The 97859-nt window shown below is 42.2% G+C and carries 87 protein-coding genes, 5 tRNA genes, 2 rRNA genes, 2 pseudogenes and 1 riboswitch; of the genes and pseudogenes, 58 read left to right on the top strand and 38 right to left on the bottom strand.

The genetic code is table 11. From position 1 onward, the window contains the following. The 6 genes from FTT76_RS13965 to FTT76_RS13940 all read left to right on the top strand — a co-directional run. A 23S ribosomal RNA gene (locus FTT76_RS13965) occupies positions 1-116 on the top strand; the annotation flags it as partial. Between the two features lie 174 nt (positions 117-290). After that, a 5S ribosomal RNA gene (gene rrf / locus FTT76_RS13960) occupies positions 291-405 on the top strand. 162 nt (positions 406-567) lie between these two features. Further along, positions 568-1767: an MFS transporter gene (locus tag FTT76_RS13955; RefSeq protein WP_180008103.1), complete on the top strand. Its 1200-nt coding sequence runs from the start codon at positions 568-570 to the stop codon at positions 1765-1767. Positions 1768-2081: 314 nt separating this feature from the next. Beyond that, positions 2082-2912 (top strand): M48 family metallopeptidase, encoded by an 831-nt coding sequence (locus FTT76_RS13950; protein ID WP_180008102.1) that lies wholly within the window; start codon positions 2082-2084, stop codon positions 2910-2912. Positions 2913-3141: 229 nt separating this feature from the next. Further along, on the top strand, positions 3142-5553 hold the full coding sequence (locus FTT76_RS13945; RefSeq protein WP_078189552.1) for a YgiQ family radical SAM protein: 2412 nt from the start codon (positions 3142-3144) through the stop codon (positions 5551-5553). 434 nt (positions 5554-5987) lie between these two features. Then, positions 5988-6530: a DUF2726 domain-containing protein gene (locus FTT76_RS13940; RefSeq protein ID WP_078189487.1), complete on the top strand. Its 543-nt coding sequence runs from the start codon at positions 5988-5990 to the stop codon at positions 6528-6530. Between the two features lie 81 nt (positions 6531-6611). Here the strand turns inward: FTT76_RS13940 and FTT76_RS13935 are convergent, their stop codons facing one another. The 6 genes and pseudogenes from FTT76_RS13935 to mdtD form a co-directional block, all read right to left on the bottom strand. Then, entirely contained in the window at positions 6612-6968 is a 357-nt protein-coding gene (locus FTT76_RS13935; protein WP_180005213.1) for a RidA family protein, read from the bottom strand. Positions 6969-6997: 29 nt separating this feature from the next. Further along, positions 6998-8314: pseudogene (gene shiA, locus FTT76_RS13930) on the bottom strand (shikimate transporter). Positions 8315-8549: 235 nt separating this feature from the next. Then, positions 8550-9605: a DNA polymerase IV gene (gene dinB, locus FTT76_RS13925; protein ID WP_180008100.1), complete on the bottom strand. Its 1056-nt coding sequence runs from the start codon at positions 9603-9605 to the stop codon at positions 8550-8552. 63 nt (positions 9606-9668) lie between these two features. Then, positions 9669-10682, bottom strand: a complete 1014-nt coding sequence (locus FTT76_RS13920; RefSeq protein ID WP_180008099.1) for an MBL fold metallo-hydrolase — start codon at positions 10680-10682, stop codon at positions 9669-9671. Between the two features lie 59 nt (positions 10683-10741). Next, the gene (locus FTT76_RS13915) at positions 10742-11527 is read right to left on the bottom strand and encodes a GH25 family lysozyme (protein WP_180008098.1); all 786 of its coding nucleotides are present in this window, start codon (positions 11525-11527) and stop codon (positions 10742-10744) included. Between the two features lie 77 nt (positions 11528-11604). After that, the gene (mdtD, locus tag FTT76_RS13910; protein ID WP_180008097.1) at positions 11605-12996 is read right to left on the bottom strand and encodes a multidrug transporter subunit MdtD; all 1392 of its coding nucleotides are present in this window, start codon (positions 12994-12996) and stop codon (positions 11605-11607) included. A 200-nt stretch (positions 12997-13196) separates the two neighbouring features. Between mdtD and FTT76_RS13905 the strand changes: the two genes are divergently transcribed. Both FTT76_RS13905 and FTT76_RS13900 read left to right on the top strand, forming a co-directional pair. Beyond that, positions 13197-13334: a hypothetical protein gene (locus FTT76_RS13905; RefSeq protein ID WP_180008096.1), complete on the top strand. Its 138-nt coding sequence runs from the start codon at positions 13197-13199 to the stop codon at positions 13332-13334. Positions 13335-13489: 155 nt separating this feature from the next. After that, complete coding sequence (locus tag FTT76_RS13900) at positions 13490-14455, top strand: hypothetical protein (protein WP_078189479.1); 966 nt, start codon at positions 13490-13492, stop codon at positions 14453-14455. Positions 14456-14539: 84 nt separating this feature from the next. On the opposite strand, the gene FTT76_RS13895 is transcribed toward FTT76_RS13900, so the two are convergent. Then, the gene (locus tag FTT76_RS13895; protein ID WP_078192607.1) at positions 14540-15160 is read right to left on the bottom strand and encodes a TIGR00730 family Rossman fold protein; all 621 of its coding nucleotides are present in this window, start codon (positions 15158-15160) and stop codon (positions 14540-14542) included. Between the two features lie 320 nt (positions 15161-15480). Here FTT76_RS13895 and FTT76_RS13890 point away from each other — a divergent pair, with 320 nt between their 5' ends. From FTT76_RS13890 to FTT76_RS13865, 6 genes are all read left to right on the top strand, one after another. After that, positions 15481-17052, top strand: a complete 1572-nt coding sequence (locus tag FTT76_RS13890; protein WP_180008095.1) for a TerC family protein — start codon at positions 15481-15483, stop codon at positions 17050-17052. Positions 17053-17441: 389 nt separating this feature from the next. Beyond that, the gene (locus FTT76_RS13885; RefSeq protein WP_180010708.1) at positions 17442-17909 is read left to right on the top strand and encodes a YchJ family protein; all 468 of its coding nucleotides are present in this window, start codon (positions 17442-17444) and stop codon (positions 17907-17909) included. A 59-nt stretch (positions 17910-17968) separates the two neighbouring features. Continuing rightward, positions 17969-18613: a trimeric intracellular cation channel family protein gene (locus tag FTT76_RS13880; protein WP_078189475.1), complete on the top strand. Its 645-nt coding sequence runs from the start codon at positions 17969-17971 to the stop codon at positions 18611-18613. A 144-nt stretch (positions 18614-18757) separates the two neighbouring features. Then, positions 18758-20077 (top strand): MFS transporter, encoded by a 1320-nt coding sequence (locus tag FTT76_RS13875; protein ID WP_180190578.1) that lies wholly within the window; start codon positions 18758-18760, stop codon positions 20075-20077. A 163-nt stretch (positions 20078-20240) separates the two neighbouring features. Continuing rightward, a complete protein-coding gene (gene parC / locus FTT76_RS13870) occupies positions 20241-22460 on the top strand; it encodes a DNA topoisomerase IV subunit A (RefSeq protein ID WP_180005204.1) in 2220 nt (739 codons plus the stop codon). Between the two features lie 149 nt (positions 22461-22609). Next, the gene (locus tag FTT76_RS13865; RefSeq protein WP_180024224.1) at positions 22610-24289 is read left to right on the top strand and encodes a long-chain-fatty-acid--CoA ligase; all 1680 of its coding nucleotides are present in this window, start codon (positions 22610-22612) and stop codon (positions 24287-24289) included. A 58-nt stretch (positions 24290-24347) separates the two neighbouring features. Here the strand turns inward: FTT76_RS13865 and FTT76_RS13860 are convergent, their stop codons facing one another. Further along, a complete protein-coding gene (locus tag FTT76_RS13860; RefSeq protein ID WP_078189471.1) occupies positions 24348-24737 on the bottom strand; it encodes a hypothetical protein in 390 nt (129 codons plus the stop codon). Between the two features lie 108 nt (positions 24738-24845). Between FTT76_RS13860 and FTT76_RS13855 the strand changes: the two genes are divergently transcribed. Then, on the top strand, positions 24846-25244 hold the full coding sequence (locus FTT76_RS13855; protein WP_078189470.1) for an MAPEG family protein: 399 nt from the start codon (positions 24846-24848) through the stop codon (positions 25242-25244). A gap of 114 nt (positions 25245-25358) precedes the next feature. Beyond that, complete coding sequence (gene ppa / locus FTT76_RS13850; RefSeq protein WP_078189469.1) at positions 25359-25895, top strand: inorganic diphosphatase; 537 nt, start codon at positions 25359-25361, stop codon at positions 25893-25895. A gap of 107 nt (positions 25896-26002) precedes the next feature. Here ppa and FTT76_RS13845 read toward each other — a convergent pair whose 3' ends face one another. Further along, complete coding sequence (locus FTT76_RS13845) at positions 26003-27337, bottom strand: OprD family outer membrane porin (RefSeq protein ID WP_180109417.1); 1335 nt, start codon at positions 27335-27337, stop codon at positions 26003-26005. Positions 27338-28053: 716 nt separating this feature from the next. Here FTT76_RS13845 and FTT76_RS13840 point away from each other — a divergent pair. Next, a complete protein-coding gene (locus FTT76_RS13840) occupies positions 28054-28830 on the top strand; it encodes a TorF family putative porin (RefSeq protein WP_180109418.1) in 777 nt (258 codons plus the stop codon). Between the two features lie 396 nt (positions 28831-29226). Further along, the gene (locus tag FTT76_RS13835) at positions 29227-29964 is read left to right on the top strand and encodes a TorF family putative porin (protein ID WP_180008086.1); all 738 of its coding nucleotides are present in this window, start codon (positions 29227-29229) and stop codon (positions 29962-29964) included. Positions 29965-30007: 43 nt separating this feature from the next. Here the strand turns inward: FTT76_RS13835 and FTT76_RS13830 are convergent, their stop codons facing one another. Both FTT76_RS13830 and FTT76_RS13825 read right to left on the bottom strand, forming a co-directional pair. After that, the gene (locus FTT76_RS13830) at positions 30008-31498 is read right to left on the bottom strand and encodes a YifB family Mg chelatase-like AAA ATPase (RefSeq protein WP_180039915.1); all 1491 of its coding nucleotides are present in this window, start codon (positions 31496-31498) and stop codon (positions 30008-30010) included. 66 nt (positions 31499-31564) lie between these two features. Beyond that, positions 31565-31792: an accessory factor UbiK family protein gene (locus FTT76_RS13825; RefSeq protein WP_078189551.1), complete on the bottom strand. Its 228-nt coding sequence runs from the start codon at positions 31790-31792 to the stop codon at positions 31565-31567. Between the two features lie 278 nt (positions 31793-32070). Between FTT76_RS13825 and glnK the strand changes: the two genes are divergently transcribed. From glnK to FTT76_RS13790, 7 genes are all read left to right on the top strand, one after another. Beyond that, the gene (glnK, locus tag FTT76_RS13820) at positions 32071-32409 is read left to right on the top strand and encodes a P-II family nitrogen regulator (RefSeq protein WP_067763174.1); all 339 of its coding nucleotides are present in this window, start codon (positions 32071-32073) and stop codon (positions 32407-32409) included. A 61-nt stretch (positions 32410-32470) separates the two neighbouring features. Further along, positions 32471-33877 carry an ammonium transporter gene (locus tag FTT76_RS13815; RefSeq protein WP_180008071.1) on the top strand — a complete coding sequence of 469 codons (1407 nt, stop codon included), beginning with the start codon at positions 32471-32473 and terminating at the stop codon, positions 33875-33877. A 138-nt stretch (positions 33878-34015) separates the two neighbouring features. Next, positions 34016-34474: a transcriptional regulator NrdR gene (gene nrdR / locus FTT76_RS13810; protein ID WP_067763170.1), complete on the top strand. Its 459-nt coding sequence runs from the start codon at positions 34016-34018 to the stop codon at positions 34472-34474. A 36-nt stretch (positions 34475-34510) separates the two neighbouring features. Further along, entirely contained in the window at positions 34511-35614 is a 1104-nt protein-coding gene (ribD, locus tag FTT76_RS13805) for a bifunctional diaminohydroxyphosphoribosylaminopyrimidine deaminase/5-amino-6-(5-phosphoribosylamino)uracil reductase RibD (RefSeq protein WP_180008070.1), read from the top strand. Further along, on the top strand, positions 35611-36903 hold the full coding sequence (locus FTT76_RS13800) for a DNA adenine methylase (protein ID WP_078189462.1): 1293 nt from the start codon (positions 35611-35613) through the stop codon (positions 36901-36903). The genes ribD and FTT76_RS13800 overlap by 4 nt, the downstream gene beginning before the upstream one ends. 33 nt (positions 36904-36936) lie before the next feature. Beyond that, positions 36937-37596: a riboflavin synthase gene (locus FTT76_RS13795; protein ID WP_180008069.1), complete on the top strand. Its 660-nt coding sequence runs from the start codon at positions 36937-36939 to the stop codon at positions 37594-37596. 112 nt (positions 37597-37708) lie between these two features. Beyond that, a complete protein-coding gene (locus FTT76_RS13790) occupies positions 37709-38254 on the top strand; it encodes a VTT domain-containing protein (RefSeq protein ID WP_111884846.1) in 546 nt (181 codons plus the stop codon). 62 nt (positions 38255-38316) lie between these two features. On the opposite strand, the gene FTT76_RS13785 is transcribed toward FTT76_RS13790, so the two are convergent. The 4 genes from FTT76_RS13785 to FTT76_RS13770 form a co-directional block, all read right to left on the bottom strand. Then, a complete protein-coding gene (locus tag FTT76_RS13785; protein ID WP_078192596.1) occupies positions 38317-38535 on the bottom strand; it encodes a hypothetical protein in 219 nt (72 codons plus the stop codon). Between the two features lie 142 nt (positions 38536-38677). Continuing rightward, positions 38678-39316: a hypothetical protein gene (locus FTT76_RS13780; protein ID WP_180008068.1), complete on the bottom strand. Its 639-nt coding sequence runs from the start codon at positions 39314-39316 to the stop codon at positions 38678-38680. Between the two features lie 39 nt (positions 39317-39355). After that, positions 39356-39763, bottom strand: coding sequence for a DNA polymerase III subunit chi (locus tag FTT76_RS13775; protein WP_078189457.1), 408 nt, complete (start codon positions 39761-39763; stop codon positions 39356-39358). Next, positions 39756-41204 (bottom strand): leucyl aminopeptidase, encoded by a 1449-nt coding sequence (locus FTT76_RS13770; RefSeq protein ID WP_111884849.1) that lies wholly within the window; start codon positions 41202-41204, stop codon positions 39756-39758. The genes FTT76_RS13775 and FTT76_RS13770 overlap by 8 nt, the downstream gene beginning before the upstream one ends. 159 nt (positions 41205-41363) lie before the next feature. On the opposite strand from FTT76_RS13770, the gene lptF reads away from it, so the two are divergent. The 4 genes from lptF to FTT76_RS13750 all read left to right on the top strand — a co-directional run bounded on the left by lptF (position 41364) and on the right by FTT76_RS13750 (position 46399). After that, complete coding sequence (lptF, locus tag FTT76_RS13765) at positions 41364-42464, top strand: LPS export ABC transporter permease LptF (RefSeq protein ID WP_180008067.1); 1101 nt, start codon at positions 41364-41366, stop codon at positions 42462-42464. 1 nt (position 42465) lies between these two features. After that, positions 42466-43536 carry an LPS export ABC transporter permease LptG gene (gene lptG / locus FTT76_RS13760; protein ID WP_180008066.1) on the top strand — a complete coding sequence of 357 codons (1071 nt, stop codon included), beginning with the start codon at positions 42466-42468 and terminating at the stop codon, positions 43534-43536. A gap of 122 nt (positions 43537-43658) precedes the next feature. Then, positions 43659-45206: a 2,3-bisphosphoglycerate-independent phosphoglycerate mutase gene (gpmI, locus tag FTT76_RS13755; protein WP_180008065.1), complete on the top strand. Its 1548-nt coding sequence runs from the start codon at positions 43659-43661 to the stop codon at positions 45204-45206. A 17-nt stretch (positions 45207-45223) separates the two neighbouring features. Continuing rightward, positions 45224-46399, top strand: coding sequence for a S41 family peptidase (locus tag FTT76_RS13750; protein ID WP_180008064.1), 1176 nt, complete (start codon positions 45224-45226; stop codon positions 46397-46399). Between the two features lie 22 nt (positions 46400-46421). On the opposite strand, the gene FTT76_RS13745 is transcribed toward FTT76_RS13750, so the two are convergent. The 3 genes from FTT76_RS13745 to FTT76_RS13735 are packed head-to-tail and all read right to left on the bottom strand — an operon-like array spanning position 46422 to position 50092. Next, entirely contained in the window at positions 46422-47849 is a 1428-nt protein-coding gene (locus FTT76_RS13745) for a sigma-54 dependent transcriptional regulator (protein WP_180008063.1), read from the bottom strand. A gap of 19 nt (positions 47850-47868) precedes the next feature. Further along, positions 47869-49434, bottom strand: a complete 1566-nt coding sequence (locus FTT76_RS13740; protein ID WP_180008062.1) for a PAS domain-containing sensor histidine kinase — start codon at positions 49432-49434, stop codon at positions 47869-47871. Between the two features lie 22 nt (positions 49435-49456). Next, the gene (locus FTT76_RS13735) at positions 49457-50092 is read right to left on the bottom strand and encodes a response regulator (RefSeq protein ID WP_078189449.1); all 636 of its coding nucleotides are present in this window, start codon (positions 50090-50092) and stop codon (positions 49457-49459) included. Positions 50093-50304: 212 nt separating this feature from the next. Here FTT76_RS13735 and FTT76_RS13730 point away from each other — a divergent pair, with 212 nt between their 5' ends. Continuing rightward, positions 50305-51354 carry a serine hydrolase gene (locus FTT76_RS13730; protein ID WP_180004717.1) on the top strand — a complete coding sequence of 350 codons (1050 nt, stop codon included), beginning with the start codon at positions 50305-50307 and terminating at the stop codon, positions 51352-51354. Between the two features lie 123 nt (positions 51355-51477). Here the strand turns inward: FTT76_RS13730 and thrC are convergent, their stop codons facing one another. From thrC to xerD, 4 genes are all read right to left on the bottom strand, one after another. Beyond that, the gene (gene thrC, locus FTT76_RS13725) at positions 51478-52617 is read right to left on the bottom strand and encodes a threonine synthase (RefSeq protein ID WP_078189447.1); all 1140 of its coding nucleotides are present in this window, start codon (positions 52615-52617) and stop codon (positions 51478-51480) included. A gap of 62 nt (positions 52618-52679) precedes the next feature. Next, positions 52680-53984, bottom strand: a complete 1305-nt coding sequence (locus tag FTT76_RS13720) for a homoserine dehydrogenase (protein WP_180008061.1) — start codon at positions 53982-53984, stop codon at positions 52680-52682. 130 nt (positions 53985-54114) lie between these two features. Continuing rightward, positions 54115-54927, bottom strand: coding sequence for a DsbC family protein (locus tag FTT76_RS13715; protein ID WP_180008060.1), 813 nt, complete (start codon positions 54925-54927; stop codon positions 54115-54117). A gap of 96 nt (positions 54928-55023) precedes the next feature. Then, complete coding sequence (xerD, locus tag FTT76_RS13710) at positions 55024-55941, bottom strand: site-specific tyrosine recombinase XerD (RefSeq protein WP_180008059.1); 918 nt, start codon at positions 55939-55941, stop codon at positions 55024-55026. A gap of 172 nt (positions 55942-56113) precedes the next feature. Here xerD and FTT76_RS13705 point away from each other — a divergent pair, with 172 nt between their 5' ends. The 5 genes from FTT76_RS13705 (at position 56114) to ftsW (ending at position 61250) form a co-directional block, all read left to right on the top strand. Next, complete coding sequence (locus tag FTT76_RS13705) at positions 56114-56377, top strand: FeoA family protein (protein ID WP_078189444.1); 264 nt, start codon at positions 56114-56116, stop codon at positions 56375-56377. Continuing rightward, positions 56374-58239 (top strand): ferrous iron transport protein B, encoded by a 1866-nt coding sequence (gene feoB, locus FTT76_RS13700; RefSeq protein ID WP_180008058.1) that lies wholly within the window; start codon positions 56374-56376, stop codon positions 58237-58239. The genes FTT76_RS13705 and feoB overlap by 4 nt, the downstream gene beginning before the upstream one ends. Positions 58240-58275: 36 nt before the next feature. Next, positions 58276-58527 (top strand): DUF6587 family protein, encoded by a 252-nt coding sequence (locus FTT76_RS13695; RefSeq protein WP_180008057.1) that lies wholly within the window; start codon positions 58276-58278, stop codon positions 58525-58527. 158 nt (positions 58528-58685) lie between these two features. Continuing rightward, a complete protein-coding gene (gene murD, locus FTT76_RS13690; protein ID WP_180190577.1) occupies positions 58686-60032 on the top strand; it encodes a UDP-N-acetylmuramoyl-L-alanine--D-glutamate ligase in 1347 nt (448 codons plus the stop codon). A 21-nt stretch (positions 60033-60053) separates the two neighbouring features. Next, entirely contained in the window at positions 60054-61250 is a 1197-nt protein-coding gene (ftsW, locus tag FTT76_RS13685; protein ID WP_111884862.1) for a putative lipid II flippase FtsW, read from the top strand. Here ftsW and FTT76_RS13680 read toward each other — a convergent pair. The 7 genes from FTT76_RS13680 to FTT76_RS13650 all read right to left on the bottom strand — a co-directional run bounded on the left by FTT76_RS13680 (position 61239) and on the right by FTT76_RS13650 (position 67964). Next, the gene (locus FTT76_RS13680) at positions 61239-61499 is read right to left on the bottom strand and encodes a zinc ribbon domain-containing protein (protein WP_180008055.1); all 261 of its coding nucleotides are present in this window, start codon (positions 61497-61499) and stop codon (positions 61239-61241) included. The genes ftsW and FTT76_RS13680 overlap by 12 nt on opposite strands. 85 nt (positions 61500-61584) lie before the next feature. Continuing rightward, on the bottom strand, positions 61585-62502 hold the full coding sequence (gluQRS, locus tag FTT76_RS13675; RefSeq protein WP_373686557.1) for a tRNA glutamyl-Q(34) synthetase GluQRS: 918 nt from the start codon (positions 62500-62502) through the stop codon (positions 61585-61587). Between the two features lie 4 nt (positions 62503-62506). Then, the gene (dksA, locus tag FTT76_RS13670) at positions 62507-63034 is read right to left on the bottom strand and encodes an RNA polymerase-binding protein DksA (RefSeq protein ID WP_180008053.1); all 528 of its coding nucleotides are present in this window, start codon (positions 63032-63034) and stop codon (positions 62507-62509) included. A gap of 209 nt (positions 63035-63243) precedes the next feature. After that, positions 63244-64047: a 3',5'-cyclic-AMP phosphodiesterase gene (cpdA, locus tag FTT76_RS13665; RefSeq protein WP_180008052.1), complete on the bottom strand. Its 804-nt coding sequence runs from the start codon at positions 64045-64047 to the stop codon at positions 63244-63246. A gap of 10 nt (positions 64048-64057) precedes the next feature. Further along, positions 64058-64678 carry an NUDIX domain-containing protein gene (locus FTT76_RS13660; protein WP_111884865.1) on the bottom strand — a complete coding sequence of 207 codons (621 nt, stop codon included), beginning with the start codon at positions 64676-64678 and terminating at the stop codon, positions 64058-64060. Positions 64679-64754: 76 nt separating this feature from the next. Further along, positions 64755-66650, bottom strand: a complete 1896-nt coding sequence (gene thiC / locus FTT76_RS13655; protein ID WP_078189435.1) for a phosphomethylpyrimidine synthase ThiC — start codon at positions 66648-66650, stop codon at positions 64755-64757. Positions 66651-66766: 116 nt separating this feature from the next. Then, a riboswitch (TPP riboswitch) is annotated at positions 66767-66893 on the bottom strand. A 102-nt stretch (positions 66894-66995) separates the two neighbouring features. Beyond that, positions 66996-67964: a hypothetical protein gene (locus FTT76_RS13650; protein WP_180008051.1), complete on the bottom strand. Its 969-nt coding sequence runs from the start codon at positions 67962-67964 to the stop codon at positions 66996-66998. Positions 67965-68296: 332 nt separating this feature from the next. Here FTT76_RS13650 and FTT76_RS13645 point away from each other — a divergent pair, with 332 nt between their 5' ends. Both FTT76_RS13645 and phoU read left to right on the top strand, forming a co-directional pair. Beyond that, positions 68297-69652 carry a TolC family outer membrane protein gene (locus tag FTT76_RS13645; RefSeq protein ID WP_078192574.1) on the top strand — a complete coding sequence of 452 codons (1356 nt, stop codon included), beginning with the start codon at positions 68297-68299 and terminating at the stop codon, positions 69650-69652. Positions 69653-69735: 83 nt separating this feature from the next. Beyond that, positions 69736-70452, top strand: a complete 717-nt coding sequence (gene phoU / locus FTT76_RS13640; RefSeq protein WP_078189433.1) for a phosphate signaling complex protein PhoU — start codon at positions 69736-69738, stop codon at positions 70450-70452. Between the two features lie 59 nt (positions 70453-70511). On the opposite strand, the gene FTT76_RS13635 is transcribed toward phoU, so the two are convergent. Continuing rightward, a complete protein-coding gene (locus FTT76_RS13635; protein WP_180008050.1) occupies positions 70512-72308 on the bottom strand; it encodes an ABC transporter ATP-binding protein in 1797 nt (598 codons plus the stop codon). Positions 72309-72480: 172 nt separating this feature from the next. Between FTT76_RS13635 and FTT76_RS13630 the strand changes: the two genes are divergently transcribed. Next, the gene (locus tag FTT76_RS13630; RefSeq protein ID WP_180008049.1) at positions 72481-73107 is read left to right on the top strand and encodes an alpha-ketoglutarate-dependent dioxygenase AlkB; all 627 of its coding nucleotides are present in this window, start codon (positions 72481-72483) and stop codon (positions 73105-73107) included. A gap of 230 nt (positions 73108-73337) precedes the next feature. Here the strand turns inward: FTT76_RS13630 and FTT76_RS13625 are convergent, their stop codons facing one another. Further along, positions 73338-74114 (bottom strand): IclR family transcriptional regulator, encoded by a 777-nt coding sequence (locus tag FTT76_RS13625; protein ID WP_078189430.1) that lies wholly within the window; start codon positions 74112-74114, stop codon positions 73338-73340. 464 nt (positions 74115-74578) lie between these two features. Between FTT76_RS13625 and FTT76_RS13620 the strand changes: the two genes are divergently transcribed. Genes FTT76_RS13620 through FTT76_RS13610 form a run of 3 tightly spaced genes read left to right on the top strand, consistent with a single transcriptional unit; the run spans position 74579 to position 77916 of the window. Further along, entirely contained in the window at positions 74579-76678 is a 2100-nt protein-coding gene (locus FTT76_RS13620) for an FUSC family protein (protein ID WP_180008048.1), read from the top strand. Then, a complete protein-coding gene (locus FTT76_RS13615; protein WP_168378210.1) occupies positions 76671-76877 on the top strand; it encodes a DUF1656 domain-containing protein in 207 nt (68 codons plus the stop codon). Before FTT76_RS13620 ends, FTT76_RS13615 begins: the two co-directional genes overlap by 8 nt. A gap of 34 nt (positions 76878-76911) precedes the next feature. Next, positions 76912-77916, top strand: a complete 1005-nt coding sequence (locus tag FTT76_RS13610; RefSeq protein ID WP_180008047.1) for an HlyD family secretion protein — start codon at positions 76912-76914, stop codon at positions 77914-77916. A 105-nt stretch (positions 77917-78021) separates the two neighbouring features. On the opposite strand, the gene ruvX is transcribed toward FTT76_RS13610, so the two are convergent. Further along, positions 78022-78465, bottom strand: a complete 444-nt coding sequence (ruvX, locus tag FTT76_RS13605; protein ID WP_078192570.1) for a Holliday junction resolvase RuvX — start codon at positions 78463-78465, stop codon at positions 78022-78024. Further along, complete coding sequence (locus tag FTT76_RS13600; RefSeq protein WP_078189425.1) at positions 78458-79012, bottom strand: YqgE/AlgH family protein; 555 nt, start codon at positions 79010-79012, stop codon at positions 78458-78460. Before FTT76_RS13600 ends, ruvX begins: the two co-directional genes overlap by 8 nt. 315 nt (positions 79013-79327) lie before the next feature. On the opposite strand from FTT76_RS13600, the gene FTT76_RS13595 reads away from it, so the two are divergent. Then, positions 79328-80053, top strand: a complete 726-nt coding sequence (locus FTT76_RS13595; protein ID WP_180008046.1) for a hypothetical protein — start codon at positions 79328-79330, stop codon at positions 80051-80053. Positions 80054-80114: 61 nt separating this feature from the next. Here FTT76_RS13595 and recN read toward each other — a convergent pair whose 3' ends face one another. Next, on the bottom strand, positions 80115-81776 hold the full coding sequence (gene recN, locus FTT76_RS13590) for a DNA repair protein RecN (protein ID WP_180008045.1): 1662 nt from the start codon (positions 81774-81776) through the stop codon (positions 80115-80117). A 598-nt stretch (positions 81777-82374) separates the two neighbouring features. Here recN and FTT76_RS13585 point away from each other — a divergent pair. From FTT76_RS13585 to FTT76_RS13575, 3 genes are all read left to right on the top strand, one after another. Continuing rightward, positions 82375-82698 (top strand): pyrimidine/purine nucleoside phosphorylase, encoded by a 324-nt coding sequence (locus FTT76_RS13585; protein WP_067763086.1) that lies wholly within the window; start codon positions 82375-82377, stop codon positions 82696-82698. Between the two features lie 177 nt (positions 82699-82875). Then, on the top strand, positions 82876-83634 hold the full coding sequence (gene rlmB / locus FTT76_RS13580) for a 23S rRNA (guanosine(2251)-2'-O)-methyltransferase RlmB (RefSeq protein WP_168378207.1): 759 nt from the start codon (positions 82876-82878) through the stop codon (positions 83632-83634). Between the two features lie 8 nt (positions 83635-83642). Further along, positions 83643-84563 (top strand): DMT family transporter, encoded by a 921-nt coding sequence (locus FTT76_RS13575; RefSeq protein WP_373686559.1) that lies wholly within the window; start codon positions 83643-83645, stop codon positions 84561-84563. 14 nt (positions 84564-84577) lie between these two features. Here the strand turns inward: FTT76_RS13575 and coaE are convergent, their stop codons facing one another. From coaE to pilB, 4 genes are read right to left on the bottom strand one after another with little or no spacing between them, the layout of a single operon-like run. Further along, positions 84578-85180: a dephospho-CoA kinase gene (gene coaE / locus FTT76_RS13570; protein WP_180008043.1), complete on the bottom strand. Its 603-nt coding sequence runs from the start codon at positions 85178-85180 to the stop codon at positions 84578-84580. Positions 85181-85189: 9 nt separating this feature from the next. Next, entirely contained in the window at positions 85190-86050 is an 861-nt protein-coding gene (locus FTT76_RS13565; protein WP_180004675.1) for an A24 family peptidase, read from the bottom strand. Beyond that, positions 86050-87276, bottom strand: coding sequence for a type II secretion system F family protein (locus FTT76_RS13560; RefSeq protein WP_168378204.1), 1227 nt, complete (start codon positions 87274-87276; stop codon positions 86050-86052). The genes FTT76_RS13565 and FTT76_RS13560 overlap by 1 nt, the downstream gene beginning before the upstream one ends. Positions 87277-87308: 32 nt before the next feature. Further along, the gene (gene pilB, locus FTT76_RS13555) at positions 87309-89018 is read right to left on the bottom strand and encodes a type IV-A pilus assembly ATPase PilB (RefSeq protein ID WP_180008042.1); all 1710 of its coding nucleotides are present in this window, start codon (positions 89016-89018) and stop codon (positions 87309-87311) included. A 275-nt stretch (positions 89019-89293) separates the two neighbouring features. On the opposite strand from pilB, the gene tpiA reads away from it, so the two are divergent. The 13 genes and pseudogenes from tpiA to FTT76_RS13490 all read left to right on the top strand — a co-directional run. Beyond that, positions 89294-90085: a triose-phosphate isomerase gene (gene tpiA / locus FTT76_RS13550; RefSeq protein ID WP_180008041.1), complete on the top strand. Its 792-nt coding sequence runs from the start codon at positions 89294-89296 to the stop codon at positions 90083-90085. A 13-nt stretch (positions 90086-90098) separates the two neighbouring features. Further along, entirely contained in the window at positions 90099-90428 is a 330-nt protein-coding gene (secG, locus tag FTT76_RS13545) for a preprotein translocase subunit SecG (RefSeq protein ID WP_078189417.1), read from the top strand. A gap of 52 nt (positions 90429-90480) precedes the next feature. Further along, positions 90481-90565, top strand: a tRNA-Leu gene (locus FTT76_RS13540). Positions 90566-90613: 48 nt separating this feature from the next. Continuing rightward, positions 90614-90690, top strand: a tRNA-Met gene (locus tag FTT76_RS13535). 73 nt (positions 90691-90763) lie between these two features. Then, positions 90764-90840: transfer RNA gene (locus tag FTT76_RS13530), tRNA-Met, on the top strand. Between the two features lie 58 nt (positions 90841-90898). Continuing rightward, positions 90899-90975: transfer RNA gene (locus FTT76_RS13525), tRNA-Met, on the top strand. 90 nt (positions 90976-91065) lie between these two features. After that, positions 91066-91142, top strand: a tRNA-Met gene (locus FTT76_RS13520). 216 nt (positions 91143-91358) lie between these two features. Then, a complete protein-coding gene (gene rimP / locus FTT76_RS13515) occupies positions 91359-91883 on the top strand; it encodes a ribosome maturation factor RimP (protein ID WP_078189416.1) in 525 nt (174 codons plus the stop codon). A gap of 35 nt (positions 91884-91918) precedes the next feature. Further along, positions 91919-93403, top strand: a complete 1485-nt coding sequence (nusA, locus tag FTT76_RS13510; protein WP_078192558.1) for a transcription termination factor NusA — start codon at positions 91919-91921, stop codon at positions 93401-93403. A gap of 10 nt (positions 93404-93413) precedes the next feature. Continuing rightward, entirely contained in the window at positions 93414-96107 is a 2694-nt protein-coding gene (gene infB / locus FTT76_RS13505; RefSeq protein ID WP_180008040.1) for a translation initiation factor IF-2, read from the top strand. Next, entirely contained in the window at positions 96107-96514 is a 408-nt protein-coding gene (locus tag FTT76_RS13500; RefSeq protein ID WP_078189413.1) for a ribosome-binding factor A, read from the top strand. The genes infB and FTT76_RS13500 overlap by 1 nt, the downstream gene beginning before the upstream one ends. 168 nt (positions 96515-96682) lie before the next feature. Then, positions 96683-97348 carry a M48 family metallopeptidase gene (locus tag FTT76_RS13495; protein WP_180008039.1) on the top strand — a complete coding sequence of 222 codons (666 nt, stop codon included), beginning with the start codon at positions 96683-96685 and terminating at the stop codon, positions 97346-97348. Positions 97349-97422: 74 nt separating this feature from the next. Beyond that, a pseudogene (locus FTT76_RS13490) lies at positions 97423-97859 on the top strand (RNA-guided endonuclease TnpB family protein); the annotation flags it as partial.

The raw sequence follows: 97859 nt of genomic DNA, 5'->3' as shown, positions 1-97859 counted from the left end.
CTTGGACTTTATGTCCTCTAAAGAGCCGTTGAAGACTACGACGTTGATAGGTTGGATGTGGAAGTGCGGTGACGCATGAAGCTGACCAATACTAATTGCTCGTGAGGCTTGACTATACAACACCCAAACAGTTGTATGTAAAGCATCAATTGATTCGATATTAAGCAAAATAACTTGATTTAGTTAACGCTTAAGAACAAAATATGCAACTTAGATATGATCTGTTAATAACTCATTTGGTAGAAAACCTTAGCAATATGTAAGACTAAGCGAGTATCCATAACAGTTGTGCTGGCGACAATAGCAAGAGTGAACCACCTGATCCCTTCCCGAACTCAGAAGTGAAACCTCTTAGCGCTGATGGTAGTGTGGGGTTACCCATGTGAGAGTAAGTCATCGCCAGCTCTTTATTCGAAACACCCCCTGATACGTCAGGGGGTGTTTTTTTATGTGTGGAAAAGAAAAAGAAGTAGTGAGAAAAAAAGAAAGAATTCATCATTCATTTCATGTGATTTATAAATTAAAGACTGAAAGGCGTATACTATCCGTGTCATTGTTGGAAAGCTCATGTCTGATTTAGCCTCAAATTCTCCTTATATTGAATATGGCACACGGCCATTTCTTGCCATTTTATTTTCTTTATTTTTAGCAGGCTTCGCAATTTTTTCATCGTTGTATTGTGTACAACCGATGATGCCCATCTTTGCGAATTTCTTTCATGTCAGTCCGACACATAGCAGCTTTCCTTTATCTTTTTCTACCATTGCCTTAGCGATTGGGCTGCTATTCACTGGTTTGATTTCAGATCGATTCGGTCGTAAGCCTGTGATGGTCACCGCTTTATTTTTGGCAGCGTCACTTTCAATCATTAGTTCTATATTTCCACTTTGGGAAATATTTTTATTGAATCGCGTGCTGATCGGATTAAGTGTTAGCGGTGTTGCTGCAGTTGCAATGACTTATATAGGTGAAGAAATTGAGCAAAAAGATATAGGCTTTGCAATGGGCCTGTATATATCGGGTACTGCGATTGGAGGAATGGGTGGTCGTCTCATTGCCGGGGTATTGATTGATTATATTAGTTGGCAAAATGCCATGATGATTATTGGAATCATTAACCTATGTATAGCCACAGCATTCTTTTTATTACTTCCGGCATCTCAACATTTTCAAGCTTACCCCATTCGTTTCAACCGATTTTATGAATCTTTCGTTAAAAATTTAGCAGATCCAAAGCTGAGAATTTTATTCCTTCAAGGCTTTATCCTCATGGGATGTTTTGTCTCTATATTTAACTATATGAGCTACCACCTATTAGAAGAACCTTATCAACTTTCTCAAACTTGGATTGGGCTAATTTCCATAGCTTATTTGGCAGGAATATATAGTTCACCTCGGGCTGCAAGTTGGGGGAAACGCTTTGGGCGTGAAAAAGTTTTACCTGCAATGCTGATCATGATGTTGTTGGGGCTGTTGATTATGCTCATTCCGGCATTTTGGTCAGTCATTGTGGGGCTGATTGTATTCACCTTTGCTTTTTTTGCAGCGCATTCCACGGCAAGTAGTTGGGTATCAGTTCAATCCCTGCAATACCGTGCCGTAGGTTCATCTCTATATTTATTTTGCTACTACTTAGGTTCCAGTATTTTGGGTAGCAGTAGTGGTTTGGTTTGGGAGATGTCTGGTTGGATGGGGTTGACGAGCTTTATTGCTGTTATCTTGATGATCGGTTTATTTTTAGCAATACAATTGAATAAATTAAAATAGAAATATGTGAATAAGCTATTATTTAATATTCGTTTTACATCTATTTTTTAATATAAATAACACTATAAAAATGGCGGAATTTACTATTTTTATGATTATACAACTTTGGTCTAATATGCCTTTTAAAAGGTGCCTCATAATAATGAAACGCATCACAATATAATAAATAAAATATTTTTGGTTATCATTTTTAAAATTTATTATATTTTTAAGTCATTGATATTTAATGTTTATGTGTATTTTATGAATGTTTTTGCATTTATTTTAGTTGGAATTATAAATAGATCATCATTAGTTTTAAACTGAAGGTGATTATGAAAAATATAACTATTTTAATGATGGCTTTGGTTTTTATCTTAATTTCAGCTTGTGCAAATACCACGAATTTAGGGACAGCAGGCGCAGAACGTAAACAGTTTTTTATCGTTCCTCAAAAATTATTAACTAAACAGGCAGATAGAACCTATCAACAATTTATTCATCAGGCGAAAGACAAGAAACTTTTGATCATCGATCCGAAATTGGATCAAGTTTTAAATAAACTCAAGCAAAATGCGGAGTTTTACCGCCATGGTTCGAGTCAATGGGATTGGCAAGTCAGTGGGAATCTCAATAAAGATTTAAATGCACATGGTTTTCCAAGTGGGAAAATTGTCATTAATACGGGTTTGTACTGGAGTTTAAAGCTGACTGAAGATGAATTGGCATTTGTGATGGCGCATGAAATGGCACATGCATTGCGTGATCATCATCGTGAGAAGATTTCCTTGCTGTTTGCTAGTCAGGTGGCGATGATTTCTTCAACTGCGGGTATCGGCGCGCTTGCTACTGCGGCCAGTAGTGTGACTGGGCAAGCTGTTTTTTTGCCTAAAGTTTCAAAATTTGAACTGGAAGCAGATGTCCTTGCACTTGATCTGATGTCGAAAGCAGGTTTTGATCCAAATGCAGCATTGAGTTTTTGGCAAAAATATCAGCAGGAAACGACACGCCGTCAATTGCTTGATGTAAAACCATTGATGACTCAAGACAGTATGGATAAGCGTAAGATTTATATTGAAAAATATTTACCTGAAATGCACATTCAATTTCAACAGGCGCAGGCATTAATATTGAATAAAAATGCGATAACTCATGACACATTCTAGGTTGATTTAAACTAAAGCAAAGTTACAAATGATTTATTTAAATCTTGTTTTATAGTTGTGCTACAGCACTATTACATCTGAAGTCTATATAAAACAATTCAATGATTCTGTAGCTGTTGTATAAATTATAATCAAGCATGATGAATGGAATTCATGGTAAAATGATCGGCTTTCATCTTCTTTGATCTTTTTTCAGATCATTCCATCTGCCAGCCGAGAATTGCTAGCCATGTCTACTGCTTATACTATGCAGACTGCGCCAAAAGCGTTGTTTGATTACGACAAATATTGGGCGTCTTGTTTTGACCCTGCGCCATTTTTGCCGATGTCACGCGAAGAAATGGATCAACTCGGTTGGGATAGCTGCGACTTTATTTTGGTTTGCGGTGATGCGTATATCGATCATCCGTCATTCTGTTCAGGCATCATCGGTCGAACCCTTGAAGCGCAGGGTTTCCGTGTCGGGATTATTGCTCAGCCAGACTGGACCAATGTAGAAGCGTTCCGTGTATTGGGTAAACCGAATATTGCTTGGGGCGTAACAGCCGGCAATATGGATTCGATGATCAACCGCTATACGGCAGACCGTAAAATCCGTTCGGATGATGCGTATTCTCCAGATAATCAACCGAATAAACGTCCAGACCGTGCAGCAACGGTATATTGCCAGCGTGTGCGTGAAGCATATCCAGATGTGCCTGTATTATTGGGCGGTATTGAAGCCTCGCTGCGCCGTATTGCGCATTATGATTATTGGTCAGATAAAGTCCGCCGTTCAGTATTGATGGACTCGAAAGCCGACCTATTGATGTATGGTAATGGTGAACGTTCAATCACGGAAATCATGCATCGTTTGGCCCGCGGTGAAAAAATCCAAGAGATTACGGATGTCCGCGGTACCGCATTTATTGTGAATAAAAATAACCGGGCTTCAAAAGCGAAGTTTGTTGAAATCGCATCGAATGATGTTGATGCAATTGGCCGTGTCGATCCGATCATTAACCCTTATGTGATGACCGAAGACCTTGAAGGCTGTGAAATCGAAAAAGGCAAAGACAGCGTTACGCAATATCAAGGCTTCCAAAAAGAAGCGGTAGCAAATCCGATTGTTCGTGAAGGTGATAACTTAGACGCCGACACACAAATCGTGCAGCTGCAGCCTGCATCAAAAGCCATTAAGCATAAATTGCCGCCGCGTGAATTGGCGGTGATTCGTTTACCTGCCTATGAAGATGTGGCGAATGATCCTGTACTGTATGCACATGCCAACCGTATTTTGCATTTGGAAACCAATCCGGGCAATGCGCGCGCGATGGTGCAAAAGCATGGTGAGCGTGATGTTTGGCTGAATGCGCCGCCGATTCCATTGACAACAGAAGAAATGGATTATGTGTTTGACTTGCCGTATGCGCGTCTGCCGCATCCAGCTTATGGTGAAGCGCGTTTTCCTGCCTTTGACATGATTAAGTTCTCTGTGAACATTATGCGTGGCTGTTTTGGCGGCTGTACCTTCTGCTCAATTACAGAGCATGAAGGGCGTATCATCCAAAACCGTTCTGAAGAATCGATTTTGCGTGAAGTTGAAAAAATTCGTGATACCGCACCGGGATTTACTGGGATCATTTCTGACTTAGGCGGCCCAACGGCCAATATGTACCGTTTGGCATGTAAAGATCCTGAGATTGAAAAGAACTGCCGTAAGCCGTCGTGTGTATTCCCGGGTGTATGTCAAAACTTACATACCGATCATGCACCTTTAACGCAGTTATACCGTAAAGCACGTTCATTGCCGGGGATTAAAAAGATTCTGATCGGTTCTGGTTTACGCTATGACCTTGCGGTGTTAAACCCAGAATATGTCAAAGAATTGGTGACACATCACGTCGGCGGTTACCTGAAGATTGCGCCTGAACATACCGAAAAAGGTCCATTATCGAAGATGATGAAACCGGGGATCGGGACCTATGACCGTTTCAAACAAATGTTTGATCGTTTCAGTAAGGAAGCAGGGAAAGAGCAGTATCTCATTCCTTACTTTATTGCAGCGCATCCGGGTACGACGGACTATGACATGATGAACTTAGCGATTTGGCTGAAGAAGAATGGTTTCCGTGCCGATCAGGTGCAAACCTTCTATCCATCACCAATGGCGACTGCAACGACCATGTATTACACCGGTAAAAACCCGCTGGCTAAAGTGGCGCGTTATACCGAAAATGTCGATATCGTGAAAGGTGAAAAACGCCGCCGTTTGCATAAAGCCTTCTTGCGTTATCATGATCCAAACAACTGGCCATTGCTACGTGAAGCGCTCAAAGAAATGGGGCGTCAGGATCTGATCGGGAACTCAAAACAGCATTTGATTCCGACGTATCAGCCTGCGGGTAGTGCTGAGGGCCAATACCAATCTGCACGTAAAAAGAACTCAAGCATTGCGGGTGATTCACAAAAACGTACAGGCGAACAAGGTAATCGGACGAAGGCTGCTCAATCGCGTCCTTCAAATACCAAGAAGCGTCCTGAGCGCGGTCAAATCTTGACGCAGCATACTGGTCTGCCGCCGCGTGAAACGGGTGATGCGAAAAAACCTTTTGGCGGTCCGAAACCCAAAGGAAAATCGAAGCCTAAATCACGCGCTTAAAATGATTAATTAAAAAAAGACACTTCGGTGTCTTTTTTTATGGCTGATATGCTCTGCAGCATCAGACAGTTTGCATTTTTATATGTTGTTACAAGCTCAATGCTGTCTGTGCGTTGGTTATCTTAATGAAATACGAGCAAAAATTGACAGCTTATCGGAATTGTCAGACAGTGAGAGGAAATGCACTTGCTGTCGTTTTAGCGAATGATCTAAAGTATCTGTATATAGCAATGGATGCTATTACTCTGAACGAAGTGGCATGTGATGTTTGACGCTTTAAGTTTGCAACTTTTTGTCAGTTTAAATACGTATTGTGTGAAAGTTAGAGTTATTTTTTTTAATAGGACATTAAAAAAATAATACTGGTTGTATACTTCGTATTCATAAGAAGTATGTCAAAAACCAAAAATATAAGAAATATAAAGGATTATGAGATGACTATATACATAGTAATAGGGAGTATTTTACTCTTCTGTGTGCTCATAATGGCTTGGAAAAGTTTAGAAGGTGATTCTAAGCAACAAGATAGCGCATTGAAACAACGTGCTATTTTCAACATTAATGAGCAATTAACCTACACGCGTTTAAAAGAAATTTTGCCTAAGCATACAATCCTTGCGCATGTGTCTTTTGATGCACTGTTGACCACGAAATATTATCGGACGCGGAACAAGTATCGAAATATGGTGGCGGACTTTGTCGTCCTCGATGAACAGCACCAAATCTTAGCGATCGTCGCTTTAGATGATCCAATGGTACTCAAACGGATGCAGCAGTCGCAATATCAAGATGCTTTGCTCGCTTTGGCAGGCTATCGTGTCATTCGTTATGATGATGTGCCTGAGTACGTTCAATTACGCGAAGATTTCTTAAATGAGCAGCGTGTACAAGCGCCATTTGTACCGGTTAATGATTTGAAAAAATATCATTTATATTCAGATTTGGAACGTAAAAAGATCAAAATTATTGGATCTTAGGGATTCAAAGAGCAAAGCCTTTTGCAAAAAAAAGCGTGTCTTTAGACATGCTTTTTTTTAATGGTTATTTAGGCTTAATGATTATTCAGGCTTAACGGCTACGACGGTTAATTCTACCAGTACACGCGGGTCGTATAATTTGGCTTCAACACAAGTTCTGGGTAATGCTTCAATGTCTGACACCCACGCATCCCATACCTCATTGAATGCGGCATAATCCTGTTCAATATCTTTCAGATAAATGGTCACTGACATAATCTGGCTTTTATCTGTGCCGGCATCTGCAAGAAATTGATCAATGATCTCAAATGTTTGCTGTGTTTGTCCTTTGATGTCTAAATCAAGGTCTGTTGCCAATTGACCTGCCAAATGGATCAATTGACCGGAAATAGCGATTTCGGAGAAGCGTTTTGAAACATGCAGGCGTTGGATGGTCATGCGGAATATCCTGAAAGCAAAAAGGTCACTTAATCTTGAGTTTTAGGCATTGTAGCTGCAACTAAGGCCGTCAATAAACAGCCGACAGCAAGGTAAATTGCCACATAATGCCATGAACCATCACCCCAAATCACCAAAGCTGCTGCAATCATTGGGGTAAAGCCACCACCGATAATACTGGCCACTTGATAGCCGACACCTGCGCCACTGTAGCGATAGGCGGTACCAAACAAGGAGGTAAAAATCGGCTGGTGTACACTCACCACCATATCATGGGCAATATTGGCAAGGAAAATTGCACCGACAATAATCAGCCAAGTATTTTGAGCATCAAGGGCCATGAAGAATGGAAAGGCAGAAAGCGCACCAATTAAGCCACCCAGCACACACATCTTACGATGATCAAATCGATCTGCTAGCCACGCAAAGAGGGGAATGCTGAAGCAGCTAATTGCACCAACCATTAAGGTGATATTCAGGAAGAACTGCTTGTCCATACCCAATTGAGCGGTGGAATAATTCAGTGCAAAGTTCGTCACCAAATACATGGTGAGTAACTCGGTCAGGCGCAGCGCAATAATGTAAAAAAAGGCTTTTGGGTGTTGGCTAATCGCTTGCAGAATCGGTAATTTTTGTGGCGTTTGTTGAGCTTTGACCACATGGTTGACAAATTCTTGAGATTCGTCTTGATCACGTCGAATCCACATCGCGATAGCCAGCAAGATAATACTGGCAATAAAGGGAATTCGCCATGCCTAATCAGCAAAAGCATCTTCACCCAAAGTGGCAATAATTAACGACACAGCGCCTGTTGCCAGAACGAGTCCGACGCCATAGCCAATTTGTACACCACTACTGTAAAAGGCTTTTTTGCCTTTCGGGGCATTTTCTACAGCCATCAGGGCAGCGCCGCCCCATTCACCACCGACAGCAAAACCCTGTATTGCCCGAAGTGTTACGAGTAGGATCGGGGCCCACCAACCGATGGCCGCAAAATTGGGCAGTAAACCAATGCCGACCGTCGAAATGCCCATCAGGATGACGGTGAGCACCAACATTTTTTTCCGACCCAGTTTGTCACCAAAGTGTCCAAATACAATGCCGCCTAAGGGGCGGAACAGGAAGCCGACGCCAAAGGTCGCCAAGGCTGCCAAGGTTCCCATATTGTTGCCAATACTGGGGAAAAACTGATCTTTGAAAATGAGTGCGGCAACAATGCCATAAAGTAAAAAATCGTACCAATCGACTACGGCACCAATGAAGCTACTTAATGCGGCTTTACGCGCACGTTGTTCTTGATTTTGTGAAATATTTTCAGGATTTGGAGCAGATTTTGCAGAAGGCATACAGCGGGGTATTCCATGATTGACAACAGAGTTGCCCTGTAATATTCGGATTTGATCGTCACGCCAATCACAGGACAGCATGCTGAAAGTAAAGGTGATTTTCAGCATCTCAGCGCATACACGGATAATGTAGTGCGCTGATAGAGTACTCTAATTTTAGGCTTTGTGAATAGCAAATTGCTTTAATTTTGTTCTTCTGCCTAAATCTTAAGCAAATACGATCTTCTTGAAGTTTTTAGAGCAGCGAAAGTTGTGTTTCTTGGTTTTGCGCACTTAATTGATAGACCCCTACGCCAATCAGACGAAATCGATCGTCCTCAGAAATATGCATTTCATGCAGTAATTGCTGCAATACCTGCGCAAGGTCTTCACGATGATTCAGTGACGTTTTAAAACTTTTACTGTGCTGTAGCACTTGGAAATTCTTCAGTTTTAATTTGGCCGATACACCACGTGCGCTTAACTGCTTTTTTTCTAAACTAGACCAAACTTGGTCAATCAATTTGGGCCAATAGGGCTGACATTGGCTCAGGGTGAGATCATCATCAAAAGTGGTTTCTTTGGAGATCTGTTGACGTTCACGTCTAGATTGGACAGGTCGCTCATCAATCCCTTGTGCATACAGATAGAGTTGTCGGCCATATTTACCGAAATGATGAATCAGAACGGCTTCTTCAATTTGTTGTAAATCACCCAATGTATTGAGTTGCATGGCTTTTAATTTTTCTTGAGTCACTTTTCCCACACCGGGAATTTTTTTCAGTGCCAAGTCATGGATGAAATGCAAAACTTGAGACGGTTTGATAATACAAATGCCATTGGGTTTGTTCCAATCAGAAGCAACTTTAGCCAAAAATTTATTGGGCGCGACACCTGCGGAGGCAGTTAAACCAGTGCTTTGTAAAATCTCTGCCTGAATTCGCATAGCGACTTCAGTGGCACTCGGAATATGTTGTAAATTTTCTGTGACGTCCAAATAAGCTTCGTCTAAAGATAGAGGTTCAATCAGCGACGTATAGCGTTGAAAAATGGCATGAATTTGCGCCGAAACAGCACGATATTTTTCAAAATTCGGTTCGATCACTACGACTTGTGGACAGAGTTTACGGGCCTGTGCCATCGACATTGCAGAACGTAAACCAAATTCACGTGCAGGATAGGACGCAGCGCAGATGACTGCACGAGGGTGATGTGAAGACACAACAACAGGAAGCTGCTTGAGTTCTGGACGTTCCCGCAGCTCTACTGATGCAAAGAATGCATCCATGTCGATATGTATGATTTTCCTCATGCCTGGTTAGATCAGTGCCTGAAAATTGAATGTCAGTATCGCACAGTCAATCTAGCGCTTTCCTCAATTTTTTAACTCAAACGACACAGGTTGACTGAGTAAAACCACCTTGGTGTTTTGAGCTGCTGCTGACTGTATCAATAGATTTAGGCTTTGAGGGGTGTCATCGGCAAAACGGGGTAAAAATTCGAGCTCTGGATTCAGTGGTTTGAAAAAATTATCCCAATGAATTGGAATCACGGTGCTGGGTTGAAGAGTCGCTAAGGTTTCTTTGAAATATTGCTGTTGAAACGCTGCCGTTTGCTTGGAAAGTTGGGCGATGCCTAAAAATAAGGTATCGACTTTTAGTTTTTGCAACTGTTTGGGCACAGCACCTGTACTGGCTTTGACTAAACTGTAATGCGGCCCATGTTGGATGAGATAATCATATGATCCACCTTCTTTAAACTGATTAAAATGTGCAGGGAGTTGCAATGGCTGCGAAATTTCTTCCCCCAAATCATCATTAACGGCCGTTGGCGGAGTATGTTGCGAGGGGATCGCAGTAATGGTGAATTTACCGATTTGCATCGGTTGCCAAGCTTGAACTTCGTGCAATTGTGATTCAGCGATTGGCATCGCCCGTGCAATATTTAAGGTGCTTTTAGAGCCGACAATCATGGCCTTGGGGAGCTGGTGGGCCAACATTGGAATATCAAGCGCATGATCATAATGTGAATGAGTTACGAAAATAGCACGTGTGCGTTTTAAGTCGTATTGGTCGATATAGCTGTGTAATAAAGGTCGATCACTTTGAATCTGAGTGAATATGGTCCGACTGAGCGATGGACGAGTAAAGAAGCCATCGATGAGGATTTGCTCTTGGCCATCGTCAAACAGTAAAGTCGAAACGCCAAAGAATTTGACGTGATAGGGCGCCGCTGAGTGAGTATCTGCAGTGCTTTGTGCGGGAAGTTGATAATGCCATGTTTTAAACGCTGCCAAGGTCCCTGAAGGTTGGATCAAATATGCCAATATCCCGATGGCGAGGATCATAAAGACTGAAAATATAATAAGAAAAGTTTTTAAAATACGCATCCTGCGACTCAGTTTTCATGGATTATTTGCTTCGATGTTGTCCTGAGTCGGTGAATAAATCAACGGGGTTTGATCGGGGAAACGCCATTTTTGTCTAAAAAATCAGTCCATGCCTTGGCATCACCTGAAAATACATTTAAATCGACGGTGGTCGAGATGCCTTGAATTTGTCCTTGATTGGTATGTTGCCAAATCAGCCATTTCGGATTGTTTTTTAGATCGGGTAGGCCTTTATATTCGCGGACCCACAGCGGCGTCTGTTTAAACTCGCCAGCTAAGACAATATTATAAAAAGACTTCGAAGTATAAAAAATCGGTTGTTTGCCATAATGGCGGTGTAAGCGATCATGCATATAAGTGATTTCTTTGAGTAACTGCTCTTTGCTATAGGTGTTAATGCAGTTGGTGTCATATTCCAAATCAATCACGGGAGGAAGGGCATCGGCTTTTTTCGGCACGGAAGCAATAAAATTTTCCGCCTGAATCTTGCCATCACGGCACAGACGGTAAAAATGATAGGCCCCAACTAAAAAGCCGTTTTCCCGTGCTTGTAACCAGTTATCTTGAAATTTTCGATCTTTAAAATCACCACCCTCTGTGGCTTTAAGATAAACAAATTGGTATTTTTTAGGTGAAATTTTTGACCATTGAATATCTTTTTGATGATGAGAAACATCAAAGCCTTTGACGGGATATTCTTCTGCAGATGCAGGGCGATGTGGCATCACAGCTAAATAACCCAATCCAGCCACCACCATGACGCCGCTGATAGCGCTGAGTGCAATAATCGGGCTGTATTTTTTGAGTGAACTTTTTGTGGTACGTGATTTGGCTTTTTTAGGCATGAAAATGTATCCAAGTGTCCTTTTTATCATAACCCTTTAGGGGCTGAACTGTCATAGATTTGCCCGATGACACAGGTTTAGACATCCACATGTTTAGGAATTTGCCAAAAAATCGCTGCGGTAATCAGGTTAATGCAGCCGAGTAAAATCAAGGTGCTATGGAATGCCGTTTCGATTTGTGCAGGACCATAATAGGCCGTAAACACGTTGACTAAAGTCCCTGCCAAAGCCACACCGATACTCATCGACACCATCATAATCATCGACAAGAAACTGTTGCCACTGCTGGCATCTTGTTGGGGTAAATCTTTGAGGGTTAAGGTATTCATCGAAACGAATTGCAGCGAGTTTAAAATACCAAAAATAAAAAAGTGTAAGGCACGTAACCATGTGGGGGTTTCAGCCGTAGAGAGCGCAAAACTGCAAATACAAGCGCCGACCAAGCAGGTATTTACCAATAACACTTTACGATAGCCAAAGCGTTGAATAATTTGACGAATAATCGGTTTGGATGCCAATGAACCGAGTACCGTCGGTATCATCAATAAACCTGTGATAAATGGCTCAAAGCCAAAAGCCACTTGTAGCATTAAGGGAATCAAAAATGGCATGGCATTGCCGCCAAGGCGGGCAAAGAAGTTGCCGATAATACCGATGGCATAGATCCGATTTTGAAATAATTTACTGCGAAACAGCGCATTGGCGTGGGTATGTGCATGAAAGGCATAGATCAAACTGGCGATGATGCCTGCTGCGACTAAAAGCAGGCTCCACCATAGCGGCAGATGCGGGCTGGCAAAGTTTTCAATGCCTAACGATAACCCCACCATGGCGACGACCAATAAGACAAAACCCATAAAGTCGAAGCGTTGTACGCTCGGTTCGGTCACATTGGGCATGGCTTTAAAGGTAATGAGTACCCCTAGCAGTCCCATTGGAATGTTAATTAAAAAGATCCAATGCCATGTTGCGACTTCCACCATCCAACCGCCAAGGGTAGGGCCAATTAAGGGGCCCATTAAACCAGCAAGGCTCATCAGACTCATAGCCGATAAAAACTGTGTCCGAGGAATCACTTTGAGCATCGCCAAACGCCCAACAGGCAGCAGTAATGCGCCACCTATACCTTGAATTACCCGATAAACCAGCAGCTCATTCAGGCTATTGGCCATGCCGCAGCCTAGCGATGCTAACGTAAAAATAATAATGGCTGTGAAATACGTATTTCGTACACCAAAACGATCGGCCAACCAACCACTTAAAGGAATACACGCCGCAACGGACAAGACATAGGCCACGACCACACTATGCATTTGTAGCGGGTCTTCGCCCAAACTTCTTGCCATCGCTGGGATTGCTGTATTGACTATGGTCGTATCCAGCCCTTGCATAAAAAAGCCAATAGAGACCAATAGCACAAGAAGTCTAAATTCGGGTTGTAAAGCCTGATGCGTTGGCGTGCTATTCATAAGTCAATAAAGCTGAGATTTTTAAACAGTTTAAATGAATATTGCCATTCGGATGTAGTAAAAGCTTTGCATAATTGAGCCAAAAAATTGCAAGAAAAATGCAATGAAAGTTTCATCTCTATGCAACCTAATGTTTATAACTTGGTCATATTTTAATAAAAGACGAATGAAAACATGAAACTACAAATTTCGGCACTGATGTGGTTAAACAAGGCGATGTGGGACCTGAAGGTCTGATTTTTATTGCCGCCAAAGATTCGCCCAATGCTCAACCTTTGTTGGTGGTTGGAAATGAAGTGAACGGTAGCACTGCGGTTTATCAGATTAAATTGAAATAATTAAATTTTAAATTGTTGTTTTATCTAAATTTTTATTTTAATGTCGAGAAAAGCACGGCACAAAATTGTATGAACGCCAGATAAACTGTCATAATGCGCTCAAGTCCTTCATTTATTGGAGGGCTTTTTCTTTATGGCAAAGGTGTTTTGTTTTCATGACAATCGAAATTCTGATGGTCATAGGCTTCTGTCTCGCGGCCTATTCTATTGTCGGTAATGATGTGCCACAGACATTGGGAACCTTTATTTCATCCAATGCGCATCGCCCTTGGTGGCTGTTGTGGATCTATGTCAGCAGTATTTTAGCCATTGTATTGGTTTATGGTTGGTACAGTTCTGGTGTGGGGGATGCATCTTATGGTCGTTTAGAAACGATTCCATTTCCCGCAGAAGGGGTCACGTGGCTCTATATTGTGCCACCGATCTTACTGATCATTTTGACTCGCTACGGAATTCCGGTCAGCACCACATTCTTAGTGTTAACGATTTTCTCTCCGAGTAGTCTTGGGTCGATGTTAACTAAGTCGATGATGGGTTATGCGGTAGCTTTTGTTGTCGCGATTATTGTTTATCGTTTTGTGATTAAAGGCATCTCGGTTTATTTCAGTAAAACACGTGATGAAACCCCCTCGAATATTTGGGTGGGACTACAGTGGGTTTCGACGGCATTTTTATGGAGTCAGTGGCTGATTCAGGATTTGGCCAATATTTTTGTCTACGTCCCTCGTCAGGTGCCGCTGGAGTTCCTGATTTTTGCAATTGTGGTGTTTATCGTACTGCTTGGGATCATTTTGTACCAACGTGGTGGGGCGATTCAGGGCATTATCGACACCAAAACAGGTGTGGCTGATATCCGCTCGGCAACCATTATCGACTTTATGTATGCCTTGATTTTATTGGTGTTCAAAGAGTGGAGTAATATTCCAATGAGTACCACTTGGGTGTTCTTGGGCTTACTCGCAGGACGTGAATTTGCCATGTCCATGCATTTACATGAAGTGAATAAATATCGAACTTCACGAAATGTCAGCAAAGATGCGATGAAATTGATGCTTGGTTTGTTGATGAGTATTTTCTTAGCGACAACCTTGCCATGGTTCTATCGTGTGGTGTCAGGTTAAGTCGACACGATCTTGATTTGAAGTAACATCGAGCAATAAAAAAAGGGGAATACTTTATTCCCCTTTTTGACATCTAAAATACAGTTAGACCACGAAATTTTTCGGGCAATCTAAATTTTTCAGTGCGCTAAAGATCTGCTTCGAAGAATTACATACGATCAGTTTGGCACGATGCTGCGGCGGCAAGAAACCTTCAGCGACCGCATGGTCTAATTGTGCAATTAGTGCATCATAGAAGCCATTGACGTTATAAAGCATCATCGGTTTTTGGTGTTGATTCAACTGTCCCCAAGTGGCGATTTCTAAAATTTCTTCGAATGTACCGAGACCACCGGGCAGAGCAACAAAGGCACTTGCACGTTCTGCCATCATGGCTTTACGCTCATGCATACTGCGTACGACGTGTAATTCAGTCAAATGATTATGTGCAATTTCATAATCCAACATAAACTCAGGAATCACACCCACAGCTTCGCCGCCATGATCGACCACAGCGTCAGCAACTTGACCCATCAGGCCAATACTGGCGCCACCATAGACCAGACCAAAACCATGTTCAGCCAAGCCTTGCGCTAATGCGATGGCTTTTTCTTGATAAATTGGATTGTTACCAGAGCGGGAGCCGCAATACAGTGCGATTAAAGGTTGTGTTGTAGCAGGAGAAGGATTACCACGTTTTTCTGTCATTTTTAATCCGCTATTCATTACGTTTTAATTTTACCTTAGCATGTTATTTTTTATGACACTACATTGGCAGCTAAATATGACAATTTAATGTCATCATTGGGTTTAAATTCTTCCATACAGAGATTGTACTTTGGTAAAAAAGGGTGAATTTTTACCTTAACTTGCTATACTTAAAACTTCATTTTAAGCTAAAGAACCGTCATGGGTAGTGGTTGTTGTCACTCAGCACACATCAAAATATTAGAAAGAACGCCATTAAAAGCGTTTGCGCATGTCCAATGCATTTCATCTTCAAATCAGCATGATCCACGTGTGAATAACATTCAGGAGATACAATTATGATCTTTGAATGGATGTCCGACCCATCTGCATGGGTGGGTTTATTGACACTGGTGGTGCTTGAGATTGTTTTAGGTATCGATAACCTGGTTTTTATTGCGATTCTTGCGGAAAAATTACCGCCAGAACAGCGTAATACCGCACGGATTGTCGGCTTATTGCTTGCACTGTGTATGCGATTGGTCTTACTGGCCTCGATTGCATGGGTGGTGACTCTAACCAACCCACTGTTCCATATTTTCGACCATCCATTTTCCGGTCGAGATCTAATTTTACTGTTTGGTGGGGTGTTCTTACTGTTTAAAGGCACCATGGAACTGCGTGAACGTCTTGAAAACAAGCCCATGCTAAAGGAAGAAAATCCTGTGCATGCGACGTTTTGGATGGTGATTGTGCAGATTGTGGTGCTTGATGCCGTGTTCTCGCTCGACAGCGTGATTACCGCTGTCGGGATAGTGAAACACCTTTCTGTCATGATGATTGCGGTCATTATTGCTGTCGGCATTATGCTGTGGGCATCTAAGCCGCTGATGAACTTCGTGAACCGTCACCCAACGGTGGTGATTCTGTGTCTGTGTTTCTTGATGATGATCGGTTTCTCGCTCTTAGTCGAAGGCTTTGGTTTCCATATTCCAAAAGGTTACTTATACGCGGCCATTGGTTTCTCTGTCATGATTGAGTTCTTGAACCAAACCATGCGTCATAATCAAGAAAAAATGGTGACAACCACAGACTTACGTTATCGCACAGCCTCAGCTGTGATGCGTATGCTCGGTGGGAAAAATGTTGCAGACAATCAAAATGAAAATGAAGATGTGCTTGCAACACGTGCCTTTGCCGATGAAGTCTTTGATGAAGACAACGGGGTTTACCACAGTGTCATGGTACAAGGGGTACTGGGTTTATCTGAACGTCCAGTGAAGTCAGTGATGACACCTCGTCCTGAACTAGAATGGATTGACTTGGATGAAGCGCCTGAGGCGATTCGTGCTCAATTACTCAGTACCACGCATTCACGTTTGATTGTGGCACACGGCGAGTTAGACAATATCGCGGGTGCGGTACTGACTCATAAAGTCATGAATGACTATATTGAAACAGGCGTACTTGATTTTGAAAAGCATCTCCGTGAGCCTGTAGTGGTGCATGAAAATGCACAAGTCTTGATGGTGATGGAACAACTGCGTCAAGCGCCGTTGCAAATGGCCTTGGTGTTGAACGAATACGGTTCAATTGAAGGGATTGCAACACCAATTGATGTCTTAGAAGCGATTGCTGGTGAGTTTCCCGATGAAGATGAACCAGAGACAGCAGCAGAAAGTCTCGATGATGGTTCATTGTTACTCGATGGCTCAACCGACATTCGTCATGTGTCTTTATTGCTGGGTCGTGACTTGGTGGATGATGCTGAACAGTATTCGACATTGTCCGGATATATCTTATTTCATTTGGGCCGTTTACCAGCCAATGGTGAAAAATTCAAAGCGGATGAACACATTTTTGAAGTGGTTACGATGGATGGTCATAAGATTGAAAAAGTGCATGTCATTCCCATGCCAACTGAAGATTAAGTTGCGTATCGGGGGGTAATCTATATAGATCACTGATGTTACGCACGTAAAAGTAATTACGCATTTTTAAAATGATTTTTAAGTCTATTCGACGGAGTCTTACATCTAGGGTTTAAATAAAGGGATTAGCCTTCGGCTGGAGGTACTTTTGTTTCGGCAAAAGTACCCAAAACCATTGTCATCCGCAAAACTCGTTCACTACCGTCAAATTATTCAAAGCATTGCAAAAACATTTTTGATTAGAAGTAGTCCTGTCTCAAACACTTGCGGATGACCTTACCGTGTATCATTCTTTTATTTGAATCGATACGGATCTACTGATGAAAATTGTGTGGAAAGATCCGTTAAAATAGCCTGCATTGTCAGGCTATTTTTTTATGGAAACAAACATGTCACAAGTCCAATGTCCATGTGGCAAAGGTGAGTATGCCAACTGTTGTCAGCCCTTACATGCGGGGCGTGAAAATGCACAGAGCGCAGAGCAGTTGATGCGTTCACGTTATAGTGCTTTTGCACAGCATGAGATTGATTATATTGTACAAACAACTGCGCTTGGACAGCAGCAAGCCTTAGATGTCAGTGCCATTGCAGCGTGGAGTCAGGTCAATCAATGGTTAAAGCTTGAGGTTGTCCAAGCCCAAGAAAAACTCGATAAAAACCATGCTCAAGTTGAATTTAAAGCCCATTATCACGATGGGCAGCAAGCGCAGGTACATCATGAAATTTCACACTTTGTGAAGTTCGAGCAGCGCTGGTATTTCCTTGATCCGACCACAGAGATGAAAATCACCATGAAGCAACCCTGTATTTGTGGTTCTGGACGAAAATTTAAACAATGTTGTGCGCAATTTTTATAACATTTGAGCAGATTTAGCTTAGAATAGCGCGCATCTCAACCCTCAGTGGAAGAAGGGCGATGTTACTTACCGTTATTTATATTATCGCAATCACGGCAGAAGCAATGACAGGTGCATTGTCTGCGGGTCGGCGGAGTATGGACTGGTTTGGGGTAACATTGATTGCCTGTGTCACGGCACTGGGGGGCGGTTCGGTTCGTGATGTGCTACTTGGGCACTATCCACTGACGTGGGTTAAGCATCCTGAATATCTCATGCTGACCTGCTTTGCTGCATTTGTCACCATCCTGATTGCAAAGTGGATGCGTCATCTGCGTAATATCTTCTTGGTTCTCGATGCCTTGGGTCTCATTGGTTTTACCATTATTGGCTGTCAAATCGCTTTAGAAATGGGACATGGTTTTGTGGTTTCTGCGGTAGCAGGGGTACTAACTGGTGTCTCTGGCGGTATTTTACGAGACATTCTATGTAACGATGTCCCGCTGGTGTTCCGTCGTGAACTTTATGCCAGTATTTCTTTTGTGTCCGTGATTTGTTATTGGCTCTGCATTGAGATTGGCTTATCGCTAGAATTGACCGTCATTGCGACGCTCATTTTCGGTTTCACCTTACGTCTGATCGCCATTTACTTTGGCTTAGAAATGCCTAAATTTATTTATAAAGATGATGATGATCAGTCAGTATCTTCAAAAGATTTGTCGTAGCCGCGTTGCTATAACATCACATTAAAATGCTAAAAAGACGGATCAATGGTCGGTCTTTTGCATGGATCTATACTAAAAAACGCAAAATCATACATCCTGTTGGGAAAGCAGTGTTCATCCTTCCACCAGTTCAGAGATCTTGTTATGGACTTAGTCTCACGTATACAACGCTTACCCATCGGTAAGTTTCACTACACTTTACTTTGGGTTATTGGCCTTGGCTGGATGTTTGATGCCATGGATACGGGACTCATTTCCTTTATCTTAGCGAAAATGGCTGAAGATTGGGCCATGACGCCAAATGATAAAAGTTGGGTGGTCTCGATTGGTTTTGTTGGGATGGCGATCGGCGCAGTGTTTTCTGGTGGACTGGCAGATCGCTTCGGCAGAAAAACAGTCTTTGCATGGACATTGGTGATTTATAGCTTAGCTACTGCTGCATGTGCGTTTGCACCTAATCTAACTTGGTTGTTGGTATTTCGTTTTATTGTCGGCTTAGGTTTAGGGGGGCAACTCCCAGTCGCGGTGACTTTGGTCAGTGAATATATTCCGGCGCAAGTGCGTGGTCGTTTTATTGTCTTACTAGAAAGTTTTTGGGGACTGGGCTGGTTGGTTGCAGCGCTGGTCTCACGCTTTATTATTCCGGATTTTGGTTGGCATGCAGCGTTCCTGATTGGCGGTATTCCTGCGTTATATGCAATCGTGATTTGGAAAATGGTGCCCGAATCGGTGCCTTATTTAATCAACCGTGGACGTTTTGATGAAGCGCATGCATTGGTGAAAAAGATTGAAGCCAAATGTGGTGTAGAAGTTGTTGAAATTTTTGAGGTCAAACCGGTTGCAGAAAAACATGACATCAGTTTTTCACAGTTGTGGTCAGGCATTTTTGCACGTCGTACTTTAATGCTGTGGCTCATTTGGTTCGGTATCGTCTTTTCTTACTATGGCATTTTTACGTGGTTACCAAGTTTATTGGTCAAAGAAGGCTACACCATTGTTCAATCCTTTGAATATGTCTTGGTCATGATTTTGGCACAATTGCCAGGTTATATTGCAGCGGCATGGTTGGTCGAAAAATTGGGTCGTAAAGCTACTTTGGCGGGCTTCATTGGGATGTGTGCCATTTCGGCATATTTCTTCGGACAGTCTGGCAGTGTGACAGAGATCGTGATCTGGGGCTGTTTAATGTCCTTCTTTAATCTCGGTGCATGGGGCGTACTTTATACCTATACACCAGAACAATATCCGGCCAATATTCGTGCCTTTGGTTCGGGCTGGGCGGGTGCCATTGGTCGGATCGGGGGCATTGCCGCGCCTTTTGCTGTGACACATATGATGGATATGGATCATGGTTTTAGCTATGTCTTTATGATGTTTACTGCAGTCTTAATTGCCGTTGCCGTGGTGATTCTGGTTTTAGGTGAAGAAACCAAGGGCAAAACTTTAGAATCCATCGGTCTATAAAGACTGTTGAATTTTTAGTTGATCATGGTGAATAAAATGGATATTTTTACGCCATAAGACACAATTTGTCGCAGAGTGTTAGATCATCCCCTTGTATAGGGGACACCTGCGACATAGCATAAGAACCCAATAAAGAACGAACAATTTAGGATTACAGGTTGTTATGACAAGCCTTGCGCATCATGCGACAGAAAACCGTTCCGTAGCAGAATTTACCGAACAAGCATATCTCAACTACGCCATGTACGTGATTATGGATCGTGCATTGCCACATATCAGTGATGGTCTAAAACCCGTTCAGCGTCGTATCGTCTATGCGATGAGTGAACTCGGGTTAAAGCCAACGGGTAAGCCAAAAAAATCTGCACGTACGGTTGGTGATGTACTGGGTAAATACCATCCTCACGGTGACTTAGCTTGTTATGAAGCTATGGTACTCATGGCGCAGCCGTTTAGTTATCGCTATCCATTTATTGAAGGTCAGGGAAACTGGGGTTCACCAGATGATCCGAAATCCTTCGCAGCGATGCGTTATACCGAAGCAAAACTGTCTGCTTATAGTGATTTATTATTGTCTGAGTTAGGACAAGGAACCTGTGATTGGCAGGATAACTTTGATGGTTCGATGAAAGAGCCAGTGAATTTACCGGCACGTGTTCCAAATATTTTACTCAACGGCACAACGGGTATTGCAGTGGGTATGGCAACGGATATTCCACCGCATAACTTACGTGAAGTGGTGAAGGGCACCATCGCCTTAATTCGCAATCCAAACTTAACTGATGAGAAAGTCGCAGAATATATTCCTGCACCTGATTTGCCTACACGTGCGGAAATTATTACCTCTCCAGAAGAATTACTCAAAATACAAACCACGGGTCGCGGTAGTTATCGAACTCGTGCGGTGTACAGCATTGAGAAAAATGAAATCGTGATTACGGAGCTGCCGTATCAGGTTTCAGGCTCAAAAGTGATCACGCAGATTGCAGATCAAATGCAGGCGAAGAAGTTGCCATTGGTCACGGACTTACGTGATGAGTCAGATCATAAAAACCCAACACGTTTAGTGATTGTCCTGCGCTCGAATCGTATTGATGCTGAATCGGTGATGAGTCATTTATTTGCAACCACTGACTTAGAGTCGAGCTATCGTGTCAATATGAACATGATTGGCGCTGACGGTCGTCCGCAAGTGAAATCGATCCGCCGTATTTTGTTGGAATGGATCGAAATCCGTAAAAATACCGTGACACGTCGTTTGACTTATCATCTGAATAAAATTGAAAAACGGTTACATATACTTGCAGGCTTGATCATTGCCTATCTGAATATTGATGAAGTGATTCGTATTATTCGCGAAGAAGATCAGCCTAAACCGGTGTTAATGACGCATTTTAATATCGATGAAATTCAAGCCGAAGCCATTTTAGAACTCAAGTTACGTCATTTGGCAAAACTTGAAGAAATGGAAATGCGCCGTGAACAAGAAGAACTGGAAGCCAAAGCTGCCATTATTCGTGAACAATTGGCGAATCCTGAATCATTAAAAGCCTTGATCATTAATGAACTGAAAGAAGATGCGAAGAAATTTGGTGATGACCGCCGTTCTCCAATTGTGAAACGTGCAGAAGCCCATGCGATTAATGAACAAGATATGCTTCCTGCAGATCCTGTGACTGTGGTGTTGTCTGAAGCGGGTTGGATTCGCTCGGCGAAAGGTCATGAAGTCGATGCTGAGAACTTAAATTTCCGTGCAGGTGACCAATATCTCAGCCATGCGCAAGGTAAATCGAATCAACGTGTGTATGTATTAGATGATGCCGGTCGAAGCTATGCTTTGGGCATCAATACCTTGCCATCTGCGCGTGGTTTAGGTGAGCCTCTGAGTTCTAAACTTGCACCTGCAAGTGGGGTCGGCTTTAAACAAGTGTTTATTGCTGAAGATGAAACAGAAGTCTTGGCGATGAGTAGTAAAGGCTATGGCTTTAAAACCCAAGCCAAAAACCTCGATACCAATGCAAAAGCAGGTAAAGCCTTCCTTAGCTTGTCCGAAGGGGCGGCAGTTATGAATTTAACGGCGATTGAGAATGCAACACATCTTGCACTCCTCAGTTCTGCGGGGCGTTTGCTGTTGGTTGAACTTGATGAATTACCAGTATTGAATAAGGGTAAAGGTAATAAATTGATACAACTTGAGGCAAAAGATCAAATTGTATCCATGACAACTTTGAATTTAGATGAAATAATTCAAGTGCTTGCAGGAAATCAACAATTAAAGCTTAAAGGCGACGATCTGCAAAAATATGTGGGTAAACGTGCATCGAAAGGCGTGTTGTTACCACGTGGATATCAAAAAGCAAATAAACTGTTCATTCAAAGATAATACTAGCATCCATGGAACGAAATACGTTATATATGCTGTTATTCGTGAAATGGATGCAATATTAAGCACAAACAAGTTAAATAATGACCGCTTAATATTGAAAAAAAACAGTTGGATTATTAAGGATTACGACAGGAGAATTGGGCGTTATGGAAAAGATTTGGTTCGCTGAATACCAAAAGACAGGGATTCCAGAAACTGTAGAATTACCCGCAGAAAATACCTCATTGGTCGATATTTTTGAGCGTAATTTTCAGAAGTTTGGCTCAAGAGATGCCTTTATCTTCATGGATAAAGTCTTAACTTTTAAAGAACTTGATGAAGCAAGCCGTAAATTTGCAACCTATTTGCAAAGCTTAGGTTTGGCTAAAGGTTCACGCGTTGCAGTTATGATGCCTAACGTTCTTCAATATCCTGTTGTTGCATTAGGTGTATTCCGTGCTGGACTGGTATTGGTCAACGTGAATCCATTGTATACCTCTCGTGAGCTTGAACATCAATTAAATGACTCTGGTTCAGAGGCATTGGTTATCATTGAAAACTTTGCATCTGTTTACCAAGCGATTATTGGTAAAACCCCAGTAAAACATGTGATCGTGGCATCTGTGGGTGACATGCTCGGTACACTGAAAGGTACATTGGTTAACTTTGTATTACGTTCAGTACGTAAACAAATTCCAGCTTGGAACATTCCAGGTCATATTCGCTTTAATGCAGCAATGTCTAAAGTGAGTGCAAACAATTACAAACGTCCAAACTTAACTTTAAGTGATACTGCGGTACTTCAGTATACCGGTGGTACAACTGGCGTATCTAAGGGCGCAGAATTGACACATCGTAACCTTGTGTCAAACATGTTGCAGTGTGATGGTATTTTCCAAAGTAAATTTGGTCAGCAAGATGGTCAGCCAGATGATCGTATCTTCTGTGCATTACCGCTGTATCACATCTTTGCATTTATGGTGTGTGCACTTTACGGTATGTACAAAGGTCAGGCGAACGTATTGATTCCTAACCCGCGTGATCTACCTGCGGTAATGAAAGAATTACGTAAATACCAACCTTCATTCTTCCCAGCAGTGAACACATTGTTCAATGCTTTGGTGAACAATGAAGAGTTCAAGCAACTTGACCACAGCAAGCTAAAAATGGCGATGGGTGGTGGTATGGCAGTGCTTCCTTCGACTGCAGAAGCGTGGAAGAAAGTTACCGGTACCAATATCATCGAAGGTTATGGTTTATCAGAAACTTCACCTGTTGCAACCGCAAACCCTCCAGCATCAATGGAATTCAGCGGTACGATTGGTATTCCATTGCCACTGACAGAAGTTGCTATTTTAGATGATGATGGCAATGAAGTTGCTCAAGGTGAGCAAGGTGAAATTTCGATTCGTGGTCCTCAAGTCATGAAAGGCTATTGGAACCGTCCAGATGAAACTGCCAAAGTAATGACGGCGGACGGTTTCTTCCGTACAGGTGACATTGGTGTCATGGATCCACGCGGTTATGTGAAGATTGTAGACCGTAAAAAAGACATGATTTTGGTGTCTGGCTTCAACGTTTATCCTTCTGAAATTGAAGAAGTTGTTGCAAAACATCCAAAAGTGCTAGAAGTTGCTGCGATTGGTGTTCCTGATGAAAAATCAGGTGAAGTACCTAAATTATTCGTTGTGAAAAAAGATCCATCTTTAACGACTGAAGAAGTTTTGGCATTCGCAAAAGAAAACTTAACTGGCTATAAACGCCCACGTTATGTTGAATTTATGGATGAATTGCCAAAATCGAACGTCGGTAAAATTCTACGTAAAGATTTGCGTAAAACAGCATAATACGATGCATAAAAAAAGCGCCTTCGGGCGCTTTTTTTATCGCTTTAAATTTAGCTCATTAAAGCTTACCTTTATTCATCGACCAGCGATCAAAGTAGCGACGTCCTACACCAAAAACACCTAAGAAAATAAACATCGCGCCGAACTGACGACTAAAGCCAGATTGGTTATAGCTGCCATAGGTCAGGATATTGTCGACTAAACAATATAGGGCAATGACAATGACCCAATGCCAAAGGGGAAGTTGCTTGATGGAAACTGCATAGAATGCAATCCACATGATGACAAAGCTGAAAACAGTCGACCAGACATTTAAGTTGGCGCAAATCACAGCAAGTAAAAATGCAGTCACTGGAATGACAATTTTTAAGACACGATCGACGCGAAGCTGATGGCGTTTTTGCTCTTCAAGAACTTCAAATAATTGATCTTGATCAGAAGTGCTCATAGAGGATCCTTTCATCTGCCGATTATAAAAACACTATATTTAACAAAAATTATTCACGAAATGCCATGGTATTATAGCAGCCATAAAAATCTTCCTGAGAAAAAACACATGCACAGCATCAGTGGGATCATCTATCTCATTTTGGCCGCTTGTTTATTGCCATATGTATTTACATTTATTGCGAAGCGAGCTGCAGGTTTTAAGTCGAGTGATAATCAAAATCCACGTGAAGTTTTAGCGCGCTCTACAGGATTGGCGAGCCGCGCACATGCAGTGCAGCAAAATAGTTTTGAAAGTTTACCTTTATTTATTGCGGCTATTCTAATGGCCGAATACATGGTGATTCATCAACAATACATCATGACCTTTGGGATTGCCTATCTCGTTTTACGCGTCATTTATGGGCTATGTTATTTAGCGAATTGGGCAACTTTACGTTCAATCATTTGGACCTTGTCGATGTTATGCCCAATTTGCCTGATGTTATTGGTCATTAAATTAAGCTAAATGTTCAGCTTGATGATTAAATTATCAGCATGATCGCTAAAATCACAAAAAAAGCGATAAAACCGTTATAATTGTGCCGGATTAAAAGATTTAACTTGTTTAAAGAGTGATGCTATGAGCTACAGCAATATCCCAGCGGGTAAAGATGCACCAAACGACATCTATGTCATTATTGAAATTCCTGCAAATGCAGCACCAATCAAATACGAAATCGATAAAGATTCTGATGCGTTATTTGTAGACCGTTTCATGGGTACTGCAATGTTCTACCCAGCAAACTATGGTTATGTTCCAAATACATTATCTTTGGATGGTGACCCACTAGACGTACTTGTGGTAACTCCACATCCAGTAGAGCCAGGTTCTGTAATTCGTTGCCGTCCTGTTGGTAAATTGAACATGGAAGATGACGGTGGTGTTGACGCAAAACTCGTTGCGGTTCCACACGACAAATTGACTCCGCTTTATAAAGATGTTCAAGAATATACAGATCTTCCTGCATTATTGATCAATCAAATTGAACATTTCTTCCAACACTACAAAGACTTAGAACCTGGTAAATGGGTTAAGTTAAGTGGTTGGGAAGGTGCTGATGTTGCGAAACAAGAAGTACTTAGCTCAATTGAAGCTTACAAAGCTGCGAACAAATAATATTTATTGTTTTAAGCTGAGCATCGTTTTTATATGAAATCGATGCTCATAAAAAAAACCTGCACAGTGTGCAGGTTTTTTTTCGCTATCTTAGAGTAGCTGCGAAATTAAAATAATTTCACAGGGATGTCTAAGAATAAACGCCATTCGTTTGTATCACCGATATAGTTACCAGCTTGGTAGTTATCACTTGCGCGGTAGTAAGAATGACGTACACGTAAGCTTGCTTCCTTAGCAAAACCAGATTGAACAGTATATTTCACTTGGTTAAAGAATTCGCGCTCTTGACCTTCTTTTGCTGAATTGTTGACTTTAATATCCCAGCCATAAACGAATGCAGAAGTCCAGTTCAAGCCTGGCACACCATAATCAGTAAAGTTTAAGTTATATTGAACTTGTGCCGATTTTTCATGGTTCCCCACAAAGTCAGATAAGTATGAGTTAGCTACATAGATTGACTGTGCGCCATCAGCATTTTCGCCATAGTCATAACCAGTGTTGCCTGTATTTTGTTGGTAAGCCAGCATGACTGAGTGAGCGCCTTGGTTTAATGTACCTGCAAGAGACCAGATGCTATTGCTGCGGCCGTCAACATTTTTATTACCAATTGTTGAAGAATAAGTTCCAGCTTGCTCGTCCCATTCAGTATGGTAGCCATTGAAGTCTACATTTAAAGAGCGTTTTTCAGCTAAAGGCAATGTGTAGTTTGCATTGATGTAGTGACGTTCAAGCGCATCTTCACTGTCTAAGCCATAGTAAGATGCATTAAGCTGATCGTTAAATTTGTACTTTGCACCCCAAACGATTGCATTATCTAGATGACGGCCATCAGTATTGATTTGATCTGAATATTGATTCTCTGTGAATTTACCAGCAACCAATTCTAGATTTTCAATTTCACGGCTTTTCGCAAGAACACCAGTGAAATATTCTGGAACCATACGTGCTGTATTAGACGCAAGTACAGGAAGATCTAGAACTTGGGTACCGTATTCAACAGTTGTATTTGATACTCGTGCTTTAACGCTAGCTCCGCCACGCGCCCAATGGTTATAGGCGTCTACATCACCATTTGCATCTTTAGCTCCGCCGTTATGAAGCGGAATCATGCCATTGCCAGCATTATCATTGCTGCCTAATTTGAATGAAGCATCGCCAGTAACATTGGCACCAAAACCGATAATACCTTTTGTAAAACCAGATTCAAGTTTTACAATCGCAGACTGAGCAGCTGAGCTGGTATCTGTTACTCGTTTTACTGCACCAGTATCATTGTCAATGTAATTGGTTTTGTCACGGTTGATGTAACCTGTACGGAACAATACAGAGCCTTCGGCATCTTCCACAAAGCCTTTAGATTCGCTTTGTTCGCTAGCAAAAACAGTAGAAATAAGAGCAGCGTTTACTAATACTGCAAGTGTTAGTTGTTGAGCTTTAAGCATTGGGAGAGAGCCTCATGCAAATTTGGTTAATATGTAGTGCGATTGTATATTTTTTCTTAAAAAAATCACTATTTTTAATGCGCTTATTACACTAAAGTTAGAAAACATTCAGATCATCGGTCAATCTGTAACAAGCAAATGTTTCGTATGTTATTGTTGTTTAACAAATAGTTTATTTAAATTGAATATATATTAAGCTAAAGAGAAGTTTCTTCATTGCTTATCATAAAAAAATATAAAAAACGGTAAAAACTTTCATTTAACTTGCTGATTTATCATTACTCTTCGCGACAATTTGTGCTGAATTTAAATTGGTATTTTGATCAAAAAGTATAAAAACTGCTGAGGTGCATGGCATCAATGTTCAGGCTAAGTAAGCACTGTTGGCGTGTTTTTTTGTAAATAGAGAATGACTTTTAGCGAAGTCGTCAGAAATGTTTTCCTTAAAATCTAGCTCAATAAAAGATGATAATAATCGTGATAAATACATATAAATTAAAACATTAAATCATTGTTAAAGACTGGAACACGATAAAAGATATTTTATGAATCAAAAGCTTATTTTTTACTATTTTATATAATCTTACCTTTGTTTTTAAATGATTTAATTGATCAAAATAAGAAAAAAGGGGCTATACAGTGCGGTAAAATCGATTAAAATCGGCGCTAAATTTTACTCAACCCAATCCACGATCGATCCGATGTGGGGACTAAACATGATTCAATTTTATAAAAAAGCCATTTTAAGTATTTTAGTGACCCTAGGTACAGTCCCTGCATTTGCAGAACAAACTGAACAAGCCACAACTGCACAAGGGAATTGGTCTGGAAGTTTGGGCGTGGTAAACAAATATGTGTACCGTGCGAGTGAAGAAAATGATCAAGCGGCATTACAAGCCGGACTTGAATATGCACACAACAGTGGGCTGTTCGCGGGCTATTGGGGTTCTACACTCAACTATGACCCTACGGACGACAGTCAGTCACATGGTTTTGAACATGATTTCTATGTCGGATATGGACGTGAACTGAATGAAGATTGGAGTTATAAGTCACAAGTGATGGCCTATGTCTATCAAGGTGGCGGTTCAGTGTATAACGACGACCGATCTGAAAAGCGTCGCACGACAGGCGTCGAATTTATTCAGGACATAAGTTATAAAGATTTAACAGTAGGCACGGCTGTATTGTTGTCTGATGTTAATTATGGCAACGCAGGCGATGTATATCTGAACGCTACTTATAGCTATGCATTACCGTATGATGTTTCATTAAATTCATCGCTCGGCGTTTCTGTTTTTAATGACAGTCACGATGACAGCCTATTAACAACCACAGAAGATGTAGTATTCACTGAAGCACGTTTGGGCTTAAGTAAACCGATTGCAGATACTGGATTTGAAATTGCTGCTGACTATGTATGGGGCGGTAAAGATCGTGAAGGCGAGGAATTAGACGATAACGTTGTGGTTGGATTGACCTATTCTTTCTAACATTAACGAGTTGATCGTATTCGGTCATATTTTTGAAAGTGCACAATGGTGATTGTGCACTTTTTTTATGCATTTTTGAGATCGGTGTTGAAAAAATATACTCAAAAAAGCGCATTTTTAAAATCCTGTTACAACTATCAACCTAAGGATTTAAATAATCTGAATAGTTGACAATCTGCATTCTAAAAAAAAATTTAGAGAAAAATAGTTAAATAGAGTAATTAAAAAATAACAAATAAAAACAGTATCTTATATGTTTTATGAAAGCCAAAATCGTGACCTTTATAAAAAAAATATGTGTATATTTTTAAACATGGCACAGCGCTTGCTAATACCTCATTGAGTTCAACGAAATAACCAAAAAATACGTCGTCGCACGATGTGGGGGAATAAACCATGAAATTTGCACTTAAAGCTTTATCAATCGCTGTACTTGGAGCAGCATCGACGTTTACATTTGCTGAAGCACCTGCTTCAGAGCATTCTGTATCTGGAAATATCGGCGTACTGTCTAGCTATAATTTACGTGGTATTACCAATGTGCCTGAAAATAAAGATGCGACAATCCAAGGTGGTTTGGATTATAGCCATGCATCAGGCTTCTATGCAGGTTGGTGGGGTTCAACATTAAACTATGGTGATGACCTACCGAATGGTTTTGAAAATGATTTTTATGCGGGCTATAACGGTTCAATTAATGATGATCTTGGTTACACAGCAGGCCTAACTTACTACTATTACTATGATATTGATACAAGTGATGCAAACGGTTTAGAAACAATGCTTGGGCTAAGCTATAAAGATTTTGGCTTAACAGCGCAAACTTTGCTTGAAGATGTTTCATGGGGTAATGCAGGTGATACTTATATCAAAGCATCATATAGCTATGCACTTCCTAAAGACTTCAGTCTAGATACCGCGCTTGGTTTATATGCATATCAAGATTCAGGTGATTTTGAAGATAATTTAGGAACAACAGAAAGCTTTGGTTTCCGTCACTTTGATATTGGTCTAAGCAAGCCTTTAGCAGATACAGGTGTTACCGCAAGCATGAATTACACAGTTGGTGGTTATGACCGTGCGGATGAAAAACAAAAGAATAAAGTCGTATTTGGTTTGAAATACGAATTCTAATGTTAAAAAGCATTAAAAATGGCGACCTAGGGTCGCCATTTTTTTAAGTATTGAGCTGGCTTCGATAGGACAGTGCTTCAGAAACGTGCTGAGCTTGAATGTGTTCACTTTGAGCTAAGTCGGCAATGGTTCTGGCAACACGTAATACGCGATGATAAGCACGCGCAGATAAATTCATTCGTTGCTGTGCTAACTGTAAAATATTCTGCGCAGTAGCATCCAAAACCGCTTGTTGCTCCAATTGCGTCGGCGTGAGCGCCATATTGGATTTTTGCTGACGCTCTATTTGTAACTCATAAGCTTGAATGACACGATGCCTAACTGTACTTGAACTTTCAACCTCTTGCGAACTTTGTAATTCATGCGCTGCCAGTGGCGGGACATCTATATGTAAATCAATACGATCTAATAATGGACCTGAAATACGGTTTTGATAGCGTTTAATACTTTCAGCACTACATTGACAACGGCTGTCTTGGTTAAAGGCATAGCCACATGGGCAAGGATTCATTGCTGCGATCAATTGAAAATTCGCAGGGAAGGTGATTTGACGAGAAGCCCGTGAAATCACAATTTCTTTGGATTCGAGTGGTTGCCGTAACACCTCCAAAACCTTTCGATCAAATTCAGGCAGCTCATCTAAAAATAAAACTCCTAAATGTGCCAAGGTGATTTCACCCGGTTTAGGATTTGATCCTCCACCGACGAGGGCGATTGCAGACGCAGTATGGTGCGGCGCACGAAATGGACGCTGCCCAAAATGATGATTTGCACCTGCAATGGAATAAATACTGGCGACTTGCAAATTTTCTTGCATATCTAAGGGGGGCAGAATGCTGGCTAAACGCGAGGCGAGTAGAGTTTTGCCTGTGCCCGGAGGGCCACGAAATAGTAGGGAGTGACCGCCTGCAGCCGCAATTTCTAAAGCACGACGTGGTCTGAGTTGACCTTTCACATCAGATAAATCAAAGGGATAACTGTGTTGATTGGCTGACGATGTCGAGGGGTGGCTGCTGATTAAGGCTGAACGACTCAAATGTTCACATACATCCTTAAGATGCTGAGCAGGAAAGACTTGGAACTCCGGCAGTTGCGCCGCTTCATCGGCATTGAGTGCCGGTAGAATCAGATGATGCCCGATATGCTGACAGGCAATGGCTATACTTAAGATGCCACTGACAGGTCGTAAATAACCATCAAGTGCCAATTCTCCAATAAATTCAAAACCATCTGCTGCATTTTCAGGAAGTTGTCCCGACGCGATCAGAATCCCTAAAGCAATGGCGAGATCTAAACGTGAACCATCTTTGGGTAAATCTGCGGGTGCTAGATTAATGGTCAGACGTTTGGTCGGAAACTGAAAGCCGCTATTAATAATCGCAGAGCGGACACGGTCTTTACTTTCACGGACGGCGGCCTCAGGTAGGCCCACAATGGTCAATGACGGTAGGCCTTGGCTGACATGAACTTCAACTTCAATTTGGGGTGCATTTAAGCCGAGCAAACCCCGAGTATAGATTTTGGCAAAAGACATATTATTGTTCCGTTATGGTGCATTATTTTTAATCGTTATGCGTCTTTTGTTGCACTAAAAAGGTGCTTATTTTTTGTTCTGAATTTTTTGTTCGAGTTCTTCGACGTGTTTCAACAATTCATTTAAACGTAAATTGGCATTATTCAGTGCAGTACGTTGGCGTTCGATTTCTTCTTTCGACACGAGATCCATTTTGCTCACAGCTTCATTGAGTAAGCTGCGAAGATTATGTTCGACGTCTTTTTTCGGCTGATCGATTTGTTCTAATATCGCTTGTAATAAGGTTTCAATCATTGTTTTGACCATCCTCAGTGAATTGGTGGCAGCAGTTTAACATCGCCACATTCATGACCATAGTGCTTTTATTTAAATATGCGTTTAATCGATCAGTAAAATCGTAATTCTTCTAGTAAAAACGTCTATTTTTATAAGCATACGCAAGATTATCCGTATAAAATAGGTTATAAAGAAATCTCATGCTGGGCTGACTATTTTCCCCCGACTGTAGTCATATTGGCATGAAAATTGAACATAAAACCTTACAGGTGAAATAAGCCGAAGGAAAACAAAACATGAAGCTCGTAACTGCAATTGTAAAACCTTTTAAATTAGATGACGTGCGTGAAGCACTCTCTGAAAATGGTGTTCAAGGGATCACTGTCACTGAAGTTAAAGGCTTCGGTCGCCAGAAAGGTCACACTGAACTTTATCGTGGTGCTGAATATGTGGTTGATTTCTTACCAAAAGTAAAAATCGAAATCGCAATCAGTGATGAAATGGTCGATACCGTAATTGAATCAATTACTCGTGTTGCAAGCACAGGAAAAATTGGCGACGGTAAAATTTTTGTAAGCAATCTGGAACAAGTCATCCGTATCCGTACTGGTGAAACAGGTGCAGATGCCGTTTAAAAAATTGGCATGAAGTTTGCTGAGTAGCTAATAACTCAGAAAATCAGGTCGGGGGATACGAATGAAAAAAATGCTAATTGCACTCGGCTTGTCCAGTGCACTTTTAGGTGGTTCTGTTGCGTGGGCTGAAGAAAGCGCAACAGCACCTACAGAAGAAGTCACAGTAGTTGATACTGCAAATACAACAACGCTAAATACAACAGAAGCTGCAGTTCCAGTTGAAGCAGCGCCAGCACCTGCGGAACCAGCACCTACAGAAGAAGAACCTAAGCTCGATACAGGTGATACAGCATGGATTTTAGTATCCACTGCACTTGTTCTACTTATGACAATTCCCGGTTTAGCATTGTTTTACGGCGGTATGGTCCGTAAGAAAAATGTACTCAGCACCATGGCACACAGTTTCGTTGCGGCAGGTGTCGTGAGTTTAACGTGGGTGATTGTGGGTTATACCTTAGCATTTGGTGAAGGCAATGCCTTTATCGGTAGCTTAGACAAATTTATGTTGTCGGGTATCACTACAGAAGCGTTGACGGGTACGATTCCAGAGATTCTTTTTGTTATTTTCCAAATGACATTTGCCATTATTACCGTTGCCATTATTAGTGGTTCGATTGCAGAACGTATGAAATTCGGTGCTTTTGTTGCGTTCATCGCAATTTGGAGTGTCGTGGTTTATGCACCAATTACTCACTGGGTATGGGGCGGTGGTTGGTTAGGTAACGACGGTGCGCTTGATTTTGCGGGTGGTACAGTAGTTCACATCAACTCGGGTGTTGCGGGTCTCGTTGCAGCGTACATGCTTGGTAAACGTATGGGGCTTGGCCGTGAATCTATGGCGCCACATAACCTAACTTTAACCGTCATCGGTGCAAGCCTTGTATGGGTAGGTTGGTTTGGTTTCAACGGTGGTTCTGCACTGGGTGCAAATGGTTCGGCTGGTTATGCATTGGTGGTAACACAAGTTGCAGCAGCGGCAGCAGCAGTGGCATGGTTAATTACTGAAAAAGTGGTTCGTGGTAAAGCGTCTGTTTTGGGTGGTGCTTCTGGTGCAGTAGCAGGTCTTGTGGTGATTACACCTGCGGCAGGTTTCGTAACAGTTGGCGGCGCTTTAGCGATGGGTCTGATTGGTGGTGTGGTTTGCTTCTGGGGTATTACTGCGCTGAAACGTGCCTTGAAAGCGGATGACTCTTTGGATGCGTTTGGTCTACATGGTGTCGGTGGTATCGTGGGTGCGATCCTTACAGCATTCTTTGCCAGCGAATTCATCATGGGTGACAATGCACCGAGTAACTTAATGCATCAATTATGGGTTCAAGTCGAAGGTGTACTAGCGACAATTGCTTACTCAGCTGTGATGACATTCATTATCTTGAAAGTGATTGATCTAGTGATTGGCATCCGTGTTGAAGCTGATGACGAACGTATGGGTCTAGACTTAAGTCAACATGGTGAACGTGTAGAATAATAAGATCACAGTAAATCAATATATTGTGTAAAACAGCCCGAAAGGGCTGTTTTTTTTCCATATCTAGCGTAAAGCTCTACAAATTTCAAAATTTTTGCTACACTCTAAATCCATTCGGATTTGTTCAATTTAACCGTTATGCATTGTCCATTTTGCAACGCTGAAGACAGTAAAGTGATTGACTCACGTCTTGCTGCTGAAGGCTGTCAGATACGCCGCCGCCGTGAATGTATTAGTTGCGGTGAACGTTTTACAACTTTTGAAAGTTATGAAGTGGTGATGCCGCGTGTCATCAAGTCTGATTCAAAGAGCGAACCTTTTGATGAAGCCAAGCTCCGCCGCTCGCTGATGCATGCCTTGCAAAAGCGTCCAGTAACGCAAGAGCAAATTGAAACGGTACTCAGTGATATTCAATTGCAAATTCGCCGTTTGGGTGAACGTGATGTGAAATCACGCACTATTGGTGAAATTGTCATGCAGTCATTGTTCGCTTTAGATCATGTGGCTTATGTACGTTTTGCTTCTGTGTACCAAGACTTCCAAGATGTAGAAGCTTTTCGTCGTCAAATTGAACAAATGCAGCAGCGTGAGCACTAATGCACATCTGCCTCCATTTTTATCATGAGTGATTACATGTCTGAGTTAGATCAAGTGACTTTTCAGCAGCATCAACAGTGGATGCGGCGTGCAATTGCATTGGCACAGCAGGGGCAATACAGCACTCGTCCCAATCCCAATGTGGGCTGTGTGATTGTCAAAGACGGTCAATTGGTTGGTGAAGGCTTCCATCCCAAAGCGGGTCAACCGCATGCAGAAGTCTTTGCAATGCGTGATGCAGGTGAGGCCGCACGTGGCGCAACCGCTTATGTGACTTTAGAGCCATGCGCACACTATGGACGTACGCCACCTTGTGCCAAAGGCTTGGTAGAAGCAGGTGTTGCTCAAGTCATTGTGGCCTGTCCCGATCCCAATCCATTGGTTGCGGGTAAAGGTGTACAAATCCTACGTGATGCTGGCATTGAAGTGATTACGGGTATTTGTGAAGCAGAAGCGCATCAATTGAACTTGGGCTTTTTAAAAGCCATGGCAACGGGCATGCCTTATGTTCGGCTCAAAGTCGCATCGAGCCTAGATGGGCGTACTGCCATGGCCTCGGGTGAATCTAAGTGGATTACGGGTGCAATGGCGCGACAAGATGTACAGCATTGGCGTGCGATATCAGGTGCTGTGATTACTGGGATTGAAACAGTATTAGCCGATGATTGCTTACTCAACGTACGTCAACTCGATGATGCTGTTGATATGCGAAGCGTGGTTCAGCCGAAACGTATCGTGCTAGATCGCCAAGGCCGCTTGCCATTAAGCGCAAAAATATTGCAGCAACCTGAAACCGTGATGGTCATGGGGCCATATCGTCAGGAACTTGCTGACTTGGGCGTGGTACAATTTGAAATTCAGCCTTTGGCCGATCTGTTAGCAGCATGCGTTCAACAGTTTCAAATTTATGATGTACTTGTGGAAGCTGGTGCGACACTTTCGACCGCTTTCTTACAAGAACATTTGATCGATGAAATGATCAGTTATGTTGCACCGACCTTGTTGGGTCAGTCAGCACGTGCGATGTTTAATGCGGAATTTGACCGCATGGCAGAGCAGCTTCGATTTAAGCTGAAAGATGTCACTCAATTGGGTGATGACATTCGCTTAAGGTTAATCCCTTCTCAAGAGACGCTATGAATTCAGAGTCTACGGTTTATCACAAACGTCGTCATGCGGCTCGTACCACAGACGAATATCTTTTCCATCAGTTGGTTCCTTATTTAGGAAACAAACGCCGTCTATTACATCTGATTTTAGAAGCACTTGAGCAAACGGGAACCTTAAAACGCGAAGATGGTCGTGCGCCGATATTTGCTGACTTTTTTGCAGGTTCGGGTGTGGTGTCACGGTTGGCACGTCAAAACGGCTATCGTGTTATTGCCAATGACTGGGAACCCTACAGCCATGCCTTGAACAGCGCGATTCTCTCTTGCGTTGAAGCACCTGCGTTTAAAGAGTTGGGTGGCTATCAGAAAGCGATTGATTATCTGAACCGTTTGCCAGAAGTTAAAGGTTGGGTGACCCATAACTTGTGTCCACGTAATGATGAAATCTACGATCCTGCACGTGACCGTTTATTCTTTAAACGTCGTAACGGCATGCGCATCGATGCGATTCGTCAGCAAATTGCAACTTGGCAAGCTCAAGGCGCAATTGATGATGTGGAAATGAGTGCTTTATTAGCGCCGTTATTGTATTCAGCAAGTTTTGTCAGCAATACCAGCGGTGTATTCAAAAGTTTCCATCATGGTTGGGGCGGTAAAACCCAAGCAGCCTTGGATCGTATCGGCTCATTGTTATGGCTGACTCCAAGTCGTTTTTGTGAAATTGGTGATCCGAAAAAACCCGCCGCTGAAATGTGGTGTGTCGACGCACAGCATTTGGCCAATCAAATGAGTGGCTTTGAAGTGGATGTGGCTTATCTCGATCCACCATATAACCAGCACGCTTACAGCAGTAACTACCATGTATTGAATGCCTTAACGTTATGGGATCAGGTGGATTTACCAACACCAGACACCAAAGGCTTTAAGAGCGGAATCGATCGTGCATGGCGTAAAGAACGTCCAAGTCCATATAATTCTTCGAAGCATGCGAAAGAAGCTTATGAAAAATTATTAGAAACCATCAATGCACGTTACATCCTGACGAGCTATTCAACCGATGGTAATATCAGCGCCACAGATTTGTTACAAGCCAATTTAAAACGTGGCCGAGTAAGCTTATTGACGCAAGATGTACCACGTTACCGCGTGAGTAAGCAGCGTCAGTCTGAACGTGCACGCGTACTAGAGTTTATTGTCATCACGGATACGCATGCCAAATCAGGTCCACCGATCCGTCAGTTGTTGAGTCAATTGCACCATTTTGCAGAATTGGGTGGTGTCGATACCTCTGGTGTGAGTACGCAACTTGATTTGTGGTAAAAATCATCGCCCCATATTTTTCAGGGATTGAACATGTTTACAGGCATTATTGAAAGTCTAGGTAAAGTTGAAAGCATTCAAAACGTGGGTGGCGATGTCCGCTTGCGTATCCAGACAGATTTAGACATGTCGGATGTGCATTTGGGGGATTCTATTGCCACCAATGGCATTTGCTTAACCGTGATCGACTTTGGCAGTAATTGGTATGCAGCCGATGTATCACGTGAAAGTTTAAATCGTACCACCTTGGAACACTGGAAAGCAGGGCAGGCGGTGAATGTGGAAAAAGCCATGTTGCCGACTACGCGTTTTGGTGGACATATTGTCAGTGGTCATGTCGATGCAGTGGGTGAAATCACTCAAGTTCGTTCAGATGCGCGTTCTATTTATTTTGAAGTGACCGCACCGAAAGAAATTGCACGCTATTTAGCGGAAAAAGGCTCTGTGACCGTGGATGGTATTAGCCTGACGATTAACCATTTACGAGGTAATGTGCTGAGCTTAAATTTAATTCCGCACACGGCTGAACGAACCAATATCGGTACGTGGAAGGCTGGGGCTAAAGTGAACTTGGAAGTGGATGTTTTAGCACGTTATATTGAGCGTTTATTGCTTGGTGATAAAGCCGCTGAGACCACAGAGCAATCAAAAATTAGCTTAGATTTTCTCGCTGAAAATGGCTTCTTGAAATAAGTTGATACCGAAGAAAACCAAACAGTCTGATTGAAAAATTAGACTGTTTTTTTATTTTTGGTGATAATGCGTCGCGGAATGACATATATGATGAATAATCAGACAGGTGATAATGATTGATTTCTTACTGAATCTGGAACAGTGGTTACCCATGTTATTGGAAAATTATGGTGTGTGGATTTATGCCATTTTATTTCTGGTGATATTTTCAGAAACGGGTTCAGTATTTATGTTCTTCCTGCCGGGAGACAGCCTTTTGCTTGCCATCGGCGCATTATGCTCAACGACGGAAGTGGTGCATTTACACACCATGGGGCTGATGTTATTTGTCGCATCGGTCTTGGGCTACTGCGTCAATTACTATACGGGCAGCGTGCTAGGCATTAAGTACTTTAATAAGCACACACGTTACTTTAAGCCCGAATATATGGTCAAAACCAATAAATATTTTATGAAGCATGGTGGTAAAACGATTTTAGTCGCACGCTTTGTACCCTTTGTACGTTCTTTTGCGCCTTTTGCTGCTGGATCTGCACGCATGAACCTTGGCACATTTATGTTTTATAATGTGCTAGGTGGTTTCATCTGGATTGGATTACTACTCGGTATCGGTTATTTCCTAGGACATACCGTTTCTGCAGTTGCAGATTTGGTCTAAGCCAAACTTAAACATAAAAAAAGCCCACAGTTGTGGGCTTTTTTTATGGAGTAGATGACAATTTAGTGTTTTGTAACGGTCACTACATCAAGGGTTTGAAAAATCGAGCTGTGGGGCGGTTGCTGAATGCTAAAACCACCTTTTTCTGATTCACGGCTGAGATAAACCGAAATACTGTGAAAGTCTGAATGACTCAGCCAAAGATCTTTGGCACGAATGTCCCATTGTTCTCCAGCAGATAGAGAGGATATTTTCTGGGTAATCTGGTGAATGATGTCCATATTGAATTCCCATCTGGATGCATGATTATATTTTTAGGATGCCTGAAGCATTGTATTTTGAGGGACAATGCTTCAGGCATATGAACATCATGTTGCAAATACATGTCAGTTTAATGACAGTGACCAGATTTCGATGGACGGCTTAAGATGCTTGGGACGATGTAGATTCTGTCGAAAAATTGGAGTTTTCTAAGATATAGTCAATTTCTTCTTGTGCAGCAGCTTTCAATTTTGCACGGAAATCACTGACGGCCATCTCGATTTGCGTTTCTGCCTCAAGTTCCAAACGCACGCGTACACTTTCAAGTTCTGACAACATTTGTCCTTCGCTGACCGATAAGCTTTGGCTTAATCCCGCTAAACCCGTTTCAGGGTTTTTATGATAGCGAGCGGCATAGTGTTGTACTTCACGATTAAGATTATGCTGCATCATGGTGAGCGCTTGCGTTTGTGCGGCAAAGCGTAACTCTTCGTCACGTTTCAGTTGTTCTGCATAGGCTTGTTCAGCTTCACGTTTTTCTTCTAAGGCTTTTTCTAAAGCCAGTTGTTTACGTATACGAGCATCTTCTATCAACTGTGCTTTTAAATCTGCATAGGCAGACTCAATTTTGTCAAAAGACACTTGCTGTTGCTGTTGGTCATTGACCAGCCATTGTTGAATGTCTGTACTGGGATTGAGGACATCGCAAACGCGACCAAGGTCATCAATAAAGGTCTGACGAATAGCTTCAGGTACTTTTAACCAGCGCTGTTTAAAGTCTGGACCGACATTCAATGCCATGGTGCACCTCCTTGCAAATAGGGTAAAACCAATATCACGTTAAAGTTTATGGGTCTGCGGTTGAACGCCCAAACGTCGATATTGTTTATATTTTTCACGCCCGATAATTTTAGCGGGTTCGTTATTTTCAATAATTTCGATAATGTGACTAAAACTTGCGAACTGTTCAAGTGCTTGATCGTTAAAATTAAACACAATCCAGTCGGCTTGCTCAGGCAATTGGGCAGAAATACAGACCGTTGCCTCGGCTTGATCGATACCATGGGGAATGAAACCTGTGTGATCGAAACTCCACAGGCGTTCATCAAGTTGTTGCTGTAAGTCTGGGTCAGCACAATGTAGCCAAATACGTACAGGCTGACGCAGGATCTTACGGCATAAACGACAAGTGCTTTCGACTTGTCGTTCAGGACTTTTTTCAAATAAATAAAAGCTAACTTTAGCCATTCGCTTGAGCACGATTCGCTAAGAATTGCATTAATAATGGCACAGGACGACCTGTTGCGCCTTTATTTGCACCAGAGTTCCATGCAGTCCCAGCAATGTCTAAATGCGCCCAACGGTATTCACGCGTAAAGCGTTGAAGGAAACATGCAGCGGTCACAGAGCCTGCTTTTGGACCACCAATGTTGGCAATATCTGCAAATGGAGAATCAAGTTGTTCTTGATAATCTTCAATTACTGGCATGCGCCATACGCGGTCAAAGCTGTGTTGACCCGCAGCAGTCAATTCAGCCGCAAGTTCATCATCCGGAGTGAACATACCGGTGAGGACTGAACCCAGTGCTACGACACATGCACCAGTGAGGGTTGCAATATCAATCACCAGTGCAGGGTTAAATCGTTTTACATAGGTCAAGGTATCGCACAGCACCAAACGACCTTCGGCATCGGTATTTAAAATTTCAACGGTTTGACCGCTCATGGTTGTCACGATGTCACCCGGGCGAGTGGCATGACCAGACGGCATGTTTTCTGCAGCAGCAATTGCGCCGACTACATGAATCGGTAATTTCGCTTCACACAGCGCACGGATTGTACCCAAAACTGATGCAGAACCGCACATGTCGAATTTCATTTCGTCCATGCCAGCACCCGGTTTAAGTGAGATACCACCAGTATCAAAAGTCACGCCTTTACCAACAAGCACCACAGGTGCTTCTTCACGGTTTGAAAGGTATTCGATGGTAATAATACGGCCTGGACGGTCAGAACCTTTGCTCACAGCAAGGAAAGCACCCATACCGAGATCAGCCATTTGCTGTTCATCGAGTACAGTCACTTTGAGTTGATCTGGGAATTCAGCTGCAAGTGCTTGAGCTTGTTCGGCTAAATATTCAGGAAAACAGATATTGCCCGGACGGTTACCTAAGTCACGAGTAAAACTTTGACCTGATTGCACTGCAGAAATTAATTCAAGCTGTGCAGTGGTTAATGGGCTTTCAGTAGCGATTAAATGGATCTGCTCCAAAACAAATTCATTTTTTTTAGACTTGTATTCATCAAATGCATAAGCCGCTTGGGTCAGGCTAAGTGCAAATAAATAATGTTGTTCTTGTGGTAGAGCAGAGATATCGACACTGATCTGTTTGAATTTTTTTTGTGACGCTTTAATAATGGTTTGTGCAATTTTTGCAAATTTATTGACCTGTAATTCAGCAACTTTGCCGAGGCCTAAAAGAGCGCTATTGCGACAAGCGGCAATGTTCGCCACCAAAGGCAGGCTTTCATTGAGTGCTGCTTTAAATTGAGTTGCTTCAATTAAATTATCTAAATCATTGATTTGATATGAAGTAGCTGCATTTGTAACGTGCTCAGAATCTACTAATATCAACAAATATTGGCTGGACGCATTCGCTTGGAATGACGTATTAATAGAAAGTTTCATGTGCGGTATTTATGCCTTTTTAAATTTATAAACCATTAAACCATTGAAACATTTATATGAATAGAGTTTCAATGAGCAACAAGGGTATAGGTTTTATATTTTCTACATTCGGGTAAACTAACGCTAGTTTTTATTGGCCCTATTTTTGGAAGAATTAATTTGATTATTCGGCGTTATCTGGTCAAGCAAGTGGTGTCGACATCACTGGTTGTGATTGCCTTATTGACCTTGATCATGATGGGTGGTCGTTTGATCAAGTACTTTGGTGTGGCGGCTCAGGGCCGTTTAGATGCAAGTATTTTATTTAGCATCATTGGCTACCGTTTGCCTGAATTTTTAACCTTAATTCTTCCGCTCGGTTTCTTTATTGGTCTGATGTTGGTCTTTGGTCGTCTGTATGTCGATCATGAGATGGCTGTGCTCAATGGTAGCGGTGTCAGTCGTAATCAATTGTCACGTTTATTGGTGCCGATGACCGTGGTCTTTATGGCTGTTCAAGCATTTTTGATGCTGTGGGCGTCGCCTTGGGGCATCCGTCAGTTTGAAGCATTAACGACTTCACAAGCTGTACGAACAGGCTTTGACTTGGTTCGACCGAAAGAGTTTATTTCCTCTGGGCCCTATACTATTTATGCAGGCGACTTGTCAGAAGACCGTAAAAACTTAAAAGATATTTTCTTCTATCAACGTGCAGAAAAAGAGGGTAAACCCGATGTCATTATTTTGGCGAAAGAAGCCACGCGTGTTGAAGTGCCCGATGACAATGCCAATGTGGTTGACCTAGTTGAAGGTCGTCGTTACGAAATTTATCCGGGGCAACCGCGTTATTCTCAAGCAGAATTCCAAAGTTATCGTTTACGTTTAGAAAATGATAAAGAAGCAAAATTTGAAAGTACTGAAGTAGAAGCTTTACTAACCTCGAAGTTATGGGATAACCGTCATGATCCTGTGGTTGCCAGTGAACTTGGTTGGCGAATCTTTGTGCCGTTCGCTATTTTGGTGGCGTTATTGCTTGCCACCGCTTTGTCTGAGGTCAGTCCTCGTCAAGGGCGTTACTTAAAACTGTTCCCAGCCTTACTTATTTTTGCCAGTTTAATCGTGGCTTTAATGGCGATCAAAACGCGGATCAGTAAAGATGAAATGGGCATCTGGGCTTATCCACTGGTCTTAGTGATTTACGGCATTGCAGCGGCATTGTTCTCGCGTAAACAAAAATTAGCGCCCAAAATTAAGAAACAAATTCAGCGAGTGAGGTCTTAAAATGTTGGCACGTCGTATAGTTGCAAAACATGTGACCAAAACTACTGCTTTAGCCATGCTTGGTGCGACCGCGGTATTGGCTGGCTTACAAGTGCTTTTTACCTATTTAGGTGAATTGGGCTCGCTGAAAGAAGGTTATAACGCATGGAATGCTTTGCAGTATGTGTTATGGAGTTCACCGAATTATTTATATGAAATTTTACCGATTTCAGCCTTGATTGGCGCGATATTGGGTTTAGGGACTCTAGCTTCAAACAGTGAATTGATTGTCATGCGTTCGGTCGGCATCAGCCTTTGGCGGATTGTGGGCTGGGTGATTCGTTCGGCACTCATTTTGGTGGTTTTATCCTTTGCATTAAGCGAATGGGTCATTCCCTATACCAATGAACAAGCCAAAAGCGTCAAAAGTCACCGCACTGCGGCTGAGTTGGGTGAAGTCAAAGGCTATTGGTCGCGTGAAGGTCAGCGCTTTATTTATATTGACTATGCCAATTCGCAAGGTCAAATTAAAGATGTTCAGGTTATTGATTTTGATGAAAAATATCGTTTGCGAGGCACTTTGGATGCGGAGCAAGGGAATTTTGTCAAAAATGGCTCTTGGTCGCTACAAAATTCAACCCAAGTGGATCTATTAGCGACGGGTGATGCTGTAGCGAAGCAAAATGCTGAACAGCCGCTTTCATTGGCGTTGCAACCTAAATATGTGCATATGGTTACCATTGACCCTGAAGATTTATCACCGAGTCAATTGGTGAGCTTTATGAGTTATATGCATCAATATAGCCAAGTCCCGAAAACTTACCAATTGGCGTTTTGGCAAAAGTTTGGTTCGCCCTTTGCTTTAATTGCCTTAGTGGTAATTGCGTGTTCATTTATTTTTGGACCTTTACGTCAACAGTCGATGGGTTTCCGCTTGGTGATTGCCTTATTTGCTGGACTGGGCTTTTACTACTTACAAGATTTCTTGGGGTATGCAAGTTTGGTGTACGCACCATCGCCTGCATGGTTCGTCTTTATACCAATTATTTTGATGTTTGTAGCGGGTGGCTATCTGCTGCACCGCGCACGTTAAGTGCATGCAAGATTGAGTAAAACAATGTTGATGACCTAGATAAACCATGGTTGTCACATAGAGTCTTCACCGAAAATTCGGTAAGATAGTATGATTAATTTATAAACGAAAGAGTGTTCATTATGACGGATGCAACTGCTGGCAAAATCCCACACGTATTAGTAATTATGGATGGTGTGGGTCATCGCGAAGCGGTCGAGGACAATGCCTTTTTAGCAGCAAAACGACCAAACTTGACTGCAATGCAGGAAAAGCATCCGCATGGATTGATTTCAGGCTCTGGCGAAGACGTTGGTTTACCTGATGGTCAAATGGGTAACTCTGAAGTGGGCCACATGAACCTTGGTGCAGGACGTGTGCTGTATCAAGACTTTACTCGTATTACCAAAGATATTCGTACCGGTGCGTTCTTTGAACATGACATTTTAGTCGATGCGGTTGAAAAAGCTAAAGCTGCAGATCGTGCTGTACATATCATGGGCTTGTTGTCTGAAGGTGGTGTGCATTCACATGAAGATCATATTGTGGCGATGGCTGAATTGGCATTAAAACGCGGTGCAAAAGTGTATCTTCATGCATTCCTTGATGGTCGTGATACGCCACCAAAAAGCGCACAACCTTCGCTTGAAAAATTAGATGCGCTGTTTGCTCAGTATCCGGGTCAAGGTCGTATTGCCACCATGATTGGTCGTTACTTTGCAATGGATCGTGACAACCGTTGGGATCGTGTTGAGCAAGCTTATCGTCTTTTAACTGAAGGTGAAGCTGTGCGTACAGCAGCGACTGCTGTTGAAGGTCTAGAGCAGGCTTACGCTGCTGAAGAATCAGATGAGTTTGTGAAAGCGACCCGTATTGGTGATTTAGCACCGATTCAAGATGGTGATAGTGTTGTCTTCATGAACTTCCGTGCTGACCGTGCGCGTGAAATTACCAAAGCATTTGTGGAAAAAGATTTTGCAGGTTTTGAACGTAAAGTGGTTCCCGCTTTATCAAAATTTGTCATGTTGACACGTTACCAAGCGACAATTGATGCACCTGTGGCTTATATGCCAGAAGCGTTGCATAACTCGATTGGTGAATACCTGTCTAATTTGGGTAAAACACAACTTCGTATTGCTGAAACTGAAAAATATGCACACGTTACTTTCTTCTTCAGTGGTGGTCGTGAAGATGAATATCCGGGTGAAAAACGTATTTTAATTCCATCACCAAACGTTGCGACTTATGACTTAAAACCAGAAATGAGTGCTTATGAAGTCACTGATGAGTTGGTTGCCGCAATTAATTCAGGTGAGTACGACTTACTGGTGGTGAACTATGCCAATGGTGATATGGTTGGTCATACTGGTGTGTTTGATGCAGCAGTCAAAGCAGTTGAGGCCGTAGACACGTGCCTAGGTCGTGTATATGAAGCTGTGATGGCAAATAAAGGTCACATGCTCGTGACCGCCGATCATGGTAACGTAGAGCAAATGCAGGATTACCAAAGTGGTCAGGTGCATACTCAACATACCACTGAACTTGTGCCATTTATCTATGTTGGTCCGACCAATGCAACAATTGCAGAAGGTGGTGTTTTGGCTGACGTAGCGCCGACAATGTTAACGCTTATGCACATTCCTGTACCAACAGAAATGCAAGGTCGTAACTTGATTACTCTTGAAGCTTAAAATGTAAGGAAGCATGAATGACTAAAGCACACTGGACGTCAGTTGTAAGCCTTACAGCCTTGCTGCTGTGTTCTAGTCATTCGACATGGGGAGCCGATAAAGCAAAGTCGGCTTTCGATGAATTTGATGGCAGCTATGAACAAAGTTATGCCGAAGTACCTGTCGAATCAATCCAACAATTTGTTCAAATCTATGGCATTGTCAAAGAAAATTATGTAGTTGAAAAAAATGACGATGCATTATTCCAACAAGCCATCAAAGGCATGGTCAGTGGTTTAGACCGTTATTCACGATATCTTTCACCTGAAGACTATAAGCAGCTTTTGCAATACACCGAAGGGGATATTGCGAGTGTGGATTTCAATTTGCGCTTTGATGCAGGTCTACAGCAATGGGTCATCACCAATTTAAAGCCTGATGCCGATTCAGCAAAGTTAGATCTGAAAAATGGCGCAGCGGTGTTTAAAATTGATGATCAAGAACTCAAAAAACTCAATCAAGATCAAGTGCGACACCTGCTCACCGGCAGTATCGGCTCGACGCTGAATCTACAGCTGATAACTGCAAGTCAACCGGTCAATTTGGTCAGAAACACTAAAGTTGAAACAGATATAGAATCTAAATTATTAAATAATCAGGTTTTAGTTTTACACGTTAAAGTTTTTCAACAAGATACTGCCAATGAAATTAAGCGTTTAATTGAAAGTCATGGTTCACGTGTCAAAGCTGTATTGTTTGATTTAAGAAATAACCCCGGCGGGTTATTGTCCGCAGCAGTGGAGTCTGCCGATTTATTTTTGAATCAGGGCATTATTGTGTCGACTCGAAGTCGATCTGAGGGTGACCAACAGTTTCAGGCTTTACCGAGTTTTGAATTTCAAAATATGAAAGTTGGTATTTTAATCAACAATCGTTCTGCTTCTGCCGCAGAGGTCTTTACCGCAGCATTAAAAGAGCATAAACGTGCATGGGTAGCGGGTGAGAAAAGTTATGGTAAAGGTGTGGTTCAAAAACTATTTCCATTGAGTAATGGTGCGGCTTTACAAATGACTGTGTCGCAATATCTGACACCGAATGGCAAAATGATTGAAGGAATTGGAGTGCAGCCAGACTATAACTATCCGCTGCAACATGATGCACTTGAAGATCACTATGTCGATCATGTTGCAGAGTTATTGCTGAATCAAAAATAAACAGCAATACGCTGGAAAACTTTTACTCTTCGTCTTCGGTATCTAAACCGAATTTTTTCAAACGATAGCGCAATGAACGGAATGACATGCCTAATTTTTTTGCGGCAAGGGTTCGGTTCCAGTGGGTGATGTTCAACGCATTCATGAGCACTTCTTTTTCGATATTTTCTAAAAAGAGCTCTAAGCCTTCTTCAGGTAGTTTGCGAGGGACCACACTCTGTTCGTTGCTGTTTGCACCTAGCTGAGCGGATTCATTCGTTGTTGGAGCGGAATTGAACTGAGCACTTGGTTGTCTTAATGGCGCACTTTGCAGATGTTGAAGATCAATCTGATCATCATCGCAGAGGGTCATGGCACGTTCGATAATATTGCGGAGTTCACGGACATTACCCGGATAATATTGGTTGAGTAGGAAGTTTTTCGCTCGTTCAGTCAGAGGCTTAGTGGCAATTTCCCATTCATGGCTAATTTTTTGAATAAAATGTTGAGCCAATAAGAGGATATCGTCGCCACGTTCACGTAAGGCAGGCAACACTAAATCCATCACATGGATGCGGAAGAATAAATCTTGGCGGAAGCGACCTTGTTGGACGAGTGCTTCTAAGTCCTGATGGCTGGCGCTGATCACACGGAAATCAACGTCAATTTCACAGTCTGAACCTACAGGACGAATACGTTTTTCCTGTACTGCGCGTAGCAATTTAACTTGCATGGCTAAAGGTAGTTCGGCAATTTCATCCAGAAATAAGCTACCGCCATGTGCAGATTGAATCAGACCTTGTTTGTCTTGGGTGGCACCACTAAAGCTGCCTTTTTTATGGCCAAAAAGTTCACTTTCCATTAACTCTGTGGGAATTGCCCCACAGTTAATAGCAATAAAGGGCCCTTCATTACGGTTGCTTAAACGGTGAACCAGATTGGCTACGACCTCTTTACCCGTACCAGATTCACCCGTAATAAAAACAGGTGCTTGTGAACGTGCAATTTTCTTTAAGGTTCGACGCAATTGCTGGATTGGAAGCGATTCACCAATTAACATTTTATGCTCTAAAGCATCTTGCGAAGTAATGTCTTCAGCCAATGGCTTATTCAGGGCTTTTTGTAGCAGTTGTTCAAGATGTTTGGGATTGATCGGTTTGCTGACAAAATCGAATGCTCCCGCCTTTAATGCGGCAATGGCAATGTCCATGTTGCCATAGGCAGTAAGCACAGCAACGGGCAGGGCAGGACAGTGTTCATTCATCCAATCTAAGAGCTGTAGACCATTACCATCGGGTAAGTTGAGATCGGTTAGGCAGGCATCGTAGCTATAGGTAGACAAGGCTTTTTTAGCTTCGTCGAGGCGATGTGCAACATGCGTTTTAACCCCCATCCTTGATAAAGACATCTGCATCAGCATACATAAGTCTTCTTCGTCATCAACTAACAATACCAGTGGTTGTGAATCCACAGTTTTCCCCTAAAAACAATTAAATAACAGCTTGTAAGCACTCAATCCTAAAGCAAGCTCCCTGTTTTTTTTCTACATAGGAAAGCTGTGCTTGATTCGCTTCACAGAAGCTATGAGCAAGATATAATCCTAAACCAGTTCCAGTAATTTCGGTACTAAAAAATGGTTGAAATAACTGTGCGCGGTTTTGTAAAGCAACCCCATGACCGAAATCTCGGACATCGATCTGGACTTTTTTCTGATCCGTACGCGCCACCACTTCGATATACGACATGTCCGGATTGTTATGGCGAATCGCATTACGAATCAGGTTGATTAAAATTTGTCTAAACTGTGCCTCATCAAAATCGATCAAGGTTTTGGCCTGTACATTGAGCCGAATGTTCTGTTGAATGTCTGCCAGATCTTCGTGCAGGAACAGCGGTAAAAATTGTTCTAAATTCAGACGAGTAGGGTGGGTTTCTTTATTACGCACCATATTTAGGGTGTCTTGAATAATTCGGTCAATCCGCACCGCTTGACGTGAAATCATATGATTCAACATGTGCTGTTGTTCGGTATCACTTTGCGGATATAAATCATTGGCATGCACAATTGCGGCTAAAGGATTGCGAATTTCATGTGCAATACTGGCGGAGAGTTGCCCTAAAGCGGCTAATTTTAGTTGTTGCACTTGCTGATTGAGTTTTTGTGCATCTTGTAAAATCAGCAAGGTCAGCATTTGATGCGGCACAACGAGTTTTTGTACGAGTACCTGAATGTGGTATTGGCTTTGTTGGGATTCAAATTGGAATTTTTCACCGCTTTTTAAATCTTCAAATTTGAGTAATTCAAATAAATCGGGCTGCGTGGTATACAGTGGATATTGATCATGATGATAAAAATTTGGCATGCCGAGTAAATGGCAAGCAGCAGGATTACTCAGCACCACATGACAGTTTTCATCCAACACCAAATAGCCCGTATCAATCTGCTCCAAGATATAGCGGTTAATGTTTTGTAGTCGATGTAGCTCTAAGGATTGCGAAAAATTCAGATTTTCTAGTAACTGGAAACGTTTCACGGCAATTTGCGCACTGCCATACACCACACAAAATAAAAAAGCCAAAATCGCACTGTTGGTTAAATTTTTGAGTGAGGTAAATTCAAGAATTGAACCTAAAAACAGTTGATACACCACGCAAATCACAGCGATGAGGGTGATGGCCAAAGCTTTTTGGGCATCTAATAACAGGGATGCTGCAAAAATCGTAATCACAAACAGCAAACTCAAATGTAAATTGGGTCCATCGATGGCTAAGGTCAGTAAGCTCAGCGAAATCACATCTACGATGAATAACAGCAGTAGCTGGTTTGGAATACGGACTTTGAAGCGTCCAAGCGACATGAATTGAATGCTGGTAAACAGCAAATAAATCGTCAATACATATAGGTATAAACGTGGGTATTCATAATCTGAAGTGAATTGAGTGTAGGTCAGTAAAAAGACCAGTAACAGACAGGCACTGATGATAAAGCGATAAGCACTGTACCAAAGGCCCAAATGATACTGGTTCAATTCACTATGAATTGAACGCTCTGTCATAAGTAACTGGATGTACGTTGTGTTAAGGTTTGATTAACCCGTAGCGAATTGCCAAGTGAGTTAGTTTGACATCACTATCAATATTCAGTTTTTCAAAAATGCGGTAACGGTAGGTATTCACTGTTTTAACACTAACGAATAATTTATCAGAAATTTCTTGTGCACTTATACAATTGACCACCATCATGGCAACTTGCATTTCACGCTCAGACAGGGCGTCAAAAGGTGATTGTTGTGTATCAGACAAATATGAGCTGGCCAGTTGTTCCGCAATGTCTGCACTGAAATATTTGCCACCTTGCATCACTTTATTAATCGCACGGACCATTTCAGTAACTGGTGCACCTTTGGTGATATAGCCTTTGGCACCTGCTTTTAATAATAAAGACGGGTAGGGTTCTTCAGCAAGTCCACTGACTGCGAGGACTTTTGTATCTGGCGCTGTTTGAAGTAGGCGACGTGTGGTTTCTACACCTCCGATCCCCGGCATATTGACATCTAATAGAACGACATTTGGATGGTGTTGGCGAACAAGTGTAATCGCATCTTCACCCGATTCGGCTTGTCCAATGACTTGGACATCTGCATGGTCTTCGAGCATACGGCAAATACCAGTACGGACTAATTCATGGTCATCTACCACCAAAACTGTGATCACCTACACTCTCCCTCAAATCAAAATCTGTTTTTTTTGTTACATAAAGCAAAATAAGCTTGCAATGAAACGACAAAATTAGCAATCCTATTCTTATATGAAATGAAAAACTTCATACACAATGTGTGAGCAAAAAATGTTCGTAGTTGTGACCAATGTACGGCATATTGCTGGTCTTGCGCAAATGTTTAGTATCCTGAGTTGAGTGAGCAATGGTGAAAAAATTAAATAAATCCTTCATGCACGTTTTGGGCATGTCAATTTTATTCAGTATGAGCAGTTTCAGTTCTGCTGAAATTGTGATGAATAGTGCTGCAAATCAGCAGTCAAATATTAGCTGGTCATCTGAAGATGCAAACCAGTTACTCAACGGTGACGTGTCTTATAGCGCTGAAGAGCCATCTCCTCAGGGATCGACGAAAGTGACTACTTCTGTACGTAGTACAGGCGGTGTGGTACAGACAGCACCATCGAAAACGGTCCGTATTATTGATACCAATCAATACGCAGGACAGCCCTCTGTAAATGCGCGTGCAGCACTGGTTATGGATGGTCAAACTGGTGAAGTGCTATATAGCAAAAATAGCAATACCGCTTTACCGATTGCATCAATTACCAAACTCATGACAGCAGTAGTGATTTCAGATGCCCGATTAAACATGTCTGAAAAGATTACCTTACAACAGTCTGATTTCTCATGTTCAGGCTGTAAAAGCTCAAGTTCAACGCTGCGTGCTGGCGACAGTATGAACCGCGCAGAAGCTTTGCTATTTGCTTTGATGAAATCTGAAAACCCAGCGGCTTCGGCATTAGCACGTACTTATCCAGGTGGTCGTTCTGCATTTATTTCAGCGATGAATGCGAAAGCACGCTCATTAGGGATGAACTCGACTCATTATATGGAATCGACTGGCTTGCACCCAGGCAATGTCGCTTCGGCACGTGACTTGGGGATTTTGGTGAATACCGCTTCGCAGTATGGTTTGATTCGTCAATTTTCAACCACACCAAGTTATGACTTTAATTTGGGCTACCGCGTGTTGAAATCAAACAATACTAATGCTTTAGTGCGTAATGGTGGTTGGAATATTAATATTTCAAAAACTGGATTTATTAATGAAGCAGGGCGCTGTGTAGTGATGCATACCACATTGAATAACCGTCCAGCGGTAGTGGTGTTATTGGGTGCGGATTCTTCAGTTGCACGAACCAATGATGCGACACGTTTAATGAATTGGGCGAGCCAGTTACCAAAACGTATTTAATAAGATTTCAGATTTTTCATTCTTTCAGTATTTGGATTTACTCAACGTTTAAATGCTGAAGTGAATGCAAGATATAAAAAAGCCCTGCAAGAGCAGGGCTTTTTTATTTAGTCAGCATATGAATTACATATTTGACAGAATTGAATCGCGAACTTGATCCATAGTTGCATCAATCGACAACATCACGGCGTCTTGGCATTGCTTGATGGCAGTGTCAGGATCTTTTAAACCGTTACCTGTTACAGTACATACGATCACAGAACCTTCAGCAATTTTACCTGCTTTAATGTCACGAATCGCACCACCGATAGACGCTGCAGAAGCAGGTTCTACGAATACACCTTCGTACATAGACAGTAGACGCTGTGCTTCTAGGATTTCAGCATCTTGAAGTTCATCGAACCAGCCTTCTGAGTCGCGGACTACTGCTTTAGCATGGTTCCAGCTTTGTGGGTTGCCAATACGGATCGCAGTTGCTACAGTTTCAGGGTTTTCTACAGGTGCACCGCGTAGGAATGGTGCCGCGCCAGCAGCTTGGTAACCCACCATTGTTGGTAGACCCGCAGGTTTTGGACCTGTGAATTGATCAGTTTCAGGATCATAAACCACTTGTACAAATTCTTCTTTAGGCTGATTCGCCACAGCTTCGGTATAACCCATCCAGTGTGCTGTGATGTTACCCGCATTACCTACAGGTAGGCAGTGGTAATCTGGCGCACGACCTAATTCGTCAACGATTTCGTAAGCAATGGTTTTTTGACCTTGCAGACGGTATGGGTTGATTGAGTTTACAATCGTAACTGGTGCTTGATCCGCAACTTCTTTTACAAGACGCATACCGTCATCGAAGTTACCGTGGATTTGCATCGTTACTGCGCCATACATCATCGCTTGTGCCATTTTACCCATGGCAATTTTGCCTTCTGGGATTAACACGAATGCTTTAATACCCGCACGTGCAGCATACGCCGCTGCGGCAGCAGATGTATTACCTGTAGAGGCACAAATAATCGCTTTTGAGCCTGCTTCCACTGCTTTTGTTACGGCCATGGTCATACCACGGTCTTTAAATGAACCAGTCGGGTTTAAGCCCTCGTACTTCACATAAATTTCAACATTTTTGCCAATAATGCGTGGAATGTTCTCAAGCTTAATCAGTGGCGTATTACCTTCGCCCAAAGAAATTGCGCGAGTAGTTGCAGATACGGGTAAACGGTCGCGATAGCGGTCAACTAAACCAGTATAACGATTGGCATTAGACATGATGATGTTCCAATTGTGTGTAGAGCTTGGCGAGAGGAACTGAAATATTCCCCTCGACCCGATTAATTATCAAGCGATTCTAAACGAATTCGTACAATTTCGCCATGAATGACAGGCAATGCTTGAATTTGTTGAAGGGCTTCATCCATTTTAGATTCTTTGACTGGATCAGTCAGAATCACGATAGGAATAAGGTCTTTTAAGCGCGGCTGTTGCATGATCGCATCGATGCTGATTCCTGCACGGCTTAAAATCGTAGTGACATCAGCAAGAACGCCAGTTTGATCTTCGGCATTAATACGGATGTAGTATCCTGTGGTCATTTCTTCACGTGGAAGAATTGGTAAATCGGTCAGTGCTTCAAAAGCAAGCTGTGGAATTGTACCAGCGCCATCTTCGGTATATGAGATGTCACGGACAATATCGACAACGTCAGCAACCACCGCTGATGCTGTCGGGCCTGCACCTGCGCCTGCGCCATAGTAAAGCGTTGGACCAACAGCATTGGCTTGAACCAATACAGCATTTTTAACGCCATTTACATTGGCAATCAGTTGGTCTTCAGGGATCAGCGTTGGATGAACACGAAGCTCAATACCCGTTGCAGCACGACGTGCAATACCTAAATGTTTAATACGGAAACCAAGGTCTTCTGCATATTTGACATCTTGCGCAGTGACTTTGCTGATGCCTTCAGTGAAGACTTTGTTAAACTGGAGTGGGATACCAAAAGCAATAGAAGCCAGCAATGTTAACTTGTGCGCTGCATCGATTCCTTCGACGTCGAAAGTTGGATCTGCTTCGGCATAACCGAGTTCTTGCGCTTCTTTGAGAACGTCTGCAAAGGCACGACCTTTTTCACGCATTTCAGTCAGGATAAAGTTACCTGTACCGTTAATAATACCTGCAAGCCAGTCAATTTTATTGGCTGCCAAACCTTCACGGAGGACTTTAATAATTGGGATACCGCCTGCGACAGCTGCTTCATAAGCAATCTGAACGTGATGATCATCGGCCAATTTAAATAATTCATTGCCGTGTTCAGCTAATAAAGCTTTGTTGGCTGTAACCACTTGTTTGCCATGAACGATTGCTTCACGAATTACTTCATACGCAGGGTGAATGCCGCCCATAACTTCAACCACAACGTCTACATCGGGTTGACGGACGATATCTAATAAATCAGCACTTTGCTTCACTGAAGCAGGTAGTTCTAAATCAGGACGAGGGCGACGCGTACCCACATGGGTAATTTCAATTTCACGACCGGTGCGACGTTTAATCTCAGCAGCATTTTCTTTTAGTAGTTTAAGGGCACCACCACCCACAGTACCAAGACCGAGGATTGCCAGACGAACTGGTTTCACGTCACACTCCATTTATTTCATCATTGCTTTAAGTGAGTTTAGATCATAGCTAAAAAAACGTTCGGACTCTAGGGTAGAAATCACTTTATTCCCACCCATAAAAAACATTCATTTAGCCTATAAAAATTAGTTATTTAAGCGCACTTTCAAGTTCGGAAGCCGACATGTACGCACCGATGTGTTTACCTTCTGCGTTATAGATCGCTGGCGTACCATTCACACCAATATTTAGACCCATTTCATACATGCTGCGCACTGGGTTTTTACATGATGCAGGCTCGATTTGCTCACCGGCAATAGCTTTATCAAATGCGGCACGACGGTCTTTGCTACACCAGATATTTTCCATCATTGGCATGTGTTGTTCACCACGTGGCCAAGCGATGTAACGGACTTCAATGCCACGGGCATTAATATCATCCATTTGTTCATGTAATTTATGGCAATAAGGACAGCTGACATCGGTAAACACATAAACTACGTGTTTGGTTTTACCTTTGGCTTTATAAATCAGTAGGTCTTCAGTTTTTAATTGATCAAATAATTTTTTGTTGGCCTCTGCTTGTAGTGTATCGCCTACATTAAAGAGTTGTTTTTCACCTAAACGAACCACGTCGCCTTGGAAAATGTATTTACCATCAGCTGTAGCATAGACCGCAGGCATGCCTTCAAAGCTTACCCAAAACAAATTAGGAACTTCAGTCGCTTTCACCCCAGTGACTTTGGCATTGATATTGGCTTTTTGCAGATTGGATTGCAAAGTATCAATTAAACGCTGCTGAGCATTACGTTCAGATAAATTCGAAGCTTCACCAGTTGCAGGCGTACTTGCCGTTAATGTCGCATCTTTCTTTTCGTCATTATTTGAATTAGAACAAGCCACTAACGCCATGCTGGCAACAAGTGTCGATGCGAGAAAAATTTTTGAACGGGTAAATAACATAAACAACCCTTTTCTTTTAGCTTTATCAAACAGGTGAGTAAGCATAGCAAAAAATATCGGGCACAATAGAACTTCTTGGTCTGATATTTCCTGCCGTTAAGCTCTCGGATGATAGTCTGCATGTAATTTTTGCATACGAATCTGCGCGACATGGGTATAAATTTGCGTGGTAGACAAGTCACTGTGGCCGAGCAGCATCTGCACTACACGTAAGTCGGCACCGTGGTTGAGCAAATGCGTGGCAAAGGCGTGGCGTAAGGTATGTGGTGATAATTCGGCTTGAATGCCTGCAATGAGCGCATAGCGTTTAATCGCGTACCAAAAGTTTTGGCGACTCATCATTCCACCGAGTTGAGTGAGAAATAAAGCATCGGTTGCGCTTTTGTATAAGACGGGGCGCGCTTCGGCTAAATATTTCTCGATCCATTCCACCGCCATTTGACCTAAAGGAACTAAGCGTTCTTTATTGCCTTTACCGGTAATTCGTAAATAGCCTTGTTTAAGATTGATCAGTTCTAATCTTAAATTTAATAACTCAGAGACACGTAAACCACAGGCATACAGCACTTCGAGCATGGCACGATCACGTAGACCCAATGCGGTGTTGAGGTCTGGGGCATTAATCAGGGCTTCAACATCTGCTTCAGATAAATCCTTTGGTAGAGCACGACCCAATTTGGGTGTTTTGTGGATTGCAACAGGATTGTCGCTGCGTATTTTTTGTTCGCGTAAGAACTTGAAAAATGAACGCAGTGCAGAAAGTGAGCGGGCGATCGAGCGAGGGCTTTTTCCTTGTTTAGTCAGGCTAAGCAAGACATCTGAAATGTCGTCACTGCTCCAATCAGTCATGACATGCGTATGACATTCACTGCATTGAATTAAATCAGATAAATATGCATTTCGAGTGTGTGGACTGACGGTTTGAGCTATTAAATCATCACGATATCCGTGTAAAAAACTGAGTGTTTCTGGAATTTGGACTGGGGTAGGAATACGTGGTTTTTTATTTAACATGTGCCGCTCATTTTCGAAATTAAACCAAGAAATCACAATGGTTTAATGCAATGTAATTTAAAAAAATAGTCGTGTCGATGCTAGATTGTTAAATGAGAATTGAAATCGAATCCGATTTGTTAATTATTCTCATTTGTTTGTATAATGTTCAAAATTTTTTAGGGTTAGTTGCGTGCGATTATCTGATTTGAAAGTGAAACAAAGCGCAGTCATTCATAAGGTACATCGTAACCAGAATGGCAACAATGCTCCGGCTGATTTAGTCGCTAGCCGTTTAGAGACTTTGGGTTTTGTTCCCGGAACAAAAGTACAGGTGATTACCAAAGGTATTTTTGGTGGTGACCCGATTTTAATTCAAGTTGGGTTTACTCGCTTCGCACTGCGAAAAGTAGAAGCTGAAAAAGTGGAAATAGCAATGGAAGGGGCATCAGCATGAGTGATGCGTTACGTATTGCCCTCGTTGGTAATCCAAACTGTGGTAAAACTTCATTATTCAATCATTTAACGGGCACACGTCAGAAAGTTGCAAACTATGCTGGGGTAACGGTTGAGCGAAAGGTGGGTCAATTTACTTTGCCATCGGGTAAATCTGTTCGAGTTTTGGATTTGCCGGGGACGTATAGCCTAGAAGCGACGAGTCCTGATGAAGCCATTACGCGTGATGTCGTGCAAGGTAAAATTGCAGAAGAAGGGCATCAAGATGTCTTTTTATGTGTAGTTGATGCGACAAACTTAAAATTGCACCTCGGTTTGGTCATGGAAATGATCGATTTGGGTCGTCCAATTTTACTTGTCCTCAACATGATGGATGAAGCACGTCGTCGTGGCATGCAAATCAATACCCAAAAGCTGTCTCAGCGTTTGGGCGTTCCTGTTGTAGAAACCGTTGCTGTACGTAATGCAGGTATTGAAAACTTAATGGGCGCTTTGGATGCCGAAGGCTTCAGAAAACCAGATGCGTCATTAAGTGATACCAATCTTTCTGGGACTAACCACGAAAAAATTGAACAAATTTTAAAAGACGTGGTGGTGTTTGTTGATCATGAAGATAAACGCTCAGACTTTCTCGATAAAATTTTTCTACATCCAGTCTTTGGTTTAATTACCTTAGCGGTGATGATGTTTATTATCTTCCAAGCGGTGTTTGCGTGGGCTGCGCCGTTTATGGATGGTATTGAAACCTTCTTCGGTTGGTTCGGTGAATTAGTCGGTGAACACATTTCACATCCACTCCTGAACAGCTTGGTGGTTGATGGGATCATTGCTGGTGCAGGCGGTGTAGTGGTGTTCTTGCCGCAGATTTTAATTTTATTCTTCTTTATTTTGGTTTTAGAAGAATCAGGTTATTTACCACGTGCAGCATTCTTGCTAGATAAGCTGATGTTTAAAGCGGGTTTGAGTGGACGTGCTTTTATTCCTTTGCTGTCGAGCTTTGCCTGTGCTGTACCGGGCATCATGGCAACTCGGAGTATTCAAGACCCCCGAGATCGTCTGGTAACGATTTTAGTTGCGCCATTGATGACCTGTTCGGCACGTTTACCGGTTTATGCCTTGCTGATCTCAGCATTTATTCCACAGCAAATGGTCTGGGGCGTCTTTAACTTACAAGGCTTGGTGTTATTTGCATTATATGCAGCAGGGATTGTGAGTGCCTTAATTGTGGCAACAGTGCTGAAATTCTTCCAAAAAGATAAATCACAGCATGCCTTATTGATGGAACTTCCAAGCTACCGTTTCCCAGATATTAAGAGTGTTTGGATTGGTTTACTGGACCGTGCCAAGATCTTCTTGAAGCGTGTTGGTGGCATCATTTTCGCTTTATCGATTTTGTTATGGTTCTTGTGTACTTTCCCGCAACCGCCAGAAGGCGCAACCTTGCCGGATATTGATTATTCATTGGCAGGTATGCTTGGGCATGTATTACAACCGATTTTTGCACCATTAGGGTTTAACTGGCAGATCTGTATTGCCTTAATTCCAGCGATGGCGGCACGTGAAGTCGTTGTGGCGGCATTGGGTACGGTGTATGCCCTGTCTGCAACTGATGAAGATGCCATGTCTCAAGGTCTGGCAAATTTAATTAGTAGCGATGGGTCATTGGGTTGGTCATTGGCAACCGGTCTATCATTATTGGTATGGTTTATTTATGCGCCACATTGCTTGGCGACACTGGCGACAGTTAAACGTGAAACTGGCTCCTTGAAAACGGTGAGTTTCATGACCATCTATTTATTTGGTTTGGCTTATTTAATGGCATTCATCACGTATCAATTTGCAACACGCTATTTTGGATTCTGAATTGTGAATGGCAAAAGCTGAACAAAGGAGAGAGACATGCTTGAATCAATAATTATTGCGGTATTGGTGATTTGGAGTGCTGTCGTGGTGTTTAAGAAGGTATTTCCAAAAACATCGAACTCAGTCTTCACAACTTTATCTGAGCACTGTGCAAACCGTGGTTGGAACAGTCTAGCCAAATGGTTAAAGCCAAAAATGGCAGCAGGCTGTGCAGGCGGTTGTGGATGTTCAGCTTCGGATAATTCATCTGCAAAAAAAGCTGAAGTACAAGCGGTGAAGTGGAAATAAGCTCACCGCCCGTTGCGTGAAGAAACCGCCCGAGATGGGCGGTTTTTTACGAGCGGACACAAAAAAACTGCGAGAAAGTGAAAACATAAAAAGCATTCAAAACAGCAAAGTGCTAACATTTTGTCAGATTTAAAAACTGACCAAAAAATGGGGCGAAAATGTTAATACAGCGTGGTGGATTGAAGGTTGTTGCCGGATTAGGGATTTCTGGTGTTTCCGCAGTGAATTTCTTACATAGCCATGGCTACCGCGTTGCAGTCACCGATTCACGAGCAGTCCCACCGGGTCATGATCAAATTCCAAGTGATGTACAAACCAGTTTTGGTCAGTTGGATCAAGATTTATTACTCCAAGCAGAAGAAATTATTATCAGCCCGGGGCTAGATCCAAAATTATCGCAAATTCAGGCGGCCATTGCAGCCAACATTCCTGTGGTTTCAGAAATTCAAATTTTACGTCGTGCGACGGATAAGCCGATTGTCGCAATTACAGGTTCGAATGCGAAAAGTACCGTAACAACTTTATTTGGTCTTATGGCAGCAGATGCAGGCAAAAAAGTGGCAGTGGGTGGTAACCTGGGTCGACCGGCTTTGGATCTCACCAAAGATGATCCAGAGCTTTATGTTTTAGAGCTTTCAAGTTTTCAATTAGAAACCACGTCGAACTTGGCAGCAGAAGTGGCTGTGGTGTTGAACATGAGTGAAGACCATTTGGACCGTCATGGCGATATGATGGGCTATCACACTGCGAAGCATCGTATTTTCCAAGCGGTGAAAAAAGTCGTGTATAACCGTGATGACTCATTAACACGTCCATTGGTTCCAGATATTACTCCAATGCAAAGCTTTGGCCTAAATGCACCAGATATGAATCAGTTCGGTATTCTGCGCGATACTGATGGCACAATTTGGTTGGCACGTGGTCGTGAGCGTTTACTGAAAAGTGCAGATATGTATATCCAAGGGACACATAATGTGGCAAACGCCTTGGCATGTTTGGCTTTGGGTGAAGCGATTGGTTTACCACTCGAAGGCATGTTGGAAACCTTGAAAACCTTTAAAGGCTTAGAGCACCGCTGTGAATTTGTCAAAGAAGTGCATGGTGTTCGTTATTATAACGATTCTAAAGGTACCAATATAGGTGCGACTTTAGCTGCGATTGATGGCCTGGGTGCTGCGATTGAAGCCAAAGGCGGTAAAGTGGCGATTATTTTAGGTGGTCAAGGCAAAGGGCAGGACTTTACTGCGCTGCGTGATTCACTTTCAAAATATGCCAAAGTTGCGGTGTTGATTGGTGAAGATCGTCCAATTATTGAAAAAGCGATTGAAGGGACAACCACGCTGATTCATGCTGAAAGTTTGAAACAAGCGGTTGAGCTGTGCCAACAAAATGCGGTAGTCAATGATGTGGTGTTATTATCTCCAGCCTGCGCAAGTTTTGATATGTTTAAAGGCTACAGTGAGCGTGGACACCAATTTGTTGATTGTGTGAATGCACTCGTTTAAAAGAACGATAAGGAAAGTTGTATGGCTGGGTTGGCTCAGACGACCATAAATAGAATAAATGAAGTTGTAGAGCGTTGGCTTCCTCGGTTACCTGCCGAGGTCAACGTGCGCAATGTTCTGGTGTTCTGTGTTTTGGCATTGTTGTGTATTGGTTCGATCATGGTGGCATCTGCATCTATGCCCTATGCAGAACGCATGCATGAAAATGCCTTTCATTACATTTCACGACACGGTATTTCGATTGCCGCCGCCGCCGCCGCCGCCTATATCGCCTATAAAGTGCCGTTGAATGTTTGGTTTAATAACACTTTCTTTTTATGGATTATCACGATTATCTTACTGGCTGCCGTATTGGCTGTCGGGACAGAAGTCAATGGTTCTAAACGTTGGATTCGGATCGCTGGTTTCACCTTACAGGCTTCGGAGGTCGCCAAAGTCATGATGGCGATATTTACCGCGGACTATGTGGTACGACGTGCTGAAGAAGTCCGCAATAATATCAAGGGCTTGGTACGATTGGCAGTGATTATGGCTGCAACTGTCGGTTTAGTCATGGCAGAGCCCGATTTAGGGGCGACTGTGGTGATTGCCTTAACTATGCTAGGGGTATTCTTCCTCGCAGGTGCACCGTTGATTCAGTTCGCAATTGCCTTTGGTGCGATCATCATGGCCTTTGTGTTCTTGATTTTATTTGAACCTTATCGTTTAGAACGTTTGATGTCCTTCTCAAATCCATGGAATGATCCATTAGGCGCAGGCTACCAGTTGTCGAATGCATTAATGGCTTTTGGTCGCGGTGAATGGTTTGGTGTCGGCTTGGGTCATAGTATTCAAAAAATGTCGTATTTACCTGAGGCACATACCGACTTCATGTTGGCGGTTTTGGGCGAAGAATTTGGCTTCTTTGGGATTTTGACCGTATTGACGCTGTCATTTGTGATGTTGGTCTGCTGTATTCGCATTGGTCATCGTGCTTTACGTCATCAATACTTACGTGCAGGCTACTTGGCTTATGGCATTAGTATTATCTTCTTGCTGCAAATTTTGGTGAATGCCGGCATGAACATGGGCATGCTTCCTACCAAGGGTTTGACCTTACCGTTTATTAGTTATGGGGGGTCTTCTTTGATTATCTGTGCGGTTATGGTGAGTCTGATCTTAAAGATCGATGCCACGACCAAAGAAGTAAACCCAAGTAAAGAAGAATCAAGCTTCTAAATTCGTATCTCGTTGCGGATCGGGAGATGCATGGTGGAGGACACTGGCTGGCATCTCCGTTCCACAATGGAGACATTTGACAAAGCTGGCCTTGGCTTTAGAAAGGGGAATCAATGGGATAAAAAATAAAGAAAAATAATTACGTTGCTGTTTTAACTCATACTGAGTTCTGCTGCGGCAGACAGGGCAAGTAAATTGGCTCTTTTCAATGACTTTGGGTTTCGGACCAACTCCAAAAATAAAAAACATTAGGCTCTCCAATGGTCGATTGATCACTTTATTAAAGCATAATTCAATTGAATATCGAGTGATTGGCTCAGATAGGGATGTGGGTTTATTGATAGATTTGAGGCAATGCTGTGCCATGGGGAATTTGTTGAATATCCCACTGCGCAATCGCCTGTTGTAGCATAATACGTGGCGTATCCAAGTCGACTGGCGGTTGGTGTAGGGCTTGCAATGCTTGTTGTAATAAAGGTGCCGCTTGGCTTAAATCAAGAGCTTGAGCCATATTCTGTTTTGACAGTTTTTGTCCCTGATTATTCATTGCCAATGGCAAGTGCATGTATTCAAGGCGTGGATAACCCAAAACCTGTCCGAGCCAAATTTGACGTTCGGTATTGTCCAAAAGATCAGCCCCACGTACAACATGGGTCATCCCTTGTAGGTAGTCATCCACCACGACAGCAAGTTGATAATTGATAATGCCATCACGGCGTTTTAAGACAAAGTCACCCAAATCCTGTTGCAGATTGGAGCAATGCGTCCCTTGTAAGCGGTCGGTAAAACAAATCTTCTGTGCATCGACTTTGATTCGAATAGCCTGATCCTGAAGGGGAAGGCCAAGATTACGACATGTGCCTTGATAGATATGATTTGAACCGAGCATTTTTCGGGTGCATTGACAAGCATAGACCAAGTCTTGGGCATGCAAATGCGCAATGACTTGCTCATAGATTTCAAGGCGGTCTTTTTGGAAAATGATCTCGGTATCTGGTTCGAATTGAAATGCATCAATACAACGTAAGATGTGTTCTTCGCTGCCGGGAAATATACGTGGAATGTCGGTATCTTCGATACGAACGACCCATTGCCCCTGATGCGCACGGGCATCGCAGTAGCTTGCGACTGCTGTAATTAAAGAGCCAAAATGCAAAGGGCCGGTTGGCGATGGCGCAAACCGACCCACGTAATGCTCTGCAGCTTTCCCTCCCTTATCTAAAGGGAGGGCTAGAGAGGAATTACTCAACACAGAATTAACCGTTATTTTGCTTCTCTTTGATCTCTGCAAGTGTTTTGCAGTCGATACATAAAGTTGCTGTTGGACGTGCTTCTAGGCGACGTAAACCAATTTCGATACCACACGTTTCACAGAAACCGTAGTCATCATTTTTAATCGCGTCAATTGATTGTTCAATTTTACGGATCAGTTTACGTTCACGGTCACGTGTACGAAGTTCAATCGCAAATTCTTCTTCTTGCGTTGCACGGTCGTTCACATCTGGAAGCGCAGTATTTTCGTCTTGCATGGTATTCAAAGTACGGTCTACTTCTGACATTAACTCAGCTTTCCACGCCAATAAGATGTGACGGAAATGCTCAAGTTGCCCTTCAGACATGTATTCTTCATTCTTTTTAGGCTGATAAGGTTCAATACCAAATAAGCTTGCAGTAGAACCACCTTCAGTCGCCTTTGGCTTTGATTTGCGCACGCGTTTGGTAGACTTTTCGTCTACTACATCAGTTTGTTCGTCTAAGACTTGATTTTGGTTGTCATTCGCCATATAGGGCATTCCTCATCATATGCATATATCTATACGCAAAAAATATGGTGATATGCAAGTTTTTTATCCACCCAACACAGAGTTTCCTTCTGTGGGGGTCGTCATCATATAGACTTTTTCTGCTTATTGATAGTCTTTGATGTTTGGATTCTAACTATCACTTTTCCTTTAGAAGGCATAAAGTAAAGCAAAAAAATCAAATTGAAAAGTTAATAACCTGAAATTTCAACATTAATTTGAGGTTGTTTTAATTTGACCCGAACAACTTCAGTTTTAAATTCACCATTATCATTCAGATAGAGTGCACGATACCCTGGTAAAGCCTCATCTAAGGCAAAATTTTCACTATGCGGTTTGAACTGAACACTGGTCGAAGGCGTCGATAAAAACTGAATATTGCGCCATTGATTAGACGAGTCTTGATGTACGTGTCCGCATAGTACAATTTTGACATTGTCATGGCGTGAAAGCACATCTATGAGATGTTCAGCGTTCTTTAGTTTATGCTGATCTATCCAATGCGATTGCATGGCAAAAGGGTGGTGGTGGCATGCCACAATGATGTGTTGCTGTGGGTGTGCTGTGAGTAACTGATCTAATTGTTCCAACTGCTGTTGTGATACCCAACCATCCACTTTTCCTTTAACCGCACTGTTCAGTAAAATCAGACACCAATTGCCTAATGCGATGCAGTGAACACGATCTTCCTGTTGATGAAATGGGAAGCAAGACGCTTCGTCATGGTTCCCCGGAATCTGATAAAACGGAAACGGCTGCTGTTGCATATATTCGAGATAACGCGCATAGGTACGCTCTACCGGCACTTGTGCAAGATCGCCAGTATGGACAAGCGTATCGATGTGATGATGGTTCAACTGAATTTGTTGAATCACATCGTGAAAACTCTGCTCTGGATTCATGCGGACAAATTCAAGATCTTCCTGATCCATTAAATGTGTGTCCGAGATCTGGATCAGTGTCCAGTCGTATTGTGGTGTATCCCTTAAAGTCATGTCCTTCCCCTTAGACATTCCTTGTAGTATGTATTTGTTGTTGTAACCATTGCAAGGCCATAATGACAGGTGCGTTTTTTAGCCGACCATTGGTTAATAATTCAGGAATATCAGCATAGTTTAAGATATGCAATTGAATATTCTCTCCTTCATCAGGCATGCCAAAGACTCCGCCATGTTCAGGAAGTTCAGCTTCAGCACTATAAAGGTGGAATAATTCCGCGCAGGCACCCGCAGAGGGATAAAAACTAAATAAATGCTGTAGTGCATCTAATTCACAGCCTGATTCTTCCAAACTTTCACGGCGGATGCAGCTTTCAGCAGATTCATCACCATCGAGCACGCCGGCAATAATCTCTAGTTGCCATGGCGAAGTTTCATCATCAATCGCCCCAATGCGGAATTGTTCAATTAAGGCAAATTTTTGTTGTTGATGGCTATAAATCAGTACACCTGCTGCTTCAGGACGATGAATCAATTCACGCTGAATGGTTGGAATCATGCTGTCTTGATGGAATAAGCGGTGTCGAAGCTGAACTTTTTCAACTTGAATAAAGCCTTTATAAAGATGTTCACGCCCTTCAATGCTGTAATCTTTTTTGTTATATGTGGCCTGTTTAATAATATTCATAAGCGCTAATTAGGATGAAATCTTCCATTTCATCCTAACCGAGATTTTGTTGAATACAAAAGATTTTTTTTAAGCTTTACACTTTGTGGTACAACTTTTGACCATGTTCATGATAGGCCGCTTTCATGCTTTGTAAACCCGTTTCAATTTCAGGATTAGATTCTGAAGAAAGCTGCATATCTTGCTGATTTTTTGCATAATCTCTCACATTTTGTGTGATTTTCATCGAGCAAAATTTAGGTCCACACATCGAACAAAAATGGGCCGATTTATGTGCTTCTTTCGGCATAGTTTCATCATGCATGCTGCGCGCTGTATCAGGGTCTAAGCTCAGATTAAATTGGTCTTCCCAGCGGAATTCAAAGCGTGCTTTGGATAATGCATTGTCACGGGCCTGCGCACCGGGATGACCTTTGGCAAGGTCTGCGGCATGGGCTGCAATTTTGTAGGTGATAATGCCGTCTTTGACGTCTTTTTTATCTGGTAGACCAAGATGCTCTTTCGGGGTCACATAACACAGCATGGCGGTGCCATACCAACCAATCATTGCCGCACCAATGGCAGAGGTAATGTGGTCATAGCCCGGGGCAATATCGGTGGTGAGTGGTCCAAGGGTATAGAAAGGCGCTTCTTTGCAAACCTCGAGTTGTAGATCCATATTTTCTTTGATCATGTGCATTGGTACATGGCCTGGGCCTTCAATCATGACTTGTACATCATGCTCCCATGCACGGTGAGTCAATTCACCTAAGGTGCGTAATTCACTAAATTGGGCTTCATCGTTGGCATCTTGAATACATCCCGGACGTAAACCATCACCTAAACTGAATGACACATCATAGGCTTTCATGATTTCGCAGATTTCATCAAAATGCGTATACAGGAAGTTTTCTTCATGATGCGCTAAGCACCACTGCGCCATGATGGATCCGCCACGTGACACAATACCAGTTAAACGGTTGGCGGTGAGTGGAACATAACGAAGCAGCACGCCTGCGTGAATCGTAAAATAATCGACACCTTGCTCGGCTTGTTCAATCAGTGTGTCTTTGAAAATTTCCCAGGTTAAGTCCTCTGCGACACCATCAACTTTTTCTAAAGCTTGGTAAATCGGCACGGTGCCAATCGGTACAGGGGAGTTGCGAATAATCCATTCGCGGGTTTCATGGATATTTTTACCTGTCGATAAATCCATGATGGTGTCAGCGCCCCAACGAGTTGCCCAAGTCATTTTTGCCACTTCTTCATCGATGCTTGAACCAAGTGCTGAGTTACCAATGTTGGCATTGATTTTCACCAAGAAGTTACGACCAATAATCATCGGTTCACATTCAGGGTGGTTAATGTTGGCAGGGATAATGGCACGACCTTCAGCCACTTCTTGACGTACAAATTCTGGGGTGATTTCAGTTAAATTGCGTGCGCCAAAATTTTGACCGGCATGTTGGCGCATATCAACACCTTCACGCTGACGTTGATTTTCACGAATCGCAATGTATTCCATTTCAGGGGTGATGATGCCTTGTTTGGCATAGTGCATTTGAGAGACATTGTGTCCACGACGAGCACGACGCGGTTTTGAAATATGCGCAAAACGAATCTCTGCAGTACGAATATCTCGAAGACGCTCTTGTCCAAATTTTGAAGTTAAGGTATCGAGTATTTCCGTATCATTTCGAGACTCGATCCAAGATTCACGGACATTGGGCAGGCCTTGATTCAGGTCAATTTGAATATTGGGGTCGGTATAAGCACCAGAGGTGTCATAGACCATAATCGGTAGATTTTTTTCTCCACCCAGACCTGTAGGCGTATCTGTAAGACTGATCTCACGCATTGGTACGCGAATATCTGGACGTGAGCCTTGGATATAGACTTTCTTTGATGCAGGGAGAATACGAGTGAGATCTTTAGCATCTTGTTCATGTTGAGCAGCGCGATCTGAAGCGGTGAGATTCGTTAATTGGTTCATTGCAATGATCCTTATGAATGACATCAACGAATCAAGCACGACCAAAAACGTGGCAGTTTATCTGATGGATTCACCTGAAAATAAAGGCGTAAAACCAAGAGATAAGAAGGGCTTAAGTTTTTAGATGGCTTGATTCCTACGCAGGTATTAACCTGATCAGGTTCAACGGTACTCATCCTTAAATTTAGCGAACTAAATTTAGATGATCTCAGCAGGAAATTACCTGCGCTCCGTCAAGCTTTGTGCGGATATTAGCATGAAGGCTGTTTTAAAACAGTGTTATTTTTCATCGATTTTGCAGTGCAGAATTTTGGCTAGGCACATGTGCAATTGAACTTGCATTGGCTAAGTAGAGGACTGATTTACACAGATGGCGTCACTAAAACAGTCTTTCTTATAATGCGGATCAGGATTGCGGACACCAATTAAATTCAACAGCTGCGCTTCTGATCGCTGATTAGATGCAGCAGCATTTTGATCTAATAATTTTAAAAATAAACGCGCCTGATCTGCCAATTTGGAGTTTTTTAATTGAGCCAAGCGTTCAATTTCTTCTAAAGAACTGGCTTGAATACTGAGGCGGTCTGAAAAATCATTAGAAACGGGACTATGTGCCGAACCAATAAATAACAACTGGCTATATTGATATAGCAATTGTTGTGCATCTTTTTTGTAGGGGCTATTTGGATATTGTTTGAGATAGTCTTCCCAAAAAATAGCACGTGTTGCAATCTCTTGCGGCTCAATGGCTAAACTTTGTTGCAGCAAGGCAGGTTGTGCATTTTGTTCAGCCAGTTTTTCAATGAAGACCTGCTCAGGTTCTTCCATATAAGGCGCAAAAATTTTGGCTAAATATTCAGGACTTCGGCGATAGCGTAATTGTCCTTCACCTGCATCGAACAATTCTACATAGGCTTGGCCTTTATGTTTCAGTAAATACTGATCTCGGGCGGTGAGCTGCTCATAATGATTTTGTTGAATTGTGGGATGCTGAGCCATATCAAAGGCAAATTGTTCGAACGCCATTTGCTGTTGAGCCGTACGTTCAACATGTAAAAAGTTACGATACATTTGATTGGACAAGCGTAGTAATTTTTTTTGTTCGTCCGCTTTTAACAGCGGTAAGCAGACTTTGAGATCTTGGTTGATTTGTTCTAAAGCGAAAGTTGTGCGTTGATCGTCTATTTCCAGCATGTTTTTTTCAAGTTTTTGGCACAGCAAAGACAAATCGACTGCTTCTTTTTGAACAGTCTTATTGTTGGGAAACTCTGGTGCAGGTTGTGGTTCAGGCTGTTGTTGGCATCCATTCAACATACTGAAACATAAAAACATTACACTAAACTTTGCAGGCAGCTGAAAAAATTTTGACACAGGAACTCGATGCGCTATAGAAGTGGTATTGTCCGATGGAATGTCGACTATTTTATAGATGAAACACGTGCAATATGTGTACTATTGTACAGTTCTTTGTTATAGCGTTGTGAGTAGTGTCCGAAAACGACTGAAATTATCCGGTTTTGTCGCATTTGATATAAAAAATTAATAAAAATCATACGGAAATTTGCAAGGATATGATTAGTATCTGCTTAGTTTTAGGCTTGAATATTCAATCTCGGGTATTTGAATATTAGGAATTTACAAAAAAAATGAACAAAAAAGTTGTGGTGGGTCTTTGTTTGCTTTTCACGAGTCAATGGGCGTGTGCGCTAGACCTTGTGCAAGCTTATGAACGTGCAAAACAAGAAGACCCCAATTGGCAAGCCAATAAACTACAATATGAAGCGGATAAATTGAATTTGGGGATTGCCAATGGGAACTTACTTCCAACGGTAACAATCTCCGGAAATGTGACCCGAAAAAATCAAAATTCCAACCAAAGTGGCGCTCAAGCCGGGCTGATCATGCCAGACAGCACCACAACAAGACAAATTGCGCTCACTGCTCGTCAGCCCATTTTTCGTTGGGATGCATGGGAAGGGCTGAAGCAAGTCAAGACCTCGATTAATTTAAGTGAAATCAATCTGCGGATTCAAAAACAAGATCATATTTTAAATGTCTCTGAAGCTTATTTTAATGTCCTACGTCAGCAAGCATTGACGGTTGCCAACTTACAAGAAGAACAGGCGCTATCGGAACAGCTGCGCATGATGAATGCTAAATTAAAAGAAGGTTTGGTGGCAAAAAGTGATGTCAGCGAAGCCAATGCTCAATATCAAAATGCTCGGGCCAACCGCATGGCAACCAATGTTCAATTGGTTTTGGCGCAGGAACAATTACAACAGTTGATTGGGCCATATCGAGAAAATTTGGCGGTGTTACGTGAAGATTTTCAGTTTGAAAAACCGATTCCAAACAATGTACAAGCGTGGGAAGAACTGGCTCAGGAGCAGAACCTAGGCATTTTACAAGCGCGTATGCAACAACGTTATGCGGAAGATGGTAAACGTGTCGAAAAAGCCGCCTTATATCCTCAGATTGAAGCGGTAGGGACCTATGGGTATAACAAGCAAAGTCCACAATCCATCATGTCGCAAGATGGTCAATTTGATCAGGTGGGGATTGAAATGAACTGGAATGTGTTTAATGGTGGACGGACACAGAAATCCATTAAGCAAGCGGCGATCAATGTTGAAAAAAGCCAAGCACTGGTGGATGCAGCGATTCGAAAAGCACAAACTGATGTAAAAAAATCATATATGCAAGTCGAAACGGATCAAAGTAAATTACAGGCACGTAAAGCTGCAATGGATTCTTCCGCGCAAGTGTCTTTGGCCTCACAAGCCCAGTACCAAGAAGGTCTGAAAACTATGGTTGATGTGCTACTGGCACAGCGTAATGCCTTTTCAGCCCGTCAAGATTATCTGAATTCTAAGTACGATTATTTAATACATGTACTGCAACTCAAAGCCTCCGTTGGGAAATTAACGGAAGCTGATTTAGTGGAAATGAATGCATGGTTGGTCGATCAGAAAAATCAGCCATCGATCCTACTAAAGAAATAATCCATGGTCATAAAAGTTTCATAATCAATATGCTTTAATATGGCACTAAAATCTGCCGATTCACGTTGTAGTGGAGACTCGCTTTGCCTAATAATCCTGTTTTAAATCATCACATTTCTTCGCAATTCAATGAAGAGTTGCAGGATGTGCATACCAAATTTATGACCATGGGTGGTTTGGTGGAGCAACAGGTTGCAAATGCCATTCATGCCTTATTGGATACGGATGCAACAATGGCGATTGATGTTCAATTTCAAGACAATACGGTGAACCGTATGGAAACTGAAATTGATGAAGCGCTTACCCTAATTTTGGCGCGTCGTCATCCTGCTGCGATTGATCTACGCATGGTGATTGCGATGTCGAAAGCCAACACCGATTTAGAACGGATTGGTGATGAAGCGGCAAAAATTGCCCGTATTGCACAAAGCTTGTGTGAAGAGGGTGGTTCACCGCGTGGTTATATGGAAACACGTCATATTGGCAACCAAGTCCGTGTGATGATTCATGATGCGCTCGATGCCTTTGCACGTTTGGATGTAGATCAGGCTTTACGTGTCCTTTTGGCCGATGCTGATATTGACCGCGAGTACCAATCGGCAACCCGTACCCTCATGACGTATATGATAGAAGATCCACGCCACATTACTCGGGTCATGAATGTACTTTGGGTGCTGCGTTCACTTGAACGTATTGGTGACCATGCTCGAAATATCTCTGAACAAGTGATTTATATGGTGAAAGGTCTAGATGTCCGTCACACCAGTGTTGAAGAAATTGAGCAAAAAGTTCAGCGTTAATTGATTTAAAACTAATATAAATGAAGCCCATCCAACGATGGGCTTTTTTCGGTCTAAAATTAACTATGTGTTTCTTCGTCTTCCTCAAAAGTCCGGGCGATTTTGTCAATATTTAAACTTTTCGCCATCGCATCGAAGATTTGCTTATAGGCACCTTCTTGATGGTACAAATCATGATGCTCCCCGTGTTCTACGATTTGTCCGTCTTTCATCACATAGGTGTAATCGGCATCGATAATTTGCGACAAACTATGCGAAATCATGATAACGGTACGCCCTTGCTTAATTTGATCCAGACTATTTTTAATTTGTTCAGCCGCGATCGCATCTAAACTCGCAGTCGGCTCATCCAAGAAAATAATCGGCGGATTTTTCAGGAACATGCGTGCCAAGGCAATACGTTGTTGCTGTCCACCTGAGAGCAGTAAAGCATCGGCTTCATAGGCATGTGGCAGTTTTAAGATCTGATCATGGATCGAGGCTTTCCTTGCCGCATCAAAGACTTCTTGCTCTGTAGCTGTACTTTTGCCATAGCGAATATTTTCAAAAATTGAACCTGGGAAAATATGATTTTTTTGCAATACCAAACCAATATTTTCACGTAAATACTGTGTATCAATCTGTTCTAAATCGATGCCATCGAGTTTGATATTGCCCGCTTGAGGATGATAAAACTTATCCAGTAAGCTAATTAATGTCGATTTACCAGCGCCAGATAAACCAACCAACGCGGTGATTTTGTTCGGTTGGATGGTCATGTTGATGCGGTGCAATGCCTGAAAGCCATTGGGATAGCTAAAGTCGACATTGCTCAATTCAAATTGACCTTGAATCGGAGGTTGAGCAGTGCCACTGGTTTCAATTTCATGATCCGCTTCTAAGATGTTAAAGAAGCTTTCCGAATAAATCATTGCAGAGTTAATTTCATCATAGATACGATGCAGCGAGCGAATCGGGGCAGAGACATTATTAAATAACAACACGTGATACATAATCATCCCGATACTCATTTGCCCATCCAAAACAAAATAGGCTGTCAGAATGATGATCAGTACCACACCGACCTGTTCAATAAAGGTTTTGAGTCCGTCAAAGATATAACTGGTTTGCCGTGTCTGCATCTGGTTTTCAGTCAGCGACTTTTGCAGATTTAATTGCTTTTTCGATTCGACGGCTTCTTTGTTAAAAGATTTAATGACCGTTATCGAGTTGATAATACTCAGAATACCTTGATTTTTCTTTTCAAAATTATCGCGTAGGGCACGGCGCTTGCCTGCTAGTTTTTGTGATTGTTTGAAGGTCAGCCAAAAATAAATCGGCACAATAATTGTGGCCACCACACCTACCCAAACATTGGCATAATACATTAAGCCCAGTGCAATAATGGCACTGGTAAATAGCGGTAAAATATCAATAAAAAAGATTTGAACCAATCGTGTGAGCGAGCTGACACCCCGATCAATTCGAGTTTGGAGCTTACCTGCTTGGTTGTCTTGTTGATCGAAGAATGTCAATCGATAGGTGATAAATTTTTCAATAATGCCTTGGGACAAATCCTGAGAAATTAAAATACGTAATTTTTCACCAAACGATTTTTGTCCAAATTGCACGATGGCATTGATGACTTCTTTTCCCAGTAAGACTACGGTGATGGTGATTAATATATGCCAACCATTGGCTAGACCGAGGCCTTGTTGTAAAAGCTGATTGATGCTGTCTACGGCATATTTGAGTGTCAGGGCATTCACCTGTGCCGTGAGTGAGCCAATTAAGGTCAAGATCAGCGTCACGACCACCAGCCAGCGGTATGGCTGTACGAATGGACGTAATTTTTGGAAAAGCTGCCACAAGTTCATAAGCAATTATTTTTATTGTGAATATGAGCTTTAGTCTAAGACTGAAAATTCTATGCGACAAGTAATGACAATGTTTTGATTTGTGACGAGCGTTTTTCGGCTAAGATATTTTTTAAATGTGCTCACGACATCAGCATCACGCTGCTGTGCCAAACAGTGTTGAGTTGAACCGATGAATTTTGAATTATTTACGCCTGAACCGCATGCAAACCTGCTGCCCTATGATGGTGAAGTTGAAGATTATGGATTGATCTTCAATGCTGAAGACAGTGAAAAATATTTACGCTATTTCCTCACGCAGTTGGCTTGGCAGCATGATGAAGTCATTTTGCATGGACAGTATTTTCAAACGGAACGAAAAGTGGTTTGGTATGGAGATGCTCATTATGAGTATCACTATTCAGGCATGCAAAAGCAGGCATTGATCTGGAATCCAGCTTTACTGCGCTTAAAGCAACATATTGAGCAACGGGTGGGTCAGACGTTTAATTCCTGTTTGGCCAATTTATACGAAAATGGTACGCAAGCGGTGGGGTGGCATAGTGATGATGAGCCATCTTTGCTTTCACCCACACAGCAGGTGGTGATCGCATCTTTGAGTTTTGGCGCAAGCCGAAAGTTTTGCTTTAAACATAAAAGCACTCAAGAGAAAGTACAGCTTTTACTGCAAAGTGGACAGTTGATTGTGATGCGTGGGAAAACCCAACGGTATTGGAAACATGCCCTAATGAAGTCGATGAAAGTGACCGAGCCGAGGGTGAATTTAACCTTTCGTTATTTCTATGATCAACAGCCGTAAAAAAAGCCCATATCTAGATGAGCTTTTTTCTTTCTCTGAGGAAGAGTATAGCGACAATCAACTGAAATCATGGAACACATGGTTGAGATGACTGCTAAAGAACAATAATCATATTATGATAATTTATCCAATATTTATAATTAATAAATTCAATTAATAATATGAATTTATCAGATTAATTAAATAGCATCTTTACAATATTACATCAGTTATGCGCAAACTGATCAGATTTAAATGGCGTCCGATTCTTCCATCATACTGCTGTATTTTTTCTCAATACGCGCTGTACAGTCTTGCATCATTTCTACGACTTTTTGAAAGTTCATAAATTCAAAACGATTTTTAGACGCCAATAGGGTCAAAGCAAGTGGGGGTTCTTTACTGGAAAATTTAATCGGAATCGATAGGCTCGACATATTCGGGTCAACTTCACCATTGGAAAAATAATAACCCTGCTTTTTAATCTTTTTCATTTGCTGCATAAATTCTTCTTCATTATGCGCAAAACCAACTTGAGATAACTCGTCCGCAAAACGGTGGTAATAATCTAAAATCCGTTGCTTAGGTAACTGAGACAAAATTACTTTAGACGATGAGCCTTTATACATTGGACGCGGGCTACCTCGACCATAAGCCAATGCGGCATAGTCTTTATAAAGTTCATGATGTACATCAATGCAAGAGTCGATATTTAGATGCGTCAATAAGCAGCAAGACTCTGTGCGTTCCACAATTTCTTTCATGAAGGGGATGCTAATTTGCACCAATGGATCGGTGGTGCGAGAAATAAAATCAAGCACAGCAATTTTTGAACCCAGTGTGTAATCGCCAGAAGTCCCACTGAGGCGCTGCAATAATTCAGCAGAAACCAGTTCTTTTAAATAGCGATAGCTCGTTGGTTTAGATAAGCCTAATTCTTCACTAATAATGTCGACATTGATGATGGGACGAGCAACTGAAAATAAGTCGAGTACGGTGAGAATTTTACCAAAACTGGAAAGCGCCATAAGAACCTGCTTGGTCACAATAAAAAATGAATCGTTAAGTTACTTTATAACAAATTGCTCGGCCTGATGTTGCGCTTTTCTACATTGGAAATGAAACAAATCTGAAATATCTCAGGGTTTCTTGGGGCATCCTGATAAAAGCATAAGAAAAACCTGAAATATTCATTTAAAATATAGTTAAATTATCAAAATAAGATATTTTTATTGACTATAGTTTGTTTTTTTAGCAAAATTTCTATGAAAATATCCTATATTGAATAAATATTGCCCATATTTTCGATGCGCAGGCAATGTTGCACACTACTTTTTGTATTCAAATAGTTTGAAACACGATTTGAATCGCTTCTTTACTTATTGAAATTTCTAGTCATTCCTGTGCCGTGATACAGGTTGTGCTGTCGAATGTTTAAGCATTCGATACGAGGCCGTTTTCACTAAAAAGAAGCAAACCGACGAGATCAATCATGCTGCTGACGAAACAAATACTCGCTTTTCGGCCCAATAAAATGGACTGGATTTTTGCGACCAAAACGTTCATCGCGGGCATGTTGGCATTGTATGTGGCCTTTGTACTGAATTTGGCTTATCCGATTTGGGCGATTGGCACCGTTTTCGTGATCGCGAATCCATATTCAGGGATGACGTCTTCAAAAAGTTTGTATCGTGTATTAGGAACGTTCTTAGGGGCGGCCGTGTCGGTGGTGGCACTGCCACATCTCATCCATATGCCAGTACTGTTTACAGTTTTTTTGGCGGTTTGGGTTGGGTTTTGCCTGTATTTGTCACTGCTAGACCGTACGCCTCGTAGTTATGTTTCCATGTTGGCGGGTTATACCACGGTCATTATCTGTTTTAACGTCGTGTATTTTATTGATACCGCTTCGATCTTCGATATGGCTTTGGGGCGTTTTCTCGAAATTACGGTGGGTGTGGTATGTAGTGCCATCGTGACTACGACATTATTTCCAATGCATATTAGTCCTGCAGTCGAAACACGCGTGAGCAAAACCTTTGCCGATACCAAAGAAATTTTTGATCAGATTTTATTAGAGCCTGCCGAACTAGAAAATTATTCTAAAAATCTTGGCAATATTGCACGAGATATCGCGGATATACATGTCATGGCGGTGCATTTGTCATATGAAAAATCTACCTTAAAAGGCATGACACGTCCATTGCAGGAAATCTTGCATCAGTTGAGTTTGTTGGTCAGTAACTTGGTGGCCATGTCTGAACGGATGAAACAATTAGACGGTCTGGACACACATTATCGGACGGCACTCAAGCAAGCCCATGAACATATTGCCGCGTTTTTATTAGATCAACATCAGATTGAGGAAAGTAAACTTAATCAATTGCCTGAACAGTTTGAGCAAGATTTTCAACAGATTCAGGCACAGGCATTGCCATCACAACAGGTGATTTTGGGCAGTCTAAAAATGGATATTCGCCATTTTATTCAGAATATTCGTGCGATTCGCTTGCTTTGGCAGCGGGTACAGCAAGGCGACTCCACTTTACCAGCTACACTGACCGCCTTGGGCAATAGTCATTATCCGACTTTGCACCGAGATGCGGGGGTTGCCATTCGTGGCGGGGTGTCTGCATGTTTGATTATTTTAATTTCTACGGGTTTTTGGATCGTTAGTGGTTGGAAAGCTGGATTTATGATGGCCGAAATGGCTGCGATCAGTGCCTGTATTTTAACTGCAATGGATAACCCTGTTCCTGCATTGAAAATGTTTATTCGCGCCAATATGTATGCCGCTTTCATGGTGTTTATCTACGCCTATGGCATTTTCCCGCATGTGACCGCTTTTTGGCAGTTGATCGTGGTGTTAGCACCGTTTGTGATGTTCTGTCTGATGCTGTTTTTACATCCGCCTTTGATTGGGATCAGCTTGCCGCTTTTGATGGGCACCATCATGGGACTGAATTTTCAAAACCGCTTTAGCCTCGATCAGGTGTTTTTCTTTGATGCATCGATTGGGACGGTTTTGGGACCCATTATCTCGGTATTTATTATTCATTTAGTACGTGCAATGTCACCAGATATGACGGCCCAACGCATACTTTCACAGCACTACAAAGCACTGCGTCAGGCTTTATATCTGCCGTACGGCTTACCGTTTCGGGTGCATTTACGCAGTATGTTGGACCGAATTGGCATCCTAAACAGCAAAATGGTGCAATCAGGAAATTTGAAACAACAGATCGAGTGGGCTTTGGTGGAAGCCAGTGCGGTGATTGATTTGACCCGCTTGCAAGAACTCATGAATAAACTCGATCCGAATGATGCACTGGTCAGCGAACTCGAAGAGTTACAACAAGATTTAGATGACTATTTTCGGGCCATGGAACAAGGGCAAAAGAATGTGTATATGAGCTTGAAACAGCAAATTGTAGAGCGAATTCAACGATTGAATCAGGCCGTTCAGGGTATTGAAAACGACGATGTTATGCATCGAATTCAGTATTTACTGAACAATATTCAAAGCAGTTTTTGTCATGTTCTAACACAGCAGACTCCAAATCATTTACAGGTCGAGGCACAACATGGGTGAGCTAAATGTATATGGCGTCTATGTGCCCATTCTATTGATTCAAGCGGTATTGGCCTATCTGTTATTACGGGTCATCATGCGTTTGCTTGATCGATGGATGGCGCAAGATTGGGTGCCGATGCCCAATATTTTTTATTTGGGTGTATTTGTGATGTTGCTTTGGCTGGTGCATGAAATCTTTATTTTCTGCCAGTTCTAAGCCCCTAAAAAAATGAAATGATTGAGGTAATCGTATGACCAATTTGAATGTCCGAAAATATATTCGGCCTATATTGCTAATAATTGTGCTATGTGGCGCATTACTTGCGCTGAAACATATTTGGGACTATTACAATTCGGAACCATGGACGCGTGATGGACGGGTACGTGGTGATGTAATTCAAGTGTCATCGGATGTTTCAGGTTTGGTCACAGACGTCTTGGTTCAAGACAACCAACAAGTGAAAAAAGGCCAAGTGTTATTTCGTATAGATGTGGCACGTCAAGCGTTGGATGTTGAGCAAGCGAAATCTGACCTGGCGAAAGCCAAAGCAGGACTGGCAGGGGCTGAAGCACAGCTTGCTGAAGCCAAAGCCAATCTAGTGAAGTCACAAGCCAATATCAATCTTGCAGATAAAAATGCAAATCGTTATGCAAGTTTGATGGACGGTGCGATTTCAAAACAAGAACAAGATCAAATGTTTGCAGTGCGTGATCAATCACATGCAGAGCATGAGCAAACTCAGGCAGCGATTGAACAAGCCAAAGCCAGTGTGGTGCAGCAAAAAGCCCTAATTGAAGCAGCGAATAGCAGTTTGCATTTGGCTGAGTTGAATTTAAAACGTTCGGAAGTGGTTGCACCAACAGATGGAACTTTGTCTAACTTTGAACTCAAAGCAGGGAATTACGTCAAAGTAGGACAAGCCGTGGCGGCTTTAATTGACCGTCAACAATTGTATGTTGTGGGATATTTTGAAGAAACCAAACTGGATAAAATCTATGTTGGCGCACCTGCAACAATCCAACTGATGGGAAGTTCTGAAGTTTATAAAGGCCATGTACAAGGCGTTGCAACAGGGATTGAAGACCGTGAACGTACCTCGACTGATGGCTTACTTGCCAATGTTAATCCAACCTTTAGTTGGGTCCGTTTGGCACAGCGTGTACCAGTGAAAATTGTACTGGATGAAGTGCCGCATGATCAGCTGGCTTTTGTCGCGGGTCGAACCACCACGATTCATATTGTGGATAAAAACTAAGTTATCCCCAATCATTTCATTTGCGCAGCATTGAGTGATCAATCTTGCGCATAAAAAAGCATCCTTTTTCGGATGCTTTTTTATTTGCCTGTTTGTTGAAAGCGCTTAAGGTTTCAGTCCCACTGGATTTCGATACCAACTTTCAATAAATAATGCTGCAGCAAGGCTGTCGGCAGAAAGATTCTTCGCACGGCCTTGGGCTTGATAATGATCTAATTCATCACGCGCTTCACGTGTAGTTAAGCGTTCATCGACCATCAAGGTTTCAATATTGGTTTGGTGGCGAAGGCGTCGTGCAAATTTACGCGCACGTGTGGAGAGTTCAGATTCGCTATCATCCATATTGAGCGGTAGACCCACGATGAACAAATCCGGCTGATACTGTTTCACAATCTTGAGTAGATTATCCCAATTGGGAATGCCATCTTTCATGGGAAAGAGTGGTAGAGGATTTGCACTTTCAATCAGGGCTTGTCCCACAGCCATTCCTGTTTTTTGTGTGCCAAAGTCAAAGGCCATAATCATTTGATATTGTGGTAAATCAGGCATGTCCAATCTCAGATGATAACCACATGCGGTCTACCCCCATTTTTTTATAGGCAGCATCCCAGCGGTCGTCATAAGGTAAGTTAAATATTAAATCCATGTCTGAGTCACAAATGAGCCAATCACCCCGAGCAATTTCTTCTTCTAATTGGCTTTTACCCCAACTGGCATAGCCTAGGGCCACCTGATAGCGACCCACACCTTCATTGTGTGCGATCGCATCTAAAATATCTTTAGAGGTGGTAATACAGACATTTTCACCTACAGCAATAGACGAATGCCATGTTGGTTGACCGGTATGAAGAACAAAACCTGCCTCTGGGCGCAAAGGTCCACCTTGCAACACTTCATGAGGATGCACATTATCTGCCTCAATTTCCAAATCATTCAAGAGTTCTTTGATCTGTAAACCTGATGGACGATTAATAATGATGCCTTGAGCGCCATCTTCATCATGTCGTGCCAAATAAATCACCGTATTGGCAAAGAATTCATCGTTCATTTCGGGTGGAGCAATCAGGCAGCGGTGTGTGAGGTATTGTTTAGTCACCTAATAGCTTCTCCTTATTGGGGTAAGTTTCATTCTTGGGGTGAATTGCATTCGAATAACGTTGTATTTATCAACATACTAGACTCACAAGTTTTCAACAATGAGTTTTTCTGCAAATTCAATATTTGTCATGCTCGACCGGTGAGGGACATGATCAAAATCTTCATCGTAAAGGCAGGTCTGCAATGTGGTGAATTGTGAATCGTGAAGCGATGATTGGTAATTTGAACAACAGTAGTACAAAAGCGAGGAGAAGATATACGTGATGGATGACTGAGATTGCTTAAAATAGCAGGATAAACTGAGGGTAAAACAATGACACATTTTTCAAAAATAATAGGGATGGCACTCTGTGCAAGCCTACCTATTTCAGGCTTTGCAGGAAGCGCTGACATACAAAAACATGAATCTCAGGTGATTAAAAAATATAAAAACTTAAATTTTTATGAGGTCAATGAAGCGATAGAACGTGAAATTGTGGATGTCATTGCGGCAGATCCGAGCAGTTTTCACTACGGATTTACGCAACTCGAAAAGCAAGGTTTTGTTCATGTGCAATATTCACCAGATAAAAAACTTAAATTTTATACATTTGATGTGTCTGGCGGAGGCACCATGGGGGAGTGGAGCAGCTATGTGCAATATGCAACGGGAAAAATGCAACATTTAGATCAATTTGACTCAGGCTATATCAATCAAATTTTGCCGGTCAACATCCAAAATAAAACCGTATATTTGGTGAAGAGTTATTATAAAGGTGATAATTGCAGTGGACTACATCATCTAAGAGCTGTTGAAGTTGGACCAAAACAGTTACTTAAATCTTATGTATTTCAAACTAAGCAAAAGAAACTAGATCAAATCTCGGTAGATTATGACTGCCATTATGAAACCGATCGTCGTAGCGGTAATGAATATCTCAAAATCAGTCCGAAACACGTGGATGTTATGTTACTCAATCAACAACATCAGCCGCAGTATAAATATTTACGCTATAGCTTAGGCTCGAAAGCCTTTGTGTATCAGGGGATTTTCAAATAGTGTATTTAAGAAAAAAGCCTGTGTACTTTGAATACACAGGCTTTTTTGAAAGCATCAAAAATTAACTATGTTGAAATTTTAATTGTCGTAATTGTTTTGCGTGTTGTAAGGTCGTTTGACTAATCTCCACACCACCGGTCATTCGAGCCAGCTCTTGAATCCGATCATCTTCTTCTAACTCAATAATGGTACTGCTTGCAGGATCCGTTTGGCGTTTTTTCACCAAAAGATGTTGGTCAGATTGGGCAGCGACTTGGGCTTGGTGAGTAATACATAAAATTTGAACATGCTGCGCCAAATCAGCCAACAAACGCCCGACAATTTCTGCCGTTCCGCCACTGATCCCGACATCAATTTCATCAAAGACTAACACTTCTGATTCAGTTTTTTCAGCATTCATCACTTGCATGACTAAGGCAATACGTGACAATTCACCCCCCGATGCCACGCGTGCTAAAGGCTGAGCAGGAATACCTTTGTTTGCGGTGAACAGCAGTTGAATAAAGCTCAAACCTTCACTTGAAGCTTGTTCTAGAGGCTCAAATTTAAATTCAAAATGTGCTTCTGGGAGCGCGAGCTGCTTCACTTGTTCAGTCAATTGCTTCGCCAATGGGGTAGATGCTTCACGACGAATATCATCCAAATGCTGTGCTTTGGCTAAAAAGTCTTGATGAGACACTTCCACTTGTTCAGCTAGGGTTTCAGGATCTTCAAGTTGATGTAATTGTTCTAGCTCAAGTTGCCACGCATCATAATCATTTTTTAAATCTTCAGGCTGAGTACGATATTTACGCGCTAAGCGATGAAAAACTTCGAGTTTAGTGTTTAATTCGTCCATACGTTCAGGATCGAAACTTTGACGATCAATAAACTGACGTAAATTTGCGGTGGCATCTTCAATTTCACTTTGAGCGTTCAGCAGCGACGTATAAATTTCAGAAAGTTGTTCACTACGTCCTGCATGTGATTCAATCCGACGAATGATCGCGCCCATTTCTTGATTGATATTTTGCTCGGCGTCATCGAGGGCATTTAGACCATAGCTACAATCCTGCATGATATGTTCATGATGACTGAGACGGTCAAATTCTTGCTCAATTTCCTTGTAGTCCGTTTGCACAAGGTCTTCAAGTTCTTCTAATTGAAGTTCAAGCGTTTCTATCCGTTGCTTACGTGTGGCTTGGGCATCGAGTGCTGCTTGGTGCTGTCGAATGTCCTTTTGCCACTTGCTATAGGCATCACGCACGGCTTGAGCAGGCTGATAAAAATTGTAATAGCGATCTAGCCAATGTTTTGGATAAGGCGGTTCCAAGAGTTGTTGTTGGCTGTGTTGGCTATAGAGTTGTACCAATAAACGGCCAATTTCTTTTAACTCAGATAAGCTGCTCGGACGTCCATTAATCCATGCTTTGCTGCGACCTGTTGCAAAAATTACGCGACGTAAATGGATTTCGCCAGACTCATCATCCAATTCGTGTTCTTTGAGCCAAAGCGCTTCAGGACTGTGCTCTTGATAGCTAAAGGTCGCTGTTACATCGGCTTTGTCTGATCCATAGCGCACATAGTTGGTGTCTGTACGTTCACCTAAGCAAGCTGATAATGCGTCTAGAAGTAAAGATTTACCTGCACCCGTTTCACCCGTCAGGACATTAAAGCCTTGTTCAATGTCGATGGCTAAATGGTCGGCTAATGCAAAATTGATCAGAGTTAAATGTGTCAGCATAAACGCATCCGAGCTGCGAAAAGTTCTAGTTAAAGATAATTAAGTTTTGTTTTGGTCACAAGACAAGTTTTATTTTAAGATGACGAAAAACCTCATAATTCTATCTTAAATTTCAGTTTAACAAGAAATTAGTTTCTTATCCGCTGTATCCATGCAGTGTTGTGATGTAAAGAGTAGGTGATCTTGCATAACGTGAGCTGAAACCATCAAATGTCCTGCCAAGTCCTCACAAAACACGTTTGTGTATGTATTCTTGTATTTAATCTAGCGTGTTATTGCCATAAAACGTCATGATTTGGTCACTCAAATCCACCAATATGATTCATCACGTTGCTATTTTTTTGAAATGAGTTTGCAGCGTTTCAATTAACCCTAACTAGGACTTTAGTGGATGAAACAAAAAAGTATTTTGTACAACAGCACAGCTTGTTTTAGACTCTAAATGTTGAGGTGGTGGGATGAAATAGGGGCACATCCAGTACTCAGATTTTTGTAATTATCTATCGCACAGTTTTCAACACAGATTGATTAGTTTTTGCAGCACAATTAAACTACATCGATCAAAATATTATAAATATGCTTTATCTGGAGAAAACGCATGTCAGCACAGTTTGATCATGTATCGGTAATCAAAAAATCAAATGTTTATTTTGGCGGTCTATGCATCAGCCATACTGTGCAATTTGAAGATGGAACAAAGAAAACACTGGGTGTGTTGCTTCCAACTGAACAAGCGCTGACTTTTGAAACCCATGTACCTGAACGTATGGAAATTATTTCAGGTGAATGTCGTGTTCAAATTGCAGATAGCGAAGAAAGCGAATTATTCCGTGCGGGTCAATCATTCTACGTGCCAGGTAATAGCCGATTTAAAATTGAAACAGACGAAGTGTTGGATTATGTGTGCCACTTAGAAGGCTAATGATTCAATCAATTTAGGCACAGTTTTTTAACCTCAAATCGGTTAAACTATGTGTCATAGCATAAATCCTGTAAAGCTTGCTTTGCAGGATTTTTCTTTTTGGCAGCCTATGCTGTGCTCTAGGGATATCATACCCTGTTCAAAAGTTTATCGAAGTTTGCAATTTAGAGGTCGTTCATGGCGAAACCGGAATATTATTATGGCGTTCATTCAGTGGAGTCATTACTGGAACTTGAGCCAGAACGCGTTTTAACTTTATTTGCGTTAAAAGGACGTGATGATCAGCGTTTAAAACGTATTTTTGAGCTTGCAGAACCGTTTGGTGTCAGCATTCAAAAAGCTAGTCGTGATAGTTTGGAAAAACTTGCGGGACAACCGTTCCATCAAGGTGTGGTTGCTGCTGTACGTCCACATCCAGTTTTGAACGAAAAAGATTTAGAGGCTTTATTACAAGCCAATCCAAATGCGTTGCTATTGGCATTAGATCATATTACAGATCCACATAACCTTGGTGCATGCATTCGTACAGCGGCAGCCATGGGTGTTGAAGCTGTGATTGCACCGCGTGATCGTTCAGCGACGCTTACCCCAACAGCCCGTAAAGTTGCTGCAGGTGGTGCTGAAAAAGTGAAGTTTATTCAGGTGACGAACTTGGCACGTACCTTGGCTCAAATCAAAGAAGACTTTAATGTACGTGTGGTCGGCACTATGCTAGATGAAAAAGCATTGCCGATTCAAAATTTTGACTTCACAGGTACGGGTGTATGTGTGGTGATGGGCGCTGAAGATACAGGTTTACGTCCTATTACGCAGGCGCAATGTGATCAAACTGTTTACATTCCAATGGCTGGTAATTTGCAAAGCTTAAATGTCAGTGTCGCGACAGGTATGGCATTGTATGAAGCATGCCGTCAACGTAATAATGAATTGAAATAGAAGTGATGATGTCTCCCCAAAAGCAAGGTTATTTATATGTTTTCATTACCATGTGTATTTGGGGCGGATTCACCTTAACAGCACGTTTAAGCGCCAATTGGGGAATCAGTGCTTGGGACATTACCGCACTTCGGTTTGCTTTGGCATTTTGTATATTAATGCCAATTTTGATTTATAAAAAAGATACGGCTTTTTTATGGAAGAAAGAGCCTTTTATCCTTGCCATGCTCGGCGGGGTGACCTATTGCTTAACTGCCTATAGTGCATTTCATTATGCTCCTGCGGCTCATGCTGCAATCTTCCTCAATGGTTGTATTCCCTTATGTACGGCCATAGCCGCATTTCTGATCTTCAAGCAGCCGCTCGATAAGCATACCTGGATCAGTGTAGTGATTATGGTCTCTGCCATTAGCTTAATGAGCTATTTGATGTATGTGGAAACCGGTGTAGCGTTTGGTCTCGGTGATTTGCTGTTTTTTATCAGTGCCATTTGGTGGGGGATATTTACGGTATTGCTTAAACAATGGAAGCTCTCTGCTTGGCATGCCATGGCGGGGGTTGCGATTTGGTCTGCCGTGGTATTTGTGCCAATTTACCTAATATTTTTCCCTAAACATTGGTCCGATCCAGAGCCGCTTCAGCTCATTGGGCAAGTCATCTTTCACGGTGTTTTTGTGGTGATTATTGCGACTTTAACGTATGTAGAGGCGATCAAGCGCTTAGGTGCATTTAAAGCCGGAAGCATCGTAACTTTGGCACCTTTTATAGCTGCGATTTTAGCGGTGCCGCTGCTAAATGAACCTTTAAGTTTTGCAATTGTGTGTGGATTGGTCGGGATGGGGGTTGGAGCGATTCAACCGTGGAAATGGTTGGGACGAAAGGATAGTCTAGAGCAGCAACTCGAACAACAAAAAAAGCAGTCTGAGTAAGACTGCTTTTTTATTTAGCTTTTTTCAGCATGCGCTAAATACTTGAGATGCAAAGGCCGAAGCTGCGAATAAAGATGATCTAAATGACCATCATTCAGCACGATATCATCGGCAATTTTTTGCTTTTCCTGACGTGGCATTTGTACGTGAATAATTTTTTGGATTTGCTCGATATTTTGACCATCGCGCTGTGATGCACGCTGAATTTGCAATTGTTCTGTGGCATCAATCAGCAAGGTGTGATTGGTCAATTCATGTTGATTGGTTTCAAATAATAGCGGTGAAACCAAGATGACATAGGGGCTGCTTGCTTCGTTTAATTGTTGGATAATGGATTGGCGTATTGCTGGATGGGTAATGGCTTCAAGTGCTTGACGTGCTTTAGGATCTTTAAAGATATGTTCACGTAAAGCGCGCCGATTTAACTCACCATTTTCCAGTAAAACCCAATCACCAAAATTTTGCTGAATTTGATTCAGTGCGGGTTGACCAGGTTCGACAACTTCCCGTGCAACGATATCAGCATCGACGACTTGAATGCCTTGGAGTTCAAACCAATTGCTTGCAGCAGATTTACCGCTACCAATACCACCTGTTAAACCCAAGACAAATGTCATACAACGACCTTACTGACCCAAATAAATTTTCATAATTTGATCACCCCATAAAAAGGCGATCCATCCGGCGATGGCAATATAGGGACCAAATGCAAAAGGTTGGTTTTCTTTACGAACTTTGAGCAAAATAATGCCAATGATTGCACCTACCAGTGAAGAGAGTAATACAATCAGTGGAAGCAGGAAAGGGCCCATCCATGCACCCAAGGCAGCTAAAAGCTTAAAGTCGCCATAGCCCATGCCTTCTTTACCAGTGATGATTTTAAATAAATAGTAAACAATCCATAGGCATAAGAAGCCGATGATATATCCCCAAATGGCTGAGGTTGCAGAGGTATAAATGGCATAGCTATTCACGCCAAGCCCGAGTGCAGCCAAAGGAAGGGTATAACGGTCAGGTAAAAGTTGGGTGTCAAAGTCAATAAATGTTAAGGCAATCAAGACATAAGTCAGCACCAGACCAAACAGCATTTGGATGGTTGGGCCAAAAACTGCAACAACAATCAGCGCACAGATCATGGTGAGTAGCTCGATCAGTGGATAACGGCTACTGATCGGGTTTTGGCAACTTCCACATTTTCCGCGTAACACAATCCAACTGATGACCGGAATGTTTTGATACCAACGTATAGGTGTTTTGCATTTTGGGCACGTTGAAGCAGGTGTACTCAGGGTGATCTTTGTTTCATCAATAATCGGTTGGTCTGGATGTAAAAACAGTTGGCAATCTGTGCGCCATTCTTGTTCCATCATCTTTGGTGTGCGGTAAATCACCACATTCAAAAAACTACCAATACAAAGACTAAAAATCCCAACTGCGAAATACATCGCAATTGGGGTATTGATTAAATATGTTATTAATTCTTGCATTAAACCACAGAACCCATTTGGAAGATTGGAAGATACATTGCAATCACAAGACCACCAACGAGGACACCCAGTACCGCCATAATTAAGGGTTCCATCATCGAGGTTAAGCCATCTACGGCATTATCAACTTCGTTTTCATAATGCGTTGCCACTTTATCTAGCATGGCATCTAAAGCACCTGATTCTTCACCAATAGCCACCATTTGAACCGCCATAGAGGGAAATTTATCGGTGACACGCATCGCAAACTGCAGCTGTTGACCAGTTGCCACATCTTCACGAATTTTTAACACAGCTGTTTCATATACCACGTTGTTGGTTGCACCTGCAGTTGATTCAAGCGCATCAATTAAGGGTACACCGGCTGCAAATGTGGTTGCCAAGGTACGGCTGTAGCGGGCAATAATTGCTTTATAAACCAAATCACCAAAAATCGGTGCTTTCAGTGCAGCTTTGTCCAAGAAGTCACGGAAAGCCTTGCTACGTTTTTTCGCTTCCATGAAACCAGCAATCACAGCTCCAATTCCAATGATGAGGAAGAACCAATATTTTTGCATCCATTCCGACATGTTGACCACCATTTTGGTAAAGGCAGGTAAGTCTGCACCAAATGATGAAAACAAGTCTTGGAATACGGGAACCACTTTTACCATCAAAATAATCGTCACAATAACAGCGACAACGATAACCGCTGCTGGGTATTTCATGGCTTTTTTGATTTTTTGCTTAAGCAATTCACTTTTTTCTTTGTAAATGGCAACACGGTCTAGCATGGTTTCCAATGCACCCGACTGTTCACCTGATTCAACCAAGGAGCAAAATAGGTTATCGAAATACTGCGGATATTTGCGCAGCGCACCAGCAAAGGTATTACCGCCTTCAACTTCACCTTTGATCCCCAAGACCACTTCACGCATGGCTGGGTTTTCTAGGCCTTCCGCCACGATTTCAAAACCCTGAACGAGCGGTACACCGGCTTTCATCATGGTTGCAAGTTGGCGCGTGAATACCGTGATATCCAAAGTGGATACTTTCTTTTTCATCAAGCCTTCGAGAATATTTTTGCGTTTTTCTCGAATGGTTTTAATAGTGATGCCTTGCTTACGTAAAGTGACTTTGGCTAAAGCCATATTACGCGAAGGCATTTCCCCTTTGATTTTCGCCCCTTTGCGATCCACGCCTTCATAACTGAAGGTTGGCATCATCTGCGCTTTTTTTACAGCCATGAATTTATCCTTATTTTTAAATACTAATTCACTTACTCACTGGTCACACGATTGACTTCTTGAAGTGAAGTCACCCCCTGCATGACCTTAATTAAGCCTGAACGGCGTAAATTGTTAAAACCTGCTTGATTTGAAGCTTCGGCAATTTGTAAGGCATTGCCATCTTCCATAATAATTCTTGAAATTTCAGGTGTCACTTTCATGACTTCATATATACCGACACGACCTTTATAGCCTTCACGGCATTCGGCACAACCAACAGGTTGGTATATTTGAAATTCTGGTGTATTTAAATCATCTTCGGTAAAACCAAGTTCCAGTAGACTTTGTTTTGGTACCTCTACGGTTTCTTTACATTGTGAACATAGGCGACGCGCAAGTCGCTGCGCAATGACAAGGTTCACGGATGTCGCGATGTTAAATGAAGGCACGCCCATATTGCGTAAGCGTGTCAGTGTTTCAGGTGCACTATTGGTATGCAGTGTAGACATCACCATGTGACCTGTTTGAGCCGCTTTAATTGCAATTTCAGCCGTTTCTAAATCTCGAATCTCACCGACCATCACAATATCAGGGTCTTGACGTAAGAATGATTTTAAGGCTGCAGAGAAGGTGAGCCCGACTTTATTATTTACGTTGACCTGATTGATCCCTTCTAAGTTAATTTCCACAGGGTCTTCGGCCGTTGAAATATTGGTATCTTCACGGTTGAGAATATTTAAACCTGTATATAGAGATACGGTTTTACCGGAACCCGTTGGACCGGTAATGAGTAGCATGCCTTGTGGTTTTTCTAAAGCCTGCATGAACAGTTCTTTTTGATCCGGTTCATAACCCAACGCATCAATCCCTAGCATCGCACTAGATGGATCAAGGATACGTAGAACAAGTTTTTCACCAAACAATGTCGGTAAAGAGTTCACACGGAAGTCGATAGCTTTGTTCTTTGACAGCTTTAACTTGATACGACCGTCTTGAGGTATACGCTTTTCCGAGATGTCCATTTGTGACATGACTTTTAAACGTGAAGCGAGTCGTGTAGCGAGCTGTAATGGCGGATTTGTAATTGTTCTTAACACGCCATCGACACGGTAGCGGACGCGATAGGTTTTTTCGTAGGGTTCAAAATGTAAGTCAGATGCACCCATACGAATGGCGTCGACTAGTAGTTTATTGATGTATTTAACAATCGGAGCTTCATCCCCTGTTGCCTCATCTTCATCTTCTTTCGCTGGATCAATAGTTTCCTGTTCTAAATCAAGATCAAAGTCATCATCAAAGTCAAAAGTACTTTCTTCAGCAAAGTTCTGTTCAATTAACTTTTCAAGTTTGTCATGTTCAACAATAATTGTTTCAGTATTCAGCTTACTACCAAATCGAATGGCATCCACTGCTTCAATATTGGTGGGATTACTGATCGCAACGAATAATAAATTGCCATGTTTAAAAATAGGCAAAATACGATGCTTGGTAATGAGTTTATCTTCAAATTCATCACGTATAATTAAAGACGTATCATAAGTTGAAATATCAAAAACCGGTTCACCGAACTCTATCGAGATGGTTTCTGCGATCAGGCGTGCTGAAAGGTGATATTCCTGAATCAAATGCGGCACGATATCTTGATGAGCCTTTTTTGAATTTTGCAGCGCTGCTTGCATTTTTTCGGCAGACAGATGCCCTTCGTCAACTAAGCGACGAATAAACCCCGTAAATCTTGAAGAACCTTGAACTGCTGTCATGCTTTTACTTGCCTATGCTTCAGTCTGTTTATAATTGGTATAGCAAAATTATACTTTTGTTGCACAAAAATACCATATCTTAAAGTGTTGTCACTAGCTAAGAATTGGTAAAAAGCATGAACCAGTCCTTAAATCTGCTTAATTTTTTTACAGAAAAGTGAAGATCTTGGAATGACTGGTGTGCTTCGAAGATGCAAATGTGTTGAAATTTATCTTCAAAATTATGAATTACGTGTAGAATGTGCCCGATTTCATCTTTGTCATGTGGGATAAATATGTCGGGTTCGACGATTACGCCTTGGGTAGTGGGTAACTGGAAAATGAACCCATTGCAAGCCGATGCTGGCGCACTTCTTAAGAATTTTAAGCAATTATTAGATGAGCAAAATATTGCTGAAGCGGCATGTCATATTGGGGTTGCACCAACAGCTATTGCTCTGACCACGGTGCAAAATGAATTAACACAAGCTAGCCGTAACATCATAACCGTTGCACAAGACGTTTCTCGCGTTGCAGGTACAGGTGCATATACGGGTGAGCTTAGTGCTGAGCTATTAAAAGATTATGGTATTGAATTTGTACTGATTGGTCATTCAGAACGCCGTGAAATTTTTGCTGATCAACCGCATATCATTAATGAAAAAGTAAAAAATGCATTAAACGCAGGTTTGACTGTGATTTATTGCGTGGGTGAAAGCTTAGAACAACGTGAAAGCGGCCAAGCAGAACAGGTTGTGTTACAACAAATATGTGATATTGCTGCTGTCGTACAAGCAGAGCAGTGGAAACAAATTGTGGTGGCTTATGAGCCAATTTGGGCCATTGGCACAGGTAAAACAGCGTCACCTGAAGATGCGCAAGCGATGCACGCTAAAATTCGTGAAGGTTTAAGCCAAATCACCCCAATGGGACTTCATACTGCGATTCTTTATGGTGGTAGTGTAAAACCTGAAAATGCAGTAGAGTTGGCAGCCTGTCCGGATATCAATGGTGCGCTGGTCGGTGGTGCATCATTAAATGCAGAGTCGTTTTATAAAATTGCTCAAGCATTTGCAAATACAAAATAATTAGGAGTTCAGCATGCATACGTTTGTGCTGGTGGTACATATTATCTTAGCGATTTTAATGATCGTGCTGATTTTAGTTCAGCATGGTAAAGGCGCAGATGCGGGTGCATCTTTTGGTGGCGGCGGTGCTGCAACTGTCTTTGGTGCATCTGGTTCGGGCAACTTTATGACCCGTTTGACTGCGATTTTAACGGCTTTGTTCTTTGTTACGAGCTTGACACTTGCGGTGTTTGCAAAGAAACAAACGACAGATGCATATAGCTTAAATGCGATTTCTTCAGTACCGACTGCGCCAGCAAAATCGGCTGAAACTTCGCCAACTGCACCAAAAAGCTCTGAATAATTTATTTAGCGCTTTCTTTTTTGACGTGTTGCGACTAGAATGCGTCACAGCTGCGGTGGTGGTGGAATTGGTAGACACGCTACCTTGAGGTGGTAGTGCTTTCGGGCGTGGGGGTTCAAGTCCCCCCTTCCGCACCAACTTATAATCCAGAACATAAGTTGGTGTATGCAGCAAAACTCTGTTGATGCGGGATGGAGCAGTCTGGTAGCTCGTCGGGCTCATAACCCGAAGGTCGTTGGTTCAAATCCAGCTCCCGCTACCAATCAATTCTATTTTTAAGATGCAAACTTTTAAATGGACAGCTTTTAAAGCTGAGAGAACTATTTGCATATTGATGCGGGGTGGAGCAGTCTGGTAGCTCGTCGGGCTCATAACCCGAAGGTCGTTGGTTCAAATCCAGCCCCCGCTACCAATCTTATATAGCACACAATCTATATAAGCAGTTTATCTGAAAGCCATTGTGATGTTGATGCGGGATGGAGCAGTCTGGTAGCTCGTCGGGCTCATAACCCGAAGGTCGTTGGTTCAAATCCAGCTCCCGCTACCAATCCTCTGAGATGCAACTCAGTAGGGCAATTCTTCAGGTTGTTTTAGATTGAAAATGACCAAGAAATTGTATATAATTTTTGCATGTTGATGCGGGATGGAGCAGTCTGGTAGCTCGTCGGGCTCATAACCCGAAGGTCGTTGGTTCAAATCCAGCTCCCGCTACCAAGTTTCTAAAAGAGGCTCACAACTAGGTGGGCCTTTTTGCACAGTGGACTATGGTTTTCTGTGTAATAATGGGGCGATTTACGCCCTTTTTTATTGGCTATCGTGTAGTGTCGACAGTATTTTGGTCAAACCGTCATGTTTCACTACTACTATAGTTTTGCATTGGTCTGTAGTGGTCATTTCGACCATCGAATCGCACAAATTTGACGAGAGTAAATGAAGCTATCAAATAAAACTCAAGCACTTCAGGACTTAATTGCCCCAGCGGTGCAAGCATGTGATGTAGAACTTTGGGGGATTGATTTCCAACCTCAAGGTAAGCGTTCACTGTTACGTATTTATATCGACCGTGAAGTTGATGAAAATGCAGAACCTGTCATCAATGAAGATGGCGAAGTTGAGCAAGGCCGTGGTATCGGCGTGCAGGACTGTGTTCGTGTCACTCAGCAAGTGGGTGCGATGTTGGATGTACATGATCCAATTTCAGGCGAATATGCATTGGAAGTGTCATCTCCAGGTTGGGATCGTCAGTTCTTTAAATTGGAACAAATGACGGCATACATTGGTCAGCAAGTCGCTTTGCGTTTGATCAGTGCTGTGGATAATCGTCGTAAATTCCAAGCCAAACTTGTAAGCGTAGACCTTGAAAGCGAAATGATTCAGGTTGAAGTTGAAAAGCAACAAGTGTTGGATATTGACAGCCACAATATTGATAAAGCAAATCTGGTTTTTCAAGATTAATTTAATAAATAAGAATCTGAACGAATAGGTGACTTATGGCTCGTGAAATTCTTACCGTAGTAGAAACGGTTAGTAACGAAAAAGGTGTAAGTCGTGATGCAATTTTTGAAGCGCTTGAACAAGCTTTAGTTGCAGCGACTAAGAAGAAATTCTACGAGGGAACTCACTCGGAAGAAGCTCGTCTACGTGTAGAAATCGACCGTCGTACTGGTGATTACCGTACTTTCCGTCAATGGGAAGTGGTTGCCGACGAAGATCACGAAATGCCAGCATGCCAAGATGCGATCTCTGATGTAGATCCTGCAAAATGGGCAATTGGTGATATTCGTGAACTTGAAGTTGAATCGATTGATTTCGGTCGTATTGCGGCACAAATTGCGAAACAAGTGATTGTTCAAAAAATTCGTGAAGCAGAACGTGCATTAATTGCAGATGCTTACGAGTCTAAAGTTGGTGAACTCATCTACGGTGAAGTGAAAAAACAAACCAAAGATGGCTTTATCATTGACTTAGGTGACAATGCAGAAGCATATCTTGCGCGTGAAGAAATGATCGCTAAAGAAATTCTACGTCCTAAACAACGTGTAAACGCGATTTTGTTTAATGTGAACCGTGAAGGCCGTGGTGCTCAGTTATTACTTTCTCGTTCTAAACCAGAAATGCTCATCGCATTGATGAAGAAAGAAATTCCTGAAATTGCTGAAGAAATCATTGAGATTAAGGCAGCTGCACGCCAACCTGGCGTTCGTGCTAAAATCGCTGTGAAAACAAACGATCACCGTATTGATCCTGTAGGTGCATGTATTGGTATGCGTGGTACACGTATCCAAGCGGTTCAGTCAGAGTTAAATGGTGAGCGTATTGATGTAGTCGTTTGGTCGGATGACGCGGCACAGTACATTGCAAGTGCTTTAGAGCCTGCTGATGTATCAGGTATCGTGATTGATGAAGAAGAACGTACTGCAGATATTATTTTTGCAACGAGTGATCAGTTAGCGCGTGCAATTGGCTCTCAAGGTCAAAACGTACGCTTAGCATCTGAATTGACTGGTTACAAGCTCAATATGATGCTTGAAGAAGAATATCACGCACGCCAACAAAACGAAGCGCAACAATATTTAGATATGTTTGTTACACGTCTAGATATTGATGAAGACTTAGCGATGGCGTTAGTTGAAATGGGTTTCACATCATTAGAAGAAATCGCGTATGTTCCTGCGGAAACATTCGATGAGATCGAACTTGATGCTGAAACTGTTGAAATGCTGCAAGGTCGTGCAAAAGAAATTGCATTGGCTGATGCATTGAAGCAACAAGAAAACATCCAAGAGCCAAGCGAAGAGCTTGCTGCAATGGAAGGCGTGACTAAAGAAATCGCATATGCGCTTGCCGCTCGCGGTGTGGTAACTGTAGATGATCTTGCAGATCAAGCCACTGACGATATCTCTGATATTGAAGGTTTAGGTGCTGAAAAAGCAGGTCAACTTATTATGAAAGCGCGCGAATCATGGTTTAACTAGGAGGTAATATATGACGGACAAGTCGATTAAGGAGTTAGCTCTCAGCGTGGGTCGTCCAGTTGAGAAGCTGCTGGAACAGGTTCGTGATGCAGGTTTAACACAAACTAAACCTGAAGATATTATCTCCACTGAACAACAAAATGCCCTCGTTAACCATTTGAAAAAAGTTCATGGTCAGGATGCGGGCAATGCAGGACAAATCACGTTGAAACGTAAAACTACCAGTACTGCTAAAGTGGCGAGTACATCGGGCAAGGCAAAAACGATTAATGTAGAAGTTCGTAAGAAACATACATTTGTTAAACCGGATCCTGAGCAAATTAAAGCTGAAGCATTAGCGAAAGCACAAGCTGACCAACAAGCACGTAAACAGGAACCTAAGGTTGAAGCGAAAGCTGAAGAACCGAAGCAACAACCAGTATCTAAAGCGAAACAAGCTTTAGAAGCAATGCGTGCTGCTGCGAAGCAAGAACATGCGAAGCAAGAAACACCGAAAGCTGCGGTTGTTGTAAAACGTAAGTCAAACAACAAGCCAATTACAAAACCTGTTGAAACTCTAGAACAGAAAAAAGCACGTGAAGCTCAAGCAGCACAATTGAAAGCTGTAGAAGAAGCGGCGCGTCGTAAAGCCGCTGAAGAAGCGCAACAACGTACGCTTGAGCAAATGCGTCAAATGGCGTCTAAGTATTCTAACGAAGACACTACTGCGACCATTCGTGTTGTAGATGATTCTCCGCTTGCTGCCGGCCTTGTAGGTCAGGCATATGAAGATTCATTTGCGAAAGAAGACCGTGAAATTAAACGTGGTACCAATACCAACAATTCACGTTCACCTAAAAAAGGTGGTCGTCGTGGTGAAGAGCAATCTTTCCGTGATAACTCACATAAACGTGGTTTAAAAACAAGTCAAGCGAACAAGCATGGCTTTGAAAAACCAGTTAAAAAACAAGTTTATGATGTTGAAATTGGTGAAACAATTGTTGTTGCTGACTTGGCTGCGAAAATGGCGGTTAAAGTTCGCGAAGTTATCAAATCACTCATGAAAATGGGCGAATTGGTTACTCAAAACCAAGCGATTGATCAAGAAATCGCAGTACTTGTTGTTGAAGAAATGGGTCACAATCCAGTACTTGTTTCGGATACACAAGCAGAAGACAACTTACTTGAAGCAGCTGAAGAAGCGCGTGGTGTCCAAACCACTCGTCCGCCAGTTGTGACAATTATGGGTCACGTTGACCATGGTAAAACATCACTTCTTGACCGTATTCGTCGCTCTAAAGTGGCTGCAGGTGAAGCAGGTGGTATCACACAGCACATCGGTGCATACCATGTGAAAACTGAAAAAGGTATTATTACTTTCTTAGATACACCGGGACACGCAGCATTTACTGCAATGCGTTCACGTGGTGCGAAATCTACAGATATCGTAGTGTTGGTTGTTGCAGCAGATGATGGTGTTATGCCACAAACTGCTGAAGCGATTGACCATGCACGTGCAGCAGGTACGCCAATTATTGTTGCTATCAACAAAATGGATAAAGAGTCTGCTGATCCAGATCGCGTATTGAATGAGTTGACGACGAAAGAAATTGTACCTGAGCAATGGGGCGGTGACGTTCCAGTGGCAATGGTTTCTGCGCACAGCGGTGCAGGTATCGACGAACTTCTTGACTTGATCTCAATTCAAGCCGAACTTCTTGAGCTTAAAGCATCTGAAGAGGGTGCGGCACAAGGTGTTGTAATTGAGGCACGTGTAGACAAAGGACGTGGTGCGGTAACATCGATTCTTGTTCAAAACGGTACATTGAAAGTGGGTGACCTTGTTCTTGCAGGTTCGTCATACGGTCGTGTACGTGCAATGACAGATGAAAATGGTCAACGTATTAAATCTGCTGGTCCTTCGATTCCTGTGGAAATCTTGGGTCTACCAGAAGCGCCAATGGCGGGTGATGAAGTTCTTGTTGTAAATGACGAGAAAAAAGCACGTGAAGTTGCTGATGCGCGTATGGATCGTGAACGTCAAAAACGTCTTGAGCGTCAATCTGCGATGCGTCTTGAAAATATCATGGCGTCTATGGGCAAGAAAGATGTGCCTATTGTCAACGTGGTATTGAAAACAGACGTACGTGGTACTTTGGAAGCATTACACGTTGCACTTGCTGAACTTGCAACTGATGAAGTGAAAGTACGTATTATTGGTTCAGGTGTTGGTGCGATCACTGAGTCTGACGTAACACTTGCTGAATCATCAGAAGCGGTTCTTCTCGGCTTTAACGTACGTGCTGATAATACTGCACGTCAAAAAGCTGATGCTGATGGTATCGACATTCGTTACTACTCGATCATCTATCAATTAATTGATGATGTGAAAGATGCGATGAGCGGTAAATTAGCGCCTGAACACCGTGAAACAATTCTTGGTGTTGCTGAAGTACGTGAAGTGTTCCACTCAAGTAAATTCGGTGCTGCTGCAGGTTGTATGGTACTTGAAGGTACATTACACCGTAATAAACCGATTCGCGTATTACGTGATGACGTGGTGGTATTCCAAGGTGAGCTTGAATCTCTTCGTCGCTACAAAGATGTGGTTGAAGAAGTTCGTGCCGGTATGGAATGTGGTCTTGCGGTGAAAGGCTATAAAGATATCAAAGCACAAGATAAGATTGAAGTGTACGATGTTCAATTGATTAAACGGAGTCTTTAATGGCGGGTAGTCAACGTCTGAAGCGTATGGCGGATACAGTACAACGTGAGTTGTCAGAACTGATCCGTCAGGAGCTGAAAGATCCACGCTTAGGTGGTCTTGTGACCATCTCTGCCGTGAAGGTGAGCCCAGACTTAGGATATGCCGAAGTTTATGTGACTGTAATGGGTCGTGAGCTAGGCGATGAGCAAAGTGAAGCCGCAAATAAAGAAACTTTAGATGTCTTGAATAAAGCATCTGGTTTCTTGCGTCATGAACTGAGCCGTCGTATCAAAACACGTATTACGCCACGTTTGCGTTTCCATTACGACAAAACAAATGCTTATGGCAACTATATGTTTGGTCTAATTGCGGAAGCGGTCAAGGACTTACCTCCTACTGACGAAGCAAAAAAAGATGATGAATAATTCAGTTCGCTGAATGAAAAAAGCCACCTTCGGGTGGCTTTTTTATGTTTGAATGGTCATTATTTAAAAATACCCAATAACACACAGAATTATAACTAGATGATAAAACTAAGCTTGAAAATGACATTGGATAGTCCAGTCTATAAACACAATATAATAAAAAAAATCATGCTATTGAGCAGCATATTACTCATCACTATGCCAAGTTGGGCATGTTTAAATACCTATGTAGAAGATTTTTATACATCTGATTCAGAAAAAGAAAATCAACACGAAGAACATCATGACGAAAAATTGAAGAACTTTGTCTCAAGGCATCCTAGCCCAATAGACTATCAGGCAGAAAATGATTATGCCGTACATCAGATCTACGCAGGCCGTTACGATTTAGCCATTAAGGTTTTACGTGCAATTGAAAATGAGCATCCAGGTTTACCGAAGACGGCAGTGAATTTAGGCACAGCTTATGAGTTGATCGGCAATATTTCACTAGCCAAAAAATGGATTGCTGAAGGTATGAAGCGTGATCCATCGATTCATCTTGGCAGTGAATGGATTCATCTGAATATTTTAACAGCCAAAGAAAAACGTGCGACGGCAAAATATTTTCATGAATTTCCATTGTTGAATGTACATTATGGAACAGGTTATGTACCTGATGCGCACTGGAAGAATCAGCGAAAACTCACAACAGCAGAATATGATGCTATACGAGAGCAGGCCAGTTTACAGATTAATGAGCGGAAAAATTTTGTTTCAAGACAGAATGCCGTGATGGCACAGCTGTTTTATCAAATGGAGCGTAAAACTCAGTCCTTCAGGTCAGAGATATAAGCGACACGACATGAAGTGTCGTTTGATTTAACTAAGGACTATTTTCCTTGAGTTTTGATTGTTAATATATGTACATGAAAACCCTTAAATTACGTATAAAAGACAAACATTGCAAGGTGTTAGACCAACTAGCATCAGAAGTGAACTTCGTCTGGAATTATGTCAATGATTTAGGGTTTAGGTATTTGAAGCGGAAAGGTGAATTTCTCTCTGCTTTTGATATTGCCAAATATACGAAAGGCACATCCAAAGAATGTAATTTACATAGTCAAACCATTCAGGCTGTAACTGAAGAATTAGTCACCCGAAGAAAGCAATTTAAAAAGGCAAAGCTGAAATGGCGTGTCAGCAATAAAAAATCAGCAAGGCGCTCTTTGGGATGGATTCCCTTTAAAAAGGTGGCTATCAAATATGCCAATGGATATGTCCAGTATGGAAAACACCAATTTAAGCTTTGGGATAGCTACGGTTTAAGCAAATACACGTTAAAAACAGGTTCATTTGTAGAGGA

The organism is Acinetobacter sp. YH01009, from assembly GCF_013420765.1.
In the GTDB taxonomy this organism is placed as follows: domain Bacteria; phylum Pseudomonadota; class Gammaproteobacteria; order Pseudomonadales; family Moraxellaceae; genus Acinetobacter; species Acinetobacter amyesii.
Note: the sequence above shows the minus strand (reverse complement) of the source record. Positions and strands in the feature narration are given on the sequence as shown.

Excerpts from the sequence above, each read along its gene's own strand:
- FTT76_RS13660 (WP_111884865.1), bottom strand. The coding sequence starts at position 64,678 with ATGAATATTATTAAACAGGCCACATATAACAAAAAAGATTACAGCATT.
- FTT76_RS13645 (WP_078192574.1), top strand. The coding sequence starts at position 68,297 with ATGAACAAAAAAGTTGTGGTGGGTCTTTGTTTGCTTTTCACGAGTCAA.
- FTT76_RS13715 (WP_180008060.1), bottom strand. The coding sequence starts at position 54,927 with ATGTTATTTACCCGTTCAAAAATTTTTCTCGCATCGACACTTGTTGCC.
- FTT76_RS13740 (WP_180008062.1), bottom strand. The coding sequence starts at position 49,434 with ATGACAGAGCGTTCAATTCATAGTGAATTGAACCAGTATCATTTGGGC.
- secG (WP_078189417.1), top strand. The coding sequence starts at position 90,099 with ATGCATACGTTTGTGCTGGTGGTACATATTATCTTAGCGATTTTAATG.
- FTT76_RS13620 (WP_180008048.1), top strand. The coding sequence starts at position 74,579 with ATGCTGCTGACGAAACAAATACTCGCTTTTCGGCCCAATAAAATGGAC.
- FTT76_RS13920 (WP_180008099.1), bottom strand. The coding sequence starts at position 10,682 with ATGCGTATTTTAAAAACTTTTCTTATTATATTTTCAGTCTTTATGATC.
- FTT76_RS13865 (WP_180024224.1), top strand. The coding sequence starts at position 22,610 with ATGGAAAAGATTTGGTTCGCTGAATACCAAAAGACAGGGATTCCAGAA.
- FTT76_RS13800 (WP_078189462.1), top strand. The coding sequence starts at position 35,611 with ATGAATTCAGAGTCTACGGTTTATCACAAACGTCGTCATGCGGCTCGT.
- dinB (WP_180008100.1), bottom strand. The coding sequence starts at position 9,605 with ATGAGGAAAATCATACATATCGACATGGATGCATTCTTTGCATCAGTA.
- parC (WP_180005204.1), top strand. The coding sequence starts at position 20,241 with ATGACAAGCCTTGCGCATCATGCGACAGAAAACCGTTCCGTAGCAGAA.
- FTT76_RS13830 (WP_180039915.1), bottom strand. The coding sequence starts at position 31,498 with ATGTCTTTTGCCAAAATCTATACTCGGGGTTTGCTCGGCTTAAATGCA.
- FTT76_RS13650 (WP_180008051.1), bottom strand. The coding sequence starts at position 67,964 with ATGTTGAATGGATGCCAACAACAGCCTGAACCACAACCTGCACCAGAG.
- FTT76_RS13940 (WP_078189487.1), top strand. The coding sequence starts at position 5,988 with ATGACTATATACATAGTAATAGGGAGTATTTTACTCTTCTGTGTGCTC.
- tpiA (WP_180008041.1), top strand. The coding sequence starts at position 89,294 with ATGTCGGGTTCGACGATTACGCCTTGGGTAGTGGGTAACTGGAAAATG.
- thrC (WP_078189447.1), bottom strand. The coding sequence starts at position 52,617 with ATGTCTAATGCCAATCGTTATACTGGTTTAGTTGACCGCTATCGCGAC.
- FTT76_RS13750 (WP_180008064.1), top strand. The coding sequence starts at position 45,224 with ATGACTAAAGCACACTGGACGTCAGTTGTAAGCCTTACAGCCTTGCTG.
- glnK (WP_067763174.1), top strand. The coding sequence starts at position 32,071 with ATGAAGCTCGTAACTGCAATTGTAAAACCTTTTAAATTAGATGACGTG.
- feoB (WP_180008058.1), top strand. The coding sequence starts at position 56,374 with ATGAGTGATGCGTTACGTATTGCCCTCGTTGGTAATCCAAACTGTGGT.
- ribD (WP_180008070.1), top strand. The coding sequence starts at position 34,511 with ATGTCTGAGTTAGATCAAGTGACTTTTCAGCAGCATCAACAGTGGATG.
- rimP (WP_078189416.1), top strand. The coding sequence starts at position 91,359 with ATGAAGCTATCAAATAAAACTCAAGCACTTCAGGACTTAATTGCCCCA.
- FTT76_RS13635 (WP_180008050.1), bottom strand. The coding sequence starts at position 72,308 with ATGAACTTGTGGCAGCTTTTCCAAAAATTACGTCCATTCGTACAGCCA.
- FTT76_RS13785 (WP_078192596.1), bottom strand. The coding sequence starts at position 38,535 with ATGGACATCATTCACCAGATTACCCAGAAAATATCCTCTCTATCTGCT.
- FTT76_RS13880 (WP_078189475.1), top strand. The coding sequence starts at position 17,969 with ATGTTACTTACCGTTATTTATATTATCGCAATCACGGCAGAAGCAATG.
- FTT76_RS13770 (WP_111884849.1), bottom strand. The coding sequence starts at position 41,204 with ATGAAACTTTCTATTAATACGTCATTCCAAGCGAATGCGTCCAGCCAA.
- rlmB (WP_168378207.1), top strand. The coding sequence starts at position 82,876 with ATGGCGAAACCGGAATATTATTATGGCGTTCATTCAGTGGAGTCATTA.
- FTT76_RS13795 (WP_180008069.1), top strand. The coding sequence starts at position 36,937 with ATGTTTACAGGCATTATTGAAAGTCTAGGTAAAGTTGAAAGCATTCAA.
- ruvX (WP_078192570.1), bottom strand. The coding sequence starts at position 78,465 with ATGCCTGATTTACCACAATATCAAATGATTATGGCCTTTGACTTTGGC.
- FTT76_RS13615 (WP_168378210.1), top strand. The coding sequence starts at position 76,671 with ATGGGTGAGCTAAATGTATATGGCGTCTATGTGCCCATTCTATTGATT.
- recN (WP_180008045.1), bottom strand. The coding sequence starts at position 81,776 with ATGCTGACACATTTAACTCTGATCAATTTTGCATTAGCCGACCATTTA.
- FTT76_RS13825 (WP_078189551.1), bottom strand. The coding sequence starts at position 31,792 with ATGATTGAAACCTTATTACAAGCGATATTAGAACAAATCGATCAGCCG.
- FTT76_RS13790 (WP_111884846.1), top strand. The coding sequence starts at position 37,709 with ATGATTGATTTCTTACTGAATCTGGAACAGTGGTTACCCATGTTATTG.
- FTT76_RS13780 (WP_180008068.1), bottom strand. The coding sequence starts at position 39,316 with ATGGCATTGAATGTCGGTCCAGACTTTAAACAGCGCTGGTTAAAAGTA.
- mdtD (WP_180008097.1), bottom strand. The coding sequence starts at position 12,996 with ATGAATAGCACGCCAACGCATCAGGCTTTACAACCCGAATTTAGACTT.
- FTT76_RS13845 (WP_180109417.1), bottom strand. The coding sequence starts at position 27,337 with ATGCTTAAAGCTCAACAACTAACACTTGCAGTATTAGTAAACGCTGCT.
- FTT76_RS13595 (WP_180008046.1), top strand. The coding sequence starts at position 79,328 with ATGACACATTTTTCAAAAATAATAGGGATGGCACTCTGTGCAAGCCTA.
- FTT76_RS13565 (WP_180004675.1), bottom strand. The coding sequence starts at position 86,050 with ATGCAAGAATTAATAACATATTTAATCAATACCCCAATTGCGATGTAT.
- FTT76_RS13815 (WP_180008071.1), top strand. The coding sequence starts at position 32,471 with ATGAAAAAAATGCTAATTGCACTCGGCTTGTCCAGTGCACTTTTAGGT.
- FTT76_RS13885 (WP_180010708.1), top strand. The coding sequence starts at position 17,442 with ATGTCACAAGTCCAATGTCCATGTGGCAAAGGTGAGTATGCCAACTGT.
- pilB (WP_180008042.1), bottom strand. The coding sequence starts at position 89,018 with ATGACAGCAGTTCAAGGTTCTTCAAGATTTACGGGGTTTATTCGTCGC.
- coaE (WP_180008043.1), bottom strand. The coding sequence starts at position 85,180 with ATGACATTTGTCTTGGGTTTAACAGGTGGTATTGGTAGCGGTAAATCT.
- FTT76_RS13900 (WP_078189479.1), top strand. The coding sequence starts at position 13,490 with ATGACAATCGAAATTCTGATGGTCATAGGCTTCTGTCTCGCGGCCTAT.
- dksA (WP_180008053.1), bottom strand. The coding sequence starts at position 63,034 with ATGGCGAATGACAACCAAAATCAAGTCTTAGACGAACAAACTGATGTA.
- FTT76_RS13610 (WP_180008047.1), top strand. The coding sequence starts at position 76,912 with ATGACCAATTTGAATGTCCGAAAATATATTCGGCCTATATTGCTAATA.
- FTT76_RS13935 (WP_180005213.1), bottom strand. The coding sequence starts at position 6,968 with ATGACCATCCAACGCCTGCATGTTTCAAAACGCTTCTCCGAAATCGCT.
- FTT76_RS13835 (WP_180008086.1), top strand. The coding sequence starts at position 29,227 with ATGAAATTTGCACTTAAAGCTTTATCAATCGCTGTACTTGGAGCAGCA.
- FTT76_RS13895 (WP_078192607.1), bottom strand. The coding sequence starts at position 15,160 with ATGAATAGCGGATTAAAAATGACAGAAAAACGTGGTAATCCTTCTCCT.
- infB (WP_180008040.1), top strand. The coding sequence starts at position 93,414 with ATGACGGACAAGTCGATTAAGGAGTTAGCTCTCAGCGTGGGTCGTCCA.
- FTT76_RS13625 (WP_078189430.1), bottom strand. The coding sequence starts at position 74,114 with ATGGCGCTTTCCAGTTTTGGTAAAATTCTCACCGTACTCGACTTATTT.
- FTT76_RS13860 (WP_078189471.1), bottom strand. The coding sequence starts at position 24,737 with ATGAGCACTTCTGATCAAGATCAATTATTTGAAGTTCTTGAAGAGCAA.
- cpdA (WP_180008052.1), bottom strand. The coding sequence starts at position 64,047 with ATGACTTTAAGGGATACACCACAATACGACTGGACACTGATCCAGATC.
- FTT76_RS13680 (WP_180008055.1), bottom strand. The coding sequence starts at position 61,499 with ATGTTTTTTATTTTTGGAGTTGGTCCGAAACCCAAAGTCATTGAAAAG.
- murD (WP_180190577.1), top strand. The coding sequence starts at position 58,686 with ATGTTAATACAGCGTGGTGGATTGAAGGTTGTTGCCGGATTAGGGATT.
- FTT76_RS13630 (WP_180008049.1), top strand. The coding sequence starts at position 72,481 with ATGAATTTTGAATTATTTACGCCTGAACCGCATGCAAACCTGCTGCCC.
- FTT76_RS13585 (WP_067763086.1), top strand. The coding sequence starts at position 82,375 with ATGTCAGCACAGTTTGATCATGTATCGGTAATCAAAAAATCAAATGTT.
- FTT76_RS13575 (WP_373686559.1), top strand. The coding sequence starts at position 83,643 with ATGTCTCCCCAAAAGCAAGGTTATTTATATGTTTTCATTACCATGTGT.
- thiC (WP_078189435.1), bottom strand. The coding sequence starts at position 66,650 with ATGAACCAATTAACGAATCTCACCGCTTCAGATCGCGCTGCTCAACAT.
- gpmI (WP_180008065.1), top strand. The coding sequence starts at position 43,659 with ATGACGGATGCAACTGCTGGCAAAATCCCACACGTATTAGTAATTATG.
- ppa (WP_078189469.1), top strand. The coding sequence starts at position 25,359 with ATGAGCTACAGCAATATCCCAGCGGGTAAAGATGCACCAAACGACATC.
- FTT76_RS13560 (WP_168378204.1), bottom strand. The coding sequence starts at position 87,276 with ATGGCTGTAAAAAAAGCGCAGATGATGCCAACCTTCAGTTATGAAGGC.
- FTT76_RS13955 (WP_180008103.1), top strand. The coding sequence starts at position 568 with ATGTCTGATTTAGCCTCAAATTCTCCTTATATTGAATATGGCACACGG.
- FTT76_RS13945 (WP_078189552.1), top strand. The coding sequence starts at position 3,142 with ATGTCTACTGCTTATACTATGCAGACTGCGCCAAAAGCGTTGTTTGAT.
- FTT76_RS13500 (WP_078189413.1), top strand. The coding sequence starts at position 96,107 with ATGGCGGGTAGTCAACGTCTGAAGCGTATGGCGGATACAGTACAACGT.
- nrdR (WP_067763170.1), top strand. The coding sequence starts at position 34,016 with ATGCATTGTCCATTTTGCAACGCTGAAGACAGTAAAGTGATTGACTCA.
- ftsW (WP_111884862.1), top strand. The coding sequence starts at position 60,054 with ATGGCTGGGTTGGCTCAGACGACCATAAATAGAATAAATGAAGTTGTA.
- FTT76_RS13855 (WP_078189470.1), top strand. The coding sequence starts at position 24,846 with ATGCACAGCATCAGTGGGATCATCTATCTCATTTTGGCCGCTTGTTTA.
- FTT76_RS13890 (WP_180008095.1), top strand. The coding sequence starts at position 15,481 with ATGATCTTTGAATGGATGTCCGACCCATCTGCATGGGTGGGTTTATTG.
- FTT76_RS13840 (WP_180109418.1), top strand. The coding sequence starts at position 28,054 with ATGATTCAATTTTATAAAAAAGCCATTTTAAGTATTTTAGTGACCCTA.
- FTT76_RS13695 (WP_180008057.1), top strand. The coding sequence starts at position 58,276 with ATGCTTGAATCAATAATTATTGCGGTATTGGTGATTTGGAGTGCTGTC.
- FTT76_RS13495 (WP_180008039.1), top strand. The coding sequence starts at position 96,683 with ATGCTATTGAGCAGCATATTACTCATCACTATGCCAAGTTGGGCATGT.
- FTT76_RS13775 (WP_078189457.1), bottom strand. The coding sequence starts at position 39,763 with ATGGCTAAAGTTAGCTTTTATTTATTTGAAAAAAGTCCTGAACGACAA.
- xerD (WP_180008059.1), bottom strand. The coding sequence starts at position 55,941 with ATGTTAAATAAAAAACCACGTATTCCTACCCCAGTCCAAATTCCAGAA.
- FTT76_RS13875 (WP_180190578.1), top strand. The coding sequence starts at position 18,758 with ATGGACTTAGTCTCACGTATACAACGCTTACCCATCGGTAAGTTTCAC.
- nusA (WP_078192558.1), top strand. The coding sequence starts at position 91,919 with ATGGCTCGTGAAATTCTTACCGTAGTAGAAACGGTTAGTAACGAAAAA.
- lptG (WP_180008066.1), top strand. The coding sequence starts at position 42,466 with ATGTTGGCACGTCGTATAGTTGCAAAACATGTGACCAAAACTACTGCT.
- FTT76_RS13915 (WP_180008098.1), bottom strand. The coding sequence starts at position 11,527 with ATGCCTAAAAAAGCCAAATCACGTACCACAAAAAGTTCACTCAAAAAA.
- FTT76_RS13950 (WP_180008102.1), top strand. The coding sequence starts at position 2,082 with ATGAAAAATATAACTATTTTAATGATGGCTTTGGTTTTTATCTTAATT.